Raw genomic sequence first — 112,414 nt, 5'->3', positions numbered from 1 at the left:
ATCGACGGCATGGATGACCGAGCCGGCGCACAGGAAGAGCAGCGCCTTGAAGAAGGCGTGCGTAAACAGGTGGAAGATCGCCGCGCCATAGGCGCCCGTGCCGAGGGCCACGAACATGTAGCCGAGCTGCGAACAGGTCGAATAGGCGATGACGCGCTTGATGTCGTTCTGCACGAGGCCGACGGTGGCCGCGAAGAAGGCGGTGATCGCGCCGACCACGGTGACGACGACGAGTGCCGTATGGGACAGCTCGAACAGCGGCGACATGCGGGCGACGAGGAAGACGCCGGCGGTGACCATGGTTGCGGCATGGATCAGAGCCGACACAGGCGTCGGGCCTTCCATGGCGTCCGGCAGCCAGGTGTGCAGCAGGAACTGCGCCGACTTGCCCATCGCGCCCATGAAGAGCAGCAGGCAGACGGCGGTGACGGCATGTGCCTTGTCGAGATGCATGCCGAACAGGGTGATGACGGCATCGCCGCCTTCAGCAGCCCCTTCGGCCGGCAGATAGCTGGCAGCCGTGGCAAAGATCGTCTCAAAACTGATCGAACCGAACAGCACGAAGACGCCGAAGATACCGAGCGCGAAGCCGAAGTCGCCGACGCGGTTGACGATGAAGGCCTTCATCGCCGCAGCCGTGGCCGACGGCTTCTTGTACCAGAAGCCGATCAGCAGATAGGACGCAAGGCCCACGCCTTCCCAGCCGAAGAACATCTGCAGCAGGTTGTCCGACGTCACCAACATCAGCATGGCGAAGGTGAACAGCGACAGATAGGCAAAGAAACGCGGCCGGTTCGCATCATGATGCATGTAGCCGATCGAGTAGATGTGAACCAGGCAGGACACCGTGTTGACGACGACGAACATGACGGCCGTCAGCGTATCGACGCGGAAAGCCCATTCGGCATCGAAGCTGCCGGACTGGACCCAGCGCATCACCGTGACCTTGATCATCTCCGTCTCGCCGAGCGCGACGTCGAAGAAGACGATCCAGGACAGGACCGCGACGATGATCATGAAACCGCTGGTGACATATTCCGATGCCTTGGCGCCGATCGAGGTGCCGAACAGGCCCGCGATCAGGAAGCCGATCAGCGGCAGGAAGACGATGGCTTGAATAATCGTATTCATTGGCCGCTCAGCCCTTCATCATGTTGACGTCTTCCACGGCGATGGAGCCGCGGTTGCGGTAGAAGACGACGAGAATTGCAAGACCGATGGCGGCTTCCGCGGCCGCGACGGTTAGAATGAACAGGGCGAACACCTGGCCGGTGATGTCGTTGAGGAACGACGAGAAGGCGACCATGTTGATGTTCACCGCAAGCAGGATCAGTTCCACCGACATCAGAATGATGATGACGTTCTTGCGGTTGAGGAAGATGCCGAAGACGCCCAGTGTGAACAGGATGGCGCTGACGGTCAGATAGTGGGAAATACCGATTTCCATGATGTTTGTTCCTTGACCTCGCGTCCGTCTTAAAGACCCTGCCCCGACTTCACCTTGACCACTTCGACAGCGGTCTTCGGCGTGCGGGCAACCTGTGTGGGAATATCCTGGCGCTTGATGTTGTCGCGGTGACGCAGCGTCAGCACGATGGCGCCGATCATCGCAACCAGCAGAACAAGGCCGGCAATCTGGAAGAAGTAGACATAGTGCGTGTAGAGCACGTCGCCGAGTGCTGCCGTATTGGTGCGATCGGCGATTGCCGGGATCGGCATCGAAATCGTCTTGGCAATTTCCGGCGAGACCGAGCTGCCGCCGACCACGATGATCAGTTCGGCCGCCAGCACAAGGCCGATCAGCGCGCCGACCGGCGCATATTCAAGCACGCCCGACCGCAACTGGGTGAAGTCGATGTCGAGCATCATCACCACGAAGAGGAAGAGAACCGCCACCGCGCCGATATAGACGACCAGCAGGATCATCGCCAGGAACTCGGCGCCGGTCAGAAGAAACAGACCGGCCGAGTTGAAGAACGTCAGGATCAGGAACAGCACGGAATAAACAGGGTTCCGCGCAGAAATCACCATGAACGCCGACGCAACCGCGACGAATGAAAAAAGATAGAAAAAAAGAGCCTGCAGACCCATGATCGGTGCCTTTTTCGTCTTCCCCGGGCAGGCATGGCCAAAAGGCCACCCTTCCCACTGGCGCACCGGAACTGCCGGCCAACGCCCTAAATCTGATGGGCGCCCGCCTCAGTGGCGGGCGCAGTCCGGTTGCAGCGGTCTCAGCGGTAAGGCGAGTCCATTGCGATGTTGCGGGCAATTTCGCGTTCCCAGCGGTCGCCGTTGGCCAGCAGCCGGTCCTTGTCATAGTAGAGCTCTTCGCGCGTCTCGGTGGCGAACTCGAAGTTCGGGCCTTCGACGATCGCGTCTACCGGACAGGCTTCCTGGCAGAAACCGCAATAGATGCACTTCACCATGTCGATGTCGTAACGCACTGTGCGGCGCGTGCCATCGTTGCGGCGCGGGCCGGCTTCGATGGTGATCGCCTGAGCGGGACAGATCGCCTCGCACAGCTTGCAGGCGATGCAGCGTTCTTCACCGTTCGGATAACGGCGCAACGCATGCTCGCCACGGAAGCGCGGGCTGATCGGCCCCTTTTCAAACGGGTAGTTCAGCGTCGACTTCGGCGCGAAGAAATACCGCATCGACAGGAAAAACGCGTTGACGAATTCCTTGAGGAACAGCGAACTGACGGCTTGCGACAGACTTGCCATCATCAACCTCCAAACGTGCCGGCTTGAGAGCCACCGGCTGATTTTGCGAAACGGGGGGTAAACATCAGGCCCACACCACCAGTTTCAGCGTGACTGCAACAATGAAGACCATGGCGAGCGACAGCGGAAGGAAGACCTTCCAGCCCAGCCGCATCAGCTGGTCGTAGCGATAGCGCGGCACGAAAGCCTTCACCATGGCGAACATGAAGAACACCAGCGAGGATTTCAGGACGAACCAGATGATGCCGGGAACCCAGTTGAGGAACCAGACGTCAACCGGAGGCAGCCAGCCGCCGAGGAACAGGATCGTCGTCAGCGCGCACATCAGGCAGATGGCGGCATATTCGCCGAGCATGAACATCATGTACGGGGTGGAGCCATACTCGACCATGAAGCCGGCGACCAGTTCCGATTCCGCTTCGACCAGATCGAAGGGCGGACGGTTGGTCTCAGCCAGCGCCGAGATGAAGAAGATGATGAACATCGGGAACAGCGGCAGCCAGTACCAGTCGAGGAAGGAGCCCGGCAGGCCCATCATCGTGCCGAGGCCGTCACGCTGCGAATCGACGATATCCGTGAGATTCAGCGAACCGGCGCAGAGCAGAACGGTGACGATGACGAAACCGATGGAAACTTCGTAGGAGACCATCTGGGCAGCTGAGCGCAGCGCCGAGAGGAACGGATATTTCGAATTCGATGCCCAGCCGCCGATGATGACGCCGTAAACCTCAAGCGAGGAGATGGCGAAGACATAGAGGATGCCGACATTGATATTGGCCATCACCCAGTTGGCGTTGAGCGGGATAACCGCCCAAGCCGCGAGCGCCAGCGTCACGGAAACCAGCGGCGCCAGCAGGAACAGCACCTTGTTGGAGCCGGCCGGAATGACCGGTTCCTTGAAGACGAACTTCAAAAGATCGGCGAAGGACTGGAAAAGCCCCCAGGGGCCTACCACATTGGGTCCACGGCGCATCTGCACCGCCGCCCAGATCTTGCGGTCGGCAAGCAGGATATAGGCGATGAAGATCAAAAGCGCGACCAGCAGCAGCAGCGACTGGCCGATCATGATGGCCGTTGGCCAAACATAGGTCGAAATGAAAGCGTCCATTGTGTCTTATTCCCTCGCGCTCATTCCGCCGCAGCTTTGAAGTTGTTGCGTGCCAAAGCCGAACATTCGGCCATGACGGCGGACGCGCGTGCTATCGGGTTCGTCAAATAGAAGTCTTTGACCGGAGACGCAAACGCCGATTTGGCCATCTCACCGGCTTTTTGTGCAAGTGCGGCAATTTCACCGCTTGCGCCGGCTGCAATCTGGTCGGCGTCGGCGAAATGCGGATGTGCCGCATAGAGTTTGCCGCGCAATTCGACCAGCGAATCAAACGGCAGCTTCTTGCCGAGCACGTCGGACAGCGCGCGGATGATCGCCCAGTCTTCGCGGGCATCGCCCGGTGCGAAACCGGCGCGGTTGCCGATCTGGACGCGGCCTTCGGTGTTGACCCAGGTGCCGGACTTTTCCGTATAGGTCGCGCCCGGCAGGATGACGTCGGCGCCATGCGCGCCCTCGTCACCGTGCGAACCGATATAGACGGTGAAGCCGGCGGTCTTGCCGGAGAAATCCATTTCGTCTGCACCGAGCAGGAACAGAACGTCCGTGCCGGTCAACATCTCGGCGGCAGTCTTGCCCCCCTCCCCCGGCACGAAGCCGAGATCGAGACCACCGACGCGGGCGGCAGCCGTGTGCAGGACGGCAAAGCCGTTCCAGTCCGCGGTAACAGCGCCGACAACACCGGCGAGCTTGGCAGCAGCAGCGAGAACCGAAGCGCCATTGGCACCGGAGATTGCGCCCTGGCCGACGATGATCATCGGACGCTCGGCCTTCTTCAGCACGCTCAGGAACTTGCCCTTGCCGCCAACCAGTTCGGCCAGCGAATCCGTTCCTGCACCGAGGTACTCATAGGAATAGCGAAGCTCGGCCTGTTCGCCGATCACGCCGATCGGGAAATTGGCCATCCGGAACCGCTTGCGGATACGGGCGTTGAGAATGGAGGCTTCAAAGCGCGGGTTCGAGCCGATGATCAGCAGCGCATCGGCGTTTTCGATGCCCTGGATCGTCGGGTTGAAGAGGTAGCTCGACCGGCCGAACGACGGATCAAGCGCTGCGCCATCCTGGCGGCAGTCGATATTCTTCGAGCCGAGCGAGGAGATCAGTTCCTTCAGCGCGTACATTTCCTCGACCGAAGCCAGATCGCCGGCAATCGCGCCGATCCTGTCGCCGCTGGTCTTGGCAACGGCTGCCTTGATCGCGGCAAAAGCCTCGTTCCAGCTGGCCGGCTGCAGGCGGCCGTCCTTCTTCACGTAAGGGCGATCCAGACGCTGGGTCTTCAGGCCATCCCAGATGAAGCGGGTCTTGTCGGAAATCCACTCTTCGTTGATCTCTTCGTTCACACGCGGCATGACGCGCATGACTTCGCGGCCGCGCGTGTCGACGCGGATCGCCGAGCCGACGGCGTCCATGACGTCGATCGATTCGGTCTTGCCAAGTTCCCACGGACGGGCGTTGAAAGCGTAGGGCTTGGAGGTCAAGGCACCGACCGGGCAGAGATCGACGACATTGCCCTGCAGCTCGGAGGTCATTGCCTGTTCGAGATAGGTGGTGATTTCAGCATCCTCGCCGCGTCCGATCAGGCCAAGCTCGGCGATGCCGGCAACTTCGGTGGTGAAGCGGACGCAGCGCGTGCAGTGAATGCAGCGGTTCATCACGGTCTTGACCAGCGGGCCGATATACTTGTCTTCGACGGCGCGCTTGTTTTCGTTGTAGCGGGTCGAATCGACGCCGAAGGCCATGGCCTGGTCCTGCAGGTCGCATTCGCCACCCTGGTCGCAGATCGGGCAATCGAGCGGATGGTTGATCAGCAGGAACTCCATGACGCCTTCGCGGGCCTTCTTGACCATCGGCGTGGTCGTGAAGACTTCCGGCGCCTCGCCATTCGGGCCGGGACGCAGGTCGCGCACACCCATGGCGCAGGACGCAGCCGGCTTCGGCGGCCCGCCCTTCACCTCGATCAGACACATGCGGCAGTTTCCGGCGACCGACAGCCGCTCGTGGAAACAGAAGCGCGGAACTTCGGCGCCGGCCTCTTCGCACGCCTGCAACAGCGTGAAATGATCCGGGACCTCGATCTCTTTTCCGTCGACTTTCAGCTTTGCCATCTTCGCACTCAATCCTGTCGTTCATTCGCCAGCAAAGCGGCGAACAGATATTATAAAGGCACGCTAACCTGTTGAACGAAAACCGGTCCGGTCTCCGCCCGAAACTTCAATCTCAACCCTTCAGGAGGGCCTTTGCCTGCTCGACCCAGCCATCCCGCGCGATCCGCCCGCCAAAGCCGAGCTGGTCGTCGAAACGCTGCGCGTCCTTATCGCTCCACGACGCGACATCCGCATAACGGCGCACGCCCATTCCATTCAAAACCTGCTCCAGCTTCGGACCGATGCCGGAAATCCGCTTCAGGTCGTCCGCCTGCGTCTGAACAACGCGCGCAACCTTCTGCCGTTTCGGCTTTTCGGCCTTGACCGGAGCAACCGGGACAGATTCGACAGCCACCGGCTTGGCCTTTACCGGCCGAGCCTTGCTTGAAGCCTTGGCAGTAGTCGCCTTCGGCTTCACAATCGGCTGAGCATTTGCAGCAGCAACCGGTGTTTCCACCGGTCCGGCCGCCTTTGCCGCAGGCTTTTCATCCGCTGCAACGCCGGTTTTCTGCGCCGTTTCCGCCAGTCCCTGCATCGCGCCGAGCATGAAGCCGGCGATATGGCTGGTCATACCAAGACCGATCGCCGTTGCCGCGGCAAAAGCTGCCGCCGGGTGCTGCATCAGTGGATGCAGCGGCACCTTCGGCATATCCTTCAGCCATTCGGCCAGGCCGAGCGGATCGTTGCCAGCCGGGGGCACGGTCGAAGATCCGGCAGATCCCGCCTGCGTCCCCTTCCCCGTTTCCTGATCCGGCTTGGCCATATCGGTGTTACTCCGCCGCTTCCAGCACCGCGCCATGCGACGAGGCGTTGCGGGTGTATTCGTCGATGCGCGCTTCCATCTCTGGACGGAAATTGCGGATCAGGCCCTGGATCGGCCAGGCGGCTGCGTCGCCAAGCGCGCAGATCGTATGACCTTCGACTTGCTTCGTCACATCGAACAGCATGTCGATCTCGCGCTTCTGGGCGCGACCCTGAACCATGCGTTCCATGACGCGCATCATCCAGCCAGTGCCTTCGCGGCATGGCGTGCACTGGCCGCAGCTCTCATGCTTGTAGAAAGCTGCGAGACGCCAGATGGCCTTGATGATGTCGGTGGAGCGATCCATGACGATGATGGCAGCCGTCCCGAACGACGACTTGACGTCGCGCATGCCATCGAAATCCATCGGCGCGTCGATGATGTGCTCGCCCTTGACCACCGGACAGGACGAACCACCGGGGATGACGGCCAGAAGATTGTCCCAGCCACCGCGAATGCCGCCGCAATGGCGTTCGATCATCTCGCGGAACGGCGTGCCCATGGCGTCTTCGAACGTGCACGGCTTGTTGACGTGACCGGACACCATGAACAGCTTGGTACCGACATTGTTCGGGCGGCCGATGGCCGAGAACCACGAAGCGCCACGGCGCAGGATGGTCGGCGCAACGGCGATCGACTCGACATTGTTGACCGTCGTCGGGCAACCGTAGAGACCCATATTGGCCGGGAACGGCGGCTTCAGGCGCGGCTGCCCCTTCTTGCCCTCGAGGCTTTCGAGAAGGGCTGTTTCCTCGCCGCAGATATAGGCGCCGGCGCCGTGATGGACGTAGATGTCCATGTCCCAGCCGAGCTTGTTGTTGATGCCGAGAAGACCGGCGTCATAGCATTCGTCGATCGCCGCCTGCAGCGCTTCGCGCTCGCGGATATATTCGCCGCGCACGTAGATATAGGCGACATGCGCGCCCATGGCGAAGCTCGCGATCACGCAGCCTTCGATCAGCGTATGCGGATCGTGGCGCATGATATCGCGGTCCTTGCAGGTACCGGGCTCGGATTCGTCGGCGTTGACGACGAGATAATGCGGGCGGCCGTCGCTTTCCTTCGGCATGAAGGACCACTTCAGGCCCGTCGGGAAGCCAGCACCGCCACGACCACGAAGGCCGGAAGCCTTCATCTCGTTGACGATCCAGTCACGGCCCTTTTCCAGGATCTGCTTGGTGCCATCCCAGTGGCCACGGCTCATGGCGCCCTTGAGCGACTTGTCATGGATGCCGTAGATATTGGTAAAAATGCGATCTTTATCGTCGAGCATGGTTCACCTAACTTATCGCGGCTTCTTGCCGAAAACTTTGATGTATTCGGCTTCGCCGCCCTTGGCCAGCGCCTTGGCCTGCTTGACCCAATCGTCGCGTTCGATGCGGCCCTTGAAATTCAGATAGCCGTCCACCCATTCGCGCTCGGCCTTCTTCCAGCCTGCGACCTGCGCAAAGGTGAAGATGCCGAGTTCGTGCAGAATGCCTTCGATCTTGGGGCCTACCCCGGCGATCAGCTTGAGGTCATCCAGGGTTGCCGGCTTTGCAATGCCGGCAGGACGGTTCTTGTCCTCGAGCGACGGCTTTGCTGCGGCTACCGGCTTGGCGGCCTTATCGCCCTCAGCCTTGGTGTCGCCGGCAACCTTGTCGTTCGCTGCCGATTCCGACTTTGCCGTGACCGGCGTCTTCAATGCGGCATCGGTTTCCGGCGCATCGGTCTTCGCACGTGCGGCGTTCGACGGCGGCACGCTGACGGCGGCCTCGTCACTGGCCTTCTTGGCGCGCGGCGCGGCCGGCTTCTTTTCCGGCGTCAGCAGCGTCGTCAGTCCACCGATGGGGGCGGAGAAAATACGGTCGATCTGCGGACCCGGCTTGACGTCGGCGCCCTTGCCTGCATCGAAACGGTCGATGATGTATTCCAGCTGCGGAACCGTGAGATCTTCATAGGTATCCTTGAAAATCATTACCATCGGCGCGTTGACGCAGGCCCCCTGACACTCGACCTCTTCCCAGGACAAGGTGCCCGCTTCGTTCGGCGTCAGCGGGTCGGGGTGAATGCGCTTCTTGCAAAGGCTGATCAGCTCTTCGGAGCCGCGCAGCATGCAGGGCGTCGTGCCGCACACCTGGACATGGGCGCGTGTGCCGACCGGCTTCAGCTGGAACTGGGTGTAGAAGGTGGCAACTTCGAGCACGCGGATATAGGGCATATCCAGCATGTCGGCGACACTTTCAATCGCCGCCTTGGTGACCCAGCCATCCTGCTCCTGTGCCCGCATCAACAGCGGAATGACCGCCGATTGCTCGCGGCCCTTCGGATATTTCTTGATCGTGGCCTTGGCCCAGACGGCATTGTCCTTGCTGAACGCAAAGGCCGCTGGCTGGACGTTTTCTTCGGCTAGTCGACGAACGGACATTCTTCCCGCACCTTATCAGTTAATCGAACCGCACCGCGATTTCGTCAGGGAGACGAACTCGCAGGCATAGGCTGACTGGTCTTTTTGCAAAAATACGATGTAGCGCGTGCCGTTCGGCACAGCGGCCCTGATCTCGTAGCCCTGGGAGAGGAGCTTGCCCATGCTGCTGCCGGCATCGGCCGAGCCCATCGCTTCGGACTTCTGGGCAGCCTGCTGCGCAAAAGCCGGCGCGGTGGCCAGGATCAATCCAAACAGTGCCAGGGCAATCGAACGCATCAGCGATCCACCTCACCGAAGACGATATCGAGCGAGCCAAGGATGGCGGATACGTCCGCCAGCTGGTGGCCGCGACAGATATAATCCATCGCCTGCAAGTGAGCGTAGCCGGGAGCGCGGATCTTGCAACGATACGGCTTGTTGGTACCGTCGGAGATCAGGTAGACGCCGAACTCGCCCTTCGGTGCTTCCACCGCCGCATAAACCTCGCCCTCGGGGACGTGATAGCCTTCGGTATAGAGCTTGAAGTGATGGATCAGCGCTTCCATCGAGCGCTTCATCTCGCCGCGCTTGGGCGGCACGATCTTGCCGTCGAGCGAGGAGACCGGACCGATCTTTGCATCGCCCAGAAGACGATTGACACACTGGCGCATGATCTTGGCCGATTCCCGCATCTCTATCATGCGGATCAGGTAACGGTCGAAACAGTCGCCGTTCTTGCCGATCGGAATGTCGAAATCCATGTCGGCATAGCATTCGTAAGGCTGCGACTTGCGCAGATCCCACGCAGCACCCGAACCACGCACCATGACGCCGGAGAAACCCCAGGCCCAGGCATCGTCCAGCGTCACGACGCCGATATCGACGTTGCGCTGCTTGAAGATACGGTTGCCGGTGAGCAGCTCATCGATATCGTCGACGGTTTTCAGGAACGGATCGATCCACTTGCCGATATCCTCGACCAGTTCGTGCGGCAGGTCCTGATGCACGCCGCCCGGACGGAAATAGGCCGAGTGCATGCGCGCGCCGCAGGCCCGCTCATAAAACACCATCAGCTTTTCGCGCTCTTCGAAACCCCAGAGCGGCGGCGTCAGCGCGCCGACGTCCATGGCCTGAGTCGTGACGTTGAGGAGATGCGACAGGATACGGCCGATTTCCGAGTAGAGGACACGGATCAGCTGGCCGCGGATCGGCACTTCGGTGCCGGTCAGCCGCTCGACCGCCAGCGCATAGGCATGCTCCTGGTTCATCGGTGCGACATAATCCAGCCGATCGAAATAGGGCACCGCCTGCAGATATGTCTTGGTCTCGATCAGCTTCTCGGTGCCGCGATGCAGCAGGCCGATATGCGGATCGACGCGCTCGACGATTTCACCGTCCAGCTCGAGAACAAGCCGCAGAACACCATGCGCCGCAGGGTGCTGGGGTCCGAAATTGATATTGAAATTGCGAACGTTATGTTCGTTCATTGCCGCTTGCTCCAAGCCGGACAAGCCCGCATGTTTGCGAGCCCTCGGCCTTCATCGTCACTTCGCGTTTGCTTTTTCACCGCCCGGCAGAACGTAATCCGTTCCTTCCCAGGGCGACATGAAATCGAAATTGCGGAATTCCTGTTTCAGTTCAACCGGTTCGTACACCACCCGCTTGGCTTCGTCATTGTAGCGAACCTCGACGAAACCGGTCGTCGGGAAGTCCTTGCGCAGCGGGTAACCTTCAAAACCATAGTCGGTGAGGATGCGGCGCAGGTCCGGATGACCGGTGAAGAGGATGCCGTACATGTCGTAGGCTTCCCGCTCGAACCAGTCGGCACCCGGATAGACGGCGCAGGCCGACGGAACCGGCTGATCTTCGCCGGTCGCAATCTTCACGCGGATGCGCAGATTCTGCTTCGGCGACAGGAGATGATAGACGACATCGAAACGGTCTGGACGCTGCGGCCAGTCGACGCCGCAGATATCCGTGAAATTGACGAAGCCACAGCGGGCGTCATCACGCAGGAAGGTCAGCAGGGCAATCAGATTGTCCGACGTCGCCGTCAGCGTCAGCTCGCCAAAGCTGATGACGGCATCGGAAATCAACGCACCGCGCGTCTCGCGGATATAGGTAGCAAGTCCGTTCAGGGCTTCACTCATTGTTCAGGTCCCCTGCCCTTACCGTTCGATCGTGCCTGTGCGGCGGATCTTCTTCTGCAGCAGCAGCACCCCGTAAAGGAGCGCTTCTGCCGTGGGAGGACAGCCCGGCACATAGATATCGACCGGTACGACGCGGTCGCAGCCGCGCACCACCGAATAGGAATAGTGATAGTAACCGCCGCCATTGGCGCAGGAGCCCATCGAGATGACATACCGCGGCTCGGGCATCTGGTCGTAGACCTTGCGCAGAGCCGGCGCCATCTTGTTGGTGAGCGTACCGGCGACGATCATCACGTCCGACTGGCGCGGTGAGGCGCGCGGCGCAAAACCGAAACGCTCGGCATCATAACGCGGCATCGACATCTGCATCATCTCGACCGCGCAGCAGGCAAGACCGAAGGTCATCCACATCAGCGAGCCGGTACGGGCCCAGGTGATCAGCTCGTCGGTCGAAGTGACCAGAAAGCCCTTGTCGGCGAGCTCATTGTTGATCTCGCCAAAATACTTGTCATTGCTGCCGATCGGCTTGCCGGTCGAGGGATCGACGATCCCCTTCGGCTTTGGCGCAACGAGCGTGGTGCCGGAGGTCAGTTCCATTCCAGCGCTCCTTTTTTCCATTCATAGATGAAGCCGATGGTCAGCACTCCGAGGAACGCCATCATCGACCAGAAACCGAACCAGCCCATTTCCTTGAACGATACCGCCCAGGGAAACAGGAACGCCACTTCGAGGTCAAAGATGATGAAGAGAATCGACACGAGATAGAATCGGATGTCGAATTTCATGCGGGCGTCGTCGAATGCGTTGAAGCCGCATTCATAAGCCGACAGCTTTTCGTCGTCAGGAGCCTTGTAGGCAACGGCGAACGGCGCGATCAGCAGCGCCAGGCCGATAACCAGCGAAATGCCGATGAAAATCGCGATCGGAATGTAGGAGCCGAGAAGGTCTGTCATTGTATCCGTCCCTGCCTGCGAGGCGCGCTGGGGAAGCGCAAAACAAAGGCTCACAGGCCGAAAAATATGTTGCAACGCCAGAGTGGTTAGCGCAGCCAGCGCCGCTGTGCAAGCCTTCAGAACGGTTTTCATCCCCTTCCTTGGGCGGAATGAAGACCGGCCGAAAGCTACCATCTCCGGCGACCGCGCGCAAATCCCGCCAAACGCCCGCAGGGGCAGGCGCAACAGAGGCAGAGCCCCCTGCCCAGCAACCCCGGAGACATATGGTCGCGCTCGCTAAAATCGATTGAAATAGATCGGTGAACCGCTGGAAATGAGACGAGCGGCGGCGATATCCCCACCCTCTCGAGCTGCAACAGGAGTGCATGGCCCCCATCCGCGATTTGCATGGGTGGGCGGCCCGGGACACGTGCCTGAGTCCCGCGGTAACACATCGAGTTGTACGAAAACAATCGGGCACAACCATAAAGACTGTCACGCAACCGTGGCACAAGCTTTCTTATGCACAGTACCCCTAATAGAGGGCGAACTCATGGATGACATTTTCTGGCATGAGAGTGTTTTGTTCGAACTGAACGACCGCCAGGAGATCGTTACCGTCTCCAGCTCACTGGAGGCGGCCGACCTGCTCCTGAACAAATGGCCGACGAAACGCGGCCCAAGCTACAAGCTCGCGGTCATGACGTGCCTCGCTTCCTTTCAGGGTAAGCAGCCGCCGGAACTCGTACGGCAGGACCTGATCGCGGCAGCTATCGAAGCGCATATCTACGTCAAGCCGCGATCGATCAGCATCTGATGCATCACAGGAGGCCGAGCCCCAGAATCCGGCGCCTTCAGGATCGCCCGCAACGGAACAGAGGAAAGCCTGCACGCCATGAAGAAGATGGCCCACCATCGATACCCCCTTCCCGAGGGACCGAGGCCTTCAAGAGCGGCGACAGAACCGGAATCATTTCCGGACGATGCGTGGCTGGCCCATGCAGGCAGCACCGGAATGCCGGTCATGGCGCGGATTTGCGCACTGCGATCAGGAAAGCGGGACGGAGAGCCAAGACTTCTTACGGCGGCCGATTTGCGTGAAACGCTGCTGCTGGCGCTGGGCCCCGACGCGGAAAGAGTGAGCTTCGTCTGCCGCCAGATCGAGGAAACAGGTGCCTGCGAACTGGGCGACGGCAGCGGACAATCCGGCTATGTGATCGAGAAAGTCCTGCACGCGTGACAGGAGCTTGGCTTCCCACCCGCTTCAAACCACATCTGATCGCTTGAAATCATTCTGGAAAATGGCGCGAGTGACGGGGCTCGAACCCGCGACCTCCGGCGTGACAGGCCGGCACTCTAACCAACTGAGCTACACCCGCGCATCTTCCAAAAAGAGCCGCCTTGCGGCGCTCTTTGCGTCTCGGAGCAGCACTGCTACATCCGATGAAGCAAGACCGTAAACCGGTCCGGCGTCCATACCGTTTCACCGAAATGGCATATTTTACTGAAATCGTTTTGGAAAATGGCGCGAGTGACGGGGCTCGAACCCGCGACCTCCGGCGTGACAGGCCGGCACTCTAACCAACTGAGCTACACCCGCGCATCTTCCAAAAGAACCACCTTGCGGTGCCTCTTTGTGTGTCGGAGCAGCGTTGCGCCGTCCGATGAGCGGCTGATTAAGGGGTTCGATGGGGAGTGTCAAGCGCGTTGAAAAACAAAATGATGACAATTCGGAAATTCTTGTGCGATCCCGGGCTGAAACCCCGATTTGCCGGGGTTTTCGCTGTTTAAGATTTTCAGACTGTCCACAAGCCGGCAGGCCACCATCGATATTTCAAGCACTTGTCCAGATTTTCTGCCCCTGCCCCTTCAAACGAGTGGCCTCTATAAGTCGAATGGACCTTCGAGAGACCAACCATCACCCGGAGCCTGTGGATAGTCTGCCCGACTTCTCCACCTCTTGAAGGCTTTGCCGGTGGTTCCACAAAAAAAATCGAAAAATCTTCCGTTACACCCTTGCGGTTTTTCGCCGATACGCATAGATCACGGCCACCGACGCGGCGGACATTGCTTCTGCTTCGCGAAGGGCGATTAGCTCAGTTGGTAGAGCGCCTCGTTTACACCGAGGATGTCGGCGGTTCGAGTCCGTCATCGCCCACCATTTTCTCCTCCGTCAAGTTTCTCTTTTGTCGATCGCATCGCATGTGTGTTTGCGGTTTTTTCGTGGCTGCGACGATGCGTATCCTCTTGCCATGCGGCAGCGGCGTTGCCATCTCTTGGCGAACGAAAACACGAGTCGATCCGTACTCCAGCCCGTGGAGACTTACGGTCGCCGATCGCGGTGATGAAAGGGAAACGCGACATGAGGACAGCCATCCTGGCAGCAATGCTTGCCGCAGGCCTTGCCGCCTGTACCGCCATGCCGGAAATCAAGCCCATTCCCGGCAGCATTACCTATAACGGCCAGCCTGCGACCAAGCTGACCAAGGCTCCCGTCGGCAGCGTGCTGCATCATCAATTGAACGACGAATACGGCCATCCGGCCGAGGAAACCTATATCATCCAGCCCGACCGGTCGCTGAGACTGGTACGCCGGGGAAAGATCGTCGATCCAAACTGAGCAGACCTGCCCCATCGCCACCGCGCTTCCATCCGGAGGCGCGGTTTTGATTCCAGGTATCAGACGGTTTCCTTCTTGCGCACCGGCGCCTTGCGCTTCGGCTCTTCCGGTGCGTCCGGCACATGGGGCTTCTCGCCCTTCGGCGTCGGTGCCAGCAGGCTTTTCAGCGCCGACAGGCGGTCCTTCAGCAACGGGCGAAACCGCGTTGCCCGATAGGGCATGTCGGCTGCGCCGTAGCCTTCCGGACCATCATCATTGCCGCGGTGGATTTCCGCCAGCTTCACACCGATGAACTCGCCGTCGATATAGTGCTTGTAGGGGCCGACCCAGCGGATCGTGTAGATCTGGCCCTTGCGGATGCCCTGGTCGATCGAGACATTCTTGAACTTGTCGTCGATGCAGACGACCTTCTGTCCAACATGGAAATTATACATCGGCGAACCCCTCAAGCGGCAGTCTCCGGTGAAAAACCGTCGAGACCGTAAACCCTCGTCTCCAGATAGCTGTGTTCAGCCGTCCATTGCAACGATGAAGCGGCCGTAAACACCCCTGCTCGGTGGCTGTTTACGGCCGTCGCCCTTTATTTCCCGTGATACTGCTCGTCGCTGACATGTTCCAGCCAGTCCACCGCCTTGCCGTCGAGCGCCTCATGGATGGCGATATGGGTCATGGCTGTGGTCGCCGTGGCGCCGTGCCAGTGCTTTTCGCCCGGCGGGAACCAGACGGTATCGCCTGCCCTGATCTCGCGGATCGGCCCGCCCCAGGTTTGCGCAAGGCCGCTGCCTGCGGTGACGAACAGCGTCTGGCCGAGCGGATGCGTATGCCAGGCCGTGCGCGCGCCCGGCTCAAAGGTGACGGATGTGCTGCGGACGCGGGCAGGCTCTGGCGCTTCCAGGATCGGGTCCTGCCGGACGCTGCCGGTAAAATAGTCCGCCGGAGGGCGAATCGACGGGCGCGATCCACTGGGTTTGATGTCCATGACAATGGCTCCTTGGGGTAAAGACCCGCCGCAAACACGCAGCGGGCGGAATGGAAGGACAGAACATAGCGCGTTGCGGGCCGATGTCCCGCAGGACGTGGGCCAAAAATGGTATCCGGTCGCGGAATTCACGCAGAGTCTGGCTGTGGCCGTGACACTCACAGCGTATGAATCGCCACGTCCGGGCAGGCCTGGCGGGCGATGTCGCAGAGATGCTGGTGGTGGGTGAGATAGATCACCTGCCCGACACCGGCCATATCCGCCATCAGCGAAAAGGCATGCTGCGCGCGGCCGTCATCAAAGGTCTCCATGATATCGTCGGCGATGAACGGCAGCGATTCGCGCGTCGCGGCGATCTCGTGATAGCCGGCCATGCGCAGCGCCAGATAGAGCTGGAACCGCGTGCCCTTGGAGAGATCGCGCGCCAGTTTCGATCCGCCGCCGGCAGCATTGGCGATCAGGAATTCCTCGCCCTTCTCGGCTTGCGTCGTCAGCCCCTCGTAATCCCCGCCGCTGATGGCGCTGAAGGCGGCGGATGCGCGCTGCATCATGGCGCTGCGATGGCGCTCGCGGTAGAGCCGGAGCGCCGTTTCCCCGGCAAGGATGCCGACCCGCAGCCGCAGATAGGCGGTGGCACGCTCCTCGATTTCGGCCAGCACCGTGCGGCGGCGTTCGTCGATATGGGCGGCCGCATCGCCGCCGCCGACCGCCGCAAGCGTCTTGTCCGCATCCCGCCGCTCGGCATGCAATTCGCTGGCATCCCTGTCGCATTGCTCCCATCGCGATTGCAGCGCCGCCATTTCCAGTCGCAGCCCCTCCTCATCGACGGCACTCAGAATCATTTCCGCCTCGTCCGCCCGGCCAACACCCAAACGTGCGGCCAGATCGGTCTCCGCTTCGGCGATCCGCTCGCGCAGGCGCCCGCGCGCCTTGGCCGCTTCCAGATGCACGCCAACCTCGGCCAGCGTGGTGCATTCGAACAGGTCGAGCATGCCGCGCTTCTGCGCATCGTGGCGCTGGCGCGATTCGACCAGGGCCTCCTGCTCGCCAGTGCGCGCCTCGTTGTCGTCCGAAAGCCGCCTGAAGAGGGCCTCCTGCCGTTCGGCCCCGGCAAGCCGCTCGCGGATGGCCTGAAACACGGCCAGCGGTTCATCGGCTCCCGGCAGGGAGAGCCGGTCCGTGAGCGAGCCGACGGTGGCGGCGAAGGCCGTCTGGTCCCGGCGCATGCCATCGATACGATGATCCAGATCCGCCTTGCGCTGGATCAGCTTGTCCAGGTCCTGCAGGACGGCGAGCACCGGAATGATCTCCGGCGCAGACGAGACCGCTCCGCCCCCTGCCAGCCATGTCGTTCCGACCGTTTCATCCCACCGCGCAGCCCAGTGCGACATGTCGGCATCAGCCGCGGACCACGCCGCCTCGCGCGCACGCAAAGCCGCTTTCGCCCGCTCCATCGCCTCGGTGGCTGCGGCATGGGCGCGATGGGCCGACTGCAGGCTGTTGATGGTGCGCTCGGCAAGGGCGATCGCATCGTCCAGGCGCTGCGGCATGTCTTTTTTCAGGCCGCGCTCTGCCAGCATCCGCCCCAGACGCTCCAGCGCCTTTTCCTCGTCCGCCTTTGCCTGGCGCAAATCCTGCTGCGCCGTGCGAAGCCCGTTGCGGATCTCCAGCGCCGCTGCCCGGCGAGCCAACCACGCCACCAGCTGGTTCAGCTTTGTCTCCTCGGAAAGGCCGCAACGGCGAGCCGCCGCTGAAATCTCCGTCCTGAGCCCGGCAATGTCTTCAAGCACGGTCTGATGCTGCTGCCGGATGGCCGAAAGCCTGCCGTTGCGCTCGGCAATGGAGAGCGAAAGCCCCCTCGCCTGCGCAAGGTCCTGCGCGCGTGCCAGCCGCAATGCCGCCGCCGCGTCGTCGCTCTTCAGTGCGGCCTCGAACAGGCGCGCCGTTTCGCCGTCCAGACGTTCGGCATGGGCCTGCCAGGCACGATCCCGCTCCTGCCGCAGGCTCAGCGCCGCGTCATCGCCGGCAAAGCCGCCGGTCCGCGTCAGCTCCGCAAGCCGGGCTTCCTCCGCCGCCGTCAGGGCAGTTTCGTCGGCGATCCGGTCGTCGAGCCGCTTCAACTGTTCGGTGAGTGCCGTTCGCCGTGCCGTCCACTCGGCAATCTCGGCCTCCTCGGGGATGGCCAGGGCCGCCAGGCTGTCGGCATCCGGCTGCGCGGGCGCCAGTGCCGCAAGCCTATCTGTCAGCTGATCGGCGAGCGCCGCACTCTGCCGGTTCGCCGCCTGCTGCCGCAACAGGCAATCGTTCTGCCGAAGCGACTGCAGGAGATCGGCGAGAGGCGCCGGGTCGCCCCCAGCACGGTCCGATTCCGGCAGTGCCGCCAGTACGTTCTTCGCCTCGCTATCGGCCTCCACGGCAAGCTGCCGCTCGCGCGCGGCCGTGACCAACCGCTCGTTCAACGCCGAATAAGTCTGCGCCAGATCCTGGATACGGCCGGTAACGGCGGCCGGCAGAACGAGGGTTCGCGCATCCGCGACACCGGACCGGTCCAGCCGCGCCAGACACATGGCGATATCGGCGCTGATCTTGGCTCGTTCGTCGAGCCGGTTCGGCATGTCGCTCGCGGCCGTCCTGTAACGCGCTTCGAGCCCCGAGCGCTCCAGATCATGGATATCCGCCGCAAGGGCGAGGACAGCGCCGTCGCGCGCAATCGCGCCGATGTCGGTGGCCCTGCGGCCGATATCCTCTTCCAGCTGCTCCAGACGGGCGCCAAGTTCGGCCTCCTCACGCTGCAATTGCGGCAGCATGGCATGCCAGGCAGCGGGCGGCTCGGGCTTGTCGGCAAAGCCGGCCAGTTCGGAGCGCAGCCCGCGCAGCCGGGCCAGCAGCGGCAGTCCTTCGATGCGGTCGCGGGCGTGATCGAGGGCGACGCGCAGCTCCGCCCGCGCCTTGACCGCAGTCTCGTGCCGCTCGGCCGCCGCATCGCGCGCCTTGCGCAGGCTTGCGAATTCACGCGCATTGACGTCGATGGCGTTCTTTTCGTCCTTGAGAGCATCAAGCTCCGCCTTCAGCTCCGCCAGCCGATGTTTTCTGCCCTGCGGCTTGTAGAAGGCATCGGCCTGGGCCTTCAGCCCGGAGAGGATGGCGCTGCTATCAGGCAGGCCGGAGCTGGCGGAGAACAACAGGGCGCCGAGCTCGCCTTCGCTTTTGAGGATGCTTTCGCCGCCCTTCTCGATGCTGTCGTCGTCGAGCGAAAACATCATCTGGTAGGTTGCGCGGTCGATCGAACCGAGGGCGGCCGAAAACAGATTGTCCGGCACCGGCTGGTCGTCCGGTCCCAGAAGCGAATTCTGCTTGCGCTTGATTCGGCCAACGGCATGGGTCCTGCCACCGGTCTCGATCACGCCGCCGACACGCATGGTCTCGTAAGGATGCAAGAAGCCATAGGCGCTGCGGTTGTCGATCCCGAACAGGAGGTCGAGAAAGGCGGAGAACAAGGTCGATTTGCCGGCCTCGTTGGGTCCATAGACGAGATGGAAATCCGGACGCCCGGCACGCGCTTCACCAAAATCCAGGCTGCGTCCGGTAAACTTGCCGTAGCGAACGAGATCGAGACGATTGAGACGCATCAGCGGTCGATCTCCCCGCCATGCAGATAGGCCAGCACGTCGTCGCTTCCGCCCTGCGCGATCGCGTCTGCGAAGCGTGCCGCGGTCTCCTCATCACCGGCCAGACTGTCGCGCAATTCGCGCGGCAGCTGCAGCAGCAGTTCCTCCAGCATGGCGCCGGCCTCCTGACGGAAAGCATGCGACGGCAGCACGTCGGAGCGGATCAGGGCGGCCAGCTCCTCGACCGGGTCGGGGCCGGAAAGCGCTGTCCCCGCCTCCATGCCCCGGCATTCGATATCGATCTTCTCGATCCAGCAGCCGCTGAGGCCCGCAGCCAGATTGGAAAGCTCGGCAGCCAGAAAATCCGGATCGCGCCGGAGCTTCCAGGCAAGCGGCGTCGCGCCGGTCAGCGACACTCGAAGGATGAGATGATCTGCGGCTGACCCGTGTCTCTGCGCCGACAGCGTTTCTCCCGCCGCCTCCAGCATCTGCCGCCAGTCCTGTACGCCGCCGAGATCGACGGTCACGCGCTCGAAGACGGCCTGCCCGATCGGGTGTTCCCTGTGCTCGAGACGGCCATCGTCGCCGACGGTCACCAGCGTGACGGTCTTCGGCCCCGCTTCGTTGATATCGCGCCCCTGCGGCATGCCGGGCATGACGATCAACGGCACCTGCGAATGAACCTGCCGCTGGTGGACATGGCCGAGCGCCCAGTAGTCGAAACCATGCCGCGCCAGCTCGGCAACGCTGCACGGCGCATAGGGATCATGCCCCGGCGTGCCCGCCAGGCTGGTGTGCAGCATGCCGATATTGACGGCATCGGCCACCGGCGGCTGGAAGGACGGCAACAGGCTGTCTGGCGCATGCGGATTGGCAAAACTGATGCCGTGGATATGAACCTCGCGGCCGTCGCCGAGCGTCTTTGCGTGCACGGGCTTTGCCCGGCCGGCAAACACATGGACGTTGGCCGGAAAGGTCAGCTCCCGGGTCATGGTCGATTGCGAATCGTGGTTGCCACGGATGAGGAACACGCGGATACCGGCAGCCTCCAGCCGCCGCAGCTCGCCGGCCAAATAGAGCGCCGTGTTCATCGATGTCTGCGATCCGTCGTAAAGATCGCCGGCGATCAGCAGCGCATCGACGCTTTCCGCCAGACACAGATCGACGATCCTTGCGAGCGCCGTCCGGGTCGCGCCGCGCACCAGCTCGGCAAGGTCCGGATTTTTCAGCGCCAGGCTGCGCAAGGGAGAATCAAGATGAAGATCGGCGGTATGAACGAAACGGAATGGCATGCCGGACCATGGCCTGCGCTGCGGGGGCGCGTCAATGCTGTTGCTCGCCTGCCCGCAGCGCTATTCAGCGCTTTCGCTCTTGGGGACATTGTTGGGGAGATGTGTAATCCAGCGCCGATGATCAAGGATTATACTTGACTATGGCCCCACTCTTACCGTCATTTGACATGGCACCTCATAATATCCATATGAAACCGATGAAATCCACGATTGAAGTCTCCGACAAGCTATTTGAGCTTTACCATCGCGTCCATCGCCTCGTAAACGAGTCGATGCGGGACCAGGGCGTGTCGCTGGCGCGCAGCAAGTTTCTGTTCTTTTTGAGCAAGCTTGGCCCGTGCCGATCGACAGACATTGCCGAAGCGCTCAATTTCGCCCCACGCACGGTGACGGAAGCCATCGACGGGCTGGAGCGCGACAAGCTCGTCCTGCGCAAGCCTGATCCGGAAGACCGCCGCGCCAAGATCGTCTCGATTACCGAGGTTGGCCGCGTGGTGATGGAAGCGGCCGAACATCCGCGAAAACTGCTGATCGAGGAAATTTTCTCTGCACTCAGCGACGAACAGCTCGACCAGATGCATGAGATCGTCAGCCGTCTGGTTGCCAAGGCGGACGAAATCCGCAAGCGCAAGGAAGACGGTACAGTGGCCGGCGAAACCGCCGCCGAATAGCACCCGCTTCCCGCACATCACATCCATATAGAAAAGGCCGGAACATCATGTCCCGGCCTTTTCCGTTACCAGTACCGCCGCGATTACATCGCGTTCATCGTACCGATCGGGAAGAACAGCGTTTCGCCGGAGGAATCATCGACGCCGTCATTGTCGGTGACGACATAGCCGTTACCGGCGGCATCGACGGTGAAGCCTTCCACCTTGTCGACAACATAACCGCCGAGCGTCTTCAGGTCCGGAAGGAGATCGCGAACCTCTTCCTTCTTGACGACAGGCAGCTCGCCGCCCAGCTTGGCCGGCTTCAGATCCGCAAGCGCGACGCGGTAGATCTTCTTCAGCTTGGCCGCCTGACCGATCAGGTTGTCGCGCTCGATGATATAGGCGTGATCACCGTGGACGCTGATTTCGGAGAGGCCGACCCAGCCTTCTTCGGTCTTTTCGAGCGGATAGCGCACCGCACCCCATTCTTCGGAAGCCGGATTGTAGGACACGAGCTTGACGAAGCCCTTCTCGTCATCCTTCCAGGGACGCTGCACGGCCATCCAGAGCGTCTTGGCATCGCCTTCGCCAACACTGGTGATGCCTTCGAAGCCCCAGCGCGTTTCATGGGCGCGGAGTTCTTCCGGAATGGCGATTTCCTTCTTGATCGCACCCTTGGCGTTCACACGGATCAGCGCGTTTGCATAGAGCTTGGCCGCATCGCCCTCGGAGGCCAGCCAGAAGCCGCCCTCGCCGTCGGTGGTGATGCCCTCGATGTCGAGCTTCTGGGCCGGAGCGCCATCACGGGTGATGGTGAGCGCCTCGGTGATCAGCGCCGGCTTCTGCGTGGCGTCGATGGTGAAGATGCGCGGCTGTGCCGAATAGACGGAATCGCTCACCGCATAAAGCTTGCCGGGCTCATCCTTGACCGCGGCGAGACCGGAGAGTGCGCCAAAGCCGATCGGAACGCCATCCTTGACGGCCGAGGTGATCTGCGGATAGGCGGCCACGCCCTCGGCCCGCTCATAGATCATCACATGCGAGCGGGCGCCGCCGTCCTCGACCAGATCGACCTCGTTGGCGGTCGCCAAGAGGTTACGGCCGGGAATGGCAACGCCGCCTTCCGGCGAGATGCCCGACGGCAGGAGCTGCAGCAGTTCCGGCTCGGCACCGGTGTCTTTGTAGACGCCGACGACGGACGCGCGCTCGGCCAGCACGAAGAACAGCTTGTCGTCGCCGAAGGTGGCTGTTTCCAGGCCTTCCGGCTCGACGCCCTTGGCGGCCGAGCGCTTCTCCGGATAGTGGCCGATCGCGGCAACGGCATGCTCGAAGCTCGAACCCGATTCGAACAGGACCTTGCCGGTCTTGTCGAAGATGGTGAAGCCGCGCGAGCCGCCTTCATAGTCCCCCTCGTTGGCAACGATCAGCCGGTTGTCGTCCAGCCACTTGACGGCATCAGGCTCGCGCTTGACGTCCTTCAGGTCGCTGGTGAAGGACAGCTTGCCATCGCGCTTGTCATCGACGGCCGTGAGATTGGCAGTGCCTGCCGAGAAATGCGTCTTCACCGTGCCGGTCGTGGCGTCGATGATGACAATATGGTTGTTTTCCTGCAGCGTCAGGGCGATTTCGTTCTGGCCGTTGAAGGCGACAAATTCCGGCTCCGGATCGTCACCACCAATTTCGGCAAGGCCCGTCAGAGTCACGTGCTTGATCGAGGCGCAATCGGCGGCGCCATCCTTCAGCGAGACGATGACGAGATCGCCGGCCGGCAGCTGCGGCAGCTTGCCGTCGTTGACCTCTTCGTCACGCTCGTTCTCGATGGCGATGGCCGCCAGCGTCCTGTCCTTGTTGACAGCCACCGAATCCGGCTGTCCGCCGAGATCGCACTTGGCTTCCAGCGTCTTCGTCGCCAGATCGACCGTGGCCAGGAACCCGGACGGCTTGACGAAGCTTTCGCGCGTGTTGACGGCAACCAGCGCCTTGGTGCCGGCAATCGCAACCGATGTCGGCTCGCCTTCGAGCGACAGGATACCGCCGGCCTTCGGGGCTTTCGGATCGGTGATGTCGATAAAGCCGATCGCCTTCAGCGGGCTGTCGGAATAGACGAGCGTATTGCCGTCCTCGCTGGCGGTGATGATTTCAGCCGAGGTCACGGACTTCTTGTCGACGCCTTCAGGCAAGTTGTCGGCGACGGCAAAAGAGGCAATGCGATTGAATACCGGTTCTGCGCTGACGCCCGAGGCGGTCGAGGCAGCAAGCACGGCAGCGAAGGCTGCGGTGAGCGAAAATGTCTTCACGGGATGTCCCTCCTGATGAATAGAATACGGAGGGGTTGTGATCGTGCTGTGTAACACGCGCATGACAGCCGGAGCATATTAGAAAGCGGTCGCAAACTGGGTGGAAACCATGCCCCCAAACGAAAAGAGGCCCGGGAAAACCCGGGCCTCAAATCAACCTGCTATCGAACCGTCAGCGTCTTCGCCACGGTGCTGCAGATGAAACATGAAACTTAATTCACGGAGTCCTTCAGACCCTTGCCGGCAGAGAACTTCGGCACGTTGCGTGCCGGGATATCAACTTCTGCGCCGGTGGACGGGTTGCGACCCTTGGATGCTTCGCGGCGGCTGACAGAGAAGTTACCGAAGCCGACGAGACGAACGTCGCCGCCGTTCTTCAGTTCTGCCTGGATAACGTCGAAGATTGCATCAACTGCAGAAGATGCGTCGGTCTTCGAGAGTCCGGCCTTCTCGGCAACTGCGGACACGAGCTCATTCTTGTTCATGTTTCCACCCCTTTCAATACTGGTTCGAAACGACTCAATTTTCAAGCCGGGAGCAGCATACGCGCGACCCCCGCCTTGGCAAACCCAATCGCTCCGAATGCCCGGGAATGCAAGGCTTTGCGCGACGTTTTACATAAAAAAGACCGGCAAAAATGCCGGTCTTCCACTGTTTCCGTTCCAAATCGGCACTCACCCCATGGCAGGCACCGGTTGGGGTTCAAGTCAAGTGCCTAGTGGGCAATCGACGCTCCGGCATCATCGGCCGGATCGACGGCCGCAATCGGCACCACCTGCTTGGCTGGATCCCACTCGATCGCCACCGGAACCCGCAGCAGCGCATGCTGCAGGACTTCGCCGATATGCGAGACCGGAATGATCTCCATGTTGTTCTTCACGTTGTCCGGAATATCCGCCAGATCCTTGGCGTTTTCTTCCGGGATCAGCACCTTCTTGATGCCGCCGCGAAGCGCTGCGAGCAGCTTTTCCTTCAGGCCACCGATCGGCAGGACACGGCCGCGCAAGGTGATTTCACCCGTCATCGCCACGTCCTTGTTCACAGCGATACCGGTCATGATCGACACGATCGCGGTTGCCATGGCCACACCGGCGGACGGACCGTCCTTCGGTGTCGCGCCTTCCGGCACGTGCACATGGATGTCGCTCTTGTCGAACAGCGGCGGCTCGATGCCGAAGTCGATGGCGCGCGAGCGGACATAGGAGGCCGCCGCCGAAATCGATTCCTTCATCACGTCGCGCAGGTTGCCGGTCACCGTCATGCGGCCCTTGCCGGGCATCATGACGCCTTCGATGGTCAGAAGCTCGCCGCCGACTTCCGTCCAGGCAAGACCGGTGACAACGCCGACCTGGTCGGTGCGTTCGGCTTCGCCGTGGCGATAGCGCGGAACACCGAGATAGTCGTTGATGTTCTCGGCAGTCACCTCGACCTTGTCGGTCCGGCCCTTGAGGATTACGGTCACGGCCTTGCGGGCGACCTTCATCAGTTCGCGCTCAAGGCTACGCACACCGGCTTCGCGGGTGTAGGTCTGGATGATCGCCGACAGGGCACCATCGGTGATCGAGAACTCCTTCGGCTGAAGCGCGTGGTCGGCAATCGCCTTGGGCAGCAGGTGCCGCTTGGCGATTTCCAGCTTTTCTTCTTCCGTGTAGCCGGCGATGCGGATCACTTCCATGCGGTCCATCAGGGGCGCAGGGATGTTCAGCGTGTTCGCCGTGGTGATGAACATCACGTTCGAGAGGTCGTATTCGACCTCCAGATAGTGGTCCATGAACGTCGAGTTCTGTTCCGGATCCAGCACCTCCAAGAGAGCCGACGACGGATCGCCGCGGAAATCCTGGCCCATCTTGTCGATTTCATCGAGCAGGAAGAGCGGGTTGGACTTCTTTGCCTTCTTCATCGACTGGATGACCTTGCCGGGCATCGAGCCGATATAGGTGCGGCGGTGACCGCGGATTTCAGCTTCGTCACGAACGCCGCCGAGCGCCATGCGGATATATTCGCGGCCGGTCGCCTTGGCGATCGACTTGGCAAGCGAGGTCTTGCCGACGCCCGGAGGGCCAACGAGGCACAGGATCGGTCCCTTGATCTTCTGCGAGCGCGCCTGCACCGCCAGATACTCGATGATCCGTTCCTTGACCTTGTCGAGGCCGAAGTGATCCAGCTCCAGCACCTGTTCGGCGTGGTTGAGATCGGTCTTGACCTTCGACTTCTTCGACCACGGAATACCGAGCAGCCAATCGAGATAATTGCGCACGACGGTGGCTTCCGCCGACATCGGGCTCATCTGACGCAGCTTCTTGACTTCCGCGTCGGCCTTTTCACGGGCTTCCTTGGAGAGCTTGGTCTTGGTGATCCGGTCTTCCAGTTCGGCCATCTCGTCGCGGCCTTCCTCGCCGTCGCCGAGCTCCTTCTGGATCGCCTTCATCTGCTCGTTCAGATAATATTCGCGCTGGGTCTTTTCCATCTGGCGCTTGACGCGCGAGCGGATGCGCTTTTCGACCTGCAGAACGGAGATCTCGCCTTCCATGAAGCCGAGCGCTTTTTCAAGGCGCAGCTTGACGCTGGTCGTCTCGAGCATTTCCTGCTTTTCGACGATCTTGATGGAGAGATGCGAAGCGACTGTATCGGCAAGCTTCGAATAATCCTCGATCTGGCTGGCGGCGCCGACCACTTCCGGGGAAATCTTCTTGTTGAGCTTCACGTAGCTCTCGAATTCCGAGACGACCGAACGGCTCAGCGCCTCGATCTCGACCGGGTCTTCTTCCGGCTCGGCAAGCGGGTGGGCCATCGCCTCGTAGAATTCTTCGCGGGCGGTGTAGCCATCGATTTCGGCGCGCGAACGGCCTTCGACCAGAACCTTGACGGTTCCATCGGGCAGCTTCAACAGCTGAAGCACGTTCGCAATGGTGCCGATCTGATAGATTGACGCGGGTTCCGGATCGTCGTCGCTCGCGTTGATCTGGGTCGCAAGCATGATCTGCTTGTCGGTCCCCATGACTTCTTCCAGCGCGCGGATCGATTTTTCACGGCCGACAAACAGCGGCACGATCATATGCGGGAACACCACGATGTCGCGCAGCGGCAGCACCGGATAGGTGGCGCTCTCGACTGCCGGAGACGTTTTACTCGTCATGTCATTTCCTTTCCGTCCCGTTTCCGGGCCCGTTACCCGAAGCGTTCAAGGGCGCTTCCGGTCCTCATTCTTTCCACTGTCAGGTGGAGTGTGTGACGTCTGTTTTCAACCCTTTGCCGACTACCGACCTGGGAGGGGTGGTAATCGGATATTAAACGGCATCTGACTGTTGCGGGCCTTGCCGCGAAACTAACGCACACGATCCGTATCAGGACCTGCCGACACAGAATCATTGCATAATTGCGTTGTTGGTCGCTTTTAGCAATCGCGGATTCTGCCGATATCCCTCGACAGCAGCGCCTTGAAGCCAAAATCCACACGCATTGAAGCCATGTGAAATTCGCACCCCTCGCAAGGCTGCCTGCCTTACTCCGCATCGCGGGATATTACGAGCCGTGCCCGGAATTTGCCGCATAAAAAAGGCCCGCGCATGGCGGGCCTTTCCAAAAAGTTGCAATCCGGTCAGGCCGAAACGTTGGCCTTCTCCTCCGAGCGCTCCGAATAGATGTAGAGCGGACGGGCCGAACCCTTGACCACCTCGTCGGAGATGACCACTTCGCGGACACCTTCCAGTGTCGGCAGCTCGAACATCGTGTCGAGCAGGATCTTTTCCATGATCGAGCGCAGGCCGCGGGCGCCCGTCTTGCGGATGATGGCGCGCTTGGCGATTTCGCGCAGCGCGTCCTCGTGGAAGGTCAGTTCCACGTCTTCCATCTCGAACAGGCGCTGGTACTGTTTGATCAGCGCATTCTTCGGCTCCGACAGGATCTGGATCAGCGCCGGCTCGTCCAGGTCTTCCAGCGTCGCCAGAACGGGCAGACGGCCGATGAATTCCGGGATGAGGCCGAACTTCACCAGATCTTCCGGCTCCAGTTCGCGCAGGACTTCGCCGACACGGCGGTCTTCCGGAGACTTCACCGAAGCACCGAAGCCGATCGAGGTCTTTTCACCACGCGCCGAAATGATCTTGTCGAGGCCGGCAAAAGCGCCGCCGCAGATGAACAGGATGTTGGTCGTGTCCACCTGCAGGAACTCCTGCTGCGGATGCTTGCGGCCACCCTGCGGCGGAACGGATGCGACCGTGCCTTCCATGATCTTCAGAAGCGCCTGCTGCACGCCCTCGCCCGAGACATCGCGGGTGATCGACGGATTGTCGGACTTGCGCGAGATCTTGTCGACTTCATCGATATAGACGATGCCGCGCTGAGCGCGTTCGACATTGTAGTCGGCCGACTGCAAGAGCTTGAGAATGATGTTCTCGACGTCCTCGCCGACGTAACCGGCTTCGGTCAGCGTCGTCGCATCGGCCATGGTGAACGGCACGTCGATGATACGCGCCAGGGTCTGCGCCAGATAGGTCTTGCCGCAACCGGTCGGGCCGACGAGCATGATGTTCGATTTTGCAAGCTCGATGTCGCTTCCCTTCGCGGAATGCGCCAGACGCTTGTAGTGATTGTGGACGGCGACCGACAGGATACGCTTGGCCTGTTGCTGGCCAATGACGTATTCGTCGAGAACCTTGATGATCTCCTGCGGCGTCGGAACGCCATCGCGGGACTTGACCATCGATGTCTTGTTCTCTTCGCGGATGATGTCCATGCAGAGTTCGACGCATTCATCGCAGATGAACACTGTCGGTCCGGCAATCAGCTTGCGGACCTCGTGCTGGCTCTTTCCGCAGAAGGAGCAGTATAGGGTATTCTTCGAGTCACCGCCGTTGCTACCGCTGACCTTGCTCATATCACTTTCCTTCCAGCACGCCGGACACCTTGAGGCAAGGTGACACGGACTACTCAACCCGCTCCGCACACTTTCCGCGTTCATGCGCAAAATGACGGCGCTTTCGGGAGTACGAACCGGCTTCAAACAACCATGTTTGATGTCCGGCAGCAACGAATCTCCCACCGAATACCGAATGCTAGGACTTCAAACTTCAACATAGCATTAACGGTCGATATTAACGGCTTTGGTCTGCGGATAAAGCCCTATGACGGTTACAAATGTGTCACAAATGCATCTATCCGCACACAAAAGCTTGAATTCACGCTTCAGCAGCGGATTCCAGGGCCTCGCGTGAGGTGATGACCTTGTCGATGACGCCCCAGCTCAAGGCTTCGTCCGCCGTCATGAAGTGGTCACGATCAAGCGTCTGTTCAACCTCTTCATAGGTCCGGCCGGTGTGCTTAACGTAGACTTCGTTCAGGCGGCGCTTCATCTTGATGATGTCGCGGGCATGACGCTCGATGTCGGATGCCTGGCCCTGGAAGCCACCCGACGGCTGGTGAACCATGATGCGGGCGTTCGGCGTGGCAAAGCGCATGTCCTTGTGGCCGGCGGCCAGAAGCAGCGAGCCCATGGAGGCGGCCTGGCCGATGCACAGCGTCGAAACGGCAGGCTTGATGAACTGCATCGTATCGTAGATCGCCATGCCGGCGGTGACGACGCCACCCGGCGAATTGATGTAGAGGGCGATTTCCTTCTTCGGGTTTTCAGCCTCGAGGAACAGCAGCTGGGCGCAGATCAGCGTTGCCATGTGGTCTTCCACCGGACCCGTCAGAAAGATGATGCGCTCTTTGAGGAGGCGCGAAAAGATATCGTAGGAGCGCTCGCCGCGATTGGTCTGTTCAACGACCATCGGCACCAGAGCCATAGCGGTATCAACGGGATTTCTCATGTCAAACCTTTGTCTAGCTGGTGCGCAAACCCTTTTGCGCACCGGGAATCATCGGGAATATCTCTTGTCCATACATAGAGTGTCCCACACCCCCACTTCAAGTCGCGAACTCTGCATAACGTTAATACGCCGCCGGAAGCAAATCGGTTGCCGATCCGGTGGATGTAGCGGTTATCTCTTAACGGGTTCCAGCGGGCATGAGCGGCACCGGCCGTTTTTGCGCCGTGGCCCACAGGCATTGCCGTTTTCAGGGTGAAAAATAGGTAAATCCGCTCAGAGCTGCGATTCGATCGGCAGGACGCCGATGACCCCCGCCGTCAGGCGGCGCCAGAAACCCGCCTCCGGTTCGCGGCGAAGGACGCGGGGTTCCTCGTCCTGCCGGTCGTGCCAGCGAAGACGGCCCTTGTCGAGCGACAGGCGAAAGCTGTTTTCCGGACGTGTTTCCTCGGCAAAGATCGCCTCGACCTCCGCAACCAGCCCCGGATGGGTGAACAGCACCCCCATCTCGGTGTTCAGCGACGCCGAGCGCGGATCGAAATTCATCGACCCGACGAAACCGGTCCGGCCATCGACGGTAAACGCCTTGGTGTGCAGGCTGGCGGCACGCGAGCCGAACAGCGACATCCTTTGCGGATCGCCGGATGCGTGCGTGGCCTTCAGCTCGAACAATGTCGTACCGCTTCTCAACAGCGCCTTGCGGTAATTGGCATAGGCGCCGTGAACCGCCGCGACATCGGTTGCCGCCAGCGAATTCGTCAGGACATCGACCTTGACCCGCCGCTTCACCAGCCTGCCGATTTCGGCGATGCCCACCGCTCCCGGAATGAAGTAGGGCGAAATCACCCGGACGTCCCGTTGCGCCGATGTCAGGACGGGCATCAGTTCCCGCATGATCCAGTTGTTGTCGCGCTTTTGCAGAAATGCCTTTTCGGGCGGATCCGATACCAGCCTGGCAGCGCCGGTCCAGTGAAGCGCCACCTTTGCAGGCAGCAAGGCGCCATCCTCTATCGCCGCTTCGACATGCGCCAGATAATGCCGGCCACCGGATGTCGCGGCGATCCTTTCGAGCTTCGTCCTGAATGCCGGCAGATAGTGCATGCGCGGCGTGCGCAGCGAGCCGATCGGCACGACGACGGGGCTGTTCCAATAGCGGTCGAAAACCGCAGCCGCGTCATCAGCGACAGGGCCGAGCATCCAGACGTCGAGATCGCGAAAGTTCGACTGCTCGTCCGCGTCGAAATAGGCATCGCCGATGTTGCGGCCACCGGCGATCACCAGACGGCCATCGGCGATCCATTGCTTGTTGTGCATGCGCCGCGTGGCGCGAAAGGGCCGCAGCATCATTTCGAAGCCGCGCTTGAAGCGGTCGGTGCGCGCCCGGCTGGGGTTGAACAGGCGAACCTCGATATTCGGATGGCCATCGAGCGACAGGCACATGCGGTCGTGCAGGCCGGCATTGATATCATCGAGAAGCAGGCGCACCCGCACACCGCGATCGGCCGCCGCCAGCACCTCGCGTGTCAGCATCCGCCCGGTCAGATCGTTCTTCCAGTAATAATACTGCAAATCGAGGCTGCGCCCTGCCCTGCGCGCCGACAGGGCCCGGAGCGTGAAGGCGGCCATATTGTCGGAGATCAACGCAATGCCGTTGAAACCCGCATGCGCCTCGAGCAAGGGGGCTGCCAGCCGGTCGAGTTCGGTCTGGCCGCTTTCCGGCTTCAGTGCCGCCGATGCCGGCCCCTGCAGCCTGCGCCCGAAACGGCCATAGGCATAGACGGCGAACACCACAAACAGGCCGGATACAAAAACAGACAGGGCAATGATGGAGGCGCGCATGAAAACGACGATCCGTCCATCAGGGTTGAGCGGCGGAAACCGCTTTGACCGGGTTTTCACCACCGCCAGAGAGCGCCGCCTTGAGGTCGATATAGGCCTTGATCGGCAGATGATCGGAAGCCACGCGGGAAAGCGGCGTGTTGTGCACCTCGACGGCGGTGACCAGATTGTGCGGGCTGCCCATCACCCGGTCGAGCGCCAGAAGCGGAAATCGCGAGGGAAAGCTCGGCACGGCTGTTGCGGCATGATCGAAGACGGGGCTGAGGAAGCTGAGCGCTGAGCGGCGGCCCGTTCGCCATTCGTTGAGATCGCCGATCAGCAGCGTCGGGCGTTCGTCGGCGGCGCTGATGGCCGCGATGATCGCCTCCGCCTGCCGGGTTCGGGAATGGCGAAGCAGGCCGAAATGGGCGGCGATGATCCGCAGCGGCCCGGCTTTCAGGTCGAGATCGACGACGAGCGCACCGCGGGGCTCGACGCCCGGAAGCTTCAGCTGATGCACCTTGGCAACCGCACCCTCGCGCAACAGCAGCACATTGCCGTGCCAGCCATGCCCCTTGGCGGAAAAAGCGGCGATCGGCACCGCGATCAGATGACAGTCACGGCGCAGCCGCTCGAGATCCAGCAGGCCCGCCCGCTCGCCGAAGCGCTGGTCGGCCTCCTGCAGGGCGATGATATCCGCTCCGATTTCGCTGATCACGTCCGTGGTGCGGCCGGGATCGAAGCGCTTGTCGGTGCCGACGCATTTGTGGATGTTGTAGGAGGCGATGACGGTGTCGCCGCGCTGGCCCGCCGGATCCCGGCCTGCAAGCGAGACGCGCTTGCCGCGGATGGCCGCCAGAATGCCCGCTGACAGGCTGGTATGCGACGAAGCCATAATCCCTCTCTGGTCGTTGCCATTCATCGCCCATGAAATAGACATGTCATACCGCAAGGCAAGGCGGCATCCGGCAAATGCGTGCTTTTCAATGCCGGTACCGCGATTTTCAGGGGAGCAATATCCACCATGGACACGACAATCCTCCTGCCGCCCCCTTGTCTGCCATGGCGTCCTCGCCGTAGATCAGAAACATAGACACGCCGTTTCATCCAGCGAGAATACCACATGCCCGCATCCCCTGCCATTTCCGTCGCCGCCTCGAGCCGTACCGCCAGCATCGACGTGCGCAATCCCGGCTTCTACAAGAATCCGCTCGCCTCCTACGCAAAGCTGCACGAACAATGTCCGGCTTTCTTCTGGGAAGAGCAGCAGCAATGGTATTTCGCAGGCTACGACCAGGTGAACGGCCTCCTGCGCGACCGCCGCTTCGGCCGGCAGATCCTGCATGTCGCCACCCGCGAGGAGCTGGGCCTGGCGGATCCCAAGCCGCATCTGCAGGATTTCGACCGGCTGGAGGCCTATTCGCTGCTCGAACTCGAACCGCCGGCGCATACGCGGCTGCGAACGCTGGTCAACCGCGCCTTCGTCTCACGCCAGATCGAACAGTTGAAACCGGAAATCGCGGCGCTTTCCCATTCCCTCATTGACGGTTTCGAGAAGGACGGCGAGGTCGAGCTGCTCAAGACCTATGCCGAAATCGTCCCGGTGACGGTGATCGCCCGCATGCTCGGCGTGCCGGTGGACATGGCGCCAAAGCTGCTCGACTGGTCGCACCGCATGGTGAAGATGTACATGTTCAACCCGACGCTTGAGACCGAGCTCGATGCCAACCAGGCGTCGGCCGAGTTCAGCGCCTATCTGAAGAACATCATCGACTGGAAGCGCGGCAATCCCTCCGACGATCTTTTGACCCACATGATCACCACCGAGAAGGACGGCGAACGCCTGTCGGACGACGAACTCATCTCGACGGCGGTGCTGCTGCTCAATGCCGGACACGAGGCGACGGTGCACCAGCTCGGCAATGCCGTGCGCACCCTGCTCGAAACCGGGACGCCTGCCGACGTGGCCTTTTCCAGCGACACCGCCACCGAGCGGACGATCGAGGAATGCATGCGCTATGCGGCGCCGCTGCACATCTTCCAGCGCTACGCGCTTTCCGACATCGAGCTGGACGACGGCATCAGCCTGAAGAAGGGCGACAAGATCGGCCTGCTGCTGGCCGCCGCCAATGTCGATCCGAAGAAATTCTCCGATCCCCTCACCTTCCGTCCCGACCGCAACGAAGGCGCACACACCTCCTTCGGCGCCGGCCTGCATTTCTGCATCGGCGCACCGCTGGCGAGGCTGGAACTGAAACTGTCGCTGCCGATCCTGTTCGAACGCCTGCCGGGGCTGCGGCTCAAGGGCACGCCGCAGGTGAAGGACAGCTATCATTTCCACGGCCTGGAGAGGCTGGACCTGGAGTGGTAGCAGCCGGACGGGCAATCGCCCGGCTATTTCGCGTCACACCCGAATGACATAGTCCTTGCGAGTCGTTTCAATCACTTCCCAGCTTCCCTTGAAGCCGGGTCTGAGGATCATGCTGTCGCCGGCCTTCAGATGCGTCACCGCGCCGTTATCCTCGGTAACGACGGAAACGCCGGACAGGATGTGGAAATATTCCCACTCGTCATAGACGATGCGCCATTTGCCCGGCGTCGCCTCCCAGATGCCGGCATAAATGCCGCCTTCCGCTTCCTCGAAATTCCAGGTGCGGAATTCCGGCGTCCCCGAGATCAGCCGCTCCGGTGCGGGCCCGCCGATCTCGGGTTCAAGCGACGACGGATCGAATGTCAGTGCGTGGGTCATAGTGGCTCCATAGGCGAAACGGCCGATGTGTTAAATGTGGAACGTCAGAAATGATTGGTGAGGGCGTATTGATTCATGCGGTTATTTCCTCTCGGTCGCCACAACCTTTTGGTATTTCACCACATCCTATAGATGATTGAGCGCGTTTCGGCACCGACCACCCTAGTCAGCAATCGGCTTCAGTCTCACATCACTCTCAACTGACACGTCAGGATCGATCTTCGTTATTTGCCGGATTAAATCTGTAAAACCAAAACTGAGTAGGTTTACCCCATTTAGCGTTGGCTCAGCAGGCTCTAAAAACTCAACAGCATCTACCCGGCCACTGTCGCCATAGTAGACAAAACATCCAAGCCCAATGAAGTGGTCGCTGGGATGTGCGTCCTGCGAGCTTCGCTTGAAACTCTCAAACTCAACACCAAGTGCTGCATGTACTTCGCTTCGAGTCATACCAAACCGAATTTCTCCAACCCCTTGATGGCTATGGATTTCGAACATCATTTTATTTGCTCTGTCTCCACGCTCATCTGCACCGCCCTACAGTTCCTGATTATTGAGTATAATACCCATCCTATAGATGATGATTAAGCAGCCGATTTGCGCCAAGTGTTGTTTGACGCAAATCGAAGATACCTGGTGAATCTCATCAAACCTTGGCAAGCGACTGCTCGAGATCGGCGATGATGTCGCTGATATCCTCGATGCCGACGGATAGCCGCACGACTTCCGGGCCGGCACCGGCTGCCGTCTGCTGTTCCTCCGTCAGCTGCCGGTGGGTGGTCGAGGCCGGATGGATCACCAGCGAGCGCGTATCGCCGATATTGGCGAGGTGCGAGACCATCTCCAGCCCTTCGACGAAACGTTTGCCGGCCTCGTAGCCGCCCTTCAGGCCGAACGTGAAGACCGCACCCGCCCCCTTCGGCGCGTATTTCTGCTGCAGGCCGTGATTGGCGTTGCTCTCCAGACCGGCATAATTGACCCAGGCGACCTTGTCATGGGTACCGAGCCACGTGGCAACCGCAAGCGCATTATCGCAATGGCGCTGCATCCGCAGCGGCAGGGTCTCGATGCCGGTCAAGAGTAGGAAAGCGTTGAACGGCGAGATCGCCGGACCGAAATCGCGCAAACCCAGAACCCGGCAGGCAATGGCGAAGGCGAAATTGCCGAAGGTCGCATGCAGCACCATGCCGGCATATTCCGGACGCGGTTCCGACAGGATCGGATATTTGCCGGATTTCGACCAGTCGAACGTGCCGCCATCGACGATGACGCCGCCCATCGAATTGCCATGACCGCCCATGAACTTGGTCAGCGAATGCACGATGATATCGGCACCGTGCTCGATCGGTCGGATGAGGTAGGGCGTTGCCATCGTATTGTCGACGATCAGCGGCAGGCCGTGTTTCCTGGCGACCGCCGAGATACCAGCGATATCGACGAAAGTGCCGCCGGGATTGGCCAGGCTCTCGATGAAGATCGCCTTGGTCCGCTCGTCGATCTGGCTTTCGAAGGAGGCAATATCCGCCGTATCGACCCAGCGGACCCGCCAGTCGAAGGATTTGAAGGCATTGCCGAACTGGTTGACGGAGCCGCCATAGAGCTGGCGCGCGGCCAGAAAATTGTCGCCGGGACTCATGATGGCATGGAACACCAGCAGCTGCGCCGCATGGCCCGACGCGACGGCCAGCGCCGCCGTGCCGCCCTCAAGCGCTGCGACGCGCTCTTCGAGCACCGCCTGGGTCGGGTTCATGATTCGGGTATAAATGTTGCCGAAGGCCTGCAGGCCGAACAGCGAGGCAGCGTGATCGGCATCGTTGAAGACGAAGCTGGTCGTCTGGTAGATCGGCGTCGCCCGTGCCCCTGTGCTCGGGTCCGGCGCAGCGCCCGCATGGATGGCGAGCGTGTTGAAACCTGGATTGTTCTTCACCGGTGTGTCCTCCCTTGATCAAGTTCGGCGCACTATTTCAGAGGCAGGCCCCTGCGGTCAAAGACTGTTTTGACCGATTTTCCCGCACGACATTCCCGGTGTTTCAATCTCCGTTTCCGACAAGGGAAGATCAGCCGACAAGACGCGGATATTCGATGGCAGGGCAGCGGTCCATCACCACCTGGATGCCGTTTTCTTCGGCCTTTGCCGCCGCTTCGTCATCGCGAACCGACAATTGGCCCCAGATGACTTTCGGGCGCACGGCCAGCGCCAGGATTTCATCGACCAGTGCGGGAAGCGCGTCGGCGGCACGAAACACATCGACCATATCGATGGGCTCGGGGATATCGGCAAGCCGGGCATAGACCGTCCGGCCCTGGATTTCCTTGCCTGCCTGGCCCGGATTGACCGGAAAAACCGTGTAGCCCTTGCGCAGGAGGAACGCCATCACCCGATGGCTCGGCCGCTCCGCATTGGGCGATGCGCCGACCAGCGCAATGGTTTTCGTCGAGCGCAGAATGTCGGACAGGTAGTAGTCGGGATACACGTCATGATTCATCATCGAATTCCGCGCTGCACAATCGCTGTTGGCGATAATTGAGACAGCTCTCCCCGCTGTCAACCGATCAGATGCGGGTCATGCCCGATTCCCGAAGCGAAGTGGATCGCAACGGGTGGCCAAAATTGGCCCTTTGCGGAAAATCGAGTTGCTTTTCGCGGTGGCGGCCTTCAAAACCCAACTGCTCCGCCGTTTTCCTCGCATTTCCTGAAGGTTTCCCGTGCCTCTCGACGTCATCGCTCTCGTTCTGTTCGGGGCGCTCCTGCATGCGACATGGAACGCGCTGGTCAAGGCGGGATCGGAGAAATCGTTGGATGCGGCGATGATCGCGCTGGGTGCTGCCGTCGTCGCCCTGCCCTTCCTGCCGTTCATGCCGCTGCCGCATCCCGACGCCTGGCCGTTCATCCTGGTGTCGGCGCTGTTCCAGTTCGCTTATTTCCAGCTGGTCGCCGCCGCTTACCGGGCGAGCGACATCGGCCTCGTCTATCCGCTGATGCGCGGTGTGGCGCCTTTGCTGGTGGCCGCGACCAGCGGCGCCATCATCGGCGAGAACCTGTCCACTGGTGCGATCGCCGGCGTGCTGACGATCTCGACCGGCGTGCTGACGCTCGCCTTCGAGGCGCGCAAGGGCGGCAAGCGCGCCATTCTGCTAGCGCTTGCCAATGCCGTGGTGATCGCCTGCTATACCTATGTCGACGGCATCGGCGCACGGCTGGCGCTCAATCCCATCTCCTATACGCTGTGGATGGCGCTTTTGCCGCCGGTACTTCTCTTCACCTGGGCTTTCGCCACACGCGGCTTCGCACCGGTGCTCTTCCACGTCCGCCATCAATGGTGGCGCGGCCTGATCGGCGGCGGCGGCTCGATCGGCGCCTATGGCCTGGCGCTCTGGGCGATGACGAAAGCGCCGGTCGCGACCGTTGCCGCGCTGCGCGAAACATCGATCCTGTTTGCCATCGTCATCTCGATCGTCTTCCTGAAAGAGCACGTCAGCATCTTCCGCATCGCCGCCGCCTGCCTGATCGCGCTCGGGGCGCTGATGCTCAAGCTGGCTTGAGAAATCCGGTAAAATCACGTATGTACAGGATCACGTACAGAGGATCCCATCATGAACGTCATCAGCCTATCCGAACTTCGCGCCAACATGGCAAAGCACTTCGACCGGGTCGAACAGGATCACGACGAACTGATCGTGACGCGGCAAAACCGCGAGCCCATGGTCGTCATGTCGCTCAGCGATTTCGAAGGATGGAAGGAAACGATGTACCTGACGGCAAATCCCGTCAATAGGGAACGCCTTCTTCGCTCAATCGCCGAGCTGGATGCCGGCAAGGGCATCGAAGTCGATTTTGACGCGTTGCTTGCGCAAGAATGAGGCTCCAGTTTTCGGCCGATGCCTGGGATGACCTGCAATACTGGATCGCTCAGGACCGAAAAATGCTGGGGCGCATTCTCCTGCTGCTGAAAGAATGCCAGCGAACGCCTTTTACCGGCACCGGTAAACCAGAGCCTCTCCGGAACGAACTCAAAGGATGGTGGTCGCGCCGCATCAACCAGGAACATCGTCTGATCTACCGCGTGTCCGGCAGTGGCGATTTACAATTGCTTGAAGTCGCAGCCTGCCGGTCGCACTACGACTAGATCAATTGCCTTCCCACTCCGGCGTCCGCTTGCCCAGAACCGCATCGATACCCTCTTTCGCATCCGATTTGAGCATGTTCTCCACCATGATACCCGTGGCGAAATCATAGGCGTCCGCGATGCTCATGTCCGCCTGAGCGTTGAAGGCCTGCTTGCCGATCCGCAGTGCCTGCGGCGATTTCGAGGCGATGACGGCGGCGTATTTGTTGACCACCTGCTGCAGATACTGTTTCGGCACGATGCGGTTGATCAGGCCGAAATCCTTTGCCGTCGAGGCGTCGATGGTTTCGCCGGTCAAAAGCATTTCCATCGCCTGCTTGCGGTGGGCTGCGCGCGATACGGCGACCATCGGCGTCGAGCAGAACAGGCCGATATTGACGCCGGGCGTGCAGAAAGTCGAACTATCCGTACAGATCGCCAGATCGCAGCTCGCCACCAGCTGCAAACCGGCCGCCGTCGCCAGCCCATCGATTTCGGCGATCACCGGTTGCGGCAGCTGGCCGATCTTCAGCATGAGATCGGCACAGAGCCGCAGCGTTTTCTCGAAGAAGGCTCGCCCGTCGTCTTCGTCGGAACGGTGCGCCGTCAGTTCCTTCAAGTCATGCCCCGCCGAGAAAAGCGTGCCGGACGCTGCCAGGATGACAACCCGGATGTCTTCGGACTGGGCAACGGCATCCAGCTCCGTGGACAGCGCTTCCAGCAACCCGATCGACAATACGTTGGCCGGCGGATTGTTCAGCGTCAGCCGCAGCACGGCGCCGGAAACCTCACTCAGCAGCAGGCCGCGGGGTTCTTCCTTGTGTAAGGGAACGATGTCCGCCATGTCTTTTTCCTCTGTCAAACTTCTTGCCGGGTCGGCCACATCAGCGCTTGGTACGCCGCGGCAACCGCCGTTTCAAGCGCGCACGACAGAGTTTAAGACTTTCTTCCAGCTTGCCCTGGCGGGCTGCCGGTCTGTAAAGCAGTCCTGTCTTTTGGGAGCACGCCATGTCTCTGGAACCGATCCTCACCGTCGAAGACCTCAACCGCTTCCTCGAAACGGATTTTTCCGAGGTGCATACCGATGGCAGGATCTTTGAGGTCATCGCCACCGGCCCGGGCTTTGCCACCATGCGGCTCGATCCGCAGGACAAGCACCTGCGCCCCGGCGGCACGGTTTCCGGGCCGACGCTGTTCGCCCTTGCCGACGTCACCGCCTATATCACCCTGCTTGCCCATATCGGCCCGGTGGCGCTTGCCGTTACCACCAATCTCAACATCAACTTCCTGCGGAAACCGAGGCTTGAGCCCCTGCAATGCACCTGCCGCATCCTGAAACTCGGCAAGCGGCTGGCGGTGCTCGATGCCGCGATCAGCGCGCTTGGCGCTCAAGAACTGGTCGCCCACGCGACCGCAACCTATTCGATTCCACCCAGATAATTTGTGGTATTAAAATACCTCATATCTAACCATATGTTTTATATAGGAAATTTTTCAAACCGCTCGAAACGGCGATCTTGACGGCATTTCATCGCTTGCGTATAAGCCGCACCAGATCGCGGTCCCTCGGGGCCGCTTTCATTTTTGGCTGACTTTCGGGTCCGTCAATTCAAGCAACAAGAAACGCCCGGCGGCAACGCATCGGGTTCAAACGAAAGAGTTTTAACATGTCAACCTTCGTTCAGAAGCCTGCAGAGGTGGAGAAGAAGTGGATCCTCATCGACGCCGAAGGCCTCGTTGTCGGTCGCGTCGCTTCCATTATCGCCAACATCCTGCGCGGCAAGAATAAAGTCACCTACACTCCTCACGTTGACGATGGTGACAATGTCATCGTGATCAACGCCGAGAAGGCAGTCCTGACCGGCAAGAAGTACACCGACAAGAAGTACTACTGGCACACCGGTTACCCGGGCGGCATCAAGGAGCGCACCGCGCGCCAGATCATCGAAGGCCGCTTTCCGGAGCGCGTTCTTGAGAAGGCTGTCGAGCGCATGGTTCCCCGTGGCCCGCTTGGCCGTCGCCAGATGAAGAACCTGCGCGTTTACGCCGGGACCAATCATCCGCATGAAGCACAGCAGCCGACCGTCCTCGACGTCGCCAAGCTGAACAGCAAGAACGTAAGGAGCGCCTAATCGTGGCTGATCTCTCTTCTCTGAAAGACCTCGGCACGGCGACTGAAGCAACCGCTTCGGCTCCGGTTCATGTCAAGAAAGTCGACGCCCAGGGCCGCTCCTATGCGACCGGCAAGCGCAAGAACGCCGTCGCCCGCGTCTGGGTCAAGCCGGGCTCCGGCAAGATCACCGTCAACGGCAAGGAATTCGCAGCTTACTTCGCGCGTCCGGTTCTGCAGATGATTCTGCGCCAGCCGATCTTCGCAGCTGCCCGTGACGGCCAGTTCGACATCGATGCAACGGTTGCAGGCGGCGGTCTTTCCGGCCAGGCCGGTGCCGTTCGTCATGGCATTTCGAAGGCTCTCACCTACTTCGAACCGGGCCTGCGTCCGGTCCTGAAGAAGGGTGGCTTCCTGACCCGCGACAGCCGCGTCGTCGAGCGTAAGAAGTACGGTAAGGCCAAGGCCCGCCGTTCGTTCCAGTTCTCGAAGCGTTAATCGTTTCCGGACTATCGATTTGGAAAAGGCGGGCTTTGTCCCGCCTTTTTCTATGCGCTGATATCAGATCGGCAGTTCCGTCGAGAATTTGAGCTCGCGCAACACGAAGCTCGAGACCACGGTGCGCACATGCGGATTGCGCATCAGATAGCGCGTCATGAACGCCTCGTAGCTCTCGACATCGCTCGCCCGGATCTTCAGCATGTAGTCGAAGGCGCCGGATAGTGCGTAGCACTCCATGATTTCCGGCCGTTCCAGCACCACCGAGGCGAAGGACGCTACCGCTTCCTCGTGGTGATCCTCCAGCGTTACATGCGCAATGACGCAGAGCTTGAGATCGAGCTTGCCCGGATCGAGCAGCGTCACGCGCTTGCGGATGACGCCATCCGCCTCCAGCTCCTGAATTTTGCGCCAGGCCGAGCTTTGCGACATGCCGGCCTTTTCCGCCAGTTCCGCCAGCGACAGGCTGCCATCGGCCTGAACGAGTTGCAGCAGCTTGCGGTGAAAATTCCCGGTTTCTTTCATTTTCCCAGAACCTTCCGAAAAATCCTGCCAGGATTATGGCGCCCGCCAGCAGGAAAGAAAGGAAAATTCGCCGTTTCAGGGGCATAATTGCACAGATGTCACCGCACCCGGGAGGATCGGAACATGACCAAGGAAAGCAGCTACACCGCCAAACTGCCCGGCTCGGACGGGCTTTACGCCTACACCGCCGAGGAAGATGCGATCTGGGGCGAACTCTATCAGCGCCAGATGAAGCTGCTCACAAACATGGCCTGCCGGGACTATCTGGACGGCGTCAAGACGCTTGGCCTCAAGCCGGACAAGGTCCCGCAACTCGCCGATGTCAACCGTCGCCTGCATGAAACCACCGGCTTCGGCGTAGAAGGCGTGCCTGCCCTTATTCCACCCTCACGCTTCTACGAGCTTTTGTCGCAGGGCAAGTTTCCGCTCGCCACCTTCCTGCGCCGCCGCGAGCATATCGACTATATCGAGGAACCGGACCTGTTCCATGAGGTGTTCGGCCACTGCCCGCTGCTCACCAATCAGAGTTATGCCAATTTCGTCCGCCATTTCGGCGAAGCCGCCGTGCGCCTCGGCAAAGGCTATTCCTGGCACCTCTTCCGCATCTTCTGGTTCACGGTGGAATTCGGCCTGATCAACACGCCGCAGGGCCGCCGCTGCTTCGGCGCAGGCATCGTCTCCTCGCCGAGCGAAGCGAAGGCTGCGATGGAGGGCACGGCATGCGAATTCCGGCCGTTCGACCTCTTGAGTGTGCTCAGAACCCCCTACCGGATCGATATCGTCCAGCCGGTCTATTATGTCATCGACAGCTTCGCCGATCTGGAAGCGATCGTCGAACAGGACATCGAAGGCATGATCCTGAAGGCGAAGGCGCTGGGTGATTTTGCCCCCACCTTCGAAGCCAAGGCCTCGTGAAAGACGGATTATCCGGCAGCGGCCACAATAGGGGTCTTGCCTTCCTTCGGCCGATTGTCCAACGTCGCGTCACACAACGGACGAGACGGATCATGGCCAACAAGACGATAGACCACGCGATCACCGCCACATCGCTGAAAAGTGCTGCGACCGACCCGACCCATGCCGGCATCCTGTCGTTCATGCGACGGAAATACACCAAGAGCCTGAAGGGCGTCGATGCCGTCGTCTGGGGCATCCCCTTCGATGCGGCGACGTCCAATCGTCCCGGCGCGCGTTTCGGGCCACAGGCGATCCGCCGGGCGTCCGCCATTTTCGACAACGATCCGCAGTACCCGTTCGAACGCGATCTTTTCGAGGACATGGCGACGATCGACTACGGCGACTGCCTGCTCGACTACGGCAATCACGGCAAGACGCCGGCGACCATCGAGCGGGAAGCAGCGAAGATCCTCAAGAGCGGCGCCTTCCTGCTCACGCTTGGCGGCGACCATTTCGTCACGCTGCCGCTGCTGCGCGCCCATGCCGCCCTCCATGGCCCCCTCGCCCTCGTCCAGTTCGACGCCCATCAGGATACCTGGGCCGACGAGAAGGGCCGTATCGACCACGGCTCCTTCGTCGGCCGCGCCGCCCGCGAAGGGTTGATCGATACCGCAAGCTCGATCCAGCTCGGAATCCGCACCCATGCGCCCGACGATTGCGGCATCCGCATTCTCTACGGTTACGACATCGAAGAGATGAGCGCCGGTGAGATCGCCGACGTCATCCTCCACCATGTCGGCGACCGCCCGGCCTATCTCACCTTCGATATCGACTGCCTCGACCCGGCCTATGCGCCCGGCACCGGCACGCCGGTTTCCGGCGGGCCGTCCTCGGCCAAGATCCTGTCAGTGATCCGCAAGCTTGGAGCGCTGGTGATCAAGGGTGCCGACGTGGTCGAGGTGGCGCCGGCTTACGACCATGCCGATATCACCGCCATTGCAGGCTCCACCATCGCGATGTATATGCTCGGCCTTCATGCCGAACAGCTGGCGGAACGGCGCGGATAACGGTCTCTGCCGGCCTGTTGTCAAACTGATTCAATTGCATGCCAAAGTGATTCCGGAAGCACCGCTAATCATCTGGCAGGACAGGATAAAATCATGAAACCGAAGATTTTCATCGATGGCGAACACGGCACCACCGGCCTGCAGATCCGCACCCGCATGGCGGGCCGCTCGGATGTGGAGCTTCTCTCCATTCCGGAAGCGGAACGCCGCAATGCCGCCATCCGCGAAGATCTCCTGAACAGCGCCGACGTCGCGATCCTCTGCCTGCCCGACGATGCCTCCAAGCAGGCCGTCGCCATGCTGGAAGGCAACAACAAGGTGCGCATCATCGACACCTCGACGGCGCACCGCATCGCACCGGACTGGGCCTATGGCTTTGCCGAAATGGACACGGCACAGGCCGGAAAAATCCGTGATGCCCGCCTCGTCGCCAATCCCGGCTGCTATCCGACGGGCGCCATCGGCCTGATCCGCCCGCTGCGTCAGGCCGGCATCCTGCCGGAACATTATCCGGTGACGGTCAATGCGGTCTCCGGCTATACCGGCGGCGGCAAGCAGATGATCGCGCAGATGGAAGACCCGGCCAATCCGGATCACATCGATTCGCCGAACTTCCTCTACGGCCTGACGCTGAAGCACAAGCATGTGCCGGAAATGCAGATCCACGGCATGCTCGATCGCGCCCCGATCTTCTCGCCCTCGGTCGGCCGCTTCCCGCAGGGCATGATCGTCCAGGTGCCGCTGTTCCTCGATCAGTTGACGGATGGCGCAACGCTCGAAAGCATTCACGCCGCCCTCGTTGCCCACTATGCCGGTCAGTCGATCGTCACGGTCGTTCCCCTCGAGGAGAGCGCGACAATAGCCCGCGTCGATGCCGTCGAACTGGCCGGCAAGGACACGATGAAACTCTACGTTTTCGGCTCGGCCGGTGGCGGACAGGTCAATCTCGTCGCCTTGCTCGACAATCTCGGCAAGGGTGCCTCGGGAGCGGCGGTCCAGAACATGGACCTGATGCTCTCGGCCTGAGAGACGATCCCCAAGGGGGTGGCCTGCTGCCGCCCCTGCCCGCCATGGCGGAAAGGCACTGACCTGACATGGGCGATACCGGTTTTCTCGCGACCCTTTTGACAAGGGTCGCAGCCTCCTTGCCCGAACATGGCCTCTATCCGCTGCTGGTCTGCACCTTCATCGCCGGCATGGCGCGCGGCTTTTCCGGGTTCGGCGCCGCCCTCATCCTGATCCCGATCGGCGGATCGATCGTCGGACCGAAAATCATCTCGCCCGTGCTTCTGGTGATCGACACCATCGCTGCTGCTGGCATGCTGCCGGCCGCATGGCGAGCCGCCAACCGGCGCGAGGTGTTCACCATGGCATCGGGCGCCTTGATCGGCGTGCCGCTCGGCACGGCGGCGCTGGCTTTGGCCGATCCCCTTTACCTGCGCTGGGCGATCACCATCGTCTCGGCATGTCTGCTGATCCTGCTGGTCTCCGGCTGGCGCTATCACGGGCAGCCGCGTGCGCCGCTGACGGCCGGCGTCGGCGGCATTGCCGGGATCTTCAGCGGCGCGGCACAGCTCGGCGGCCCGCCCGTCGTTGCCTACTGGCTGAGCGGCGCCAGCGACGTGCTGGTCATCCGCTCCAACATCATGCTCTATTTCGCGATTTCGTCGGCCCTGACCGCCGTCAGCTATCTCGTCGGCGGCCTGTTCGTCGAGCAGGTCTTTGCCCTGACGCTGGTCATCCTGCCGCTCTACGCGGGGGGCCTCCATGTCGGTTCCCGCCTGTTCGGCCTTGCACGGCCCGCGACGTTCCGGATCATCTGCTACACGCTGATCGGCGCCTCCGCCGTGCTCGGCATGCCGGCGCTCGATATGCTGCTGCGCTGATCAGTCCGGCACCTTGATCGCCACCGGGCGCGGATATTCGCCGACGAATGCCCGCCAGTGGGCGACGGCGAAGCCGAGCACGATCAGCGCGCCGCCCTGATGCGCCACGCCCCAGCCGACCGGCACCTGCAGCAGCAGCGTCGTGATGCCGATGATCGCCTGGAGCGTCACCAGCACGAAGAGCAGGACGGAGCGGCGCGCATGCGTCGTCTCCGGCGCGGCGCGCAGCGAGGCGATCATGTGCATCAGCACGAAGGCAAACAGCACATAGGCGCCGATGCGGTGCACGAACTGCACGGTCTTCGGATTTTCGAAGACATTGATCCAGGCCGGCTGCTGGATGAACAGGTCGCCCGGCACCAGCGAACCGTCCATCAGCGGCCAGGTGTTGTAGCTCATGCCTGCGTCGAGACCGGCGACCAGTGCGCCGAGATAGATCTGGAACAGGGCCATGCAGACGATGATCGCGGCCATCTTGCGCGAGCTTTTCGTCGGCGCCGGATCATCCGCATGCGGCGCCAGACCGCGGCCGATCCAGACGCAGGAGATGAAGATCAGACAGGCAATGACAAGATGGGTGGCAAGCCGGTACTGGCTGACCTCGGTGCGGTCGGCAAGGCCGGACGACACCATCCACCAGCCGATGAAACCCTGAAATCCGCCCAGCGCCAAAAGGCCGACCAGCGGCAGCTTCAGGCGCGGCTCGATCTGTCCGCGGATCCAGAAGAAGGCCAGCGGCAGCGCGAAGATCAGCCCGATCGAGCGGGCGAGCAGCCGATGTGCCCATTCCCACCAGAAAATGGTCTTGAAACCCTCGACGGTCATGTCGCTGTTGAGCTGTTCGTATTGCGGGATCTGCTTGTAGAGGTCGAACTCCTCCTGCCACTCGGCGGCGGTCAGCGGCGGAATGACGCCATGGATCGGCTTCCACTGCGTGATCGACAGGCCGGATTCGGTCAGCCGCGTCGCGCCGCCGACCAGCACCAGCGCAAACAGCGCCAGCACGACCACACCCAGCCAGATCCTGACCTGGGTCCGGTTATGGCTGACCGTATCGATCTCGCGCAAAAGACGTTGTTCCGTTGCCAAATCCGTGCTTGCCATCCGAGGACTCCACTGTCGAAACACACAGGTGCTGCCCGAGAGGGCGATTTGTCTCAAGACCCATGCATCAAAAACGTTGATTTGCACCAGAGCAGCATGCAAAACAAGACTTATCCCTTTGCGGCATGCCGTCGCGGCCCAGTGCCTGTGCGCGGCAAAACCCGCCAACCGGAAAGACCTGAATGCCCGAACGCCTCAGAAAACTGATCGGCACCGTCCTGATCGTCGTCCTCGTCATCGTCTATGCGCTGGTGGCAACCACCTTTGCCTCGCTGCTTCTCGGCACCGCGCCCTGGTGGGTGCATCTCGCCTATTTCTTCTTCACCGGCCTGCTCTGGGTGCTGCCCGCCATGCTGATCATCAAGTGGATGGAAAAGCCCGCCAAGCCGCGCTGACCCTCGAGGAAAACATCATGAAAATCGCAGTGATCGCCGATATCCACGGCAATGACCTGGCGCTCGAAGCCGTGCTCGCCGACATCGCCTCACATGGCATCGACGATGTGGTCAATCTCGGCGATCACCTGAGCGGCCCGCTCAATGCCGCCCGCACGGCCGATATCCTGATGGCGCGCGATTTTCCGTCGATCCGGGGCAACCACGACCGCTGGCTGATCACCAAGGAACCGGCCGACATGGGGCGCTGGGACCGCGCCGCCCATGACGAGCTGCAGCCGCATCATCTTGACTGGCTGCGTACCCTGCCCCCGACGCTCGTTCACCGGCAGGAGCTCTTTCTCTGCCACGGCACGCCGCAGGACGATCTCATCTACTGGCTGGAAGACCTGACGCCCGAAGGCGTGGTGCACATGTCGGCCCGCCGGCGCATCGAAGGCTTCGCCGCCGGTATCGAGCAGCCGGTCATCCTCTGCGGCCATACCCATATTCCCCGCGCCGTGCACCTTGCCGACGGCCGGCTGATCGTCAATCCCGGCAGCGTCGGCTGCCCCGGTTATGACGACGACGAACCGGTGTTCCACAAGGTGGAAACCGGCTCGCCCGATGCCGCCTACGCCATCCTTTCGAAAGCCGACGGCCGCTGGGACGTGACGTTCCGCCGCGTCGCCTACGATCACAGGGCGATGTCGCGGCTGGCCCATGAGCGCGGAAACAAGGAATGGACCAGCGCGCTCGCCAGCGGCTGGCTCGGCGACTAGCCCGCCCCCGAGCATCGTCTTAGCCATTCAGTAACCGCATTTGCCGAAATCCGCGGCAGCCGATCCGTCATCCGCCCGGTTTAAATGAAAATAAGGGCATGCTCGCGTTAGATGTAACGACATCCAGTTCCCGGAACAACAAGCGATCATGACGGACGTGGACCTCAACATGATGCCTGTTAGCAAGGCTCGCCGTCGCGTCTGGCACGCCCGTCGCGAAAAGGCACAGGATATTGCGGCCGCCCGGGACCTCCGATTGACCGTCCATGTCAGCATGGACGCGCTGGAGGCCGACTGGCGGGCGCTGGAGGCATCCAGCGCGACGTCCCTGCATCAAGGCTTCGACTGGTGCGCCGCCTGGGCTGCGACCCATTCCAGCCAGCTGCTGCTCGTGCGTGGCAGCATCGGACCGAAAACGCTGTTCATCCTGCCGCTCGAACTGGTGCGCGGCCGGCTCTTCCGCACTGCGCGGTTTATCGGTTCGCCGCACAGCAACCTCAATACCGGGCTTTTCGCCACCGATATCGATCCCCTCACCTGCGAACAGCTGGCCTCGTCCCTGATCGCCGAACTCTCGGCGAAGCTGTCGCGCGTCGCCGATATCGTGACGCTGGACAAGATGCCCTTCGACTGGCACGGGACGCCGCATCCGCTCACCTCGCTTCCGGCAGTCCGCAACCAGAATTCGTCCTTCCAGCTGCCACTTCTTGCCAATTTCGAAGCGACGCTGGCCCAGCTCAACGCCAAACGGCGGCGCAAGAAATTTCGTGTTTCGCAACGGCGGCTGGACGCGCTCGGCGGCTACGAATACGTGATAGCCAAGACACCGCAGGAGCGGCGGCAGATCCTCGACCTGTTCTTCGAACAGAAAGCCATCCGCTTCAAGGCGCTCGGCCTGCCCAACGTTTTCCAGGACAGAGAGACGCAGGCCTTCTTCCATGCGCTGGCGGCGGTGGAGCCGACGGCGGAAGGCCAGCCTCTCGAACTCAACGCGATCCGCCTGCGCGGCGAACAGAACGGCCGCATCGTTGCCATCGCCGCCCTGTCGCGCAAGGGCGACCACGTGATCTGCCAGTTCGGATCGATCGACGAAAATCTTGGCGCGGAAGCCAGCCCGGGCGAGCTGCTCTTCTACCACATCATCAGCAGATACAATGCCGAGGGAATGACGCTGTTCGATTTCGGCATCGGCGATCAGGCCTATAAGCGCTCCTGGTGCACGGTCGAGACCGTGCAGCGCGATATCGTCCTGCCGCTGACCCTGCGCGGGCGTCTGGCGGCTGCGGCCCATCACACAGCGGTCTGGCTGAAGGTTGGCATCAAGAAGAACAAGAAGGTCTATGCCTTCGTGCAGCGCCTGCGGCAGGGCCGGCAAACACCGGGCACTGCGGAAACCGACGGCGACTGAGCCGGTTTCCTTTGCGCCTCAAGCCGCACGGCGGCTGGAATCTCCCGGCTGCGGATAGCCCGTCCCGGTCATCAGCACGATTTCGCCGAAACCGGCCGCTCCGAAATCCGTGATCAGGTCGATGATCTCCTCGTTGCCGACAGCAGGCGCGGAGATGATGATCTGCGTATCCTTCGACCGCGTTACCTTGCGGATCGCATTGACATCGGCCGGGCCGCATTCGACCAGCACCGTGTCATAGGCGTTCGACAGGGCGTCGATGATCATCTGCAGCCGCTCGATACCGCGCATGGCCAGCACCGGATCGGCGTCGCCCTGCGGGATGATATGCGCGTCCGACAGGTGGTCGGCGTGGATCGTTTCGGTGAAGGGAACTTCGCCCACGAGCAGATTGGTAATGCCGGCAAGATCGGTCGACTGCGTCATCAGGCGCGTCGGGCAGGCCGAGCCGGTCAGATCGATCAGGACGATCTTGCGCCCCTCCTCGGCCACCAGCCGCGTCAGCGCCACCGCATTGACCGAACCGTCATCGCCGGCCGGCGATACGGAGATGGCCACGCGAATATCGTCGGCACACAGGTGGTCGGCAACGGATTCGATCGAAAAATCGTCCTCTTCCGGCTCGATGTCATCGTCCATTTCCATGATCTCCGGCCTTTCCTCAATTTCGGGCGCTTCTGCGATCTCGGGCGCTGCAGCCTCCACGAAGACGGATTCGTAAGCGGCAACAGGGGTTGCCTGTTCGACCATCGGCTGCGACACGGCGTCCTGCGCCAGCGGCGTTTCCAGCAGTTCCTCTTCGACGTCCGGCTCCCGGCGCTGCCCGACGGGGCGCAGGGCGCGGCCGCTGAACAGTTCGGACAGCATGATGATCACACAGCTGACGAGGAAGCTCGCGAGGGCTGCAACGATGGTGATCGGCAGCACCTTGGGGAAGCTCACTTCGGTCGGCTCGACCGCCTGGGATATGACGCGGGCATCGGCGGGGGCGGCGTTCTCGCCGCTGCGCGACGTCGCCTCACGGTAGCGTGCCAGATAGGTTTCGAGCAGCTGCCGCTGCGCGGTCGCTTCCCGCTCCAGCGCCCGCAGGCCGACCTCGTCCTCGCCGGCCTTGGCGGATGTCGCCTTCAGCGTGTTGAGCTGGGCCACCAGCTGGCGCTCGCGCAGCTGCGAGACGTTCGCCTCGTTTTCGAGGCTGCCGAGGATCTTCTTGGTTTCGCCGATGATCTGCGCGCGAATGCCCTGAAGCTGCGATTTCAGGCCTTTCAGGCGCGGATGTCCATCCAGAAGAGTGGTCGAAAGATCGGCGATCTGCCCCTGGATATTGGATTCGGTTTCCTTGAGACGCTGGATCATCGGCGAGGCGACGACATCGTTCAGCGTATCGACGGCGCGGCCGCTGGCAAGCGCCGTGCGGACATTCTCGGCCCGCGCCTCGGCATTGGCGCGCTCGCCGCGCACCCGGGCAAGCTCGGTGGAAATATCGTTCAGTTGCTTGGTGGCGAAGGTACCGCCGGTTTCGCCGGTCAGCAGCAGATCGGAAGAGGAGCGGTAATTGGCAACCTTCTCCTCGGCCTCGCGCACCTTTTCGCGCAGATTGGCGATCTCCGGCTCCAGCCAGCGGCTGGCCTCCGAATTGGAATCGAGCTTGGCGCCGCTCTGCAGCGACAGGAAGACCTTGGCCATCGCATTGGGGATGGCGGCCGCCAGCTGCGGATCCTCCGAGGTGAACTGCATCGCGATCACCCGCGATTTCTCGACCTGATAGACCTGCAGCTTCTTTTCGAACTCCTTCAGCACCCGTTCTTCCGGCGCCAGATCGAGAGGATTCTTCTTGATGCCGAACATCACCAGCATGTCGGAGATCGCCGAGGGATTGGCCGTCGGATCGAATTCCGGCCGTTCATGCAGCTTCATCTCGCGGGCGACCTGCTTGATCAGATCGGCCGAGCGCAAGACCTGCACCTGGCTGGAGATGCCCGATTCGTCGAACGGACTGTCGGCCGTCTGCGGCTGGACCTGATTGGCGCCGCTGAACTCCGCCTGGCGCGATTCGATCAGCAGGCGGGCCTCGCCCTGATATTCGGGAGACATCAGGCTGGCGCCGGTAAAGGCGAGGCCGGCGAAAACCACCGTCGCCAACAGCACCCTGCTCCGCCGCCGCCAAATGGCGCGGAACAGCCCGCCGAGATCGATATCCACATCCTGCTGACCGTCGTTGACGCTCGACATGCCCTTTACCTCGAACCTTCACACAACCTGACGTCACAGTAAACAAACATGGTAACGCAAGGGTTAATGCGGCTTGAGGCCTGCGAAACAGGCTCGGGACGATTGCAGAATGCATAAACATAACGTCGAACGCGAATTTTTCCGCCGCCTTTACCGGCTATTAACCTTAATGGAGTGATAACATCAGGCCATGACATGGTTTCTGGAGCCCGAGAGCCCGATGACATTCGCACGATTGAAAACAGGTTCTGCCTTGGCCGCACTCTCTCTGTGTCTTGCAATCTCAGGGTGCAGCAGCTACCAGCCTGCGCCCAAGGCCTTCCATGAGGCCTCCATCCAGCCTTACCGGGTGGATAGCGGCGACAGGCTGCGCATCAGCGTTTTCGAACAGGCGGGCCTCACCGGCAGCTACACCGTCGATCAGGCAGGCTATGTCGCCTTCCCGCTGATCGGCGCCGTGCCGTCGCGCGGCCATACCCTGCCGGAAATGGAAAAGACCATCGCCAGCAAGCTGCGCGAAGGCTATCTGCGCGATCCGGACGTGACGATCGAGGTCGATCGCTACCGCTCCGTCTTCATCATGGGCGAAGTCGGCCAGGCCGGGCAATATTCCTATGTTCCGGGCATGACGGTCCAGAACGCCATCGCCGTTGCCGGCGGCTACTCGCCGCGCGCCAACCAGGCGAATGTCGATGTCACCCGCAAGATCAACGGACGCGTGCTCACCGGCCGGGTCTCCATCTCCGACCCGATCATGGCCGGCGACACCATCTATGTGCGTGAGCGGCTGTTCTGACAGCCATGCATGATCCCCGCCCGCTGCGCATCATTCATTGCTTTCGCTCGCCGATCGGTGGAATTTTCCGCCATGTGCGCGATCTGGCGGAAGCCCATGCCAAGCAGGGCCATCAAGTCGGGATCATCTGCGACAGCACGACGGGCGGCAGCTACGAAGACGCGCTTTTCGACGAGATCAGGCCGTTTCTGGCGCTCGGTCTCGTCCGCCTGCCGATCCGCCGATCCATCGGCCCCACCGATCTGGCAGCCCTCTGGAGCAGTTACAAGGAAATCAGAAGTTTGCAGCCGGATATCCTGCACGGTCACGGCGCCAAGGGTGGCGCTCTGGCCCGGATCATCGGCTCAGCCTTGCGGGTGAACAGGTATTGCGTTGCCCGCCTCTACTCGCCGCATGGCGGCAGCCTGCACTATGACAAGGCAACGCTCTCCGGCAAAACGGTGTTTTTCCTCGAACGCCTGCAGGAGCACCTGACCGACGCGATCGTCTTCGTCTGCGATTTCGAACGCCGGACCTACGAGGCCAAGGTCGGCAAGCCACGGCCCCGCAGCGAACTGATCTACAACGGCATCGACGATCGCGATTTCGAGACCGTCCATGCCCGTCCGGATGCCGTGGACTTCCTCTATATCGGCATGCTGCGCGACCTCAAGGGACCCGACCTGTTCATCGATGCCTTCGCGCAGACCGAACGGATCATCGGCAGGCCGCTCGCGGCCATGATGATCGGCGACGGACCGCAGCGGCAGGAATACGAGCAGATGATGCTGGAGCGCGGCCTTGGCCGCCGTATCGCCATGCTGCCGGCGATGAAGGCCCGCGATGCCTTTGCCTTTACCCGCAATGTCGTCGTGCCCTCGCGCGCCGAATCCATGCCCTATATCGTTCTTGAAGCGCTGGCCGCCCGTAAGCCGGTGATCGCCTCGCGGGTCGGCGGCATTCCGGAGGTTCTCGGCACCCAAAGTGCAGCACTTGCCGCGCCGGACGATGCCCAGGCACTCGCCGGCGTCATGACCGCAGCGATGACCGAGCCCGGCTGGTCCATCAGGGTCATGCCGGATGCGGACGCCTTCAAGGCGGCGTTCTCGACATCGACGATGGCCGGCAGCATCATGCGGCTCTACCGCCAGCTTGTACCGGAACAGGCCGCCAAACGCGCTCCCGCGGCCAACCGCTCGTAAGCGTTTCTTAGGGGCTTTCTGCTATCCCGGAAGGACACAACGGCCCGGGCGGATATCATGAACCAGATCAACAAACCGGAAGCTTTCGACGCTGACGCTTTGCGCAAGAAGATTTCGGAGATCCGGACGCTTGCGCCCGGCGACAAACGCAGCGACGAAGCCAAGCGGGAACTCAACCCGCTCGCACGCCGCATCGCGTCGCAATTCCGCACCGATACCTATTCGCCGAACATGATCGTCGGCCTGATGCGGCTGTTTGAATTCACCGCGCTGTTTGCCATCGGCTATGCCATCCATATGCTCTACGTCGCGCCGCCGCTCGACGAACTGCTCGGCTATTGCGGGCTGATCGCCGGCGGCTCGGCGCTGACCGTGGTGTTCCTGCAGCTGTGCGACGGCTATCAGGTTCCCACGCTGCGCTCCGCCGCCCGCATGCTTCCCCGGCTGATCGGCTGCTGGACGCTGGCTTTCGCCTCGATGACCCTGGTGCTCTTCCTCCTCAAGACCGGCGAAACCTTTTCGCGGCTTTCCTTCGGCGGCTGGTACGTGCTGGGTGCAGTCTTCCTCGTTGCCGAACGCGCCTTCATCGCCTTTTCGATCCGGCGCTGGGCGCGCAACGGCATCATGGAGCGCCGCGCGGTCATCGTCGGCGGCGGCCAGCCGGCCAAGGATCTGATCCGCTCGCTCGAACAGCAGACCGACAACGATATCCGCATCTGCGGCATCTTCGACGACCGCGACGAGCGCCGCTCGCCCGGCATCATCGCCGGCTACCCCAAGCTCGGCACCGTTGCCGAACTGGTGGATTTCGCCCGCCTCACCCGCATCGACATGCTGATCATCGCCTTGCCGATTACGGCCGAACAGCGCATCCTCGAACTGTTGAAGATGCTGTGGATCCTGCCGGCCGATATCCGCCTTGCGGCGCATGCCAACAATCTGCGCTTCCGGCCGCGCAGCTATTCGCATGTCGGCCAGGTGCCGATGCTCGACATCTTCGACAAGCCGATCGCCGACTGGGATTCGGTCGCCAAGCGCATCTTCGACGTGTTCTTCAGCATCGTCGCGCTCGCCCTGCTCTGGCCGGTGTTCATCGGTGCGGCGATTGCCGTGAAGATCAGTTCGCCCGGCCCGATCATTTTCAAGCAGAAGCGCCACGGCTTCAACAACGAGGCGATCGACGTCTACAAGTTCCGCTCGATGTATACCGAGATGAGCGACCCGACCGCCCGCAACGCCGTCACCAAGGGCGATCCGCGCGTCACCCCCGTCGGCCGCTTCCTGCGCAAATCCTCGATCGACGAGCTGCCGCAGATCTTCAACGTGCTGAGGGGCCAGCTGTCGCTCGTCGGGCCGCGGCCGCATGCCGTTCTCGCCCAGACCGCCGACCGCACCTATTCCGACGTCGTCGAAGGCTACTTCGCCCGCCATCGCGTCAAGCCGGGTGTCACCGGCTGGGCCCAGATCAACGGCTGGCGCGGCGAGATCGACAATGACGACAAGATCAAGTTCCGCACGGCCTTCGACCTCTATTACATCGAGAACTGGTCGCTGTGGCTGGACCTGAAAATCCTGTTCCTGACGCCGGTCCGGCTTCTCAACACGGAAAACGCCTATTGAGCACGCTTGACGCCACGTCTGCCGCGGGCTTTCACCCGCAGCGAGCCGCCGTGGCGATCCTCGGCTCGGCAATGGTAACGTTCGGCGTCTTCCTGTCGGGTTTCGTCATTGCCGAACCGGCGCCCTACGAAGTCTTCATGGCGGCGCTGATCGGGCTGTGGTTTCTCTTCGGCCTGAAAATCTCGCGCTCTGTCGCGCCGCTTCTGGCCCTGCTGATCCTGTTCATGACCGGCGGCATCCTGTCGCTGACCGTGATGAGCGACCTCGCCACGGCGCCGATGTACATGGCCGTATCGGGCTTCCTCTGCCTATCCTCGGTGTTTTACGCCGCCATCATCGAAGCGCGCCACGAGCGGCTGAAGCTGATCTTCGACGCCTGGGTCGCTGCCGGTGTTCTCACCTCCCTGCTCGGCATCCTCGGCTATTTCGGCGCAATCCCCGGAGCCTCGAATTTTACGCTCTACGACCGTGCCAAGGGCGCGTTCCAGGATCCCAACGTCTTCGGCCCGTTTCTGGTCGCCCCGTCGATCTATCTCATGTACCGGCTGCTGACCGAGCGTATCGCGACCGCGCCGGTAAAGGCGGCCGCCATCCTGGTCATGGCGCTCGGCCTGTTCCTCTCCTTCTCCCGCGCCGCCTGGGGGCTCTATCTGTTCTGCGCCTGCGCGCTTGTGCTCGTCATGCTGCTCAAGGAGCGGACCGGCGCCTTCCGGCTGAAGATCCTCGTTCTGGCGCTGGGCGGCGCACTGCTGATGATCGCGGCTCTTGCCGTCGCCCTGCAGATCCCGCAGGTCGCCGACCTCTTCTCCAACCGCACCCAGCTGGTGCAGGACTATGACGGCGGTCATCTCGGCCGCTTCGACCGCCACAAGATCGGCTTCCTGATGTCGATGGAAAAGCCGCTCGGCATCGGACCGATGGTGTTCAGCACCATGTTTCCCGAGGACGAGCACAATATCTGGCTGAAGTCGCTGACCTCCTACGGCTGGCTCGGCTTCGTCTCCTACGTCACGCTGATCCTCTGGACGCTGACGATGGGCTTTCGCTTCCTTCTGCTCGACCGCCCCTGGCAGCCTTACCTGATGATCTCGTGGATCGTGCTGATCGGCCACGCCGCCATCGGCAATGTCATCGACACCGATCACTGGCGGCATTTCTTCCTGCTGCTCGGCGTCATCTGGGGCTGCGGCGCGCTGGAATACCGCCACCGGCGCAAGATCCCGGCCACGCAAAAGCGCCGCAGCCAGCCCGCGCCAACGCTGCGTTAACGTCAATCCTGTACATAAGAATATGGATCGGTTCCATGTCGGGACCGGCTGCGGATTGTCCTGAATGAACATCGACCCCTCCATCGCCGAAGCTCACAGCAGCCTGCGCCTTCTCCAGGTTCTCGAGCCGAGCGGCGGCGGCTCGGGGCGCCATTTCCTCGACCTCTGCCGGGGCCTGAAGCAGCGCGGCCACCATGTCGAGGCGGTCTATTCGCCGGTCAGGGCCGAAGACGCCTTCGTCCGCGAGCTGAAATCGCTCGCCCTGCCCGCCGTCCATGCCGTCGCCATGCGGCGCTCTCCCGGCCTCTCCGACATTGCCGCCTTTCGCGCCCTGCGCCGTATCATCAACGGCGGCATTCCCTTCGACATCGTCCACGGCCATAGCTCGAAGGCCGGCGCGCTCACCCGCCTGCGCCTGCCCGGCTCGCATGCGCCGCGCGTCTACACCCCGCATGCCTTTCGCACCATGGACCCGACCCTCGGCAGGGCCGGACGGCTGATTTTCGGCGGCATCGAGACCATCCTTGCCCAGCTGTTCACCGATCACCTGATCTGCGTCTCCGACGACGAGCATGCCCATGCCCGCTCGCTCGGCATGCCCGCGCGAAAACTTTCGGTCATCGTCAACGGCGTGATGCCGCCACCGCTCGACATGGCAAAGACGGTGCGTGCCAGCTTCGGCATTTCAGATGAGGCCTTCGTCTTCGGCTTCGTCGGCCGGCTGTCCCACCAGAAGGCGCCCGAGCGGCTGATCGAGGCTTTCCGCAATGCCGCCTCGCGGCTGCCGGAGGCGCAGCTGATCATGGTGGGTGCCGGCGAACTCGAACCGGCGATCCGCACGGCCATTGCCGAGAGCGGCCTGCAGAAGCGCATCCGCCTGACCTCGGCCTTCACCGGCCCGCAGGCGGTTCCCGCCTTCGACGTGCTGGTCATGCCGAGCCGCTACGAGGCGATGTCCTATGTCATGCTGGAAGCGGCCGCCGCCGGAAAGCCGATCGTCTCCACCGAGGTCGGCGGCGCGACGATGGCGATCGACAGGGACAGAAGCGGCCTGATCGTCGCCAATGACGGCGATACGGCCAAACTGGCCAATGCCATGGTCGAAAGCGCCGATCCTGAGCGACACCGCCAGATGATCGCCGTGGCACAGGCGCGCATGGCGAATTTCTCGATGGCACAGATGATCGACAAGACCGAGGCGGTCTACCGGCGGCTTGTCGCAACGCGATAACCCGCCCCTCTTTTCAGCAACCTTCGAGGCCCTGCCGGCGCATTCTCATCCAGACGGCGGCAACACGTCGGATGCCCGGCACAACGCTGCAATCAGCCCTGCGCGCACCAGCCCTGTTTGCCGTCCGCCCGGCGGTGGGCTAACCCCTCGGAAACGAGCATATCGCCGATCGAGCGCCCCTGCCCGACCGTCACCCTGGCATCCGCGCCCGAGGCGCCTGCCAGCTGGACATCGCCGGCATTGAGGATTTCCCACAGCCGCTTTTTCGCCAGTGAGCCGAGCTTGCGCTCGTTGTCGCATTTGGCCTGCTTGATCCTCGGCGCCTGGATATCGGCGATCTGGACTTTGCGCCGCCCGTACCAGAAGGTGCCGCCATCGACGACGCAATTTTCCAACGTCTCCGTGCAGAAGTAGAAAGCGCCCGGCTTGCCGCCAACAGCCTTCTCTTCGCCAACGGTTTTCAGCGAAGCCACATCCACAGGCGGCTGCCCGGCCGGACGTATCGCCGGCATCGCCAGTGCGGGCTTTGCGACTGGCTGGGTTTTCTCGACACGTCTTTCCACAGCCGGCTGTTTTTCCACAGGCCGCGGCTTGGCGATCGACGCCGTGTAAAAGGGGGCTGCCATCGGCATGATCTCGGCCCGGTGCTCATAGCCGACCGCCGCGCCGATCGACAGCACACCGGCCAGATACCACGGCCACATGCTGCCCTTCGATTGCTTCCGGCTTGTCCGCCGCTTCTGGCCTTTTCTGGCCGCTGTCTTCGCCATCGTCTGCATCCCTGATTCGCCACCGCATTATCGGGGCAAGGGATTGCCGAAAACTTTAAGCCCGGGAAAATTTGTCGCTGCCGGACCGATTGCGCCGCGAGCGGCCGCAGCGCAAAGCTCCCCCGCTTTTTCCGCCGATTTCTCACCTTTTCCAAAATCAGGGCTTGCGCCTCAAGTCCCGATTATATACGGCTCTTTTCGGTTCGGAGCGTAGCGCAGCCCGGTAGCGCACTTGACTGGGGGTCAAGGGGTCGTGGGTTCGAATCCCGCCGCTCCGACCATTACTTTCAATCACTTAGCCCCCAATGAGTGAACTGGCTATAAAAATTATAGCCACACTGTAGCCAAGAGCGTCTTATCTCGCCTGCATGAAAGCAGATTGAAAAAGCCCGCTGCCGAACGGGCGGGAAGCTCCCACGCGATAGCGGGCGCAGAGACCACGCGGAGCACGGCCAAGGATGCCTGCCGCGCCTTTCAGGCTTGCCTCTCCCCGCCCTCTCCATCCTCCGATTGGATTGCCGTCCGCAGTGTAGCGTTTGATGACGCGCTTAAACGCCTTCCGGTCACCTTGCGCGCGGAGTCATTCAATAGGATGCTGGCGACTCGCATATTGGCATCTGGAGAGCATCATGGGATCAAATGACCACATCGATTTCGAGTTGAACAGTCGGATTGAGAATGCCCGCGACCTAGGCTTTTTTGATGAAAAAGAGAAGGAGCTTGGCATTGCACTGTTTGTTGTCGATCACGGGATAGCCAGTTTATCGCCAAAGCAGAAATATGTTTGGGACACCGCCATATCGCCAATCCTCGCTAAGCCTCAGAGCGCGGAAGAGCGCTTTCAGGACGCGCTTGAACAAGATCGGGCAGACGAGGCGCGAAACGGCCCTTTCCGCTGACGCCGAGCCTCAAGGGGCTTGCCTGCGAACTTAGCCCGGCTATCCGCCTAACCCCGCCAGTCACTTCCGTGTCTCATTCAGGTATACCCCCACAAAACATTTCCGTAAGACACTTTTCCCGTCTCAATAGGATTGCTTTCTTATTTGCAAGACAGTACCAAGGAAGGGTCTAGAGGCAAATGAGACACGCGAAGCGAGGGCAAAGAACATGACAGAGATTTTCGGTTACGCGCGAGTATCGACTACAGATCAGGATTTGCGCATTCAGGAAGACGCCCTTCGCGCTGCCGGGGCAACCGTCATCCGTTCCGAAAAGAAATCTGGCACAACAACCGAAGGCCGCGACGAATTGGAGACGTTGATCTCTTTTGCCCGATCCGGTGACACCATCATGGTGACGCGCATTGACCGTCTTGCCCGCTCAATTGCTGACCTTTCTAAAATCGTTCAGACGCTGGAAAGCAAGGGCATCGCCCTAAAGGCAACCGAGCAGCCTATCGACACTTCGACCCCGGCTGGCCGTGCGTTTCTTCAGATGCTTGGCGTGTTCGCTGAGTTTGAAACCGCCATCCGCAAAGAGCGCCAGCTTGAAGGGATTGCCAAGGCAAAGGCTGAAGGCGTCTACAAGGGCAGGAAAGCCAGCATTGACGCTGATCAGGTCAAGGCACTGGCCGCGACGGGGATGGGTGCTTCTGCCATTGCCGCTCAGTTGGGCATCGGTCGAGCTAGCGTTTATCGCTATCTTGGGTGATGGCTCAAGCCCGGCTCGAAGAGCTGGACTCGGATTTGAAATTCAGGCTCTAATTTTTAGGAAGTCGATTTGCTGCGATTGGCTTTCAAACTGGCTATCTGGGAAGGGTACCCCCCGCATTGCATAGATCGCCATACAGACTCACACATAGCCTTCTTGGGCTGGCATGATGGATTGATCATCTCGCGCCTGAATTCGCGCCCGCGAGCGGCTCTGAGTCAAACTGGCCCTACTCGATCCGATATGCCCACTCAATGCGTGGGCGGACGTAAGCAAGTTGTTGATACTATATTTAGCGTTTGCACGCAGAATTTGCACAAGTTACGGAATCAAAACGACCACTCCCTTTCATTTAACTGTTCGAAAATACCTCAAAATACTCATCATCGGTGACCGACAGAGGAGGATTAGAGCGGCGGCTACGGAGTACTTCATGGCAATAACATTCATACCCGTTCCTAGTATGGTACTGATGTGCAACTTCGGGCCAGTTCTGACTGATATTGTCGCACCGGGAGTGATGGCGGGGCCGCTATCGGTGGCACCGGAGATGACCAAGAATAGGTTCGTAATTGTGATGACTCCCGGCGTCAGCAAGTACGGCACTTGCGTGGTGGTTCCGCTAAGTACAAAAGAGCCAAAGCCTGCCAAAAATCACCACCACTGCATTTTAGCAGGTACTTACCCGTTTCTGGGTGGCGATGAGCATTCGTGGGTAAAGGGCGACATGGTTACCACGGTTAGCTACGCTAGACTGGATCGGGTTCAGCTGAAGGGAAAGTTTCTGTCGCCTAGCCTAACGGCTGAGGACTTCGCAATTGTGAAAGCTTGCGTCAAACATGCATTGCTGATCTAAAACAAAACCCCCGCGCAGTTTCCTGCCGGGGGTGCGGTAGTCTCAAGCCCAGCTAGTGGGAACGCTGATAACTTATGTCCTTACGTATGTTACGTCAAGTGGCATAACAGTGTTCTGATGCAGGGCGCTTATACAGACGGCCTATATCAGTGAACCGCCACAGAGTCGCGGAGAGTCGTCTGGGCTGGCATGATGCATGGATCATTTCGCGCTACAGAACGTGCTGTAGGGCAACGCTGTGTCAAAGCACCCCCTATTGAGCTGACAGCTCGCTCAGATGGGGCAAACCGACACCCTGAAAGCTGTCAGACGTAATATTATTACAAATCGTTATACGAAATCTTTCCATTATGCAGGAATGCTTAATTAGCAGTCCCGCCGGTATGCGGGAAACGCATCTCGCCAGACATCAAAAGGCCCGCCCCCTTTAGATGAGGCTAATGTAAACTTTGCTTGCGTGACGCATGATCCTTTCGCATTCGACCGGACGCACAAAAAAAGGCCGCACCTTTCGATGCAGCCCTTAGCATTTTCATTCATTAAAGAAGCATCAGCCTCGCGGGATCGGGAAAGACTGCATCCGTAATTTCTGCTGCGCCGCTAGCTGTACATCGAGCTTAGCCCTCTCTGCGGCCACTGCCTGCCTCTGTCTGCTTTGCTCTAAGTGCTCAGCCATCTTGAGGTCAGCCGCCTTTTGTCTGGCCTGCGCTTCATTGTCAGCCCGAAGCTCTTTGATGCGGGCCTGACGACGTGCTTCTGTTGCTTTCGTTTCAATCTCAGCTAGCCGAGCCCTGCGCCGTTGCCATTCATCGCTTGACTTGACAGTGTTCTCAGCTTTGGGGGCAGTGTTCATATCAGCATCGACAAGCTGCGTGACCGTGAAGATGATCAGGGCGGCCTCATTTTCAACATTCCCTAAGTTTGTCGGGAGCGAGCAAGCTGCCAATATTTCGGAGTTGGTTGGCGTAATTCCAGAGTTCCTTTTGTCACGGTAAAATTGAATTACGGTATCAGTATAGGTTTCAGCTAAGGCGGCGATCTTCTCTTTGTTAGTCATTTGTCATATTCCTCTCATTGTTTTAATCCGTCTCCAGTGCTGCACTCATCATGCGCAAGGGCAGACTCTTCAGCAGAGCCCTTCAGGATTGTGTGATTGTTCGCTGAATTCTAGTGATGCTACGCGATGGGCAAAGGATGCCTACGCGCCCCAAGGGGCTTGTTTCTGCCCGTTCTTCTCATTGGGGAAGCAAAAACGGCCCAAGCGCACAGCCCAAACTGGTTACGCTGCCTTGCGCTCTTGTCGAATATCAAAGGCCCGCCACTTGCCGTCATCGAGCCGGTAAAGGGTATCGCGCATGCCCTCCGAGTAGGTCATGATGCCGCGCACTGCTGGATCGATATTCTGGAACAGTGCAATAACGCCTTCCATGTCCGTGGTATGTCCAATCACGTAAAGATGGCCGATCTGTTGGGTGCGGTTGTACTCGTGCATATCGATCCAGCACTTGCAGCTTGCATTCCAAGGCAGGGTCTTTCCGGGATACCTCCAATGCGGGATGGCTGCGGTTCCGCAAAGGGAACGATCCGCAGGCCCTTTCAGCGCATAAAATTTCTTGTCTATCTGAGCGTTCATTTATGTTCTCCTTCTGTTTCATTTTCACATTTCCAAGGCCCTCCCTGAGTATGGCCCATCGCCTTGCCCCTCGAATGGCAAGAGCACGTCCCGTATGCGGATGGCGGGAAGTAGCGTGCAACGCACGCCGCATCCTCGTCCATGCGCTCTTTGGCTCTGCTGGCCTTACAGGCGCATCAACTCAAGCCCGCGAGCCGTGCGCGCCTCCTCATTCTTGGCGACGTAGAACACCTCTCCCCAATAGTCGTATCGCCGGGGGCAGTAATCGCCTGCCTTGTAGATCATCTTGTGAATGTCATCCGGCGATAGCTTCACAGTCTTTGCAAACTCGATTGCCTTTTTCAGTTGGGCGGCATCGCTCATATCAATCCCAGGCATCGACCGAATGGTTTCAATGCACCGCTTAATTAGCTTCTTCTTTTTCTTTGCCATATTCATTCTCCTTTGTTTCGTTGCGCGCTGAGACCGTAGACAAGACATGCTCTCCCCCTTTAGGGGGAGCATGTCTATGTCTCGTGGGACATCGCTTGCGGACATGTCTATGTCTATGTCCGCGTTGATTTTAATCGTATGATTTCAGTAGCTTAATCGAGCCACCATCAACGATTGCTTTTTTATCTGTTTGCAACCTTGTCAAGGCTCGTTTGAAGCCTTTGGACACCGAATTACGGGCGATGGACGGGCTATCCATCGTTATGCCCTCCATTTTCATGTATTCGGTCTGAAGCCATGTCTCGGACAGGAACGTCTTAGGGCCATCTTTCTCCGAGAAGAAATAGATGCCCTCGCCACTATCGATAGTTTCCGAAAGCAGCTTGTGCACCTTCTGCTCATGCGTCAGGGGCTTGTCTGCTCTGGATTTGGCCTGTCCGCTAGACTTTGCAGCAAACTGCGCCTGCTCTGCCTTTGCGGTCGCAATGGCTTCTGGAGACGTGTCATAGCGCATCGCCATGGCGTACTTGTGCTTGCCCTTCTCAGTCTTGCCCACAAAGATCGGCTCACCCGACATTGCAGCAATCGGGAAGGATTGCCCGTCTCTGGACTTAGTTAGGGACATCAGTCTACCCGATGTCTCGCCTGTGATTTTATCCTGCGCCGCGCTGAAACTAATCTCATAATCAGCAGCCGCATAGTTGGCGGACGATCCACGAGCACCCTTTGAGGCATCCTTACCGGCATGAGCAACGACAGCAATTGACATCCTCATGTACTGGCAAATGTCAGACAGTCTCGACATCATTGTCTGCCACTGTCCCGGATTGTATTCGTCTTCGATCAACCCGGAAGCTGCCACCGTATCAATGCAGGCAAAGACCAGCGGCACCCCAAAATCGCGCCTAAACCTATCGTCAAGCCGTACCAGCGAATTTTCAAGCTCTTCATATGACGTAGCATGATTGAAGCGTACCGGGTTTGGCGGGACTGCTATGGGCCATTTCTTATGGTCCTGTCCGATATCGATAAGTGCTGCTGATAGACGTGGCTCGATAGTATTGAACCCTTCATAACCGAGATAAAGCGTGCCACCCGGTCTCTCGACTTTATGCCCTGCAAATTCTCGCCCCGTAGCAATGTCTACGCAAACTCTGATCCCGTTGAACGTCTTGTATGCACCGCTTGCGCCAGTAAAAAGCCCAACGCCCACTTCAGGAAGCAGCCCCTCGATTAGATCGTCCGCAAACGTCAGGCCAGCCGTGGGTGAATAGATACCGTCGTCGGCCCACAAATACTGGACATTATTGCCATCGAAAACCGGGGCCGTCTCTGCGCCCGCTAAAGCGGGTACTTCCCGCCTATCTTCGGCGTGATAATCATTCTCAGGTAAAATCTCGTCAGCCGGATAGCGTTCGGCTTTGCCCCTGCTTCGCGTGTACTTGAATTCGGTACCCATGTCAGGCTGCTTCGAGGGCAGAAATCCACGTCTCAAGTTTAGACCGGCGAACAGCAAGCTTTCCGCCAAGCTTAAATACCGGGCCAAGATGTCCGGCAGTGAAAGCCGAGTATACCTGAGTTGCAGACATGCCGATTTCATTGCCAATATTAGCCGCACCTGTGATTAGGCCGATGTTGTTACCAGTTACGGTGTCCTTTGCGGTCTCCTTCATTTGTATTCTCCTTTTTAAAAGTTTCAGAAATCTTCGACGCCCCCAATGTAATACCCGCCAAATAGCGAACCAATCACTCCCATCAAATTTTCTCGAGTTTTTTCGCAAGTGCGCTGGAAGGCAGACGCACGAAAGCGCTCCTTGGGGGGCCAAATGTAGACGGAATGCACCGCCTTTCCTTTGCTGTTGGGGTTGTGCCGCTTCAAGCCGCGAGCGCCGGGCGGGCGGGCACGCGCTTGGACGCGATCCACGCATCCAAGTCTTCCGTTGAATAAATGACGCTGGAGCCGAGCTTTGCGAAAGCCGGGCCGCCGCCATAGCATCGGAGTTTGTCTAGAAGGGACTTGGAAATGCCAAGGTAAGCGGCAGCTTGTGGTGCTCTAAGGTTTCTCATTTTTTTGTTCTCCATGTTTGTGTTTGCATGGAGAAAGATGGCTTTTCATTTGTCCCAAGAACATAGAGTCATTGTTGGGACAGTTTGTCGGCGGCTGCCTTTATCGCTCTGGCGGCTTTCCGTTTGTATCGTCTCAGACGCATGAAGTCAGGTGGTTGAGACTCGCGAGATAGGGCATTCTGAGCCGTCTTGACGGCAATAGCGCCGCCAGATTCTTTATTAATTGTCCGCGCCGCCGCTGCTTGGGATTTCCCTTGGCGCATCTCAGCCTTCATCCGAGACTGCAAAATATGGTTACCCATGCCGACTGGCCGACCGCCGAGTCCACTTGGCCCAGTTCGATCAACAGGCGTCTCAATTTTGAATGCTGGCACGTATTTCAGTGCCAGTTCTAGGGCCAATTGCCGCCAACCCTCGGCCGTGGGCTCCAGCCCGTTGTGATCTTGCAAGAGTGCGTTTAGACGCTCTGCCATCTCGGCGGCTAGTTCGTCCTCGGTCGTATGTTCGGTGACTTCAATCGGCGGGCGACTCAGGGGCTGCCTCCATGCGTCGGAACCCTGTTCTTCTTCGACCGCCATCATTTGCCTCCAATCGCTGCGGAAATCTGCCCAGCGATGGCATCCGCAGCCCGGCGCGATGAATCAACATCGACGTGCGCATAGCGTTGTGTGGTCTTTGCATCGCTGTGACCAAGTAGCTTGCCGATGACGGGCAGCCCCAGCCCCGACCACGCACCAACACTAGCAAAGCTGTGGCGCAGGTCATGGAGTCGCAAGCCGTCCAATTTGGCCTGCTTTGTTATAGTGGCCCAGGGTCTTTTAATATCAGCGCGCGGCTTTTCACCATCCAGCCCAGCGCTTTCTCCAGCGATAGCGTATGCCCCGATCCGCGGCAGCGACTTCAAAACATCTACCGCTGGGGCTGACAAGACGACAGTTTTTCGACCGGTTTTGGAGTCGGGCAAAAACAGGAATCCTCGGTCAAGGTCAACTTCGTCCCACTTCAAGTTCAGGACTTCGCGCAGCCGCATGCCGGTCAGCATCAGGAGTCGAATCGCTCCAGTGACAGATGGGTGAACTTTTACCCGCTGCCCCTTTGGCGCATGCTTCGCGTTACCAGCTTTGACTTCAAATCCAAGCGTCTCCGCCTCAATCATGGCGTCGCCCAAGCGCTGCATTTCGTCCGTGGTGAGGAACCTCTCCCGGCCAGTCTCTTTGTTCAGATCAATGCCCTTGGCGGGGTTAACGCCATCGGGCACGAAACCGTTCTTTGCACCCCACACAAACGCCGCAGCAAGTAGTTTCATCGAACGATTGGCCGATATCCGCGCTTCCTTGGACATTGATGCGTGAGCCCGCTGAACGTCAACCCGTGTCAGTGCCACAGCCTTGGTCGACCCGATTCGGGGTTCGATATGTTTCCGCAACATCGTCCTGTAGAATTCGGCTGACGACGCTTTTTTATTCGCCGCCACGAAACCTTCGACGTAGTTTGACACTAGCGCCTTCACTGTGACACTCGCGCGCTCGTCGCTACGATCCTTGGCAAGGTCCTTCCCAAGACCGGCATGCGCAATTACCTTTCGGGCGGCCTCACGTGCTTCGTTTGCCTTGAGGATGCCGACACGGCCCAGCTTCATGCGTTTTTTAGCGCCACCAGCTACAGGCCGGAATTCTGCAAACCACGTCCCTGTGCCTGTGGTCGTGCGGTAAAGGCCAAAGCCGGTTAAATCCTCATCGAAGTAAAATTTAGTCTTGTTGGGCGGATCGGATTCCGTAATTTCCTTTACTTTGTCGGCGGTCAGCTTCACGGTGCCCTCCAAATTTATAGCCAGACTGTAGCCAGCGTTTAGGATGGCAGCGCATATTAGTCAAGAGGGCATAGGTTAGATAGCCTTGCATTGCAGCTGATTTAGGTGTTCACGTGCAACGATATGAATGGCTATAAAAGCGGTATATTAAGACTGGGGGTCAAGGGGTCGTGGGTTCGAATCCCGCCGCTCCGACCATTTTTCTCCTTGAAGTCCCTGTCATATCAAACCGCCGCAGATCGCGGCGGTTGGGCCTCAATGCACCGAGACGTCGGTCTCCGGCTCGTCCAGGAACGAATGGATGCCGTCGCGCTCGACGGTGGCGAGAAATTCCTCGAAGGCTTCCTTGTCCGTTGCGAAGGGCTCTTCCCAGACGGTCAGCCCCTCCTCCTGGTCGATCACCTCCAGCGTCCAGCCATCGGTGCTGCCTTCCTTGCGGAAGATATCGACGAGCACCGTGACACCGTCTTCGGTGAATTCGCCGGCGAAATCGGAATGTTCGAGTTTCTGCTTCTTCGTCATGGTCGTCAGGCCTGTTTCGTGTTGGTGACAGTGTTGGTGACGGTGGCGGTGAGCCGACCCCTGGAGCGTTCGCGGATGGCGCTGCCCTCGAGCCGTTTTGCTGCTTCCTTGAGTTCGAGCGGCGTGAACAGCGTGCGGTATTCCGGCCGCATCATCGCAGCCTCCATCGACAGTTCCGTCTTCTTCGCCTCGACCAGGCGCTCCAGGCCGGTCGTGCCGGGCTTGAACACCAGTTCCTTCGCCGCCTCGACGCCGCCCTTGAGGATGACGAGACGGCGAAACAGCACCGGGCGGAAGCCGAAGCGCGCGCAGTGGTCGTAGAGGGCGAGCATCTCGCCGTGAAATTTCGCCGCAAGGGTCTTGATCATGTCGCGCGTTTCTTCATCGGGCTTTTCTTCGTTCGGGCGACGGACAGATGGGGATGCCGGGCACCTGCGCCAAGGCCCCAAGACAGCCCGTCACGCCTGAACCGGGATTTCCGCTTCGGCGGCAGCAGCCAGAAACGCTTTTCGCGCATCCTCCGCCGGCCTCTTGCCCTCGACCACCTGCGCGCAGATATCGAGCGCGCGGTCCAGAGCCGGCGCGTCTTCCAGCGGCCAGTCCTCGATCATCGCCCAGGATGCCTCGGTGGTGTTGGAGATCGTCACGTATTTGCCCGGTCCCTCCAGAGCAAGCGTCACGCTTTTCGTCCAGGGCTGTTCCATGTGTTTTTGCCTTGCGCAGAATTCGATCCGGGTTGTTACCATGAACAGGGATAGCGGCACGACAGGAAAGCGGAATAAACCGGCGGAACCTGTTGCCGCGTCAGCGCACCTGATCGAGCAGGCGCTTGCATTCCAGCAGGTCGTAGAGCGCCTCCTGCAGCAGCGCCCGGTCCTCCTTGCCGACGGAGGTCTTGCCGACCGAAATTTCCGGCGCATCGTCATTGCCGCCGACGAACGAGAAGAACCGGCGGCTGGCCGGTGCCTTGGCGCGGCCGACGATCTGGTCTTCATCGGGATTGCCGAGCTTGGGCTGGGCCGGCTCCTCGATATTGGCGGCAGCCAGCGCCTCGACGGTCGCCAGATCGCCGCTGGCAATGGCCGCGACGAACTTGTTGCCGTTCATTTTCAAAAGTTTCTGCACGCCCTTGATCGTATAGCCGTGATCATAGAGCAGATGGCGGATGCCCTTGAGCAGATCGACGTCTTCCGGCCGGTAATAGCGGCGGCCGCCGCCGCGCTTCATCGGCTTGATCTGCAGAAACCGCGTCTCCCAGAAACGCAGGACATGCTGCGGCAGGTCGAGATCGTCGGCGACTTCACTGATGGTGCGAAACGCATCCGGGCTCTTGTCCATATCTTCCCCATTTCGCGTCGAACACGTCCGGCTCGATACCGCGCGGCTATCACCGCATACCAACACCGCCGTCCATACGGATGATTACACGAATCATGCGCATTTCAACGGCTTATGCAGGTGTTTTCAACCGCTTTAATGATGGATGGTCGCGTCAGGTGGCCGGAGACTGCGGTTTCAGCTTGGCCTTGCGCGACAGATGCGCCTTGAGAACACGCTGCTTCAGCACGTTGGAGGCCTTGAATGTCATGACGCGGCGTGGAGAAATCGGCACTTCCTCGCCCGTTTTCGGGTTGCGGCCGATGCGCTCGTTCTTGTCGCGCACCTGGAATGTCGCGAAGGAGGAGAGCTTGACGCTCTCGCCACGCACGATGGCGTTGCAAATTTCATCGATCACCGTTTCGACCAGCTCGGCCGATTCCGTTCGCGAAAGACCGACCTTGCGAAAAACCGATTCGGCCAGGTCTGCTCGTGTCACCGTTTTTCCGCTCATCTTCCCCCACCGATTTTCTTGCAGTATCGATTAGCCCGGAAAGAGTATTGCCCTTGTCCATTCCGGTCAAGCGTCTGCACCATATCACATTTTTTTACCAACGCAGCAGCACCGAACCCCAGGTGAAGCCGCCGCCCATGGCCTCGAGCAGGACGAGATCGCCCTTCTTGATCCGGCCGTCGGATGCAGCGACGCTCAGCGCCAGCGGAATGGAGGCAGCGGACGTGTTGCCGTGAAGGTCGACAGTCACCACAACCTTTTCGAGCGGGATGCCGAGCTTCTTGGCCGAACCGTCGATGATGCGGCGGTTGGCCTGATGCGGCACCAGCCAGTCGAGATCCTCGGCGGTGGTGCCGGTGGCCTCGAACGCGGCTTCGATGACGTCGGTGATCATGCCCACCGCATGCTTGAAGACCTCGCGGCCCTCCATGCGCAGATGGCCGACCGTGCCGGTGGTCGATGGGCCGCCATCGACATAGAGCTTTTCCTTGTGGGCGCCGTCCGAGCGCAGCTGCGCGGTCAGGATGCCGCGATCGGCGGTGGTGCCGTTGCCTTCCTGGCCTTCCAGAACGATGGCGCCGGCGCCGTCGCCGAACAGCACGCAGGTGGTGCGGTCGTTCCAGTCGAGAATGCGCGAAAAGGTCTCGGCGCCGATGACCAGCACGCGCCGGGCAAGGCCGCCGCGGATATAGGCGTCGGCCGTGGCGACCGCGTAGACGAAGCCCGAACAGACCGCCTGCATGTCGAAGGCGGCGCCATGGTGCATGCCGAGGCGGTTCTGGATGTTGACGGCCGTTGCCGGAAAGGTGTTGTCCGGCGTCGATGTCGCCACAATGATGACGTCGATATCGGCGGGCGCAAGGCCGGCGTTTTCAAGCGCCGCGCGGGCCGCTGCCTCGCCGAGCGAAGCGGTGGTTTCCCCCTCGCCGGCAATGTAACGCTGGCGAATGCCGGTGCGCTGCACGATCCATTCGTCGGTCGTATCGACCTTCTCTTCCATTTCGCGATTGGTCATCACCCGTTTCGGGAGCGATGCCCCGAAACCGCGAACCACAGAACGGATCATACTCTTCAAACCTCGTCAGCCATGCCGCTCGCCGCACCTTCGGAAGGGCGCGAGGCATGATATTTTTGCAAATCGTTTTCGATCTTGGCCTTCAGCCCGTTGCGGACCATGTCGTAGCCGACGTCGATCGCGGCTGCGAAACCCTCCGCGTCGGTTCCTCCATGGCTCTTGATCACGACACCATTAAGGCCGAGGAAGACGCCGCCGTTGACCTTTCGCGGATCCATCTTCTCGCGCAGCCGGTCGAAGGCGCCCTTGGCCAGGATATAACCGATCTTGGCCAGCAGCGTGCGCGACATCGCCGCGCGCAGATATTCGGCGATCTGGCGGGCCGTTCCTTCGGCCGCCTTGAGCGCAATATTGCCGGAAAAGCCTTCCGTCACCACGACATCGACGGTTCCCCGGCCGATATCGTCGCCTTCGACGAAGCCGAAGTAATCGATGCTGTCGAGACCGGCTTCGCGCAACAGCCGGCCGGCTTCCTTGACCTGTTCCTGGCCCTTGATCTCCTCGACGCCGACATTGAGCAGGCCGAGCGTCGGACGCTCGACCTCGAACAGGGCACGCGCCATGGCGCCGCCCATCAGCGCGAAATCCATCAGCTGCTGCGCATCGGCGCCGATCGTCGCGCCGACATCGAGCACGATGCTCTCGCCCTTCAGCGTCGGCCAGATCGCCGCGATCGCCGGGCGCTGGATGCCCTGCATCATGCGCAGGCAAAACACCGACATCGCCATCAGCGCGCCGGTATTGCCGGCGGAGACGACGACGTCAGCCTCGCCCTTGTTGATGGCCTCGATCGCCTGCCACATGCTGGCCTTGCCGCGGCCGCGCCGCAGCGCCTGGCTGGGCTTCTCGTCCATGGCAATCGCCAGTTCGGAGGCATGGAAAGTGCTGTTCGCCTTCAGCTTGGGATACTTGTCCAGGAGGGGGACGCATTGGTCTTCAAGCCCATAAAGTGCGAAACGGATATCGGGATGCCGTTCGAGCGCCTTGGCGGCACCCGGGATGACGACTTGCGGACCGAAGTCGCCGCCCATCACATCAAGAGAAATTCTGACCACGCGTGCCTTATCCTTTATTCCTGCCACACTGCATGTTTCGTCCCGGCGCAATCAGTCTGAGCGATGGAGACACACGTGTTTTCATGACGTTTGAGACGCAACAGTCCCGCTTGCGGGACAAACGGCCCAACGGGCTGGATTTCGGCCAAAATACCGTTTTTCGCTGACGTGACAACCGAATTGTGCCCCACGGCTTTTCGGACTCAGTCCTTTTTCCAATCCTTGAGCACTGCGAAGGGGTTTGGACGGATATCGTCCTTGTCGCTGCTTTCGATCCGCTCGCCAAAGCTCGCGCCCTGCTTGCGCGGATAGGGGTCGATTGCCAGCGCCGCGTGTTCCGTGACCGCAAGACCGACATCAATGGTGTCGCCGGTGAAGGTATCGGGAAGGTCCGGGCCTTCCGGATCGAGAATCATTTCGCCGCTGTCATTGGCCGCGATCCGCGCCAGCCGCGAGCCCTCCGGCACGAAGATCGCCTCGACCGGCTCGTCGATCTCCGATTCCACCGGCTCCAGCGTCACGACGCAGGCCTGGACGATCTTTGCCTGAACGCGGCCCTTGATCTTGACGCCGTCCCGCTTCCAGCGGGCGATCTGCAGCTCGGCCTTGAGCGACTGTACCTCCAGGACGCTCCAGAGATCGCGCAGCGCCGTGCGCTCCGCCTCATTCGCCTCGAGACGAACCGTCACGGCATTGGCGGAAATATTGCCGACCTTGACCGGATAGGAGAACGCGGGCTTTTCGTCGTGGTTCATTGTCAGGTCCTTTCGGGCGGCGCCGCCGCCCAGGATAGTGCTTCAAGCCGTCATCGCGGCTCTGGTGCCGCATCTTGCAAGACGGCTTCAGGCCGCCGCGTGCGGCAGATCGATCTGGCCGGTTTCTACGACATCCTCGCCTTGCAGCGCAAGCTGCGCTTCTGCGGCCAGCAGATAGTCGGCAAGGCCGTGCATGGAAAGCGACAAATCCTCGGTTTGCGGATGGAAATTCCGCTTCAGCGCCGCCGCCAATGCGTCGCGGTCCTTGCTTTCGAGAGCTGCGGCATAGCTTTCGAGGCGGCCGTAGAACATCGCGGCCAGCTTCTTCATCCGCTTCGGCACGCCGACATCGCCGACGCCGAGTTCGCGGATCGAATGATCGACATCCTCGAAAAAGGCATCGATGATCTCCTGGGCGATCTCCTGGCCGGCGCGCTGCGCGCTGCGGGTACGGCGGAAATAGAGGATCAGCGACGCCGACAGCATCTCGAAACGGCCCATCACGGTATCGGGAACGCCAAGGTCGGTATAGAGGTACGGGCGGCGGGCAGCGGCGGTCAGAAGGTCATATTGGCGCGCAATGATGGCCGCATTGCTATTTTTTTTGCCGAACAGTCCGAATATCATCATAAAGCCCAAGTTTGACCGCTTCAAAATACGCGAGCCCGCGCATCCTGTTGTTGCATGATCGCCGAAGCTGGTTTACCGAAGCAGGCACGAAATGCAATGGCGCATCTGCCAGCGTTACCTTGAGGGGGATGTCGTTGACGAAACGGTATTTCAAGTCAGACATGAAATTTCTGAGCAACGTCGCTTTTACATTGGCCATTTGCGCAACGACCCTGTCCGGCTGCAAAACCGCGGATATGCTGAACACCAGCGAAACCCTCAATCAGGGCTACGTCGTCGATCAGGAAACGCTGGCGCTGGCGCCGGTCGGTTCCAGCCGCGAGCAGGTGCTTCTGTCGCTCGGCACGCCGTCGACCACGGCAACCTTCGACAACGAGGTGTTCTACTACATTTCGCAGAAGCGCCAGCGTCCCGTCGCCTTCATGAAGCCGAAGCTGGTCGACCAGAGCATCCTCGCTGTCTATTTCGACAAGGACGGCGTCGTCTCGCAGCTGGCGCATTACACGCTGCAGGATGGCAAGGTCTTCGACATGATTTCCCGCACGACACCGACCGGCGGCAAGGAAATGACCTTCCTCGGCCAGCTGCTATCCGGCAACGGCATCGGCAAGAGCATGGCAAAGTCGGTGCTGGGCAACAGCAACAACTGATAGGCCTGCGGCCGCAACGCCCGATCTCGCATAAAAGGCCCGGCTGACACCATGTCAGCCGGGCCTTTCTTTTGACCGGTCTTCTCCAAGTCTGCGGCATCGCAAGGGATGCCGCAGACAGCTCGTCAGGCCAGAACCGCCAGAAGCAGCAGGGCGACGATGTTGGTGATCTTGATCGCCGGGTTGACGGCAGGACCTGCCGTATCCTTGTAGGGATCGCCGACCGTGTCGCCGGTGACGGAGGCCTTGTGCGCGTCCGACCCCTTCACATGGCGAACGCCGTCCTTGTCGACGAAGCCGTCCTCGAAGCTCTTCTTGGCATTGTCCCAGGCACCACCGCCAGAGGTCATCGAGATGGCGACGAAGATGCCGTTGACGATGACGCCGAGAAGCGAGGCGCCGAGTGCTGCAAAGGCCGACGCCTTGGAGCCGGAGATCAGAAGCACGCCGAAATAGACGACGATCGGCGCCAGCACCGGCAGCAGCGACGGCACGATCATTTCGCGGATCGCCGCCTTGGTCAGCATGTCGACGGCGCGGCCGTAATCCGGACGGTCCGTACCGGCCATGATGCCCGGCTTTTCGCGGAACTGGCGGCGGACTTCCTCCACCACGGCCCCTGCCGCGCGGCCGACGGCCGTCATGGCAATACCGCCGAACAGATAGGGGATGAGACCGCCGAAGATCAGGCCGGCGACGACATAGGGGTTGGACAGATCGAACGAGATCGTTCCGACATCGGCGAAGTACGGGTACTTGTCACCGTTGGCGACGAAGTATTTCAGGTCGTTCGAGTAGGCCGCAAACAGCACCAGCGCGCCGAGACCGGCCGAACCGATGGCATAGCCCTTGGTGACGGCCTTGGTGGTGTTGCCGACGGCGTCGAGCGCATCGGTCGACTTGCGGACTTCCGGGGGAAGACCGGCCATTTCGGCAATGCCGCCGGCATTGTCGGTCACCGGACCGAAGGCATCGAGCGCGACGATCATGCCGGCAATGCCGAGCATGGCGGTAACGGCGATGCCGGTGCCGAACAGGCCTGCCAGCTGGTAGGTCGAGATGATGCCGCCGACGATGACGATGGCCGGAAGCGCTGTCGATTCCAGCGACACGGCGAGCCCCTGGATGACGTTGGTGCCGTGGCCGCTGACGGAGGCCTGGGCGATCGAGTTCACCGGCCGTTTGTTGGTGCCGGTATAATATTCGGTGATCACCACGATCAGCGCGGTGACCACGAGGCCGAGGATACCGCAGATGAACAGGTTGGTGCCGGTAATGTCCTTGCCCTCGACCACGCCGATCGAGCCCCAGCCGATGGTCAGCGAGGTGGCAGCTCCCAGCCCGATGATCGACAGCAGGCCGGTGACGATCAGCCCCTTGTAGAGCGCGCCCATGATCGAGCCATTGGAGCCGAGCTTGACGAAGAAGGCACCGATGATCGAGGTGATGATGCAGGCGCCGCAGATGGCCAGCGGATAGGACATGACGACGGCAAGGTTGGCGCCGCCGGCAAAGAAGATGGCGGCCAGAACCATGGTGGCGACGATCGACACCGCGTAGGTCTCGAACAGGTCGGCCGCCATGCCGGCGCAGTCGCCGACATTGTCGCCGACATTGTCGGCAATGGTGGCCGGGTTGCGCGGATCGTCTTCCGGAATGCCCGCTTCCACCTTGCCGACGAGATCGCCGCCGACATCCGCACCCTTGGTGAAGATGCCGCCGCCGAGACGGGCGAAGATCGAGATGAGCGAAGCGCCGAAGCCGAGCGACACCAGCGCGTCGATCACTTCACGCGAACCTTCGGCCAGGCCGAGGCCGGCCGTCAGCACGAGGTAGTAGATCGTGACGCCCAGAAGCGCCAGACCGGCGACGAGCATGCCGGTGATCGCACCGGACTTGAAGGCGATATCGAGGCCGGCGGCAAGGCTGACGGAAGACGCCTGCGCCGTGCGCACGTTGGCCCGCACCGAAACGTGCATGCCAATGAAACCGGCAGCTCCCGACAGAACGGCACCGATCAGGAAGCCGATGGCGGCTGTCACGGAGAGAAGAACCCAGGCACCGACGAAGACGACGGCACCGACGATGGCAATGGTCATATATTGACGTGTGAGATAGGCCTGCGCCCCCTCGCGTATGAAGCCTGCAATCTCTTGCATGCGGGCATTGCCCTGATCGGCAGACAGCACCGATCTGGTCGCCCAGATGGCATAGACCACCGAAAGCAACCCACATGCGATAACGCCCAGAAGTATGGTCATTTCGCTCATTCCTCCATTTAAGCCTGCGGGCTCACTCCGTTCCACAGACCCCCAAAAACGCAGCGAACCGCTCCTCCTCTTCAGGTAACGGCCACGTACAGGGTGGCAGAGTGCGGGGACGAATCGGTATCGTCAAGCCGCCACAATCGGAAAAACCCACGTTTTTCGGTATGTTGGCGGTGGCTTACCGGTCTGGACGACCACTTTTGGAGATAAACTTCAGACGGTCCGCCGTTTTTCGGCAAGAAACAGCAAAAACAGCAGAACAAGGCAGAAAACCGTCACCGGCCAGACGACAGCATTCAGCATATCCCAGCCATAGGCCGTCAGGACCTTGCCGGAACCGAAGGACGCCAACGCGACCGTGGTGAACAGGATGATGTCGTGGAAGCCCTGCACCTTGTCGGCTTCCTGCGGCCTGTAGCTGGAGGCGACGATGGCCGTGGAGCCGATGAAACCGAAATTCCAACCCATGCCCAGAAGGATCAGCGCGCCCCAGAAATTCCACAGCGCAATGCCCGCATGGGCGACGATGGCGCAGAGCATGAGAATGACCAGACCGCAGGCCACGACCTTTTCAGCACCATAGCGGCTGACCAGCATGCCGGTAAAAAAGCTCGGCGCGAACATTGCCAGCACGTGCCACTGGATGCCCAGCGTCGCCAGATCCTGCGAGAAGCCGCAGCCGACGACCATGGCGATCGGCGCGCCCGTCATCATGAAGGTCATCAGCGCATAGGTGGAGATACCGCAGACCATGCCGGTGATGAAACGCTGGGTCAGCACGATCTCGCGCAGCGGCCGAACAGGCCCCATTGGCGCCGCCCCTGCGACCGGGCGCAGATCCGGCAGCCGCAGGAATGCCAGGATGACGATGGCGGCCAGGCAGGTCGGAACGAGCGCGATGAAAGCGCCGGCAAAAAACACCGGCGCCAGCATGTCCCGGGTGAGGATGACCAGTTGCGGCCCGAGCACGGCGGAAATGATGCCACCGGCCAGGATCCAGGAAATCGCCCGCGGCTTGTAGAATGCGGGGGAAACATCGGCCGCGGCAAACCGCAGCTTTTGCGTAAAGCCGCCGGCCATGCCGCAAATGCACAGGCTCAGCGCAAGCAGCCAGAAATCGCTGTGAAACAGGGCATAGGCGGCAAGCGCGCCACCACAGGCGCCCAGCAGCGCACCGACCATGAAGGCCGCATTGCGGCCGAGCAAGCGGGACATGGCCGTGACGAAAACAGCGCCGAGCGCCACACCGACGTTGAAGCCGGTCAAAGGGGCCGTTGCCAGCGACTTGTCGTCGCCGAGCAGCTGATAGCCGGCAACGCCGCCGACGGAAAAGACGATCGGGCCGAGTGTTCCGAGGATGGCCTGAGCCGCGGTCAGCAGATAGACGTTGCGGCGGGCACCGTGCAGTTCATGATCCATGCCCCGCACCTCGCCTGCCTGCCCCGCCATCGCGTGACCTTACTTCTTGACGTCGGTTCTGATCGTGCGGGCGATCCGGTCGAGCACGGCATTGACGAGCTTGGGCTCGTCGTCTTCGAAGAAGGCCTTGGCGATCTCGACATATTCGGTAACGATGACGGCAACGGGCACGTCCCGGCGCTCGCGCAGTTCGAACGTGCCGGCGCGCAGGATGGCGCGGACCGTCGAATCGAGGCGCGACAATGCCCAGTCGTCCTGAAGGGCGGTGCCGATCAGCGGATCGAGCAAGCGCTGGTCGCGCACGACACCGGCAACGATCGAGCGGAACCACGAGGCATCCGCCTTCAGGTAGGTATCGCCGTCGATTTCCTGGCCAAGCCGGTGGGTTTCGTATTCGGCGACGATTTCCAGCACGCCGGTACCGCCGACATCCATCTGGTAAAGCGCCTGAACGGCGGCGAGACGGGCAGCCCCACGCTGGTTTGCCTGCTTGATCGGCTGGTCGGCCGGCGGATTGGTCGGAATGTCGCTCACTGTTCGCCGCCCAGCTTGATCTTCAGGTCAATCATGGTGAGCGCGGCGCGGGCGGCAAAACCACCCTTGTCGCCTTCGGACTTCTTCGCACGGGCCCAGGCCTGCGCGTCGTTCTCGACCGTCAGGATGCCGTTGCCGATGGCAAGGCTTTCGCTGACGGTGAGGTCCATGATCGCACGCGAGGATTCGTTGGCGACGATATCGAAGTGATAGGTCTCGCCACGGATGACCATGCCGAGCGCGACGAAACCGTCATATTCGGTGCCGCCATTGTCGATGCCGTCGAGCGCCATGGCGATCGCGGCCGGAATTTCCAGCGCGCCGGGGACGGTGACGACGTCATAGGTCGCTCCGGCATCCTTGAGCGCCGATGTCGCGCCGTCGAGCAAAGCGTCGGCCATGTCGTCATAGAAGCGCGCTTCCACAATCAGAATATGTGGTTTGGATGTTTCGGCCATTTTTCACCCGTTTGAAATTTGGGGCCGGACATCTCCGGCGCAGGCGGCGGTCAAACCATGCCAACGCCCGGTTGGCAAGCATTTTTCGCTTCCAAGCCCGATTTGGCGGAACGTTTGACGGCGATTGCATTCGGAAATGCTGAAATTGGCCACGTCTTTCCAATCGCACGGCGTCTCTGTACACATTCAGTTTGCATGGACAAACGGATGACAGAGATGAAGAAACCCATCGTCAACCCCGCCGATCTGCACCTGGATCATGGCCAGGAGGGAACATTTTTCGAATCCAGGGATGCCTCTTTCGGCGCGCAGCTGGGCCTCAAGGACCTCGGCGTCGGCTATAGCGAGGTGCCGCCGGGCAAAGCCAGCTGCCCGTTCCACAATCACCATATCGAGGAAGAGCTGTTCGTCATCCTCAGCGGGCAAGGCGAATACCGCTTCGGCGCCAATCGCTATGCCGTGCGCCCCGGCGACATACTCGGCGCTCCTGCCGGCGGACCGGAGACCGCCCACCATCTGATCAACACCGGTACCGTTCCCCTCACCTACCTGTCGATTTCGGCCAATGCGAAAGCCGAAATCGTCGAATATCCGGATTCCGGCAAGTTCCTGGCAAAATCGCGCGCAGCGCCGGGCGGCAAGCCGGTGTTCCGGTTCGTCGGACGACGCGACAGCGAAGTCGATTATTGGGACGGAGAGCCGGGAATCTGATCGAATGACGGAATCGCATTGTCAAACGGACTGAACGCCTCCCATGCACACTGTTCCCACCATCGAGACCGAACGCCTGATCCTTCGCCCCTACCGCCGCGACGATTTCGGCCCCTATAGCGCGCTGTTTGCCGATGCCGAGGTGACGCGCTTCATCGGCGGCGTGCCGTTTTCACGCGAGCAGGCCTGGACGCGCTTCCTGCGGCAGGTCGGCATGTGGCACTATTTCGGCTTCGGCTTCCTCGCTGTGCTGGACCGCGAGACCGGCCAGTTCATCGGTGAAGCCGGCTTTCACGATCTGCACCGCGTCATCACCCCGTCGCTCGAAGGCACGATGGAAACCGGCTGGGCGCTTTCGCCCCGCTCGCATGGCCACGGCCTTGCAACGGAGGCCGTCGGTGCGGTGCTGCGCTGGGGCGACCAGCAGTTTCCGTCGCTGAAGAAGACCTGCATCATCGACACCGCCAACCTCGCCTCGCTCCGGGTCGCCTCCAAGCTCAATTTCAAGGAAACGCGGCGGACAGTCTATCACGGCGCGCAGGTGATTTTGCTGGAGCGGTAGGGACCGGAATTTCACCACCCCAGCCTAAATTTTGATGAACAATTTGTAATTTGGTTTCAGTGACTTGTGACTTTTTCCCGCCCATTTTCGGGGCTACCTCGAAAATGTCGGCACGATGCAAGGCCGATCATCGCAACCCAAGGCCTTCCGTGGCGCGCACCGTGTCACGGAGACCCGTCCTGCGGCCGCCGAACACTCGGTTCGCAGGCATCCTATGGAGCCAAAACCATGAACCGCATCGCAAAGCTCTCCACAATCGTCGCACTCACCGCCTTCCCGCTCGCCGGCGCATCCTACGCCGCGGGCACGCAGGAGAACTGGCCGCAGCAGATCGACCAGACCGTCGCCACCTACAAGGGCAACAATTTCAACATCGTCCATTCCAATACGCTGGATGCCGGCGAATGGGTTGGCAACACGTCGGCAAGCGAGCAGGCAAGCTTCCAGAAAGCCCTTGCATCCAACCGGACACTGACGAAGGAGCTGAAGGCTCACAGCGTCTCGATTGCCAACGTGATCGGCGCGAGCCAGGCCGCTGACGGCGGGCTGACATTCTACGTCCGCTGAACCACCACTTGAAAGCCGGCCTCTCCCCACACGCCGGGGAGAGGTCCTACACCTCCGCCTTCGGCGCCGGAAACTCCGCCAGTCTCGCCGCATAGCGCGCCATCGTATCGACTTCGAAATTGACGAAATCGCCCGCCTTGCGCTGCCCCCAGGTCGTCACCTCCAGCGAATGGCGGATCAGCAGCACGTCGAAATCAGCGCCATCAACCGCGTTCACCGTCAGCGAGGTGCCGTCGAGCGCCACGGAGCCCTTCGGCGCCACGAATTTCGCCAGATGCTCCGGCGCACGCAGGCGAAAACGGGTCGCCTCGCCTTCCGTCTCCACCGAGAGGATTTCCGCCCTGCCGTCGACATGGCCGGAGACCAGATGGCCGCCGAGTTCGTCGCCGATCTTCAGCGAGCGTTCCAGATTGATTTTCCGGCCCGCTGTCCAGGCCGCAATCGTCGTCAGCCTGAGTGCCTCCTCCCAGGCCTCGACCTCGAACCAGCGGCCGTTGGCGCCCTCGTCCGGCAGGGTCGTCACCGTCAGGCAGACGCCGGAACAGGCGATCGAGGCGCCGATATCGATGCCCTTGGGATCATAGGCGGTGGCGATGCGCAGCTTGATGCCCTCGTCGAGGGCAGTGATGGTTTCGACGGTGCCGATATCGGTGATAATGCCGGTGAACATCAGGGGGTTCTTTCGTATTCGTAGGTGTCGAGAAGGTCGTCGCCAAACGTGTCCGTCCGCCTGTGGACGAAGCCGACCGGGATCAGGTTGCGTTCAAGTGGGGATGGCACCCCCTCTTCGCCAAGGGCTGCCGGGCCGGTAAACAGCAGAATCCGGTCGACAAACCCGTCATTGAGGAATCGCTGCGCCGTGCGCGCGCCGCCTTCGACCAGAAGCGAGGACACGCCCCGCGTTGCCAGGGCCGCCAGAAGATCGCCGGGTGCCGCCGGATCGCAGACCACGACCTCGACGCCGGCCGCTTCCAGCGCTTGGCGCCGCTCGTCGAAAGAGACCGAACCGTCTTCCTCCCCGGTCACGACGAGAACCGGCACGGTTCGGGCCGTCTGCGCCAGTTTCGAGGACACCGGCAGATCGAGATCGCCGTCGATGACGATGCGCAGCGGCGAGCGGTTTTCCAGTCCGGGAATGCGGCAGGTCAGCTCCGGATCGTCGGCGATCGCCGTGCCGATGCCGACGAGGATGGCATCGGTCTCGGCCCGCAGCCGCTGGACGTAATCGCGGGCGGACGCGCCGGTAATGCGCACCTGCCCCTGCCCCTTGATGCCGATCATGCCATCGGCGGAAACGGCAAGCTTGAGAGTCACATAGGGCCGGTTGTTGCGCTTGCGCATGAGGTAGCCCTCAAGCTCCCGTTCGGCCTCTTGCGCCAGAACGCCGGTGACCACCTCGATACCGGCAGCGCGCAGCATCTCGAGCCCGCGCCCGGCCACCCGCTCGTCGGGATCGGTGATGGCAACGACGACCCGGGCGACACCGGCGGCGATCAGCGCATCGGCGCAGGGCGGCGTCTTGCCGTGGTGGGAGCAGGGTTCGAGCGTCACATAGGCGGTGGCGCCGCGCGCCAGCGTGCCGGCAACGGCCAGCGCGCCGGTCTCCGCATGCGGCCTGCCGCCGGGCGCGGTGACCGCGGCGCCGACGATCTTCGGCCCGGCGCCGTCATTGCGGACGATGACGCAGCCGACGGACGGGTTGGACGCCGTCGCACCGAGATTGCGATGCGCAAAGCGCAGCGCCTCCGCCATGAACCGCTCGTCTTCCGATCTGTCTACCATTTCAACGCCATTCCGTTCCCGATCCTCAAAACGTCAAACGCCGCCTTTCGGCGGCGTCAGCTTGAATGGCGATCAGGCGCCGGGATCGCGCGCGATCTTGGCACTGATCTCGGCGATCACCTTCTCGAAATCGTCCGCATGGGAGAAATCGCGATAGACCGAGGCGTAGCGGACGAAGGCGACATCGTCGAGGCCCTTGAGCGCTTCCAGCACCTGCAAGCCGATCTCCTCGGACGGGATTTCCGTCTCGCCGGAGCTTTCCAGCCGCCGGACGATGCCCGACACCGCCCGCTCGATCCTATCGCGATCGACCGGCCGCTTGCGCAGCGCAATCTCGAACGACCGCAACAGCTTGTCGCGGTCGAACGGCGCCTTGCGGCCGGTCTTCTTCAGGATCATCAGCTCCCGGAGCTGTACCCTCTCGAAGGTCGTGAAGCGGCCGCCGCAATCCGGGCAGATACGCCTTCGGCGAATGGCGGCGCCGTCCTCTGCAGGACGGCTATCCTTCACCTGGCTGTCTTCCGATCCGCAATAGGGGCAGCGCATCAAGGCTCCTTTATGAGACGTATGGGCTCAGAGGTAGGGGTACATCGGGAAACGATCGGTCAGCTTGACCACCTTTTCGCGAACGCCGGCTTCGACGGCAGCATTGCCCTCATCCGAATTGGCGACCTTGAGGCCGTCGAGGACTTCGACGATCAGGTTGCCGATCTCGCGGAATTCGGCTTCCTTGAAGCCGCGTGTCGTGCCGGCCGGGGTGCCGAGGCGGACACCGGAGGTGACGAACGGCTTTTCCGGGTCGAACGGGATACCGTTCTTGTTGCAGGTGATGTAGGCGCGGCCAAGGGCTGCCTCGGCGCGCTTGCCGGTGGCGTTCTTCTTGCGCAGGTCGACCAGCATCAGGTGGTTGTCGGTGCCGCCCGAGACGATGTCGAGGCCACCGGCCACCAGCGTTTCGGACAGAGCCTTGGCGTTCTTGACGATCTGGGCGGCGTAATCCTGGAATTCCGGCTTCAGCGCCTCGCCGAAGGCAACCGCCTTGGCGGCGATGACATGCATCAGCGGGCCGCCCTGCAGGCCGGGGAACACGGCCGAGTTGAACTTCTTCGCCAGATCCTCGTCATTCGTCAGGATCATGCCGCCGCGCGGGCCGCGCAGCGACTTGTGCGTGGTGGTGGTGGCAACATGGCAATGCGGGAACGGCGACGGATGCTGGTTGCCGGCAACGAGACCGGCGATGTGGGCCATGTCGACCATCAGCCAGGCGCCGACTTCATCGGCGATCTCGCGGAAACGCTTCCAGTCCCAGATGCGGGAATAGGCGGTGCCGCCGGCGATGATCAGCTTCGGCTTGTGCTTGCGGGCCGATTCGGCCACGGCATCCATGTCGAGCAGGTTGTCGCCTTCGCGCACGCCGTAGGAAACGACGTTGAACCACTTGCCGGACATGTTGACCGGCGAACCATGCGTCAGGTGACCGCCCGAATTGAGGTCGAGGCCCATGAAGGTATCGCCCGGCTGCAGCAGCGCCAGGAACACGGCCTGGTTCATCTGCGAACCCGAGTTCGGCTGGACGTTGGCGAAATTGACGCCGAACAACTTCTTGGCGCGTTCAATGGCGAGTTCCTCGGCGATATCGACGAACTGGCAGCCGCCGTAATAGCGCTTGCCCGGATAGCCTTCGGCATATTTGTTGGTCATGATCGAGCCCTGCGCTTCCAGAACGGCGCGCGAGACGATGTTTTCGGAAGCGATCAGCTCGATCTCGTGGCGCTGGCGGCCCAGTTCCTTTTCGATCGCGCCAAAAATATCCGGATCGCTGTCGGCGAGAGAACGGCTGAAGAATACGTCGGTGGCAGCGGAAGAAACGCTCATTCTCAAAGCTCCTTAAGAGGCGGTGGCACGGTGTTTACCGTCCTCGCATGGCAAGGGCAATACGGGCTGTGCGATTTGCGCCATTTCCCCCATCTGCCGCGCCGGGAATGCGACAGATGCCCGAATGAGAGGGCAGCCGGAATGCGACAAGGCCGCGCATCCGGGAGGATAGGCGGCCTTGCTGATACGATTGGGACAGGTCGGCTTATTGCGGCAGCATGTCCTGATCGACGGAACCGGCGGACTGCTCGATGCCGGTCGTGGTCTGCAACGCCAGCTCCTGCTGGCCGTCCATCTGATAGATGTCGTCGCGGAACTGCACGATACCGTCGGTCGCCGCCCAGGCGGTGATGTATTTGAAGTAGACGGGAACCTCGACAGCCAGCTTGATCGGCGAGTTCTGGCCGGCACGGATCGTCGCCTCGATCTGCTGGCGTGACCAGCCGGGCGTGTCGCGCAAGAGCCATGTGGCCAGATCGCGCACGTTCTGAACGCGCACGCAGCCCGACGATTCGAACCGCGCCAGCTTGTTGAACAGGCCCTGCTGCGGCGTGTCGTGCATGTATTCGTTGTTCGGGTTGTGGAAGTTGATCTTCGTGGACGCCATGGCATTGGTCTTGCCGGGGTCCTGGCGGAAGGTCAGGTTCGGCGCCTTGTCGGCATTCCAGTCGATCGTTTCGGGCGAAACCTCGTTGCCCTTGCCGTCGATGAGGCGGATCGAGTTCTTGCGCAGATATTCCGGATCCTTGCGCATCAGCGGAACGATGTCCTTTTCGACGATCGAGCGCGGGGATGTCCAGTACGGGTTGAGGATGACCTCGTAGATCTTCGAGTTGATGATGTGGGTCTGGCGGCTGATGCGGCCGACGACCGCCGTATGGCGCTGCGCCACGCGGCCGTTTTCGACGGCTTCGATATAGGCGGCCGGAATGTTCACCAGCACGTAGCGGCTGCCGAGATCGCCCGACATCGACTGCAGGCGCACCACATTGGTGTTCAGCTGCTCGAGACGGATATTCGCGGAAATGTTCATCGCCTTGACGGTATAGTCGCCCATGACGCCATCGGCCGGCAGGCCGTGGCGGGCCTGGAAGCGCTTGACGGCGCCATCGACATAGCTGTCGAAGGAATTGGAAATGCCGGCCGAACGCGGCAGGTCGCCGACGATCATCAGCCGCTGGCGCAGGGCCTGCACCGACGGATCGGACACGCCCATCTCCAGGCGGACGGACGAATTGACCTGCGGCCAGCCGCCGGCGGCGGCGATCTGCTGATACTGGGCAATGGCGTTCTGCGTGTTGGCCAGCGTGTTCATGCCGAAGATCGGCGTATTGGAAACGACGGCGGTGGCGCTGCGCGAAGCCTTGGCGTCGAACTGGTCGTCCCAGGCGCCGCGACGCGGCGCATTGATGATCTCGTCGAGCGCGTCCTGCGCAAAAGCGCGGCCGGCCCACACACCAGCGCCGAGAGCGGCGGCCGAGGCCAGAAAGCCACGACGGGAGAAAGCATCAATTCCGTTTTTCTTCGACATAGTCCCTACCATTCAATGCTGCGGCGCAAGACACTGCGCTACCACGAATACGGTTAACAAAGGCAAACTACACGTGCAGTCCCCTGCCCGCAGTTCACATTCGTGAGATCGTGAACGCTGTTTGCCATCCGTCGCATATCGGCAACAGGCACAGCGCAAAGCCCGCATTCTCGTACCTTCGTCGCTGTCATAGTAATATGGCCAATTCGTGTCGCGTGCCACCCGCTGCGGCTGCCGGAGCCGCGTCGTTTCGAGGGTTGCGGGCTTTCGGCCACACCCGGATGCGGGTGTTCCATCGTGTCCCAAGACAGCACCCCGGACATCGCCACAGCCGGGTAGCCGGTCCTGCCGTATCCCAAACGCGCGAACGGGTGCGCCTTAGCGCACCCGTCAGCAATCCATCGCAATCGCCAGTCCCTTGGCGACAGCTATCGCGCTTAGAGCTTGTACAGCATCGTGTCGTTCCAGAAGCGGTCGAGGCGCTGCAGGAGCTTGTTCATCTGGCCGAACTCGTCGGTGCCGATGCCGCCGACCTTCTGGATCGAGCCGATATGGCGTTCATAGAGCTTGGCGACCGTTTCGGCGATTTCCTGGCCGTCGTCGGTCAGGCTGATGCGGACCGAACGGCGGTCGATGCGCGAGCGCTGGTGGTTGATGAAGCCGAGATCAACCAGCTTTTTAACATTGTAGGATACGTTGGAGCCGAGATAGTAACCGCGCGAGCGCAGTTCACCGGCCGTCAGTTCCGAATTGCCGATGTTGAAGAGGAGAAGCGCCTGGACGGCGTTGACGTCGGAGCGGCCCGACCGGTCGAATTCGTCCTTGATGACATCGAGCAGACGACGGTGAAGACGTTCGACGAGGTGAAGGGATTCCATGTAGAGCGAACGGATCGCATCGTCGTGGGGATCTTTGACGGCAACGACCTGCGGTTTCATTTTGGTGTTCATCATGACTGCCTCACTGTTTTGTTTGGCGGTGTATGTATCTCTTCCCGCCTTGAGGTAGACACTATCGAATACGTATAAAATTCGACTTAAACTACAGCCTTAACAGCGCCTTACTATCCACACCCCTTGTGTCAGGGTAAATCAATTCTTGCAGCCCGCGCCTGCTTGGCCCGCTGGTGGAAGATCGCCGCCCGAAACAGCACGAAGGTGACGGCCACCGATCCATGCAGGATCAGCAGCAGCGGCTTCTCCCCGAAGATCTGCGGATAGACCGCGAACATGACCACTTCCGCGCCTGCCGCCACCACCCAGAGCACCGGCCCCCAGGAGACCAGCAGCCACAGCCCGAGTGCGGCGACCGGATAGACGACGGCCAGCGCCGTCGCCGCCACCCGCCACGGAACCGGCAACAGATCGAACCGCCCGCCGCCGCCAAACGAAAACCCGATCAGCATCGCCCAATAATTGAGCCCGAACCAGAAACACGAAACCGACACCAGCCGCAAAAACAGCCCGAAGACCGTTTCGATGAGCGAGAGTTTGGGGACTTTTACAGAATCAAGAGCCATGACGATGAAGATACGTGGCGCGGACGCGCTTTGCCAGATGGGGATTTTTTCCAGGGGCAGCGTCCTGCAAACGCGCAGGCGCGGCCTGCTATTTCGCAGGCACCAGCATCCGCCGCAGCGTTCCATCCTTCAGGAAGACCGCGTGGAAGAAGGCGGCGGCGGCATGGATCACGATCAGCACGATGAACACCGGCTTGCCGAGCGCGTGCACCTCGCCCAGATCGGCCAGACCGAAATAGGTCAGAAGACCGGTGACCGGCATCGCGATCAGCAGCGCATAGAACAGCCAGTGCGACACGGTGGCGGCCCGCGACATCCAGTCCGCCGCGCCGGCAGCCTTCGGCGCGCCGGCCGAAATCCGCAGCGCAAGCCGCAGAATGACCAGCCCAAGAATGGCCCAGCCCGCCCAGTGATGGGCCGAGGCGAGAAACTGGTCCTGGGCCGAGGCCTGCCCGCCCTCCTCGGCGGCCTCCACCACCGTCGTCATGCTCTCTCCGAAGAACAGCTGAAACAGGACAAGAAGGGCCACGGCCCAGTGAAGACAGATCTGCAAGGCGGAATATCCGCGCGGGAAGGAAGCACTCATCTCAGCGTCTCCGTGACATCATGGACGCAGCATGTGGCTCCTCAAGCTGACGCTCAACTGAATGCACCACCGTTTGCACCGGACGATCGATCACCCAAAAAAATCATCCCCGCTGATCCCCGCCCTTAAAACCTGTGTCATCCTGATCTCGTTCCGCCAATGGATACGCTGCCAGGCGTGGCAGTGAGGCGGGGCCGGTGCCGGGTGCGGGAAGGACGTAGGCCTTCATCCGGTGGGCGATCAGAAAATGGTTCCCCTCCGCAGGCTGAAGCTGCTGCGGGCGTGCTTGTGAGCACACAGGGTTGACGCGAATGTCGGCCGTAGAGGAACCGGAGTTGCCGCCGACGACCACCGAACGGGGCGCTGGAAGGCGTCATTATATTTTACTTTGTCCTCGGCACTTTTCAGCGCCCCGGCCAAGTGAATGAACAAGCAAAACCACGACGGATTTTCCGGGCGTGGCTGAAAGCGTTGAGGGATCTCCCACCTCCCCCTTGAGGGGGGAGGTCGCCGCAACGCGGCGGGTGGGGGTGACCACCGCGAACACAAGAGGCAATTGCATATGCCGCAGGTCACCCCACCCCGGAGCTTTGCTCCGACCCTCCCCCTCAAGGGGAGGGTGAACTCAAGGACAGGGTAAACGTGCCGCACCTCAACCATTTTCTTTTGCCCGCGTCGCATGATAAACCGCGACCCAACGAATGGAACGGACCGAGAGACCCGCGCAATGACCGACAAGACCAGCCCTGTTGACCTCATCACCGGCCACCGCCGCATGCGCCGCAACCGCAAGGCCGACTGGACGCGCCGGATGGTGCAGGAAAACCGGTTGACGGTCGACGATCTGATCTGGCCGATCTTCGTCGTGCCCGGCTCCGGTATCGTCGAGCCGGTCGAGGCGATGCCGGGCGTCAGCCGCATGAGCGTCGACAAGGCGGTGGAGGCCGCCAAGGAAGCGGCCGATCTCGGCATCCCGGCGCTGGCCACCTTCCCCAATATCGACATGTCGCTGCGCGACGATACCGGCTCCAACAGCCTTGCCGCCAACAACCTGATCAACGAGACGACGCGCGCCATCAAAAAAGCCGTGCCGAACATCGGCGTCATCACCGACGTGGCGCTCGATCCCTTCACCAGTCACGGCCATGACGGCATCCTGCGCGACGGCGAGATCGTCAACGACGAGACGGTGGCCCAGATCGCCCGGGCCGCCGTGCTGCAGGCGGATGCCGGCGCCGACATCATTGCCCCCTCCGAGATGATGGACGGCCGGATCGGCGCCATCCGCCAGGCCCTCGACGCCGCTGGCCACCAGAATGTCGGCATCATGTCCTATGCCACCAAATTCGCCTCCGCCTTCTATGGCCCCTACCGCGAAGCGATCGGCACCGGCGGGTTGCTCAAGGGCGACAAGAAGACCTATTACATCGATCCCGCCAACGGCACCGAAGCGATGCGCGACGCCGCCCTCGACGTCGAGGAAGGCGCCGACATGCTGATGGTCAAGCCCGGCCTGCCCTATCTCGACATCTGCTGGCGGATGAAGGAAGCCTTCGGCCTGCCGGTCTTTGCCTACCAGGTGTCGGGCGAATACACGATGATCAAGGCAGCCGCCGCCAACGGCTGGATCGACGGCGAGCGCGTCATGCTGGAAACCCTGCTGTCGTTCAAGCGCGCCGGCTGCGACGGCATCCTCAGCTATTTCGCCATGGACGTGGCACGGATTTTGGCGAAACGCTGAAGCTCCTTGTTCAACGGAAGCATGACGATGAGCAGCGTGGATACCGAGACCCTGCGTTTTTATGCGAGCGAAGCCGAAGTCTATGCGCGGCGTGCCCGCACGGTGAAGAACGCGCGGCTTGACAGCTTCCTGGCCGGACTGGCGGCAGGCGCGAGAATTCTGGAGCTCGGATGCGGTGGCGGTCAGGACAGCCAGGCGATGCTGGCGCGGGGTTTCGACGTCACGCCCACCGACGGCTCGCCGGAAATGGCTGCGCAGGCCAGCCTGCTGCTGGGGCGTCCGGTCGCCGTCCTTGCCTTCGATCAGCTGAGCGAAACGGCCGCCTATGATGCGGTCTGGGCCAACGCCTGCCTGCTGCATGTGCCGAGGCCGGAACTGGCCGCGGTGCTGTCGCGCATCCACCGGGCGCTGAAACCCGGCGGGATTTTCTATGCGAGCTTCAAGGCGGGCTCAGTCGAAGGCCGCGATGGGTTGCAGCGCTACTACAACTATCCCTCCCGCGACTGGCTGATGGCGCAATACGCACCATTGAACTGGATGAGTATCGACGTCGATGAAAACAGGGGACGCGGTTATGACGGCGCGGAAACGGGCTGGCTGCATGTGACGGCGATCAGCCGGGGATCATAAGACGGCGGTTGCCCGGGGATAAAACGCCGGATTTCCCGATATTTCAGCGCGTCGTTTGATTTTTCGCGCCATGCTTCCCATATCCTCTGCTGTTGAAGAACGGAGAACGGCAATGAGTGTGCAGGATGACAATGTGAGAATCCCCAGCAGCGACTGGCGGGCCTACCGGGGCGTGCTCAGCCGTCGCGCCGTCGCCTTCGTCATCGATTATGCCATCGTCGCGCTTTTGTGGATCCCGGCCGCCGTGGTCGTGTTCTTTCTCGGCCTCCTGACATTCGGCCTCGGCTTCTACCTGTACCCGGTGCTGTTTGCCGGTCTCGCCATGCTCTATTTCGGCGTGACGGTCGGCGGCGCCAAGCAGGCATCGCCCGGCATGAACATGATGGGTCTGGCGATCGCCCGCACCGACGGCCGGCCGATGGATTTCCTCACCGCCATCGTGCATCTGGTGATCTTCTGGATCGCCAATGCGCTGCTCACGCCGCTGGTCCTGCTGGTCGGCCTGTTTACCGATCGCGGCCGCCTGCTGCATGACCTTTTGATCGGCACGGTCACGGTTCGCCGCGACATCTACTGATTCGCCGATGCCGGAGGGATGCGTTTGTGACATCCCTTCGGTGCCCGCCCGCCGATCGCCCCTGAATCACAGATTTATCGCATCGCAATCCGACAGTTCAAAAAGTCGCGATTGACCTTTTTCATTCTTGCGCCATGCTGATGTTTTCCAAGCGGCCAAGAAGAGCGACCCCCGCAGCATATGAACACGCAAACTGCACCGTCTCCACAATTCTACCTGACCGCGCCGGCGACCTGCCCGTATCTGCCGCAGGAGATGGAGCGGAAGGTGTTTACCCACATGGTGGGCGAGCGGGCTCCCGAGCTCAACGATCTCCTGACCCAGGGCGGTTTCCGCCGGTCGCAGAACATCGCCTACCGGCCGGCCTGCGAGAGCTGTCGCGCCTGCATCTCGGTGCGGATCGTTGCCGGCGAGTTTTCCCCCACCCGCTCGATGCGGCGTATCCTGGCGCTGAACAGCGACGTGGTGTCGACGGAATATCCGGCTGAGCCGTCCAGCGAGCAGTACAGCCTGTTTCGCCGCTACCTCGACCATCGCCACCAGAAGGGCGGCATGTCCGACATGTCGGTGCTCGATTATGCGATGATGGTGGAGGACACCCACGTCAACACCAAGATCATCGAATACCGGCTGAAGGTCGAGGGCGACGGCATCGGCGCGGCCAAGGGGCCACTGATCTCGGCAGCGCTCACCGACAAGATGGGCGACGGCCTGTCGATGGTCTATTCCTATTTCGACCCGGAACTGTCCGACCGCTCGCTCGGCACCTTCATGATTCTCGACCATATCCGCAAGGTACGCGACCGCGGCCTGCCGCATGTCTATCTCGGCTACTGGGTCAAGGGGTCGCGCAAGATGGATTATAAAACAAAGTTTCTGCCGCAGGAGCACCTTATGGCGCAGGGCTGGGAACGGTATACAGGCGAAGGCACCGTTACCGAATCGGACTGAATCTTGAGCCAAGCCATCGACGTCGCCCAGCACCGCCGCGCACTCCTGATCACCGGTCTCGGCGGCCTTGCCCTCTCCTTCGATATCCCGCTGATCCGCTCGTCGCAGGGCGAGGTCTGGTCGCTGCTGGCCCTGCGCAGCCTGTGCACCTTCGCCGTGGCGCTGGTCGCCTGGGTGGTGCTCAACAAATTCCTCGGCCGCAGGATCGCGCTGATCCCCGGCAAGGCGGGGCTGCTGGCCGGCGTGTTCTACGGGCTTGGCACCTTCACCTTCCTGTTGTCCGTCTTCCACACCGCAACGGCCAATGTCGTCTTCATCGTTGCCTTCACCTCGATGTTCGCCGCCGTGCTCTCCTGGATCTTCCTCAAGGAACGCCCGTCCAACGCGACGCTGGTGACCATGGCGGTCATGGTCTTCGGCGTCGGGCTGATCGTTCACGACGGGCTGAAAAGCGGCAATGTCTTCGGCGATGCCATGGCGGTCTGCTCCGCGCTGCTGCTGGCGCTGGCCATCACCGTCAGCCGGGCGAGCGGCAGGGACATGGGGCTGGTGCCGCTGGCAACCGCCATCTTCCCCTGCGCCATCGGCTATCTGCTGTCGCCCTCCGAGGGTCTTGTCATCGCCCATCCCGGCTGGATCATGTTTGACGGCCTGATCATGATCCCGCTTGCCTTCTTCTGCCTCGCCACCGGCCCACGCTATCTCTCGGCGCCGGAAGTCGGCATGTTCTACCTGCTCGAAACCATCCTCGCGCCGATCTGGATCTGGATCGTCTTTACCGAAGTTCCGACCATGCAGACGCTCTTGGGTGGCGCGGTACTGATTTTAGCGCTGGTCGGGCATTCGCTCTGGCAGATACGGCAGAAATCGGCAGCGGATGCGTCGAGCGAATTTCCATTTACGGGGTGAGGCTCCCCACCAATTGCTGGGGAGCAAAATCAATGTTATAACGCAATTATAACATTGGAGTTCTGCCATGAACATCACCATCCGCAAGATCGGCAATTCCGAAGGCGTGATCATTCCGAAGGAAATGCTTGAACGATATGGCCTGAAGGCAGGCGATCAGATGCAATTCACCGCAAAAGATGGCGGCTTTCAGATGCAGCCGCTCGAGGAAGCATTTCAGCGTCAACTCGAACACGCCAATCGCTTCATGGACAAATACAAGGTCGCCCTGAAAAAGCTGGCCGAATGAGGGATCTCGTTTTTCTGGAGCGGCCTCTCATTGAGGCATTGCAAACTATCCAGATCGAGCGCTTTGGTGGCGCTTTCGGTTTAAGAGACGAAGGCGCACTGGAGTCGGCTCTGGCCCGGCCGGTCAACAAAGCCCATTACGGTTGCGACGATGTTGTTGAACTCGCCGCAGCGTATCTTTTCGGTCTTGCTATGAACCATGCGTTTATTGATGGAAACAAGCGTATTGCCATTGTTGCAGCTGCTGTTTTCCTGATGGAGAATGGTTACGAGATCGAAACGAGCGACAGCCTTCTCTTCAGCTTCGTCCTATTTGTCGCAGCTGGTGAGATCGACGAAAACGGGGCCATCCGCTTCCTGCGGGACGTCACCGCTCCATCTGAAAACAGATAAGCGGGCGGGTTGATCCCCCCGCACATCCATCACCCCGTAAACTTGCCGCTCCTCGGGAAGCCCTTCGGCACTGCCCTGCCCGCCGTTGCCCGGTCGCCCAGCCATTCGATCAGCTCGTCGCTGGTCTTGGAGAAGCTGCGGCCGGCGCTGTCGGCCCAGGTGAGGCCTTCGGCTATCGTGAAGCAGCGGATATCGGAGATGCCGCCGTCCTTGTAGCGCTGCAGGCGCACGCCCTTGCCGCGGCTCATTTCCGGGATCTGAGCAAGCGGGAAAACCAGCATCTTGCGGTTTTCGCCGACGATGGCGACGTGATCGCCCTTGACCGGGATGACGAGCTTGGCCTCGTCCGGCATGGCGACGTTCATGATCTGCTTGCCCTTGCGGGTATTGGCGGCCATCTCGGCCTCCGATACCACGAAGCCGTTGCCGGCAGCCGACGAGATCAACAGTTTTCGCGCAGGATCGTGAACGAAGGCGGTCAGCACATCCTGGTCGTTTTCCATATCGACGATGATGCGCAGCGGTTCGCCATGGCCGCGTCCGCCCGGCAGCTTGTCGGCACCCAGCGTATAGGCCTTGCCGCCGGTGGTGACGACGAGGATGCGGTCGGTGGTCGATGCCGGGAAGGACAGCTTCAGGCCGTCGCCTTCCTTGAACTGCAGCGTCGAGACATCGGAGATGTGGCCCTTCAGCGCCCGGATCCAGCCCTTTTCGGAGATGACGACGGTGATCGGTTCCTTCTCGATCATCGCCTGCTGGATCGCCTCGATATCGGCCGTTGGCGCATCCGCAAACAGCGTGCGGCGGCGCCCGATCTCGGTGGCCTTGGCGAATTTCTTCTTCACCTCGCCGATTTCCCAGGCGACGGTCTGCCACTGCTTGTCGTCGGAGGCGAGCAGCGTCTCGATCTCGGCCTTCTCTTTCGACAGCGCATCGAACTCGGTGCGGATCTCGAATTCCTCGAGCTTGCGCAGCGAGCGCAGGCGCATGTTGAGGATCGATTCGGCCTGCAGGTCGGTGAGCGTGAAGCGCTCCATCAGGGCCGGCTTCGGCTCGTCCTCCTCGCGGATGATGCGGATCACTTCATCGAGGTTCAGATAGGCGATCAGGTAGCCGCCGAGAATTTCGAGCCGGCGGTCGATGGCTGCCAGCCGGAAGCGCGAGCGGCGCTGCAGGACTTCGCGGCGATGATGCAGCCATTCCGAGAGAACCTCGTTCAGCGCCATCACCTTGGGCACGCGGCCCATGGAAAGAACGTTCATGTTCAGCGGAATGCGGTTTTCGAGCTCCGAGAGCTTGAACAGCGATTCCATCAGGATGGTCGGATCGACCGAGCGGCTCTTCGGCACCAGAACGAGGCGGACATCTTCCGCCGATTCGTCGCGCACGTCTTCAAGCAGCGGCAGCTTGCGGGCGATCAGCAGTTCGGCGATCTTCTCGATCAGCCGCGACTTCTGCACCTGGAACGGAATCTGGGTGACGACGATCTGATAGCCGCCGCGGCCGGTATCCTCGACCTCCCACTTGGCGCGAACGCGAAAGCCGCCGCGGCCGGTCTTGTAGGCCTCGATAATGCTCTCGCGGCTGTCGATGATGACGCCGCCGGTCGGAAGATCCGGCCCCTCGATGCCGCCGCGCGCCGGATTGTTCGGATCGGACATCAGGTCCTCGACCGTCGCATCCGGATGCTTGATCAGGTGCAGGGCCGCATCGCAGAGTTCATGCGCATTGTGCGGCGGAATGGAGGTCGCCATGCCGACGGCAATGCCGGAGGCGCCGTTGGCCAGAAGGTTCGGGAAGGCGCCGGGCATGACGACCGGTTCCTGGTCTTCCTCGTTATAGGTCGGGCGGAAATCCACCGCATCCTGTTCGATGCCCTCCAGAAGAAGACTGGCGACATCGGTCATGCGCGCTTCGGTGTAACGATAGGCAGCGGCGCTGTCGCCGTCGATATTGCCGAAGTTGCCCTGCCCGTCGACGATCGGATAACGCTGCGAGAAATCCTGCGCCAGGCGCACCAGCGCATCATAGACCGACTGGTCGCCATGCGGGTGGAACTTACCGATGACGTCGCCGACGATACGGGCGCATTTCTTGAACGACGAATTGGAGCGCAGCCCCATTTCGCTCATCGCATGAACGATGCGGCGGTGAACCGGCTTCAGGCCGTCGCGCACATCAGGCAGCGCCCGGTGCATGATCGTCGACAGCGCGTAGGCAAGGTAGCGCTCTTCCAGCGCCGCCTTGAGGTCAACAGGCAGAATGTGATCGTCTCCGCCCGACGGCGGCAAAAGGCTTTGTCCCATGGTTTCTTGCTACCCCAACACGCCATCAACAGCAAGGATTGCAGGGCATTGCGCTGTGGAGAACCTGCGGCTGAAGCAGCCTTGCTCGGGGCTTGGATGTCTCCGTGTAATTCCCTCGAACACCTACCACAGATGGTTGCATCCGTGGTAATCGCCGATGACGGTCGTCAAAGCGATTCCAGAACAAAGGTCATTTCATGCGCATCCCGTTCAAATGCATTGCCCTCGCCGCCAGCCTCGCCTTCCTTCCCTTGCAAAACGCCAATGCTGCCGAAATCAGCATTCCGGCCAACCGCGAAAGCGCGATCAATTTCGTGACCGGCGTTACCCCCAGTTGCCGCAACATCGGCAAGCCGAAGATGAAGGTGGTCAAGGAGCCGGCGCATGGCAGCGTCCGGTTTCAATGGACCAAATACAAGATCGGCAACATCTCAAGGCTCTGCGATGGAAAGCCTGCATGGGGCATGGCGATCCTGTTTACGCCGCAGCCCGGCTTTCGCGGCAAGGACAGTTTCACCTTCGGCATGAGCATGCAGCGCTACGAGAACCGCTCCGATACCAAGTACATTCAGGATTCGGTCGACGTGGTGGTGAAATAGCCGGAACGGCTATTTTCATCCCAAAAATGGACGCGGGCACGAAACATGACACCCGACTGCAATTCGAATATATTTCGGCCTTAATCCGTATTAGAAATGCCTTCGAAATTAAACCTTTACAACAAAGGAAACACTCCATGCTGCCTAACCGCAACCTCCGTCTGATGCTGGCGAGCGTCGCTTTTATCGGCCTTTCAGGCCCGGCCTTCGCGCTCGACGGCGCGGACCTCGTCACCAAGCTGAACGCCGCCTATGCGCCCAGCGGCGCCACCGTCGCCTATGAAAATGTTGCGGTGGACGGCTCGACCGTGACGCTCACCGGCGTCAGCGTCAAATCGGCCGCTGCCCCGGACAAGGCCTTCAAGGTCGGCGACGTGACGCTCGAGGGCGTCGAGGAAAGCGACAATGGCGGCTATTACGTCGAAACCGTCACGCTGCCGGATGTCGACGTCACGGAAGAAGACACCGCCGTCACGGCCAAGGACATCACCATTGGCGGCCTGTCCATTCCGGGCAATCCGGCCGGCGGCACGATCAACGATATCGTGCTCTACGAATCGGCCGGCGCCGGCCCCGTGACGGTCAGCGTCAAGGGCAAGCAGGTGTTCTCGATGGAGGAATCGGCCGCCAACCTGACGAAGCAGGAAAGCGACGCCGGCTTCGATTTCGACGCGACGCTCTCCGGCATCAAGGCCGACCTCTCCAATGTCGAGGATGCCAAGTCGAAGGACGCGATCGAAAAGCTCGGCCTGACGACGCTTTCCGGCGAAATGACGATGAAGGGCAGCTGGGAAGTTGCCAGCGGCAATGTCGCGCTCGAGGAATATGCCTTCGACTTCACCAATGTCGGCCGCCTGGCGCTGTCCCTCGATTTTTCCGGCTACACGCTGGAATTCATGAAGTCGGTACAGGAAGCCATGAAGGCCGCCGAAACCAATCCGAACAAGGAAGAAGCCAACCAGGCCATGGGCCTGTCGATGATGGGCCTGATCCAGCAGCTGACCTTCAACAGCGCCTCGCTGCGCTTTGACGATGCGACGATCACCAAGCGCGTGCTCGACTATATCGGCGCCCAGCAGGGCGTGACCGGCGATCAGCTGGCGCAGTCGCTCAAGGGCATGGTGCCGCTGATGATGGCACAACTCAATGTGCCGGAACTGCAGAACCAGGTCTCGACCGCGGTCAACAGCTATCTCGATGCCCCCAAGAGCCTGACGATCTCGGCCGAACCGGCCAGCCCGGTTCCCCTGCCGATGATCCTCGGCGCCGCCATGGGCGCTCCGAACACCATCCCGAGCGTGCTCGGCGTCAAGGTGACGGCGAACGACTGATCCGTAACGGATCAGCCCTGAATACGAAGAGGCCCGGCGTTGCGCACACCGGGCCTCTTTTCTTATGGATTTCCCGGATGGTGCCGGCGCGTTACCGGCGTCCGCCGGCAAAGACGCGCAGCTGCGTGTTGCCCGCCTCCGCCGGGTCCTGCGTCTGGGCGAGCTGGAATATCGAAACCAGCTGGCGCAAGCGGTCGGCTTCCGTCGCAAGAACCGCGCTGGCCGCGTTGTTTTCCTCGACCATGGCGGCATTCTGCTGGGTGCCCTGATCCATCAGGTTGACGGCAGTATTGACCTCGGCGAGCCCGAGCGATTGCTCACGCGACGAAATGGCGATGGCCTCCATATGCCTGTTGATCGCCTCGACATGACCGGCGATCCCGGTCAGCGCCGCGCCGGTATCGCGCACGAACCGCACGCCATCCTCGACCTCCGCGCTCGAACTGCGGATCAGCTCCTTGATTTCCCTGGCCGCCGCGGCGGAGCGCTGGGCCAGCTCGCGGACCTCGTGGGCAACCACGGCGAAGCCCCTGCCCGCATCCCCCGCCCGCGCCGCCTCGATCCCGGCATTGAGCGCCAGAAGATTGGTCTGGAATGCGATCTCGTCGATGACACCGATGATGCTCGATATCCGCCCGGACGAATGCTCTATCCGCTCCATCGCACTGACCGCCTGGCTGACAAGCACGGCCGATTGCGCCGCGCTCGCATTGGCCGTGAGCGCCACCTCGCGGGCCTCCTGCGCGCGCCGGGAAGCGCTGGCGACATTGGCGGTGATTTCATCGAGCGCCGCTGCCGTTTCTTCCAGCGATGCCGCCTGCCGCTCGGTGCGCTGCGCCAGATCACCGGCACTTTCGCTGATTTCCCGGCTGCCGCTGTCGATGGCGCCGGTCGACCGGGAAATCTCGCCCATGACCTCGCCCAGTTGCCGCAGCGTTGTGTTCAGATCGCCGCGCAACGCCTCGAAATCCGGCGAAAAGGGTTGCGAGAGCTGGAAAGACAGATCCCCCGCCGCCAGCCGCTGCAGGCCTGTGGCCAGACCGCCGGTCGCCTGCATCAGGCGTTCGCGGGCATTCGCCTCGGCCTCCTCCTGCATCCGCAGGCGTTCGCCTTCAGACCGCGCCCGTGCCGCCTCGGCCTCCTGTTCAAGCCGCAGGTTGGCAAGAGCCGATTGCCGGAAGACCTCGAGAGCCTCGGCCATTGCGCCGAATTCGTCGCGGCGGCCAAGTCCCGGAACGGCGATCGCCGTCTTGCCGTCGGCAAGCGCCCGCATCGCCGACGTGATCGTCACGACGGGCCGTGCAATCGAGCGGCCAATCACCCAGACGGCCGCCAGCAGGATCGCAACCGAGGCCGCGATGAGCCCGAACACGATGGCGATGATACGTTGCGCGACCTGCCGGTTTTCCGCGACGGTCGCGGATTTTTCAGCGCCATAGCCGGCCAGAACCCGTGCCACGACCGGCTCGACGGCCGCATAGCTCAAGGAAACCGCCCTGCGGGCCTCGGCCTCCTTCAGGCTCGCCTCGGCATAAAAGCGGAACGCATTGGTATAGACATCGAGCGCATCCATGACACGCATGCGCTGAACGCCGGGCCGGAATGCCTGTTTCACCAGCGTGGTGAAATGCGCGGCCTCCTCGGCATGTTTGTCGATATATTGCCCGTCGCGACGCAGGATGAAGTCCTTCTCGTGACGGCGCATCATCAGCATGCTGGCGCGGATTTCGGCGTCCTCGACGGATTCCAGCTGCTTTTCTATCGAATGGACCGCCTCGCGCATGGCGCCTTCCAACCCTTGAGACGCATCGAGACCAAGCTCCTCGTTGCTTCTGACAAGGGTTGAAAATGCGCCGGCATAGACATCCAGCCCCGCCGCCACGGCCTCCAGTTCGCCAGCCTGCTCAGCCGTTGCCGTCGCGCGGAGCGTGTCGATAACGCTTTTGGCGTTGCGATGCGCGGCGGCGAATTTTTCCACCGAGGCCGTATCCCTGTTCAGCAGGAAATCCTGTTCCCACAGCAGCGTATCGCGAAAGTCGGCCATCATGCCGGCGACATCGGCTTCTCTTTGCGTCAGCTGGTCAGCAGCGGCGCGATAATCGGCTTCCACCCTCCGCTGGACAAGGAATATCGCCGCGATCGCCAGGATACCGGCCAAAGCGACGATGGCCAGCAGCATGACACGCTGGGAAATTTTGAGATTTGAAAGCAAGGACAAGAACCGGCTCCGGCAAGACTGATACGAGCCCGGTTAGACACCTCGAACGATTAAACAAAGCTCAACCCAACACGAAACTTTCATGACAGTTTGGTGACGAAACGCCCGCGTTACGGATCGTGCAAAACGCAAAACGGCGGCCTCCTGGCCGCCGCTTTCCGGTGAGGCGCAATGCCTCTCTATCGGTTGTCGCTCAGTCCTTCTTCATCGGCGGAATGACCCGCAGCGACAGTTCCGCGAGCTGCTTGGGCATGGCCGGCGCCGGGGCGTTCATCAGCAGGTCCTGCGCCTGCTGGTTCATCGGGAACAGCGTGATCTCGCGCAGGTTCTTGGCGCCGAGCAACAGCATGACGACGCGGTCGATACCGAAGGCGCAGCCGCCGTGCGGAGGGGCACCATACTGGAAGGCGCGGTACATGCCGCCGAAGCGCTCTTCAACGTCGGTCTGCGACAGGCCGACAAGCTCGAACGCCTTGACCATCAGTTCCGGCGACTGGTTGCGGATCGAGCCCGAAGCGATTTCGAAGCCGTTGCAGACGGCGTCATACTGGTAGGCCTTGATCGTCAGCGGGTCCTGCGTCTGCAGCGCCTCGAGACCACCCTGCGGCATCGAGAACGGGTTGTGGGCGAAGTCGACCTTCTTGTCTTCGTCGCTCCATTCATAGAACGGGAAGTCGATGATCCAGCACAGCTCGAAGCGGTCGCGATCGACGAGGTTGAGGTCCTCGCCGGCCTTGGTGCGGGCTTCGCCGGCGAACTTGTAGAATTTGGACGGATCGCCGGCGACGAAGAAGCAGGCGTCGCCCGCTTCGAGGCCAAGCTGCGTGCGCAGCGCCTCGGTGCGCTCCTCGCCGATGTTCTTGGCAAGCGGGCCGGAGCCGGCGGTCGTGCCATCGTCTTCCTTGCGCCAGAAGATGTAGCCGAGGCCGGGCTGGCCGGTCGACTGTGCCCAGGCATTCATGCGATCGCAGAAGGCGCGCGAACCGCCGGTCTTGGCCGGGATCGCCCAGACTTCAACCTTGGGATCACGTTCGATCATGCCGGCGAAAACCTTGAAGCCGGAACCGGCGAAATGTTCGGTGACGGCCTGCATCTCGATCGGGTTGCGCAGGTCCGGCTTGTCGGAGCCGTATTTGCGGATCGCGACGTCATAAGGAATGCGCGGCCAGTCTTTGGTGACCGGCTTGCCCTCGGCGAACTGCTCGAACACGCCGGTCATCAGCGGCCCCATCGTATCCCAGACATCTTCCTGGGTGACGAAGCTCATCTCGACGTCGAGCTGGTAGAATTCGCCCGGCAGGCGGTCGGCGCGCGGGTCTTCGTCGCGGAAGCACGGCGCGATCTGGAAGTAACGGTCGAAACCGGCCACCATCAGAAGCTGCTTGTACTGCTGCGGCGCCTGCGGCAGCGCAAAGAACGTGCCGGGATGAATCCGGGATGGCACGAGGAAGTCACGCGCGCCTTCCGGCGACGACGCCGTCAGGATCGGCGTCGAATATTCGGCAAAGCCGGCCGAATTCATGCGCAGGCGCATGTCGGAAATGATCTGGCTGCGCTTGACGATGTTCTTGTGCAGCGTTTCGCGGCGCAGGTCGAGGAAGCGGTATTTGAGGCGGATGTCTTCGGGATAATCCGGCTCGCCGAACACCGGCAGCGGCAGCTCCTTGGCCGTGGACAGCACTTCGATTTCCTGCGCGTACAGCTCGATCTCGCCGGTCGCCATCTGCTTGTTGACGGTCTCGTCCGAGCGCGCCTTGACGGTGCCGTCGATGCGGATGACCCATTCGCCGCGCACGGTTTCCGCCGTCTTGAAGGCCGGGCTGTCGGGATCGACGACGATCTGCGTCATGCCGTAGTGGTCGCGAAGGTCGATGAACAGCAGGCCGCCGTGATCGCGGACGCGATGAACCCAGCCGGAGATACGGACGGTCTGGCCGACGTCGGATTTGCGGAGAGCGGCACAAGTGTGGCTGCGGTAACGGTGCATTATATTATCCTGGAACCAAGGTGGCGCGCAGCCACGCAAAAGCGCGCTGCGGCAGCGTCAAAATCGGGCGGAAAAGCGCATGGTGGGGCCGATTTGTCAAGGCCGGGACTGCGTGCGTGCGGCCACAGGCACATACAGGAGCATCAGCGGAAGGCGTAGCGGAAACCTCCCATTCATGCGGGACGCTGAATAGACCATCAATTTTCGTGACTGTTTTTGCCGATCCGCTCCGTCTATTGATGTGGCTCGGCACGCAGACATAGAGTCGCGTCCGTCCGGATACCCTTGCTTCATGTCCCAGATCCGCCCGCTCATCCCCCTTCTCATCACCGCCGGCATCCTGATCGGCGGCAACGGGCTGCAGGGGACGTATATTTCGCTGCGTGCGCTGCAGGAGGGCTTTTCGACATCGCTGATCGGCCTTGTCGGCACCGGCTACAATATCGGCTTTGCCATCGGCTGCATCTATGTGACGCGCATCCTGCGCTCGATCGGCCATATCCGCACGTTTTCGGCGATGGCGGCGATCGCATCCGCCGCATCGATCGCCATGGTGCTGTGGATCGATCCGTGGTTCTGGTTCCTGATGCGGCTGATCGCCGGCATCTGTTTTGCCAGCCTCTTCGCCACGGTGGAAAGCTGGCTGAACGCCCGGGTGACCAATGCCAACCGCGCCCGCACGCTGTCGCTCTACCGGCTGGTCGATCTCGGCTCGGTCACGGCGGCGCAATATCTGATCCCCACCGTCGGCATCGAGGGCTTCCAGCTGTTTGCGATCATTTCGATGGCGCTGACATTGTCGCTGGTGCCGATCTCCTTTGCCGACCGCTCCAGCCCGCGTGCACCGGAGGCGATCAAGTTCGATATCAGGGCGCTGTGGAACATCTCGCCGCTCGCCACCATCGGCTGCATCGTCGTCGGCTTGACGAACTCGACGTTCCGCTCGCTCGGGCCGATCTATGCGGAAGGCATCGGCCTGTCGATTACGGCGATTGCCACCTTCATGAGCGTCGGCATCATCGGCGGCGTGGTGCTGCAATATCCGCTCGGCATCTATTCCGACCGGCTGGACCGGCGGTTGATCATCCTGTTTGCCACGTTCGGTTCGCTGCTCGCCGGGCTTTACCTCGCCTTCTTCGCCGGCAGCGACGAATGGCTGAACTTCATCGGCATCTTCATCTTCGGCGCCTTCGCCATGCCGCTCTATTCGCTCTGCTCGGCCCATGCCAACGACCACGCCGCCGAGGGCCAGCATGCGCTGGTATCGGCGGGCATGCTGTTCTTCTGGTCGTGCGGCGCCATCATCGGGCCGCTGTTTGCCTCGTTCCTGCTGGATATTTTCGGGCCGCAGGCGCTGTTCATCTATACCGCCGTCGTGCTGGCCGCCTTCATGCTCTATACGCTGCAGCGGATGGCGGCGCGGCGCGCGGTGCCTGCGGGCGAACGCTCGATGCGCTTTCGCAACCTGCTGCGCACGTCTTCCTTCTTCAACAAGCTGGCGGCCACGCCGGAGGACAAGACGCCATCGGGCAGGAAGAAGTCATGAGCACAGCGGCTGCGGCAAGATGCGCGCAGATGCCAATTGCTGAACGCCTTCATCAAGTTTAAACCGAAGCATCTCAACGTCCGGAAACACCTGCCATGCCCGTTATCAGCCGCCGCACGCTTCTGAAGGGATCGGCCGCAGCGGCGGCTTCCTTCGCCGTTGGTGGAGGACTGGCGGCGCGACGCGGGGCGGCAGCCCCCGTCCCGCTGCTGCTCAAGGCGCAGTTCACCGAAGCATCTCTTGCCGCGAGTGGCATTACGCCAAAGGTGATGACCTACGGGACGGGCGAGGCCGCCGCGACAGGCATGCCGCCGGTCCTGCGGATGAAGAAGGGCGAGCCCTTTGCCGCGCGGCTGGTGAATGCGCTCGATGAACCCACCACCGTCCACTGGCACGGCCTGCGCATCGTCAACGCCATGGACGGCGTGCCGGAGATGACCCAACCTTACGTCTATCCCGGCGACGGCTTCGACTATGCCTTCACGCCGCCCGATGCCGGTACTTTCTGGTATCATCCGCATTGCAATACGCTGACGCAGATGGGCCACGGGCTGACCGGCGTCATCGTTGTCGAAAATCCCGACGATCCCGTCTACGATTCGGAGATCGTGCTCAATCTGCGCGACTGGCGCCTGGGTGCCGACGGCGCCTTCATTGCGCCCTTCAAGCCGCGCGATGCCGCCCGTGGCGGCACCTACGGCACGGTGCGCACCACCAACTGGCAACAGGCGCCCGCCTATGACGCGCCGGCTGGCGGCCTCGTGCGCATCCGGCTGGCGGCGACCGACGTGACGCGCATCTATACCTTGGGGGCAGACGGCGCTGCTGCCGTGGTCATCGCGCTTGACGGCAATCCGGTCGAAGCGCCCTTCCCGCTCGACCTTCTGGATTTCGGGCCTGGCCAGCGCGTCGAACTCATCATGCGCATGCCCGACGACGAAGGCGCCGTGGTCAAGCTCGGCAATTTCCGCGGCTCGAGCCCCTTCACCATCGCGACATTGCGCGCCACCGGCACCTCGCTGAAGCGTGACATCCGCGACGTGAAGCCGCTGCCGGCCAATCCGATCGCAGAAGCCGACCTTTCGTCAGCCGTGCGCATTCCGCTCGATTTTACCGCAACGGCCGAACATGCGCCGGTTCCCAGCATCTGCGGCACGCTCGGCTATACGTTCTGGGCGATCAACAAGGTGCCGTGGCAGGGCGACACGCCCGATCCGGGGGCGCCGGTCTCGGAACTGAAGCTCGGAAAAAGCTATGTGCTGCAGGTCCGGAACCGGACGCCGCATGCGCATCCGATCCACCTGCACGGCCTCAGCTTCCGCATCCTCAGCTCGAACAAGCGGACGATCCTGCCGCCACCGACCGACACGATCCTGCTTTTGCCGGACGAACAGGCCGAACTCGGTCTCGTTGCCGACAATCCCGGCGATTGGCTGCTGCATTGCCATATCATCGAGCATCAGAAGACGGGAATGTCGGCATATTTCCGCGTCGTTTGAGCTTTTTTCATTGTGACACCGGGCATGAAGGGATACATCGGGTGAGTTTTAACGGCCGCATTTCCGCCACAGTGATTGAAGTTTGATGATCGAGACAACCGCCGAACTTGCCGCCGCCTGCGAAACGCTGGCCAGCGGGCAATACCTGACTATCGACACGGAATTTCTCCGCGAAACGACGTTCTGGCCGCAGCTGTGCCTGATCCAGATGGCTGGACCGGACATCGCCGTCATCGTCGACCCGCTGGCGAAGGGCATCGATCTTGCGCCGTTCTTCGAGCTGATGGCCAACACCAACGTGATCAAGGTGTTCCACGCCGCGCGCCAGGACATCGAAATCATCTACAATCTCGGCAAGCTGATCCCCCATCCGATCTTCGACACCCAGGTCGCGGCGATGGTCTGCGGTTTCGGCGACAGCGTCTCCTATGACCAGCTCGTCAGCCGGATCAAGAACGTCCACATCGACAAGTCCTCGCGCTTTACCGACTGGAGCCGCCGGCCGCTGACGGAAAAGCAGCTGGACTATGCGCTGGCCGACGTCACCCATCTGCGCGACGTCTACCAGCATCTGAAGCAGGAGCTGGAGCGCGAAGGCCGCTCGCTGTGGCTGACCGAGGAAATGGCCATTCTCGAGGCCAAGGAAACCTACGACATCCACCCCGACGACGCCTGGCAGCGCCTGAAGATGCGCCTGAAGAAGCCGGTGGAACTCGCCGTCCTGCAGAAGGTCGCCGCCTGGCGCGAGCGCGAAGCACGCAGCCGCAACGTTCCACGCGGCCGCATCCTGAAAGACGATGGTCTCTACGAGATCGCCCAGCAGCAGCCGAAGGACATGGAAGCGCTTTCGCGCCTGCGCACCATCCCCAAGGGATGGGAGCGCTCGGCGGCGGGTACGGCGATCATCGAGGCCGTCAACGCCGCCCTCGAAGTGCCGAAGGCCGACATGCCGAAGGTGCCGCGCCAGAGCCCGTCGCCGGAAGGCGCGCAGGCCGCCAGCGAGATGCTCAAGGTGCTGTTGAAGCTGATCGCGGAAAAGCAGGGCGTCGCCGCCAAGATCATCGCCAACAGCGACGATCTCGAGCGCATCGCCTCCGAAGGCTCAGCTGCCGACGTCGGCGCGCTGAAGGGCTGGCGCCGCGAACTGTTCGGCGACACCGCGCTGAAGCTGATCAACGGCGAAGTCGCCCTGCGTTTCGTCGATCGCAAGATCGAAGCCGTCGAACTCTAAACGGCCCGGATTCAAGGGTGCATCTTTGCACCCTTGGTGATCTTGTCGGCGATCTTCTTGTCGGCATGAAGTGCAATGCCGACGACCTTGGCATTGCCGGGACCGAACCGGGCAAACACCTCGCGGTTGGCCGTATCGTGGCCGGTCGAAAACATTTCCTCGACATAGAGAGACGTCTTCACCTCGCGCTCCACCGCCCGGCGGTGGATGGCACCGATGGTCTTTTCGTCGGCGGAAAGCACGATGACAGGCTGGATGCTCAGCGGATTGTAGACGTTGCCATCGGCATCGCGGTAAGCTTCGCCGATAATGCCGGGCTTTTCCGCAACGATGCCGCTGGTCAGGAACGCGGTGACGTTGAGCTTTTGCCAGACGGCGAGGTCCTCGCGCAGCACGATTGCAAATTTGGTATCGAACATGAATGCCAACTCCATTCTTGGAAACAGGACGCTTGTGACGTCGCAGGCTTCCATAGCCCCGACCGGCGGCGGCGATCTTGAACGTTCGTGCACATCCGCAGTTTCCGACAGCATCAAGGTCGCGCCCGCGTCCGGCGGCATCGAGCGGATCGAGGCGCATTTTCACGGCGATGCCTTCGAGCCGCACCGCCACGACACCTATGCGCTCGGCCTCACACTTCAGGGCGTCCAGTCGTTCTGGTATCGCGGGCTGGTGCGCTACAGCCAGCCCGGCAATGTCATCGTGCTGCATCCGGACGAATTGCATGACGGCGCGGCCGGCACCGACGAAGGCCTGCGCTACCGTATGCTGTATCTGCCGCCGGAGATGCTGATCGGCGCGCTGGGTGAAAAACGGCGCGGCCTGCCCTTCGTGCCCTCGCCGGTCATTGCCGACCGCGCCTTTGCCGCAAGCCTTGGCGACGCGATGCGCGATCTGGATGGAGCGATCGACACTCTGCAGCTGGACGACGTGCTGACTGGCATCGCCGATGCGCTGGGGCGGCATGCGGATGCCGCGGGCATGGCGCCGGGCCGGAACTACGACCAGGCGGCCATCCGCCGGACCTGCGATTTCCTGCAGGCCCATTTCGACCGGCAGGTGAGTTCGGACGAACTCGAAACCGTGAGCGGTCTCGACCGGTTCACCCTTGCCCGGCAATTCCGCGCAAGCCTTGGCACCAGCCCGCACCGCTATCTCGTCATGCGCCGGCTCGAACGGGCCCGCGGCATGATCGGCAGCGGCAAAAGCCTCGTCGATATCGCCCTCGAAACCGGCTTTTCCGATCAGGCGCATTTCACCCGACACTTCAAGAAAGCCAACGGCATGACACCCGGCCGCTGGGCAAATCTTCGCAGCCGGGCTTAAACCAGGTCTGGATGACAGGACCAACAGGATGGTCCGATCATCCAGACCCGGTATCAAACTGCGACCAATTGATACACAAAATCGCTTGACCCACAGCGGCCAAGGGCAACAATGCCTGCAAGCACCGGGGTGGAGCGGAGCTGATTCATGAGAGACATATCCCCGACAGAGAATTGGCTGGTGATCACGCTCGGTATGGCGTTGAGCGGTGTCATCTACGGCCTGGTGGTTTATCCCGGCGAGCCGGTGATCATCGGCGCCGTCTTCGCCGCCTTCATGGGCGTGCCGATGATTGCCTTCGAGCGCCGGATCCTGTTTCGTCCGCTCTACCGGCGGATCGAGCGGTTTCCCACCGTTGCGTTCATCCTTTCGGCGCTGGTGATCTACGAAATCCTGATGAGCGCCGGCTACTCGCTGGCGGCCGTGCTTTTGTGGTGGCTGCAGCTGATCAAGCCGAAGTCGCTCATCGACATCATCGTCATGCCCTTCAACGTCTTCCTCTACGCGCTGGCCGTCTGCGCACTGATCGTCTTCATCCTGCGCGTCCGCGACCTGCTGGGGCGCGAGGTATTCACCAGCATGCTGATCAGCCGCTATCGCCGGCCGGTGAAGGAAGAGCGCGTCTTCCTGTTCATCGATCTCGCCGATTCGACCTCCTTTGCCGAACAGCACGGCGATCTGCGCGCGCAGCAATTTCTCAAGGCCCTGTTTGCCGCCTTTGCCGAACCGGTCCGGCGCTACAAGGGCGCGATCGACGATTATGTCGGCGACGCCGCCATCGTCACCTGGCCGTTGGAAAGGGGCGTCAAGTTTGCCCGCTGCATCCGCTGCATTTTCGATATTCTCGATGAGATCGAGGCCAATGCGGATAGCTGGCGCAAGAATTTCGGCCAGGTTCCGCGGCTGCGCGCCGCCCTGCACGGCGGCTTCATCATCACCGCGGAAATCGGCGTCGACCATCACAAGATCGCCTATTTCGGCGATACCGTGAACACCACCGCGCGGCTTGAATCGCTGTGCAAGACGCTGGACAAGACGGTGCTGATCTCGTCCGAGCTTGCCCATCGCATCAAGCTGCCGGACACCATCGCCATCGAGGATCTGGGCATGCATGCCGTCAAGGGGCGCGGCCAGACGCTCGGCGTCATGGCGCTGGCCGAACAGGCGAAAGCGGAGATCCTTGCCCCCTTCGAACTGCGCATTCCCGCCGAGTAAGCGGCCTGCTCCTGCGGCCGTCACCAAAGCTTCATCCAGACGTCAATTCTCCGACATCGATGCCCTGCTAAGCGGAACAGCTCAAGCAACCGCTCGAATGGGGACATGATGAAAAACGCTCTCTTTGCTTCCGTCGCACTTGGCCTTCTGATGACATCCGCCGCTCTTGCCGAAGACACGGTCTTCCCGGCCAAGCTCACGGCACACGCCATCCTGCCAGCCAATACGATCATCGCGGCACCTGCCGACGCTGCCGATTATCTGAAGACCTCCGGCAAGTTCACCACCGCCGACCGCAAGCGCACCGAGGCGCTCGGCACCGTGCCCGGCAAGGATGGCGTCCGCCCCACCGGCCTGTCGCTGCCCTTCGACGGCCAGCCGATGCAGGGTTTCTCCGGCATCAAGACCATGCCGGACGGCACGTTCTGGAGCCTGTCGGACAATGGTTTCGGCAACAAGCTGAACTCGACGGACGCGATGCTGATGCTGCACAACATCAGGATCGACTGGGATGGCGGCAAGGTCGAGGCGCTGAAGACCGTGTTCCTGTCCGATCCCGACAAGAAGGCCCCCTTCCCGATCGTCATGGAAGGTGCTGCCAAGCGCTACCTGACCGGTGCCGATTTCGACGTCGAATCGATCCAGCCGGTTGCCGATGGCTTCTGGGTCGGCGAGGAGTTCGGTCCCTACATCCTGAAGTTCGATCTCGAAGGCCAGCTGACCGACGTCATTGCGACCACCGTCAACGGCAAGCCGGTGATGTCGCCGGACAACCCGACGCTGACCGTGCAGGCTGATCCTTCCAAGCCGATGCCGGCAATCAACGTCAAGCGCTCCGGCGGCTACGAAGGTCTCGCCCTGTCGAAGGACGGCACCAAGCTCTACGGCCTGCTTGAAGGCCCGCTCTGGACGGACAGCGAAACCGTCGAGCAGGCGGACGGCCGCCCGGCGCTGCGGATCATCGAGCTCGACGTCGCATCCAAGGCCTGGACCGGCCGCAGCTGGCTCTATCCGCTCGCTGAAGGCGGCGAGGCGATCGGCGATTTCAACATGCTGGACGAGAAGACGGCACTGGTGATCGAGCGCGACAACGGCGCCGGCACGGTCGACAAGGCCTGCGCCGACCCGAAGGCCCCGAAGCCGGATTGCTTTGCCGTCGGCTCGAAGGTGAAGCGGATCTACAAGATCGAGATGACCGACGAGAACGCCGGCAAGGCCGTGCGCAAGATCGGCCATATCGATCTCCTGAAGATCGCCGATCCGGACAACAAAAAGCGCCAGGGCGGCGGCGAAGGCTTCTACGACATGCCCTTCGTCACCATCGAGAATGTCGACCGCGTCGACGACACCCACATCATCGTCGGCAACGACAACAACCTGCCGTTCTCGGCCGGCCGCTCGCTCGACAAGGCCGACGACAACGAGTTCGTCCTGCTCGAAGTTGGCGAGTTTTTGAACGCCAAGTGATCGGCATCAAAACAAAAAAGGCTCCGCAGGATGATTAACTGCGGGGCCTTTTGCTTGTTGTCACAATGAGCCGTGCTTAGAGAATGAAGTAGCCCTTACTCAGCATCCCGACGCCATCAAGGTGGACGGCGGGCCGCCTACTCGAACCGGAAGGCGATCCGCTTGCCCGTCAGCTTGGCGAGCTGCTGCAGCCTGCCATCCAGCCGTTCGCCGGCAAATTCCGAATAGGCCGATGGAACGATGAATTCGAGGTCGAGATCGGCTGATGTCGATGGGCGGATATCGAGGTTGCGCACGACGCCTGGCATCGATGCCGACAAAAGGTAGACCACACGCAGCAGGCCGCCGAGCAGCTTGGCCAGTTCCAGCATGCGCGGCGTGGCAATCGCCGCCAGCGGCCCGGTGGCGCCGTCGTCGTTCAGACCCTCGAAGCGGTAATAGTTGGCCAGTGCGATATAGGCGCGGCCGGCATGGGTGATGCCGGAAAAGGTGCTGTGGGCGATGATGTTGAGCGCCTGCAGGCCGCGATAATCGGGATGCGCGCGCCAGCTGATGTCGGCAAGCAGGCAGGCCGCCTGGCGATAGCGCCCCTCCTCCTCGGTTTCGGTGATGCCGAAATGCGGCACCATCTTGCCGCTCCAGTCGGCCAGCTCGCGCGCATGCTCGGGCGAGCGGGCGCGCAGGATGGCGATTTCGCGCGCCGCCGCCAGAAGCGGATCGTGAGCGCGCACGGTATCCGACAGCAGCGAGAACAGGTAGCCCTCGCGCACGCCGAGCGCCGAAAACGAGATACGCTCCGGCTTCATCTGGGCGATGACTTCCTGCAGCGCAACCGCCCCGAACGGCAGCAGCACGCGGCGGCTCTTGGAGATGTGGGCATAAGCCGGCGTCTTCACATCCTTCGGCTCGATCACCTCGGGCAGGAAGGCCATGGCCTCGTCATAGGAGATTTCGTAGCCCTGCATCATGTGCAGCGGATAATTGCGCGTCTCCATGTGCAGCTTGGCGATCGAGCGCCAGGTACCGCCGACGGCATAGAAGGTGCGGCCCGAAACGTTCTGCAGGACCCGCGCGCCCTTGACATAGCCGCGCACATGGCTGCGCGCCTTGACGACCGAGCCTTCCGCGTGTTCCGACAGCCGGATGCCGCCGAGCGGCAGGGTGATGCCCCTGCCGACCTTGGTGCCGATGACATCGACGAGTTCGAGCGAACCGCCGCCGAAATCGCCGACGACACCGTCCGGATCGTGGTAGCCGCTGATGATGCCGAGCGCGGAAAAATAGGCCTCCTCCTCGCCCGTCAGCACCCGCACCTTCTGGCCCAGTATAATCTCGGCCCGGCGGATGAAATCGGGGCCGTTCGAGGCGTCGCGGGCGGCAGCGGTCGCCAGCACGAAGACCGTGGAGGCGCGCGCCTGCGTCGACAGGGCCCGGAACCGGTGCAGCGCCTTCAGCGCCCGCTCGACGCTTTCGGCGTCCATCCGGCCGGTCGCATCGATGCCCTTGCCAAGCCCGCACATGACCTTTTCATTGAACAGAATGGCCGGAGAACGGCTCAGCCCCTCATAGATGACAAGCCGAATCGAGTTCGACCCAATGTCCACGACGGAGACCGGGGCAATTCCAGGCAAACGCCCCTGGGCTTCAGATTCTACCATGCAATTCCAGTTTTATCTTCTGCGGCCGCTGTCCCAGCCGGCGATTACCTTCGGCGTGCTGGACTTCAAGGCCTCTCCCCGCCCGGACAGGCTGGGATTGGTCATGAAATAGACCTGCGCATTGAACGGCTCGGAATCGCGGGCGACTTCCATGCGCCGCGACGTGCCGTCGGCAAGGATCTCGTAGCTCTGCTGGTTATCGATGAGATTCCCCAGCATGATCTGCGACAACACCTGTTCATGCACAGTCCGGTTGATGAGAGGCACAAGGGTCTCCACCCGCCGGTCCAGATTGCGCGGCATCATGTCCGCTGACCCGATATAGACGAGCGCGTGCTCGGATGGAAGCCCATGGCCGTTGCCGAAGCAGAAGATACGCGAATGCTCCAGAAAGCGTCCGACGATCGATTTGACGCGGATCTTGTCGGACAGCCCCGGAACCTGCGGCCGCAGGCAGCAGATGCCGCGCACCACCAGATCGATCTCGACGCCGGCGCGGCTGGCGCGATAGAGCGCATCGATGATTTCCGGATCGACCAGCGAGTTCATCTTCATCCAGATCGAGGCCGGCCGGCCGGCCTCGGCATGGGCGATTTCCTCGTCGATATGCTGGAGGATACGCGGGCGCAGCGTGTGCGGCGAAATCGCCAGCTTCATGCCGGCCTCGGGCTCGCCATAACCGGTGATGAAATTGAAGATATTGGCCATGTCATGGGCAATCTTCGGATTGCAGGTGAAGAAAGACAGGTCGGTGTAGATCTTCGCCGTAACCGGGTGATAGTTGCCGGTGCCGAGATGACAGTAGGTGCGCAGCTTGCCGTCCTCGCGGCGCACCACCATCGACATCTTCGCATGGGTCTTCAATTCGATGAAACCGAACACGACCTGCACGCCGGCGCGTTCAAGGTCGCGTGCCCAGCGGATATTGGCTTCCTCGTCGAAGCGCGCCTTCAGCTCGACCAGCGCCGTCACCGACTTGCCGGCTTCGGCCGCGTCGATCAGCGCGCGCACGATCGGGCTGTCGTTGGAGGTGCGGTAGAGCGTCTGCTTTATCGCCAGAACGTCCGGATCGCGCGCAGCCTGGAGCAGAAACTGGACCACCACGTCGAAGCTCTCATAGGGATGGTGAACCACCATGTCCTTTTCGCGGATGGCGGCAAGGCAGTCTCCGGCGTGTTCGCGGACGCGTTCGGGAAATCGCGCATTGTACGGCTCGAAGCGCAAATCGTCGCGCGGCGCCTTTGTGATCTCGGAGAGCGTGTTGAGCGCCAGAAGGCCGGGCAGCACTGCGACGCGGTTGACCGGCACGTTGAGCTCGGTGACGACGAAATGGCGCAGCTCAAGCGGCATTTCCGAATCGATCTCGATACGGATGACCGAGCCGCGCCGGCGGCGCTTCAGCGCCGTCTCATAGAAGCGCACGAGATCCTCGGCCTCTTCCTCGACTTCGATATCGCTGTCGCGGATGATGCGGAACGTGCCGGAGCCCTTGACTTCGTAACCGGGGAAAAGCCGCTCGATGAACAGGCTGACGGCATCTTCCAGCGTGATGTAGCGGATCACCGATTTGGCATCGGGCAGACGGATGAAGCGGTCAAGCGCCACCGGCAGGCGCAACAGCGCCGTCATCGGCTCGCGGCCGTGCTTGCTGGTCAGCTGCAGGCCCATGGTGAAGCCGAGATTGGGAATGAACGGGAACGGATGAGCGGGATCGATCGACAGCGGCGTCAGCACCGGAAAGATCGCCTGCTCGAATTCGTTGGCCAGCCACGTCCGGTCCTGCGTCGACAGCGACACCGGGCGGACGATGAGGATGTCTTCCCGGGCAAGATATTGCTGCAGCAC

115 protein-coding genes and 4 tRNA genes (2 of these 119 only partly in view) are annotated in these 112,414 nt (G+C 61.3%); 47 read left to right on the top strand and 72 right to left on the bottom strand.

Features of this window, described 5'->3' with window-relative positions:
- The 14 genes from nuoL to ADU59_RS07965 form a co-directional block, all read right to left on the bottom strand.
- Positions 1-1,131, bottom strand: the 5' portion of a protein-coding gene (nuoL, locus tag ADU59_RS08030) for an NADH-quinone oxidoreductase subunit L (protein ID WP_068953429.1). 867 nt of this gene lie to the left of the window's left edge; 1,131 of the gene's 1,998 nt are visible here — the first part of the coding sequence; it begins with the start codon at positions 1,129-1,131; its stop codon lies beyond the left edge, outside the window.
- 7 nt (positions 1,132-1,138) lie between these two features.
- Complete coding sequence (gene nuoK, locus ADU59_RS08025; RefSeq protein WP_037169335.1) at positions 1,139-1,447, bottom strand: NADH-quinone oxidoreductase subunit NuoK; 309 nt, start codon at positions 1,445-1,447, stop codon at positions 1,139-1,141.
- 29 nt (positions 1,448-1,476) lie between these two features.
- On the bottom strand, positions 1,477-2,091 hold the full coding sequence (locus ADU59_RS08020) for an NADH-quinone oxidoreductase subunit J (RefSeq protein WP_068953427.1): 615 nt from the start codon (positions 2,089-2,091) through the stop codon (positions 1,477-1,479).
- Between the two features lie 140 nt (positions 2,092-2,231).
- The gene (gene nuoI, locus ADU59_RS08015; protein ID WP_068953425.1) at positions 2,232-2,723 is read right to left on the bottom strand and encodes an NADH-quinone oxidoreductase subunit NuoI; all 492 of its coding nucleotides are present in this window, start codon (positions 2,721-2,723) and stop codon (positions 2,232-2,234) included.
- A gap of 64 nt (positions 2,724-2,787) precedes the next feature.
- A complete protein-coding gene (gene nuoH / locus ADU59_RS08010) occupies positions 2,788-3,831 on the bottom strand; it encodes an NADH-quinone oxidoreductase subunit NuoH (protein WP_068953423.1) in 1,044 nt (347 codons plus the stop codon).
- Between the two features lie 20 nt (positions 3,832-3,851).
- Positions 3,852-5,933: an NADH-quinone oxidoreductase subunit NuoG gene (gene nuoG, locus ADU59_RS08005; protein ID WP_068953421.1), complete on the bottom strand. Its 2,082-nt coding sequence runs from the start codon at positions 5,931-5,933 to the stop codon at positions 3,852-3,854.
- Positions 5,934-6,045: 112 nt separating this feature from the next.
- Complete coding sequence (locus ADU59_RS08000; protein ID WP_068953418.1) at positions 6,046-6,735, bottom strand: NADH-quinone oxidoreductase subunit E; 690 nt, start codon at positions 6,733-6,735, stop codon at positions 6,046-6,048.
- A gap of 7 nt (positions 6,736-6,742) precedes the next feature.
- Entirely contained in the window at positions 6,743-8,047 is a 1,305-nt protein-coding gene (gene nuoF / locus ADU59_RS07995) for an NADH-quinone oxidoreductase subunit NuoF (protein WP_068953416.1), read from the bottom strand.
- Between the two features lie 12 nt (positions 8,048-8,059).
- Positions 8,060-9,181, bottom strand: a complete 1,122-nt coding sequence (locus ADU59_RS07990; protein ID WP_068953414.1) for an NADH-quinone oxidoreductase subunit E — start codon at positions 9,179-9,181, stop codon at positions 8,060-8,062.
- Between the two features lie 15 nt (positions 9,182-9,196).
- Entirely contained in the window at positions 9,197-9,457 is a 261-nt protein-coding gene (locus tag ADU59_RS07985) for a hypothetical protein (protein WP_068953412.1), read from the bottom strand.
- Complete coding sequence (locus ADU59_RS07980) at positions 9,457-10,647, bottom strand: NADH-quinone oxidoreductase subunit D (RefSeq protein WP_068953410.1); 1,191 nt, start codon at positions 10,645-10,647, stop codon at positions 9,457-9,459. Before ADU59_RS07980 ends, ADU59_RS07985 begins: the two co-directional genes overlap by 1 nt.
- A 57-nt stretch (positions 10,648-10,704) precedes the next feature.
- On the bottom strand, positions 10,705-11,310 hold the full coding sequence (locus ADU59_RS07975) for an NADH-quinone oxidoreductase subunit C (RefSeq protein WP_068953408.1): 606 nt from the start codon (positions 11,308-11,310) through the stop codon (positions 10,705-10,707).
- Positions 11,311-11,328: 18 nt separating this feature from the next.
- Entirely contained in the window at positions 11,329-11,907 is a 579-nt protein-coding gene (locus ADU59_RS07970) for a NuoB/complex I 20 kDa subunit family protein (RefSeq protein ID WP_068953406.1), read from the bottom strand.
- Positions 11,898-12,263, bottom strand: coding sequence for an NADH-quinone oxidoreductase subunit A (locus ADU59_RS07965; RefSeq protein WP_068953404.1), 366 nt, complete (start codon positions 12,261-12,263; stop codon positions 11,898-11,900). The genes ADU59_RS07970 and ADU59_RS07965 overlap by 10 nt, the downstream gene beginning before the upstream one ends.
- Before the next feature lie 532 nt (positions 12,264-12,795).
- On the opposite strand from ADU59_RS07965, the gene ADU59_RS30585 reads away from it, so the two are divergent.
- Both ADU59_RS30585 and ADU59_RS30230 read left to right on the top strand, forming a co-directional pair.
- The gene (locus tag ADU59_RS30585; protein ID WP_068953402.1) at positions 12,796-13,059 is read left to right on the top strand and encodes a DUF982 domain-containing protein; all 264 of its coding nucleotides are present in this window, start codon (positions 12,796-12,798) and stop codon (positions 13,057-13,059) included.
- A gap of 78 nt (positions 13,060-13,137) precedes the next feature.
- Positions 13,138-13,482 (top strand): hypothetical protein, encoded by a 345-nt coding sequence (locus ADU59_RS30230; RefSeq protein WP_139093157.1) that lies wholly within the window; start codon positions 13,138-13,140, stop codon positions 13,480-13,482.
- Between the two features lie 62 nt (positions 13,483-13,544).
- Here ADU59_RS30230 and ADU59_RS07955 read toward each other — a convergent pair.
- Positions 13,545-13,621 (bottom strand) — tRNA-Asp (locus ADU59_RS07955).
- Between the two features lie 144 nt (positions 13,622-13,765).
- Positions 13,766-13,842, bottom strand: a tRNA-Asp gene (locus ADU59_RS07950).
- A gap of 485 nt (positions 13,843-14,327) precedes the next feature.
- Between ADU59_RS07950 and ADU59_RS07945 the strand changes: the two genes are divergently transcribed.
- Positions 14,328-14,403 (top strand) — tRNA-Val (locus ADU59_RS07945).
- Between the two features lie 201 nt (positions 14,404-14,604).
- A complete protein-coding gene (locus tag ADU59_RS07940; RefSeq protein ID WP_068953400.1) occupies positions 14,605-14,862 on the top strand; it encodes a hypothetical protein in 258 nt (85 codons plus the stop codon).
- Positions 14,863-14,921: 59 nt separating this feature from the next.
- Here ADU59_RS07940 and ADU59_RS07935 read toward each other — a convergent pair whose 3' ends face one another.
- The 4 genes from ADU59_RS07935 to ADU59_RS07920 all read right to left on the bottom strand — a co-directional run bounded on the left by ADU59_RS07935 (position 14,922) and on the right by ADU59_RS07920 (position 20,741).
- Positions 14,922-15,296, bottom strand: a complete 375-nt coding sequence (locus tag ADU59_RS07935) for a CAP-Gly domain-containing protein (RefSeq protein WP_068953398.1) — start codon at positions 15,294-15,296, stop codon at positions 14,922-14,924.
- Between the two features lie 146 nt (positions 15,297-15,442).
- Positions 15,443-15,841 (bottom strand): (R)-mandelonitrile lyase, encoded by a 399-nt coding sequence (locus ADU59_RS07930; protein ID WP_068953396.1) that lies wholly within the window; start codon positions 15,839-15,841, stop codon positions 15,443-15,445.
- A 158-nt stretch (positions 15,842-15,999) separates the two neighbouring features.
- Entirely contained in the window at positions 16,000-19,470 is a 3,471-nt protein-coding gene (locus tag ADU59_RS07925; RefSeq protein ID WP_068953394.1) for an ATP-binding protein, read from the bottom strand.
- The gene (locus tag ADU59_RS07920) at positions 19,470-20,741 is read right to left on the bottom strand and encodes a metallophosphoesterase family protein (RefSeq protein WP_068953392.1); all 1,272 of its coding nucleotides are present in this window, start codon (positions 20,739-20,741) and stop codon (positions 19,470-19,472) included. Before ADU59_RS07920 ends, ADU59_RS07925 begins: the two co-directional genes overlap by 1 nt.
- Before the next feature lie 197 nt (positions 20,742-20,938).
- Here ADU59_RS07920 and ADU59_RS07915 point away from each other — a divergent pair, with 197 nt between their 5' ends.
- Positions 20,939-21,412, top strand: coding sequence for a MarR family winged helix-turn-helix transcriptional regulator (locus tag ADU59_RS07915; protein WP_068953754.1), 474 nt, complete (start codon positions 20,939-20,941; stop codon positions 21,410-21,412).
- An 83-nt stretch (positions 21,413-21,495) separates the two neighbouring features.
- Here the strand turns inward: ADU59_RS07915 and ADU59_RS07910 are convergent, their stop codons facing one another.
- The 7 genes from ADU59_RS07910 to ADU59_RS07880 form a co-directional block, all read right to left on the bottom strand.
- A complete protein-coding gene (locus tag ADU59_RS07910) occupies positions 21,496-23,691 on the bottom strand; it encodes an esterase-like activity of phytase family protein (RefSeq protein ID WP_068953390.1) in 2,196 nt (731 codons plus the stop codon).
- A gap of 212 nt (positions 23,692-23,903) precedes the next feature.
- Positions 23,904-24,176 (bottom strand): DNA-binding protein HupB, encoded by a 273-nt coding sequence (hupB, locus tag ADU59_RS07905; RefSeq protein WP_056331841.1) that lies wholly within the window; start codon positions 24,174-24,176, stop codon positions 23,904-23,906.
- Between the two features lie 230 nt (positions 24,177-24,406).
- Positions 24,407-26,827: an endopeptidase La gene (gene lon, locus ADU59_RS07900; protein WP_068953388.1), complete on the bottom strand. Its 2,421-nt coding sequence runs from the start codon at positions 26,825-26,827 to the stop codon at positions 24,407-24,409.
- Between the two features lie 462 nt (positions 26,828-27,289).
- The gene (gene clpX, locus ADU59_RS07895; RefSeq protein WP_068953387.1) at positions 27,290-28,567 is read right to left on the bottom strand and encodes an ATP-dependent Clp protease ATP-binding subunit ClpX; all 1,278 of its coding nucleotides are present in this window, start codon (positions 28,565-28,567) and stop codon (positions 27,290-27,292) included.
- Between the two features lie 301 nt (positions 28,568-28,868).
- Entirely contained in the window at positions 28,869-29,501 is a 633-nt protein-coding gene (locus tag ADU59_RS07890) for an ATP-dependent Clp protease proteolytic subunit (protein ID WP_068953385.1), read from the bottom strand.
- 273 nt (positions 29,502-29,774) lie between these two features.
- Positions 29,775-31,337: a phospholipase D family protein gene (locus ADU59_RS07885; protein WP_068953383.1), complete on the bottom strand. Its 1,563-nt coding sequence runs from the start codon at positions 31,335-31,337 to the stop codon at positions 29,775-29,777.
- Positions 31,338-31,356: 19 nt separating this feature from the next.
- On the bottom strand, positions 31,357-32,211 hold the full coding sequence (locus tag ADU59_RS07880) for an endonuclease/exonuclease/phosphatase family protein (RefSeq protein WP_068953381.1): 855 nt from the start codon (positions 32,209-32,211) through the stop codon (positions 31,357-31,359).
- A 228-nt stretch (positions 32,212-32,439) separates the two neighbouring features.
- On the opposite strand from ADU59_RS07880, the gene ADU59_RS07875 reads away from it, so the two are divergent.
- On the top strand, positions 32,440-33,687 hold the full coding sequence (locus tag ADU59_RS07875; protein WP_068953380.1) for a cytochrome P450: 1,248 nt from the start codon (positions 32,440-32,442) through the stop codon (positions 33,685-33,687).
- Positions 33,688-33,720: 33 nt separating this feature from the next.
- Here ADU59_RS07875 and ADU59_RS07870 read toward each other — a convergent pair whose 3' ends face one another.
- From ADU59_RS07870 to ADU59_RS07855, 4 genes are all read right to left on the bottom strand, one after another.
- Positions 33,721-34,065 carry a cupin domain-containing protein gene (locus ADU59_RS07870; RefSeq protein ID WP_068953378.1) on the bottom strand — a complete coding sequence of 115 codons (345 nt, stop codon included), beginning with the start codon at positions 34,063-34,065 and terminating at the stop codon, positions 33,721-33,723.
- A 162-nt stretch (positions 34,066-34,227) separates the two neighbouring features.
- The gene (locus ADU59_RS07865; protein ID WP_068953376.1) at positions 34,228-34,566 is read right to left on the bottom strand and encodes a hypothetical protein; all 339 of its coding nucleotides are present in this window, start codon (positions 34,564-34,566) and stop codon (positions 34,228-34,230) included.
- 145 nt (positions 34,567-34,711) lie between these two features.
- Positions 34,712-35,992, bottom strand: a complete 1,281-nt coding sequence (locus tag ADU59_RS07860) for an O-acetylhomoserine aminocarboxypropyltransferase (protein WP_068953374.1) — start codon at positions 35,990-35,992, stop codon at positions 34,712-34,714.
- Between the two features lie 130 nt (positions 35,993-36,122).
- The gene (locus ADU59_RS07855; RefSeq protein ID WP_068953372.1) at positions 36,123-36,551 is read right to left on the bottom strand and encodes a CoA-binding protein; all 429 of its coding nucleotides are present in this window, start codon (positions 36,549-36,551) and stop codon (positions 36,123-36,125) included.
- A gap of 220 nt (positions 36,552-36,771) precedes the next feature.
- Between ADU59_RS07855 and ADU59_RS07850 the strand changes: the two genes are divergently transcribed.
- Genes ADU59_RS07850 through ADU59_RS07840 form a run of 3 tightly spaced genes read left to right on the top strand, consistent with a single transcriptional unit; the run spans position 36,772 to position 38,192 of the window.
- The gene (locus ADU59_RS07850) at positions 36,772-37,608 is read left to right on the top strand and encodes an EamA family transporter (protein ID WP_068953370.1); all 837 of its coding nucleotides are present in this window, start codon (positions 36,772-36,774) and stop codon (positions 37,606-37,608) included.
- 51 nt (positions 37,609-37,659) lie between these two features.
- On the top strand, positions 37,660-37,926 hold the full coding sequence (locus ADU59_RS07845; protein ID WP_068953368.1) for a type II toxin-antitoxin system Phd/YefM family antitoxin: 267 nt from the start codon (positions 37,660-37,662) through the stop codon (positions 37,924-37,926).
- On the top strand, positions 37,923-38,192 hold the full coding sequence (locus ADU59_RS07840; RefSeq protein ID WP_068953366.1) for a Txe/YoeB family addiction module toxin: 270 nt from the start codon (positions 37,923-37,925) through the stop codon (positions 38,190-38,192). The genes ADU59_RS07845 and ADU59_RS07840 overlap by 4 nt, the downstream gene beginning before the upstream one ends.
- 1 nt (position 38,193) lies before the next feature.
- Here ADU59_RS07840 and ADU59_RS07835 read toward each other — a convergent pair whose 3' ends face one another.
- Positions 38,194-39,015 (bottom strand): enoyl-CoA hydratase, encoded by an 822-nt coding sequence (locus ADU59_RS07835; protein ID WP_068953365.1) that lies wholly within the window; start codon positions 39,013-39,015, stop codon positions 38,194-38,196.
- A gap of 164 nt (positions 39,016-39,179) precedes the next feature.
- Between ADU59_RS07835 and ADU59_RS07830 the strand changes: the two genes are divergently transcribed.
- From ADU59_RS07830 to rpsI, 3 genes are all read left to right on the top strand, one after another.
- A complete protein-coding gene (locus tag ADU59_RS07830) occupies positions 39,180-39,611 on the top strand; it encodes a PaaI family thioesterase (protein ID WP_068953363.1) in 432 nt (143 codons plus the stop codon).
- A gap of 227 nt (positions 39,612-39,838) precedes the next feature.
- Positions 39,839-40,303, top strand: a complete 465-nt coding sequence (gene rplM, locus ADU59_RS07825; RefSeq protein ID WP_068953361.1) for a 50S ribosomal protein L13 — start codon at positions 39,839-39,841, stop codon at positions 40,301-40,303.
- 2 nt (positions 40,304-40,305) lie between these two features.
- Positions 40,306-40,779, top strand: coding sequence for a 30S ribosomal protein S9 (gene rpsI / locus ADU59_RS07820; RefSeq protein ID WP_068953359.1), 474 nt, complete (start codon positions 40,306-40,308; stop codon positions 40,777-40,779).
- Between the two features lie 63 nt (positions 40,780-40,842).
- Here rpsI and ADU59_RS07815 read toward each other — a convergent pair whose 3' ends face one another.
- The gene (locus ADU59_RS07815; protein ID WP_068953357.1) at positions 40,843-41,304 is read right to left on the bottom strand and encodes an Lrp/AsnC family transcriptional regulator; all 462 of its coding nucleotides are present in this window, start codon (positions 41,302-41,304) and stop codon (positions 40,843-40,845) included.
- Between the two features lie 123 nt (positions 41,305-41,427).
- On the opposite strand from ADU59_RS07815, the gene ADU59_RS07810 reads away from it, so the two are divergent.
- From ADU59_RS07810 to ADU59_RS07795, 4 genes are all read left to right on the top strand, one after another.
- Positions 41,428-42,219, top strand: coding sequence for a phenylalanine 4-monooxygenase (locus ADU59_RS07810; RefSeq protein ID WP_068953355.1), 792 nt, complete (start codon positions 41,428-41,430; stop codon positions 42,217-42,219).
- Positions 42,220-42,311: 92 nt separating this feature from the next.
- Positions 42,312-43,268, top strand: a complete 957-nt coding sequence (speB, locus tag ADU59_RS07805) for an agmatinase (RefSeq protein ID WP_068953353.1) — start codon at positions 42,312-42,314, stop codon at positions 43,266-43,268.
- 93 nt (positions 43,269-43,361) lie between these two features.
- Positions 43,362-44,294: an N-acetyl-gamma-glutamyl-phosphate reductase gene (gene argC / locus ADU59_RS07800; RefSeq protein WP_068953351.1), complete on the top strand. Its 933-nt coding sequence runs from the start codon at positions 43,362-43,364 to the stop codon at positions 44,292-44,294.
- A gap of 68 nt (positions 44,295-44,362) precedes the next feature.
- Entirely contained in the window at positions 44,363-45,154 is a 792-nt protein-coding gene (locus ADU59_RS07795; protein WP_068953349.1) for a sulfite exporter TauE/SafE family protein, read from the top strand.
- Here ADU59_RS07795 and ADU59_RS07790 read toward each other — a convergent pair whose 3' ends face one another.
- A complete protein-coding gene (locus tag ADU59_RS07790) occupies positions 45,155-46,258 on the bottom strand; it encodes a COX15/CtaA family protein (RefSeq protein WP_068953347.1) in 1,104 nt (367 codons plus the stop codon).
- A gap of 182 nt (positions 46,259-46,440) precedes the next feature.
- Here ADU59_RS07790 and ADU59_RS07785 point away from each other — a divergent pair, with 182 nt between their 5' ends.
- The 3 genes from ADU59_RS07785 to ADU59_RS07775 all read left to right on the top strand — a co-directional run bounded on the left by ADU59_RS07785 (position 46,441) and on the right by ADU59_RS07775 (position 48,822).
- Positions 46,441-46,653: a DUF2842 domain-containing protein gene (locus ADU59_RS07785; protein ID WP_068953344.1), complete on the top strand. Its 213-nt coding sequence runs from the start codon at positions 46,441-46,443 to the stop codon at positions 46,651-46,653.
- Between the two features lie 17 nt (positions 46,654-46,670).
- The gene (locus tag ADU59_RS07780; protein ID WP_068953342.1) at positions 46,671-47,414 is read left to right on the top strand and encodes a metallophosphoesterase family protein; all 744 of its coding nucleotides are present in this window, start codon (positions 46,671-46,673) and stop codon (positions 47,412-47,414) included.
- A 145-nt stretch (positions 47,415-47,559) separates the two neighbouring features.
- Entirely contained in the window at positions 47,560-48,822 is a 1,263-nt protein-coding gene (locus ADU59_RS07775; RefSeq protein ID WP_425332004.1) for a GNAT family N-acetyltransferase, read from the top strand.
- Between the two features lie 18 nt (positions 48,823-48,840).
- Here ADU59_RS07775 and ADU59_RS07770 read toward each other — a convergent pair whose 3' ends face one another.
- Positions 48,841-51,054 carry a GumC family protein gene (locus ADU59_RS07770; protein ID WP_068953338.1) on the bottom strand — a complete coding sequence of 738 codons (2,214 nt, stop codon included), beginning with the start codon at positions 51,052-51,054 and terminating at the stop codon, positions 48,841-48,843.
- A gap of 220 nt (positions 51,055-51,274) precedes the next feature.
- Between ADU59_RS07770 and ADU59_RS07765 the strand changes: the two genes are divergently transcribed.
- The 5 genes from ADU59_RS07765 (at position 51,275) to ADU59_RS07745 (ending at position 57,150) form a co-directional block, all read left to right on the top strand.
- Complete coding sequence (locus tag ADU59_RS07765; protein ID WP_068953753.1) at positions 51,275-51,850, top strand: polysaccharide biosynthesis/export family protein; 576 nt, start codon at positions 51,275-51,277, stop codon at positions 51,848-51,850.
- A 5-nt stretch (positions 51,851-51,855) separates the two neighbouring features.
- Positions 51,856-53,031, top strand: a complete 1,176-nt coding sequence (locus ADU59_RS07760) for a glycosyltransferase family 4 protein (RefSeq protein WP_068953336.1) — start codon at positions 51,856-51,858, stop codon at positions 53,029-53,031.
- Positions 53,032-53,088: 57 nt separating this feature from the next.
- Positions 53,089-54,651, top strand: coding sequence for an undecaprenyl-phosphate glucose phosphotransferase (locus ADU59_RS07755; RefSeq protein ID WP_068953334.1), 1,563 nt, complete (start codon positions 53,089-53,091; stop codon positions 54,649-54,651).
- Complete coding sequence (locus tag ADU59_RS07750) at positions 54,648-55,919, top strand: O-antigen ligase family protein (RefSeq protein ID WP_068953332.1); 1,272 nt, start codon at positions 54,648-54,650, stop codon at positions 55,917-55,919. The genes ADU59_RS07755 and ADU59_RS07750 overlap by 4 nt, the downstream gene beginning before the upstream one ends.
- A 64-nt stretch (positions 55,920-55,983) precedes the next feature.
- Entirely contained in the window at positions 55,984-57,150 is a 1,167-nt protein-coding gene (locus tag ADU59_RS07745) for a glycosyltransferase family 4 protein (protein ID WP_068953331.1), read from the top strand.
- A gap of 92 nt (positions 57,151-57,242) precedes the next feature.
- Here ADU59_RS07745 and ADU59_RS07740 read toward each other — a convergent pair whose 3' ends face one another.
- A complete protein-coding gene (locus ADU59_RS07740) occupies positions 57,243-57,920 on the bottom strand; it encodes a hypothetical protein (RefSeq protein WP_068953752.1) in 678 nt (225 codons plus the stop codon).
- A gap of 204 nt (positions 57,921-58,124) precedes the next feature.
- Between ADU59_RS07740 and ADU59_RS07735 the strand changes: the two genes are divergently transcribed.
- The 4 genes from ADU59_RS07735 (at position 58,125) to ADU59_RS07720 (ending at position 60,426) form a co-directional block, all read left to right on the top strand.
- A tRNA-Pro gene (locus ADU59_RS07735) sits at positions 58,125-58,201 on the top strand.
- Positions 58,202-58,549: 348 nt separating this feature from the next.
- On the top strand, positions 58,550-58,819 hold the full coding sequence (locus ADU59_RS07730) for a hypothetical protein (RefSeq protein WP_068953329.1): 270 nt from the start codon (positions 58,550-58,552) through the stop codon (positions 58,817-58,819).
- Between the two features lie 208 nt (positions 58,820-59,027).
- Positions 59,028-59,570, top strand: coding sequence for a recombinase family protein (locus tag ADU59_RS07725; protein WP_068953327.1), 543 nt, complete (start codon positions 59,028-59,030; stop codon positions 59,568-59,570).
- A 433-nt stretch (positions 59,571-60,003) separates the two neighbouring features.
- On the top strand, positions 60,004-60,426 hold the full coding sequence (locus ADU59_RS07720; RefSeq protein WP_068953325.1) for a type II toxin-antitoxin system PemK/MazF family toxin: 423 nt from the start codon (positions 60,004-60,006) through the stop codon (positions 60,424-60,426).
- A gap of 550 nt (positions 60,427-60,976) precedes the next feature.
- On the opposite strand, the gene ADU59_RS07715 is transcribed toward ADU59_RS07720, so the two are convergent.
- From ADU59_RS07715 to ADU59_RS30795, 18 genes are all read right to left on the bottom strand, one after another.
- Complete coding sequence (locus ADU59_RS07715; protein WP_068953323.1) at positions 60,977-61,483, bottom strand: hypothetical protein; 507 nt, start codon at positions 61,481-61,483, stop codon at positions 60,977-60,979.
- 222 nt (positions 61,484-61,705) lie between these two features.
- Positions 61,706-62,059, bottom strand: coding sequence for a hypothetical protein (locus ADU59_RS07710; RefSeq protein ID WP_068953321.1), 354 nt, complete (start codon positions 62,057-62,059; stop codon positions 61,706-61,708).
- A gap of 165 nt (positions 62,060-62,224) precedes the next feature.
- Positions 62,225-62,491 carry a hypothetical protein gene (locus ADU59_RS07705; RefSeq protein WP_068953319.1) on the bottom strand — a complete coding sequence of 89 codons (267 nt, stop codon included), beginning with the start codon at positions 62,489-62,491 and terminating at the stop codon, positions 62,225-62,227.
- Positions 62,492-62,621: 130 nt separating this feature from the next.
- Positions 62,622-63,950, bottom strand: a complete 1,329-nt coding sequence (locus ADU59_RS07700) for an AAA family ATPase (protein ID WP_068953317.1) — start codon at positions 63,948-63,950, stop codon at positions 62,622-62,624.
- 1 nt (position 63,951) lies between these two features.
- Positions 63,952-64,164: a hypothetical protein gene (locus ADU59_RS30580; RefSeq protein ID WP_068953315.1), complete on the bottom strand. Its 213-nt coding sequence runs from the start codon at positions 64,162-64,164 to the stop codon at positions 63,952-63,954.
- A 202-nt stretch (positions 64,165-64,366) separates the two neighbouring features.
- The gene (locus ADU59_RS07690; protein ID WP_099050784.1) at positions 64,367-64,558 is read right to left on the bottom strand and encodes a helix-turn-helix transcriptional regulator; all 192 of its coding nucleotides are present in this window, start codon (positions 64,556-64,558) and stop codon (positions 64,367-64,369) included.
- Positions 64,559-64,626: 68 nt separating this feature from the next.
- Positions 64,627-65,136 (bottom strand): hypothetical protein, encoded by a 510-nt coding sequence (locus ADU59_RS07685; RefSeq protein ID WP_068953311.1) that lies wholly within the window; start codon positions 65,134-65,136, stop codon positions 64,627-64,629.
- Positions 65,136-66,368 (bottom strand): site-specific integrase, encoded by a 1,233-nt coding sequence (locus ADU59_RS07680; protein WP_158515704.1) that lies wholly within the window; start codon positions 66,366-66,368, stop codon positions 65,136-65,138. The genes ADU59_RS07685 and ADU59_RS07680 overlap by 1 nt, the downstream gene beginning before the upstream one ends.
- A 255-nt stretch (positions 66,369-66,623) precedes the next feature.
- Complete coding sequence (locus ADU59_RS07675; RefSeq protein WP_068953307.1) at positions 66,624-66,890, bottom strand: hypothetical protein; 267 nt, start codon at positions 66,888-66,890, stop codon at positions 66,624-66,626.
- A 5-nt stretch (positions 66,891-66,895) separates the two neighbouring features.
- Positions 66,896-67,258, bottom strand: a complete 363-nt coding sequence (locus ADU59_RS07670) for a hypothetical protein (protein ID WP_068953305.1) — start codon at positions 67,256-67,258, stop codon at positions 66,896-66,898.
- Between the two features lie 90 nt (positions 67,259-67,348).
- Positions 67,349-67,594: a DUF982 domain-containing protein gene (locus ADU59_RS07665; protein WP_068953303.1), complete on the bottom strand. Its 246-nt coding sequence runs from the start codon at positions 67,592-67,594 to the stop codon at positions 67,349-67,351.
- Positions 67,595-67,694: 100 nt separating this feature from the next.
- Positions 67,695-68,228, bottom strand: coding sequence for a MerR family transcriptional regulator (locus ADU59_RS07660; RefSeq protein WP_068953301.1), 534 nt, complete (start codon positions 68,226-68,228; stop codon positions 67,695-67,697).
- Positions 68,229-68,382: 154 nt separating this feature from the next.
- A complete protein-coding gene (locus ADU59_RS07655; RefSeq protein ID WP_068953299.1) occupies positions 68,383-68,721 on the bottom strand; it encodes an integration host factor subunit alpha in 339 nt (112 codons plus the stop codon).
- A gap of 94 nt (positions 68,722-68,815) precedes the next feature.
- Positions 68,816-69,787, bottom strand: a complete 972-nt coding sequence (locus tag ADU59_RS07650) for a beta-ketoacyl-ACP synthase III (protein ID WP_068953297.1) — start codon at positions 69,785-69,787, stop codon at positions 68,816-68,818.
- Between the two features lie 5 nt (positions 69,788-69,792).
- Entirely contained in the window at positions 69,793-70,851 is a 1,059-nt protein-coding gene (plsX, locus tag ADU59_RS07645) for a phosphate acyltransferase PlsX (protein ID WP_083198163.1), read from the bottom strand.
- A gap of 203 nt (positions 70,852-71,054) precedes the next feature.
- A complete protein-coding gene (locus ADU59_RS07640; RefSeq protein ID WP_068953294.1) occupies positions 71,055-71,606 on the bottom strand; it encodes a YceD family protein in 552 nt (183 codons plus the stop codon).
- Positions 71,607-71,693: 87 nt separating this feature from the next.
- Positions 71,694-72,233: a ubiquinol-cytochrome C chaperone family protein gene (locus tag ADU59_RS07635; protein WP_068953751.1), complete on the bottom strand. Its 540-nt coding sequence runs from the start codon at positions 72,231-72,233 to the stop codon at positions 71,694-71,696.
- Positions 72,202-72,483, bottom strand: a complete 282-nt coding sequence (locus tag ADU59_RS30795) for a hypothetical protein (RefSeq protein WP_162493769.1) — start codon at positions 72,481-72,483, stop codon at positions 72,202-72,204. The genes ADU59_RS07635 and ADU59_RS30795 overlap by 32 nt, the downstream gene beginning before the upstream one ends.
- Between ADU59_RS30795 and ADU59_RS07630 the strand changes: the two genes are divergently transcribed.
- Positions 72,365-72,886 carry an outer membrane protein assembly factor BamE gene (locus ADU59_RS07630; RefSeq protein ID WP_068953292.1) on the top strand — a complete coding sequence of 174 codons (522 nt, stop codon included), beginning with the start codon at positions 72,365-72,367 and terminating at the stop codon, positions 72,884-72,886. The two genes, ADU59_RS30795 and ADU59_RS07630, sit on opposite strands and share 119 nt — an antisense overlap.
- A 125-nt stretch (positions 72,887-73,011) precedes the next feature.
- On the opposite strand, the gene ADU59_RS07625 is transcribed toward ADU59_RS07630, so the two are convergent.
- From ADU59_RS07625 to ribH, 4 genes are all read right to left on the bottom strand, one after another.
- Positions 73,012-75,147, bottom strand: coding sequence for a sodium-translocating pyrophosphatase (locus tag ADU59_RS07625; RefSeq protein ID WP_068953750.1), 2,136 nt, complete (start codon positions 75,145-75,147; stop codon positions 73,012-73,014).
- A 219-nt stretch (positions 75,148-75,366) separates the two neighbouring features.
- Complete coding sequence (locus ADU59_RS07620) at positions 75,367-76,602, bottom strand: MFS transporter (protein ID WP_068953290.1); 1,236 nt, start codon at positions 76,600-76,602, stop codon at positions 75,367-75,369.
- A gap of 9 nt (positions 76,603-76,611) precedes the next feature.
- Positions 76,612-77,097: a transcription antitermination factor NusB gene (gene nusB / locus ADU59_RS07615; protein ID WP_068953749.1), complete on the bottom strand. Its 486-nt coding sequence runs from the start codon at positions 77,095-77,097 to the stop codon at positions 76,612-76,614.
- Positions 77,098-77,102: 5 nt separating this feature from the next.
- Positions 77,103-77,564 carry a 6,7-dimethyl-8-ribityllumazine synthase gene (gene ribH / locus ADU59_RS07610; protein ID WP_068953288.1) on the bottom strand — a complete coding sequence of 154 codons (462 nt, stop codon included), beginning with the start codon at positions 77,562-77,564 and terminating at the stop codon, positions 77,103-77,105.
- Positions 77,565-77,771: 207 nt separating this feature from the next.
- On the opposite strand from ribH, the gene ADU59_RS07605 reads away from it, so the two are divergent.
- The 3 genes from ADU59_RS07605 to ADU59_RS07595 all read left to right on the top strand — a co-directional run bounded on the left by ADU59_RS07605 (position 77,772) and on the right by ADU59_RS07595 (position 79,404).
- Entirely contained in the window at positions 77,772-78,275 is a 504-nt protein-coding gene (locus ADU59_RS07605) for a cupin domain-containing protein (protein ID WP_068953286.1), read from the top strand.
- Positions 78,276-78,318: 43 nt separating this feature from the next.
- On the top strand, positions 78,319-78,837 hold the full coding sequence (locus ADU59_RS07600; RefSeq protein ID WP_068953284.1) for a GNAT family N-acetyltransferase: 519 nt from the start codon (positions 78,319-78,321) through the stop codon (positions 78,835-78,837).
- 228 nt (positions 78,838-79,065) lie between these two features.
- Positions 79,066-79,404 (top strand): hypothetical protein, encoded by a 339-nt coding sequence (locus tag ADU59_RS07595; RefSeq protein WP_068953282.1) that lies wholly within the window; start codon positions 79,066-79,068, stop codon positions 79,402-79,404.
- 46 nt (positions 79,405-79,450) lie between these two features.
- On the opposite strand, the gene ADU59_RS07590 is transcribed toward ADU59_RS07595, so the two are convergent.
- The 8 genes from ADU59_RS07590 to ADU59_RS07555 all read right to left on the bottom strand — a co-directional run bounded on the left by ADU59_RS07590 (position 79,451) and on the right by ADU59_RS07555 (position 86,697).
- A complete protein-coding gene (locus ADU59_RS07590; protein ID WP_068953280.1) occupies positions 79,451-80,074 on the bottom strand; it encodes a riboflavin synthase in 624 nt (207 codons plus the stop codon).
- Entirely contained in the window at positions 80,074-81,186 is a 1,113-nt protein-coding gene (ribD, locus tag ADU59_RS07585) for a bifunctional diaminohydroxyphosphoribosylaminopyrimidine deaminase/5-amino-6-(5-phosphoribosylamino)uracil reductase RibD (RefSeq protein ID WP_068953278.1), read from the bottom strand. The genes ADU59_RS07590 and ribD overlap by 1 nt, the downstream gene beginning before the upstream one ends.
- A gap of 72 nt (positions 81,187-81,258) precedes the next feature.
- Positions 81,259-81,732, bottom strand: a complete 474-nt coding sequence (gene nrdR / locus ADU59_RS07580; protein ID WP_068953276.1) for a transcriptional regulator NrdR — start codon at positions 81,730-81,732, stop codon at positions 81,259-81,261.
- A 27-nt stretch (positions 81,733-81,759) separates the two neighbouring features.
- Positions 81,760-83,061 (bottom strand): serine hydroxymethyltransferase, encoded by a 1,302-nt coding sequence (glyA, locus tag ADU59_RS07575; protein WP_068953274.1) that lies wholly within the window; start codon positions 83,059-83,061, stop codon positions 81,760-81,762.
- A 205-nt stretch (positions 83,062-83,266) separates the two neighbouring features.
- On the bottom strand, positions 83,267-84,592 hold the full coding sequence (locus ADU59_RS07570) for a L,D-transpeptidase family protein (protein WP_068953272.1): 1,326 nt from the start codon (positions 84,590-84,592) through the stop codon (positions 83,267-83,269).
- Between the two features lie 437 nt (positions 84,593-85,029).
- Positions 85,030-85,542 carry a transcriptional regulator LdtR gene (gene ldtR / locus ADU59_RS07565; RefSeq protein WP_068953748.1) on the bottom strand — a complete coding sequence of 171 codons (513 nt, stop codon included), beginning with the start codon at positions 85,540-85,542 and terminating at the stop codon, positions 85,030-85,032.
- Between the two features lie 131 nt (positions 85,543-85,673).
- On the bottom strand, positions 85,674-86,237 hold the full coding sequence (locus ADU59_RS07560) for a DUF6163 family protein (protein WP_425332001.1): 564 nt from the start codon (positions 86,235-86,237) through the stop codon (positions 85,674-85,676).
- The gene (locus ADU59_RS07555; RefSeq protein ID WP_068953268.1) at positions 86,200-86,697 is read right to left on the bottom strand and encodes a cytochrome b; all 498 of its coding nucleotides are present in this window, start codon (positions 86,695-86,697) and stop codon (positions 86,200-86,202) included. Before ADU59_RS07555 ends, ADU59_RS07560 begins: the two co-directional genes overlap by 38 nt.
- 727 nt (positions 86,698-87,424) lie before the next feature.
- On the opposite strand from ADU59_RS07555, the gene hemB reads away from it, so the two are divergent.
- From hemB to ADU59_RS07520, 7 genes are all read left to right on the top strand, one after another.
- Complete coding sequence (gene hemB / locus ADU59_RS07550; RefSeq protein WP_068953266.1) at positions 87,425-88,438, top strand: porphobilinogen synthase; 1,014 nt, start codon at positions 87,425-87,427, stop codon at positions 88,436-88,438.
- 27 nt (positions 88,439-88,465) lie between these two features.
- A complete protein-coding gene (locus ADU59_RS07545; RefSeq protein ID WP_068953747.1) occupies positions 88,466-89,068 on the top strand; it encodes a class I SAM-dependent methyltransferase in 603 nt (200 codons plus the stop codon).
- A 112-nt stretch (positions 89,069-89,180) separates the two neighbouring features.
- The gene (locus ADU59_RS07540; protein ID WP_068953264.1) at positions 89,181-89,645 is read left to right on the top strand and encodes an RDD family protein; all 465 of its coding nucleotides are present in this window, start codon (positions 89,181-89,183) and stop codon (positions 89,643-89,645) included.
- Positions 89,646-89,825: 180 nt separating this feature from the next.
- Positions 89,826-90,596 carry an arginyltransferase gene (locus ADU59_RS07535; protein ID WP_068953262.1) on the top strand — a complete coding sequence of 257 codons (771 nt, stop codon included), beginning with the start codon at positions 89,826-89,828 and terminating at the stop codon, positions 90,594-90,596.
- A gap of 3 nt (positions 90,597-90,599) precedes the next feature.
- The gene (locus tag ADU59_RS07530; protein ID WP_068953260.1) at positions 90,600-91,505 is read left to right on the top strand and encodes a DMT family transporter; all 906 of its coding nucleotides are present in this window, start codon (positions 90,600-90,602) and stop codon (positions 91,503-91,505) included.
- Between the two features lie 67 nt (positions 91,506-91,572).
- Positions 91,573-91,794: an AbrB/MazE/SpoVT family DNA-binding domain-containing protein gene (locus ADU59_RS07525; protein ID WP_037107468.1), complete on the top strand. Its 222-nt coding sequence runs from the start codon at positions 91,573-91,575 to the stop codon at positions 91,792-91,794.
- Positions 91,791-92,186: a type II toxin-antitoxin system death-on-curing family toxin gene (locus ADU59_RS07520; RefSeq protein ID WP_068953259.1), complete on the top strand. Its 396-nt coding sequence runs from the start codon at positions 91,791-91,793 to the stop codon at positions 92,184-92,186. The genes ADU59_RS07525 and ADU59_RS07520 overlap by 4 nt, the downstream gene beginning before the upstream one ends.
- Positions 92,187-92,215: 29 nt before the next feature.
- On the opposite strand, the gene parC is transcribed toward ADU59_RS07520, so the two are convergent.
- Positions 92,216-94,492, bottom strand: coding sequence for a DNA topoisomerase IV subunit A (gene parC / locus ADU59_RS07515; protein ID WP_068953257.1), 2,277 nt, complete (start codon positions 94,490-94,492; stop codon positions 92,216-92,218).
- Positions 94,493-94,689: 197 nt separating this feature from the next.
- Between parC and ADU59_RS07510 the strand changes: the two genes are divergently transcribed.
- Positions 94,690-95,091: a hypothetical protein gene (locus tag ADU59_RS07510; RefSeq protein ID WP_068953255.1), complete on the top strand. Its 402-nt coding sequence runs from the start codon at positions 94,690-94,692 to the stop codon at positions 95,089-95,091.
- Positions 95,092-95,228: 137 nt separating this feature from the next.
- A complete protein-coding gene (locus ADU59_RS07505; protein ID WP_068953253.1) occupies positions 95,229-96,422 on the top strand; it encodes a hypothetical protein in 1,194 nt (397 codons plus the stop codon).
- A gap of 91 nt (positions 96,423-96,513) precedes the next feature.
- Here the strand turns inward: ADU59_RS07505 and ADU59_RS07500 are convergent, their stop codons facing one another.
- Entirely contained in the window at positions 96,514-98,601 is a 2,088-nt protein-coding gene (locus ADU59_RS07500) for a methyl-accepting chemotaxis protein (protein WP_068953250.1), read from the bottom strand.
- 232 nt (positions 98,602-98,833) lie between these two features.
- On the bottom strand, positions 98,834-100,627 hold the full coding sequence (gene aspS, locus ADU59_RS07495; protein ID WP_068953248.1) for an aspartate--tRNA ligase: 1,794 nt from the start codon (positions 100,625-100,627) through the stop codon (positions 98,834-98,836).
- A 292-nt stretch (positions 100,628-100,919) separates the two neighbouring features.
- On the opposite strand from aspS, the gene ADU59_RS07490 reads away from it, so the two are divergent.
- The 3 genes from ADU59_RS07490 (at position 100,920) to rnd (ending at position 104,903) form a co-directional block, all read left to right on the top strand.
- Entirely contained in the window at positions 100,920-102,173 is a 1,254-nt protein-coding gene (locus ADU59_RS07490; protein WP_068953246.1) for an MFS transporter, read from the top strand.
- Positions 102,174-102,268: 95 nt separating this feature from the next.
- Positions 102,269-103,672 carry a multicopper oxidase family protein gene (locus ADU59_RS07485; RefSeq protein ID WP_068953244.1) on the top strand — a complete coding sequence of 468 codons (1,404 nt, stop codon included), beginning with the start codon at positions 102,269-102,271 and terminating at the stop codon, positions 103,670-103,672.
- 85 nt (positions 103,673-103,757) lie between these two features.
- Entirely contained in the window at positions 103,758-104,903 is a 1,146-nt protein-coding gene (rnd, locus tag ADU59_RS07480; protein ID WP_068953242.1) for a ribonuclease D, read from the top strand.
- A gap of 11 nt (positions 104,904-104,914) precedes the next feature.
- Here rnd and ADU59_RS07475 read toward each other — a convergent pair whose 3' ends face one another.
- Positions 104,915-105,322, bottom strand: coding sequence for a DUF2000 family protein (locus ADU59_RS07475; RefSeq protein WP_068953240.1), 408 nt, complete (start codon positions 105,320-105,322; stop codon positions 104,915-104,917).
- Between ADU59_RS07475 and ADU59_RS07470 the strand changes: the two genes are divergently transcribed.
- The 3 genes from ADU59_RS07470 to ADU59_RS07460 all read left to right on the top strand — a co-directional run bounded on the left by ADU59_RS07470 (position 105,321) and on the right by ADU59_RS07460 (position 108,911).
- Complete coding sequence (locus ADU59_RS07470) at positions 105,321-106,229, top strand: AraC family transcriptional regulator (RefSeq protein ID WP_083198162.1); 909 nt, start codon at positions 105,321-105,323, stop codon at positions 106,227-106,229. The two genes, ADU59_RS07475 and ADU59_RS07470, sit on opposite strands and share 2 nt — an antisense overlap.
- Before the next feature lie 147 nt (positions 106,230-106,376).
- On the top strand, positions 106,377-107,444 hold the full coding sequence (locus tag ADU59_RS07465; protein WP_068953238.1) for an adenylate/guanylate cyclase domain-containing protein: 1,068 nt from the start codon (positions 106,377-106,379) through the stop codon (positions 107,442-107,444).
- A gap of 108 nt (positions 107,445-107,552) precedes the next feature.
- Positions 107,553-108,911 carry an esterase-like activity of phytase family protein gene (locus ADU59_RS07460; RefSeq protein WP_068953745.1) on the top strand — a complete coding sequence of 453 codons (1,359 nt, stop codon included), beginning with the start codon at positions 107,553-107,555 and terminating at the stop codon, positions 108,909-108,911.
- Positions 108,912-109,048: 137 nt separating this feature from the next.
- Here the strand turns inward: ADU59_RS07460 and ppx are convergent, their stop codons facing one another.
- Together ppx and ADU59_RS07450 are read right to left on the bottom strand one after the other, a co-directional pair.
- Positions 109,049-110,569 (bottom strand): exopolyphosphatase, encoded by a 1,521-nt coding sequence (ppx, locus tag ADU59_RS07455; RefSeq protein ID WP_068953236.1) that lies wholly within the window; start codon positions 110,567-110,569, stop codon positions 109,049-109,051.
- 12 nt (positions 110,570-110,581) lie between these two features.
- Positions 110,582-112,414, bottom strand: partial view of an RNA degradosome polyphosphate kinase gene (locus ADU59_RS07450; RefSeq protein ID WP_068953234.1) — the 3' portion only. The gene runs 354 nt beyond the window's last position; the window shows 1,833 of its 2,187 coding nt (coding positions 355-2,187); its start codon lies beyond the right edge, outside the window; its stop codon occupies positions 110,582-110,584.

It is taken from the genome of Pararhizobium polonicum, assembly GCF_001687365.1.
GTDB lineage: Bacteria > Pseudomonadota > Alphaproteobacteria > Rhizobiales > Rhizobiaceae > Pararhizobium > Pararhizobium polonicum.
This window is presented reverse-complemented; position numbering and strand designations above follow the sequence as displayed.

Coding starts and splice junctions, on each gene's coding strand:
- nuoK (WP_037169335.1), bottom strand. CDS start 1,447: ATGGAAATCGGTATTTCCCACTATCTGACCGTCAGCGCCATCCTGTTC.
- ADU59_RS08020 (WP_068953427.1), bottom strand. CDS start 2,091: ATGGGTCTGCAGGCTCTTTTTTTCTATCTTTTTTCATTCGTCGCGGTT.
- nuoI (WP_068953425.1), bottom strand. CDS start 2,723: ATGGCAAGTCTGTCGCAAGCCGTCAGTTCGCTGTTCCTCAAGGAATTC.
- nuoH (WP_068953423.1), bottom strand. CDS start 3,831: ATGGACGCTTTCATTTCGACCTATGTTTGGCCAACGGCCATCATGATC.
- nuoG (WP_068953421.1), bottom strand. CDS start 5,933: ATGGCAAAGCTGAAAGTCGACGGAAAAGAGATCGAGGTCCCGGATCAT.
- ADU59_RS08000 (WP_068953418.1), bottom strand. CDS start 6,735: ATGGCCAAGCCGGATCAGGAAACGGGGAAGGGGACGCAGGCGGGATCT.
- nuoF (WP_068953416.1), bottom strand. CDS start 8,047: ATGCTCGACGATAAAGATCGCATTTTTACCAATATCTACGGCATCCAT.
- ADU59_RS07990 (WP_068953414.1), bottom strand. CDS start 9,181: ATGTCCGTTCGTCGACTAGCCGAAGAAAACGTCCAGCCAGCGGCCTTT.
- ADU59_RS07985 (WP_068953412.1), bottom strand. CDS start 9,457: ATGCGTTCGATTGCCCTGGCACTGTTTGGATTGATCCTGGCCACCGCG.
- ADU59_RS07980 (WP_068953410.1), bottom strand. CDS start 10,647: ATGAACGAACATAACGTTCGCAATTTCAATATCAATTTCGGACCCCAG.
- ADU59_RS07975 (WP_068953408.1), bottom strand. CDS start 11,310: ATGAGTGAAGCCCTGAACGGACTTGCTACCTATATCCGCGAGACGCGC.
- ADU59_RS07970 (WP_068953406.1), bottom strand. CDS start 11,907: ATGGAACTGACCTCCGGCACCACGCTCGTTGCGCCAAAGCCGAAGGGG.
- ADU59_RS07965 (WP_068953404.1), bottom strand. CDS start 12,263: ATGACAGACCTTCTCGGCTCCTACATTCCGATCGCGATTTTCATCGGC.
- ADU59_RS30585 (WP_068953402.1), top strand. CDS start 12,796: ATGGATGACATTTTCTGGCATGAGAGTGTTTTGTTCGAACTGAACGAC.
- ADU59_RS30230 (WP_139093157.1), top strand. CDS start 13,138: ATGAAGAAGATGGCCCACCATCGATACCCCCTTCCCGAGGGACCGAGG.
- ADU59_RS07940 (WP_068953400.1), top strand. CDS start 14,605: ATGAGGACAGCCATCCTGGCAGCAATGCTTGCCGCAGGCCTTGCCGCC.
- ADU59_RS07935 (WP_068953398.1), bottom strand. CDS start 15,296: ATGTATAATTTCCATGTTGGACAGAAGGTCGTCTGCATCGACGACAAG.
- ADU59_RS07930 (WP_068953396.1), bottom strand. CDS start 15,841: ATGGACATCAAACCCAGTGGATCGCGCCCGTCGATTCGCCCTCCGGCG.
- ADU59_RS07925 (WP_068953394.1), bottom strand. CDS start 19,470: ATGCGTCTCAATCGTCTCGATCTCGTTCGCTACGGCAAGTTTACCGGA.
- ADU59_RS07920 (WP_068953392.1), bottom strand. CDS start 20,741: ATGCCATTCCGTTTCGTTCATACCGCCGATCTTCATCTTGATTCTCCC.
- ADU59_RS07915 (WP_068953754.1), top strand. CDS start 20,939: ATGAAATCCACGATTGAAGTCTCCGACAAGCTATTTGAGCTTTACCAT.
- hupB (WP_056331841.1), bottom strand. CDS start 24,176: ATGAACAAGAATGAGCTCGTGTCCGCAGTTGCCGAGAAGGCCGGACTC.
- lon (WP_068953388.1), bottom strand. CDS start 26,827: ATGACGAGTAAAACGTCTCCGGCAGTCGAGAGCGCCACCTATCCGGTG.
- clpX (WP_068953387.1), bottom strand. CDS start 28,567: ATGAGCAAGGTCAGCGGTAGCAACGGCGGTGACTCGAAGAATACCCTA.
- ADU59_RS07890 (WP_068953385.1), bottom strand. CDS start 29,501: ATGAGAAATCCCGTTGATACCGCTATGGCTCTGGTGCCGATGGTCGTT.
- ADU59_RS07885 (WP_068953383.1), bottom strand. CDS start 31,337: ATGCGCGCCTCCATCATTGCCCTGTCTGTTTTTGTATCCGGCCTGTTT.
- ADU59_RS07880 (WP_068953381.1), bottom strand. CDS start 32,211: ATGGCTTCGTCGCATACCAGCCTGTCAGCGGGCATTCTGGCGGCCATC.
- ADU59_RS07875 (WP_068953380.1), top strand. CDS start 32,440: ATGCCCGCATCCCCTGCCATTTCCGTCGCCGCCTCGAGCCGTACCGCC.
- ADU59_RS07870 (WP_068953378.1), bottom strand. CDS start 34,065: ATGACCCACGCACTGACATTCGATCCGTCGTCGCTTGAACCCGAGATC.
- ADU59_RS07865 (WP_068953376.1), bottom strand. CDS start 34,566: ATGATGTTCGAAATCCATAGCCATCAAGGGGTTGGAGAAATTCGGTTT.
- ADU59_RS07855 (WP_068953372.1), bottom strand. CDS start 36,551: ATGAATCATGACGTGTATCCCGACTACTACCTGTCCGACATTCTGCGC.
- ADU59_RS07845 (WP_068953368.1), top strand. CDS start 37,660: ATGAACGTCATCAGCCTATCCGAACTTCGCGCCAACATGGCAAAGCAC.
- ADU59_RS07840 (WP_068953366.1), top strand. CDS start 37,923: ATGAGGCTCCAGTTTTCGGCCGATGCCTGGGATGACCTGCAATACTGG.
- ADU59_RS07835 (WP_068953365.1), bottom strand. CDS start 39,015: ATGGCGGACATCGTTCCCTTACACAAGGAAGAACCCCGCGGCCTGCTG.
- ADU59_RS07830 (WP_068953363.1), top strand. CDS start 39,180: ATGTCTCTGGAACCGATCCTCACCGTCGAAGACCTCAACCGCTTCCTC.
- rplM (WP_068953361.1), top strand. CDS start 39,839: ATGTCAACCTTCGTTCAGAAGCCTGCAGAGGTGGAGAAGAAGTGGATC.
- ADU59_RS07815 (WP_068953357.1), bottom strand. CDS start 41,304: ATGAAAGAAACCGGGAATTTTCACCGCAAGCTGCTGCAACTCGTTCAG.
- ADU59_RS07810 (WP_068953355.1), top strand. CDS start 41,428: ATGACCAAGGAAAGCAGCTACACCGCCAAACTGCCCGGCTCGGACGGG.
- speB (WP_068953353.1), top strand. CDS start 42,312: ATGGCCAACAAGACGATAGACCACGCGATCACCGCCACATCGCTGAAA.
- argC (WP_068953351.1), top strand. CDS start 43,362: ATGAAACCGAAGATTTTCATCGATGGCGAACACGGCACCACCGGCCTG.
- ADU59_RS07795 (WP_068953349.1), top strand. CDS start 44,363: ATGGGCGATACCGGTTTTCTCGCGACCCTTTTGACAAGGGTCGCAGCC.
- ADU59_RS07790 (WP_068953347.1), bottom strand. CDS start 46,258: ATGGCAAGCACGGATTTGGCAACGGAACAACGTCTTTTGCGCGAGATC.
- ADU59_RS07785 (WP_068953344.1), top strand. CDS start 46,441: ATGCCCGAACGCCTCAGAAAACTGATCGGCACCGTCCTGATCGTCGTC.
- ADU59_RS07780 (WP_068953342.1), top strand. CDS start 46,671: ATGAAAATCGCAGTGATCGCCGATATCCACGGCAATGACCTGGCGCTC.
- ADU59_RS07770 (WP_068953338.1), bottom strand. CDS start 51,054: ATGTCGAGCGTCAACGACGGTCAGCAGGATGTGGATATCGATCTCGGC.
- ADU59_RS07765 (WP_068953753.1), top strand. CDS start 51,275: ATGACATTCGCACGATTGAAAACAGGTTCTGCCTTGGCCGCACTCTCT.
- ADU59_RS07760 (WP_068953336.1), top strand. CDS start 51,856: ATGCATGATCCCCGCCCGCTGCGCATCATTCATTGCTTTCGCTCGCCG.
- ADU59_RS07755 (WP_068953334.1), top strand. CDS start 53,089: ATGAACCAGATCAACAAACCGGAAGCTTTCGACGCTGACGCTTTGCGC.
- ADU59_RS07745 (WP_068953331.1), top strand. CDS start 55,984: ATGAACATCGACCCCTCCATCGCCGAAGCTCACAGCAGCCTGCGCCTT.
- ADU59_RS07740 (WP_068953752.1), bottom strand. CDS start 57,920: ATGGCGAAGACAGCGGCCAGAAAAGGCCAGAAGCGGCGGACAAGCCGG.
- ADU59_RS07730 (WP_068953329.1), top strand. CDS start 58,550: ATGGGATCAAATGACCACATCGATTTCGAGTTGAACAGTCGGATTGAG.
- ADU59_RS07725 (WP_068953327.1), top strand. CDS start 59,028: ATGACAGAGATTTTCGGTTACGCGCGAGTATCGACTACAGATCAGGAT.
- ADU59_RS07720 (WP_068953325.1), top strand. CDS start 60,004: ATGGCAATAACATTCATACCCGTTCCTAGTATGGTACTGATGTGCAAC.
- ADU59_RS07715 (WP_068953323.1), bottom strand. CDS start 61,483: ATGACTAACAAAGAGAAGATCGCCGCCTTAGCTGAAACCTATACTGAT.
- ADU59_RS07710 (WP_068953321.1), bottom strand. CDS start 62,059: ATGAACGCTCAGATAGACAAGAAATTTTATGCGCTGAAAGGGCCTGCG.
- ADU59_RS07705 (WP_068953319.1), bottom strand. CDS start 62,491: ATGGCAAAGAAAAAGAAGAAGCTAATTAAGCGGTGCATTGAAACCATT.
- ADU59_RS07700 (WP_068953317.1), bottom strand. CDS start 63,950: ATGGGTACCGAATTCAAGTACACGCGAAGCAGGGGCAAAGCCGAACGC.
- ADU59_RS30580 (WP_068953315.1), bottom strand. CDS start 64,164: ATGAAGGAGACCGCAAAGGACACCGTAACTGGTAACAACATCGGCCTA.
- ADU59_RS07690 (WP_099050784.1), bottom strand. CDS start 64,558: ATGAGAAACCTTAGAGCACCACAAGCTGCCGCTTACCTTGGCATTTCC.
- ADU59_RS07685 (WP_068953311.1), bottom strand. CDS start 65,136: ATGGCGGTCGAAGAAGAACAGGGTTCCGACGCATGGAGGCAGCCCCTG.
- ADU59_RS07675 (WP_068953307.1), bottom strand. CDS start 66,890: ATGACGAAGAAGCAGAAACTCGAACATTCCGATTTCGCCGGCGAATTC.
- ADU59_RS07670 (WP_068953305.1), bottom strand. CDS start 67,258: ATGATCAAGACCCTTGCGGCGAAATTTCACGGCGAGATGCTCGCCCTC.
- ADU59_RS07665 (WP_068953303.1), bottom strand. CDS start 67,594: ATGGAACAGCCCTGGACGAAAAGCGTGACGCTTGCTCTGGAGGGACCG.
- ADU59_RS07660 (WP_068953301.1), bottom strand. CDS start 68,228: ATGGACAAGAGCCCGGATGCGTTTCGCACCATCAGTGAAGTCGCCGAC.
- ADU59_RS07655 (WP_068953299.1), bottom strand. CDS start 68,721: ATGAGCGGAAAAACGGTGACACGAGCAGACCTGGCCGAATCGGTTTTT.
- ADU59_RS07650 (WP_068953297.1), bottom strand. CDS start 69,787: ATGATCCGTTCTGTGGTTCGCGGTTTCGGGGCATCGCTCCCGAAACGG.
- ADU59_RS07640 (WP_068953294.1), bottom strand. CDS start 71,606: ATGAACCACGACGAAAAGCCCGCGTTCTCCTATCCGGTCAAGGTCGGC.
- ADU59_RS07635 (WP_068953751.1), bottom strand. CDS start 72,233: ATGATATTCGGACTGTTCGGCAAAAAAAATAGCAATGCGGCCATCATT.
- ADU59_RS07630 (WP_068953292.1), top strand. CDS start 72,365: ATGTCGTTGACGAAACGGTATTTCAAGTCAGACATGAAATTTCTGAGC.
- ADU59_RS07625 (WP_068953750.1), bottom strand. CDS start 75,147: ATGACCATACTTCTGGGCGTTATCGCATGTGGGTTGCTTTCGGTGGTC.
- ADU59_RS07620 (WP_068953290.1), bottom strand. CDS start 76,602: ATGGCGGGGCAGGCAGGCGAGGTGCGGGGCATGGATCATGAACTGCAC.
- ribH (WP_068953288.1), bottom strand. CDS start 77,564: ATGGCCGAAACATCCAAACCACATATTCTGATTGTGGAAGCGCGCTTC.
- ADU59_RS07605 (WP_068953286.1), top strand. CDS start 77,772: ATGACAGAGATGAAGAAACCCATCGTCAACCCCGCCGATCTGCACCTG.
- ADU59_RS07600 (WP_068953284.1), top strand. CDS start 78,319: ATGCACACTGTTCCCACCATCGAGACCGAACGCCTGATCCTTCGCCCC.
- ADU59_RS07595 (WP_068953282.1), top strand. CDS start 79,066: ATGAACCGCATCGCAAAGCTCTCCACAATCGTCGCACTCACCGCCTTC.
- ADU59_RS07590 (WP_068953280.1), bottom strand. CDS start 80,074: ATGTTCACCGGCATTATCACCGATATCGGCACCGTCGAAACCATCACT.
- ribD (WP_068953278.1), bottom strand. CDS start 81,186: ATGGTAGACAGATCGGAAGACGAGCGGTTCATGGCGGAGGCGCTGCGC.
- nrdR (WP_068953276.1), bottom strand. CDS start 81,732: ATGCGCTGCCCCTATTGCGGATCGGAAGACAGCCAGGTGAAGGATAGC.
- glyA (WP_068953274.1), bottom strand. CDS start 83,061: ATGAGCGTTTCTTCCGCTGCCACCGACGTATTCTTCAGCCGTTCTCTC.
- ADU59_RS07570 (WP_068953272.1), bottom strand. CDS start 84,592: ATGTCGAAGAAAAACGGAATTGATGCTTTCTCCCGTCGTGGCTTTCTG.
- ldtR (WP_068953748.1), bottom strand. CDS start 85,542: ATGAACACCAAAATGAAACCGCAGGTCGTTGCCGTCAAAGATCCCCAC.
- ADU59_RS07560 (WP_425332001.1), bottom strand. CDS start 86,237: ATGGAACGCTGCGGCGGATGCTGGTGCCTGCGAAATAGCAGGCCGCGC.
- ADU59_RS07555 (WP_068953268.1), bottom strand. CDS start 86,697: ATGAGTGCTTCCTTCCCGCGCGGATATTCCGCCTTGCAGATCTGTCTT.
- hemB (WP_068953266.1), top strand. CDS start 87,425: ATGACCGACAAGACCAGCCCTGTTGACCTCATCACCGGCCACCGCCGC.
- ADU59_RS07545 (WP_068953747.1), top strand. CDS start 88,466: ATGAGCAGCGTGGATACCGAGACCCTGCGTTTTTATGCGAGCGAAGCC.
- ADU59_RS07540 (WP_068953264.1), top strand. CDS start 89,181: ATGAGTGTGCAGGATGACAATGTGAGAATCCCCAGCAGCGACTGGCGG.
- ADU59_RS07535 (WP_068953262.1), top strand. CDS start 89,826: ATGAACACGCAAACTGCACCGTCTCCACAATTCTACCTGACCGCGCCG.
- ADU59_RS07525 (WP_037107468.1), top strand. CDS start 91,573: ATGAACATCACCATCCGCAAGATCGGCAATTCCGAAGGCGTGATCATT.
- ADU59_RS07520 (WP_068953259.1), top strand. CDS start 91,791: ATGAGGGATCTCGTTTTTCTGGAGCGGCCTCTCATTGAGGCATTGCAA.
- parC (WP_068953257.1), bottom strand. CDS start 94,492: ATGGGACAAAGCCTTTTGCCGCCGTCGGGCGGAGACGATCACATTCTG.
- ADU59_RS07510 (WP_068953255.1), top strand. CDS start 94,690: ATGCGCATCCCGTTCAAATGCATTGCCCTCGCCGCCAGCCTCGCCTTC.
- ADU59_RS07505 (WP_068953253.1), top strand. CDS start 95,229: ATGCTGCCTAACCGCAACCTCCGTCTGATGCTGGCGAGCGTCGCTTTT.
- ADU59_RS07500 (WP_068953250.1), bottom strand. CDS start 98,601: ATGCTGCTGGCCATCGTCGCTTTGGCCGGTATCCTGGCGATCGCGGCG.
- aspS (WP_068953248.1), bottom strand. CDS start 100,627: ATGCACCGTTACCGCAGCCACACTTGTGCCGCTCTCCGCAAATCCGAC.
- ADU59_RS07490 (WP_068953246.1), top strand. CDS start 100,920: ATGTCCCAGATCCGCCCGCTCATCCCCCTTCTCATCACCGCCGGCATC.
- ADU59_RS07485 (WP_068953244.1), top strand. CDS start 102,269: ATGCCCGTTATCAGCCGCCGCACGCTTCTGAAGGGATCGGCCGCAGCG.
- rnd (WP_068953242.1), top strand. CDS start 103,758: ATGATCGAGACAACCGCCGAACTTGCCGCCGCCTGCGAAACGCTGGCC.
- ADU59_RS07470 (WP_083198162.1), top strand. CDS start 105,321: ATGAATGCCAACTCCATTCTTGGAAACAGGACGCTTGTGACGTCGCAG.
- ADU59_RS07475 (WP_068953240.1), bottom strand. CDS start 105,322: ATGTTCGATACCAAATTTGCAATCGTGCTGCGCGAGGACCTCGCCGTC.
- ADU59_RS07465 (WP_068953238.1), top strand. CDS start 106,377: ATGAGAGACATATCCCCGACAGAGAATTGGCTGGTGATCACGCTCGGT.
- ADU59_RS07460 (WP_068953745.1), top strand. CDS start 107,553: ATGAAAAACGCTCTCTTTGCTTCCGTCGCACTTGGCCTTCTGATGACA.
- ppx (WP_068953236.1), bottom strand. CDS start 110,569: ATGGTAGAATCTGAAGCCCAGGGGCGTTTGCCTGGAATTGCCCCGGTC.